Annotated in this window: 90 protein-coding genes, 6 tRNA genes and 1 other RNA gene (1 of these 97 only partly in view); 55 read left to right on the top strand and 42 right to left on the bottom strand. The window is 55.7% G+C overall.

Translation table 11 applies throughout. The annotated features are described in order from the left end of the window. Nucleotides 1-260: the end of a phospho-sugar mutase gene (locus Q0V70_RS05630; protein WP_297589417.1), read on the top strand. Its footprint begins 1,459 nt before the window's first position; 260 of the gene's 1,719 nt are visible here — the last part of the coding sequence; the start codon falls outside the window, past its left edge; the stop codon is at nt 258-260. A gap of 53 nt (nt 261-313) precedes the next feature. Here Q0V70_RS05630 and deoC read toward each other — a convergent pair whose 3' ends face one another. Next, nucleotides 314-961, bottom strand: a complete 648-nt coding sequence (gene deoC / locus Q0V70_RS05635; RefSeq protein WP_004008565.1) for a deoxyribose-phosphate aldolase — start codon at nt 959-961, stop codon at nt 314-316. Nucleotides 962-1,084: 123 nt separating this feature from the next. On the opposite strand from deoC, the gene Q0V70_RS05640 reads away from it, so the two are divergent. After that, nucleotides 1,085-1,825 carry a hypothetical protein gene (locus tag Q0V70_RS05640; RefSeq protein WP_297589419.1) on the top strand — a complete coding sequence of 247 codons (741 nt, stop codon included), beginning with the start codon at nt 1,085-1,087 and terminating at the stop codon, nt 1,823-1,825. A gap of 237 nt (nt 1,826-2,062) precedes the next feature. Beyond that, nucleotides 2,063-2,500 carry a hypothetical protein gene (locus Q0V70_RS05645; RefSeq protein WP_297589421.1) on the top strand — a complete coding sequence of 146 codons (438 nt, stop codon included), beginning with the start codon at nt 2,063-2,065 and terminating at the stop codon, nt 2,498-2,500. A gap of 45 nt (nt 2,501-2,545) precedes the next feature. Here the strand turns inward: Q0V70_RS05645 and Q0V70_RS05650 are convergent, their stop codons facing one another. Beyond that, nucleotides 2,546-4,198 (bottom strand): hypothetical protein, encoded by a 1,653-nt coding sequence (locus Q0V70_RS05650; RefSeq protein WP_297589423.1) that lies wholly within the window; start codon nt 4,196-4,198, stop codon nt 2,546-2,548. Nucleotides 4,199-4,636: 438 nt separating this feature from the next. Between Q0V70_RS05650 and Q0V70_RS05655 the strand changes: the two genes are divergently transcribed. Then, entirely contained in the window at nt 4,637-6,256 is a 1,620-nt protein-coding gene (locus tag Q0V70_RS05655; protein ID WP_297589427.1) for an ABC-F family ATP-binding cassette domain-containing protein, read from the top strand. On the opposite strand, the gene Q0V70_RS05660 is transcribed toward Q0V70_RS05655, so the two are convergent. Beyond that, entirely contained in the window at nt 6,242-6,757 is a 516-nt protein-coding gene (locus Q0V70_RS05660) for a ClbS/DfsB family four-helix bundle protein (protein WP_297589429.1), read from the bottom strand. The genes Q0V70_RS05655 and Q0V70_RS05660 overlap by 15 nt on opposite strands. 160 nt (nt 6,758-6,917) lie before the next feature. On the opposite strand from Q0V70_RS05660, the gene Q0V70_RS05665 reads away from it, so the two are divergent. Together Q0V70_RS05665 and Q0V70_RS05670 are read left to right on the top strand one after the other, a co-directional pair. After that, nucleotides 6,918-8,147, top strand: a complete 1,230-nt coding sequence (locus Q0V70_RS05665) for a YncE family protein (RefSeq protein WP_297589431.1) — start codon at nt 6,918-6,920, stop codon at nt 8,145-8,147. 298 nt (nt 8,148-8,445) lie between these two features. Then, nucleotides 8,446-9,366 carry an Abi family protein gene (locus Q0V70_RS05670; protein ID WP_366126716.1) on the top strand — a complete coding sequence of 307 codons (921 nt, stop codon included), beginning with the start codon at nt 8,446-8,448 and terminating at the stop codon, nt 9,364-9,366. Nucleotides 9,367-9,692: 326 nt separating this feature from the next. Here the strand turns inward: Q0V70_RS05670 and Q0V70_RS05675 are convergent. From Q0V70_RS05675 to Q0V70_RS05690, 4 genes are all read right to left on the bottom strand, one after another. Further along, a tRNA-Gly gene (locus tag Q0V70_RS05675) sits at nt 9,693-9,766 on the bottom strand. Between the two features lie 161 nt (nt 9,767-9,927). After that, nucleotides 9,928-10,578 carry an HAD family phosphatase gene (locus Q0V70_RS05680; RefSeq protein WP_297589435.1) on the bottom strand — a complete coding sequence of 217 codons (651 nt, stop codon included), beginning with the start codon at nt 10,576-10,578 and terminating at the stop codon, nt 9,928-9,930. After that, complete coding sequence (locus tag Q0V70_RS05685; RefSeq protein WP_297589437.1) at nt 10,575-11,216, bottom strand: endonuclease III domain-containing protein; 642 nt, start codon at nt 11,214-11,216, stop codon at nt 10,575-10,577. The genes Q0V70_RS05680 and Q0V70_RS05685 overlap by 4 nt, the downstream gene beginning before the upstream one ends. 19 nt (nt 11,217-11,235) lie before the next feature. Then, on the bottom strand, nt 11,236-12,030 hold the full coding sequence (locus Q0V70_RS05690) for a thiamine diphosphokinase (protein ID WP_297589439.1): 795 nt from the start codon (nt 12,028-12,030) through the stop codon (nt 11,236-11,238). A 112-nt stretch (nt 12,031-12,142) separates the two neighbouring features. On the opposite strand from Q0V70_RS05690, the gene Q0V70_RS05695 reads away from it, so the two are divergent. The 7 genes from Q0V70_RS05695 (at nt 12,143) to Q0V70_RS05725 (ending at nt 17,767) form a co-directional block, all read left to right on the top strand. Then, on the top strand, nt 12,143-13,054 hold the full coding sequence (locus tag Q0V70_RS05695; RefSeq protein ID WP_297589442.1) for an ABC transporter ATP-binding protein: 912 nt from the start codon (nt 12,143-12,145) through the stop codon (nt 13,052-13,054). A gap of 12 nt (nt 13,055-13,066) precedes the next feature. Then, on the top strand, nt 13,067-13,831 hold the full coding sequence (locus tag Q0V70_RS05700; RefSeq protein ID WP_297589445.1) for an ABC transporter permease: 765 nt from the start codon (nt 13,067-13,069) through the stop codon (nt 13,829-13,831). After that, the gene (locus Q0V70_RS05705; protein WP_297589447.1) at nt 13,828-15,042 is read left to right on the top strand and encodes a sensor histidine kinase; all 1,215 of its coding nucleotides are present in this window, start codon (nt 13,828-13,830) and stop codon (nt 15,040-15,042) included. Before Q0V70_RS05700 ends, Q0V70_RS05705 begins: the two co-directional genes overlap by 4 nt. Next, nucleotides 15,039-15,644: a response regulator transcription factor gene (locus Q0V70_RS05710; RefSeq protein ID WP_297589449.1), complete on the top strand. Its 606-nt coding sequence runs from the start codon at nt 15,039-15,041 to the stop codon at nt 15,642-15,644. Before Q0V70_RS05705 ends, Q0V70_RS05710 begins: the two co-directional genes overlap by 4 nt. 195 nt (nt 15,645-15,839) lie before the next feature. Continuing rightward, entirely contained in the window at nt 15,840-16,412 is a 573-nt protein-coding gene (locus Q0V70_RS05715; RefSeq protein WP_297589451.1) for a methylated-DNA--[protein]-cysteine S-methyltransferase, read from the top strand. Nucleotides 16,413-16,587: 175 nt separating this feature from the next. Further along, a complete protein-coding gene (locus tag Q0V70_RS05720; protein WP_297589453.1) occupies nt 16,588-17,409 on the top strand; it encodes a class I SAM-dependent methyltransferase in 822 nt (273 codons plus the stop codon). A 7-nt stretch (nt 17,410-17,416) separates the two neighbouring features. Beyond that, nucleotides 17,417-17,767: a cupin domain-containing protein gene (locus Q0V70_RS05725; protein WP_297589455.1), complete on the top strand. Its 351-nt coding sequence runs from the start codon at nt 17,417-17,419 to the stop codon at nt 17,765-17,767. A 56-nt stretch (nt 17,768-17,823) separates the two neighbouring features. Here Q0V70_RS05725 and Q0V70_RS05730 read toward each other — a convergent pair whose 3' ends face one another. From Q0V70_RS05730 to Q0V70_RS05755, 6 genes are all read right to left on the bottom strand, one after another. Next, on the bottom strand, nt 17,824-18,756 hold the full coding sequence (locus Q0V70_RS05730; protein ID WP_297589457.1) for an SPFH domain-containing protein: 933 nt from the start codon (nt 18,754-18,756) through the stop codon (nt 17,824-17,826). A gap of 53 nt (nt 18,757-18,809) precedes the next feature. Further along, nucleotides 18,810-20,249 (bottom strand): MFS transporter, encoded by a 1,440-nt coding sequence (locus tag Q0V70_RS05735; RefSeq protein ID WP_297589460.1) that lies wholly within the window; start codon nt 20,247-20,249, stop codon nt 18,810-18,812. Between the two features lie 73 nt (nt 20,250-20,322). Next, nucleotides 20,323-21,459 (bottom strand): triacylglycerol lipase, encoded by a 1,137-nt coding sequence (locus tag Q0V70_RS05740; protein WP_297589463.1) that lies wholly within the window; start codon nt 21,457-21,459, stop codon nt 20,323-20,325. Nucleotides 21,460-21,611: 152 nt separating this feature from the next. Beyond that, on the bottom strand, nt 21,612-22,424 hold the full coding sequence (locus tag Q0V70_RS05745; protein ID WP_297589466.1) for a hypothetical protein: 813 nt from the start codon (nt 22,422-22,424) through the stop codon (nt 21,612-21,614). 160 nt (nt 22,425-22,584) lie between these two features. Next, complete coding sequence (locus Q0V70_RS05750; RefSeq protein ID WP_297589470.1) at nt 22,585-23,190, bottom strand: LytR C-terminal domain-containing protein; 606 nt, start codon at nt 23,188-23,190, stop codon at nt 22,585-22,587. Then, nucleotides 23,177-24,601, bottom strand: a complete 1,425-nt coding sequence (locus tag Q0V70_RS05755; RefSeq protein ID WP_297589473.1) for a uracil-xanthine permease family protein — start codon at nt 24,599-24,601, stop codon at nt 23,177-23,179. The genes Q0V70_RS05750 and Q0V70_RS05755 overlap by 14 nt, the downstream gene beginning before the upstream one ends. A 95-nt stretch (nt 24,602-24,696) precedes the next feature. On the opposite strand from Q0V70_RS05755, the gene Q0V70_RS05760 reads away from it, so the two are divergent. After that, entirely contained in the window at nt 24,697-25,053 is a 357-nt protein-coding gene (locus tag Q0V70_RS05760) for a hypothetical protein (protein ID WP_297589475.1), read from the top strand. A 61-nt stretch (nt 25,054-25,114) separates the two neighbouring features. Here Q0V70_RS05760 and Q0V70_RS05765 read toward each other — a convergent pair whose 3' ends face one another. Next, nucleotides 25,115-26,584: a hypothetical protein gene (locus Q0V70_RS05765; protein ID WP_297589477.1), complete on the bottom strand. Its 1,470-nt coding sequence runs from the start codon at nt 26,582-26,584 to the stop codon at nt 25,115-25,117. 332 nt (nt 26,585-26,916) lie between these two features. On the opposite strand from Q0V70_RS05765, the gene Q0V70_RS05770 reads away from it, so the two are divergent. Continuing rightward, nucleotides 26,917-27,000, top strand: a tRNA-Leu gene (locus tag Q0V70_RS05770). 124 nt (nt 27,001-27,124) lie between these two features. Next, the gene (locus Q0V70_RS05775) at nt 27,125-27,955 is read left to right on the top strand and encodes a MetQ/NlpA family ABC transporter substrate-binding protein (RefSeq protein WP_297589479.1); all 831 of its coding nucleotides are present in this window, start codon (nt 27,125-27,127) and stop codon (nt 27,953-27,955) included. A 69-nt stretch (nt 27,956-28,024) separates the two neighbouring features. On the opposite strand, the gene upp is transcribed toward Q0V70_RS05775, so the two are convergent. Beyond that, complete coding sequence (gene upp / locus Q0V70_RS05780; protein ID WP_282922350.1) at nt 28,025-28,660, bottom strand: uracil phosphoribosyltransferase; 636 nt, start codon at nt 28,658-28,660, stop codon at nt 28,025-28,027. Between the two features lie 67 nt (nt 28,661-28,727). On the opposite strand from upp, the gene Q0V70_RS05785 reads away from it, so the two are divergent. Beyond that, nucleotides 28,728-29,270: a nucleoside deaminase gene (locus tag Q0V70_RS05785; RefSeq protein WP_297589481.1), complete on the top strand. Its 543-nt coding sequence runs from the start codon at nt 28,728-28,730 to the stop codon at nt 29,268-29,270. Between the two features lie 18 nt (nt 29,271-29,288). On the opposite strand, the gene Q0V70_RS05790 is transcribed toward Q0V70_RS05785, so the two are convergent. Together Q0V70_RS05790 and Q0V70_RS05795 are read right to left on the bottom strand one after the other, a co-directional pair. Further along, nucleotides 29,289-30,767 carry a four-carbon acid sugar kinase family protein gene (locus Q0V70_RS05790; RefSeq protein WP_297589483.1) on the bottom strand — a complete coding sequence of 493 codons (1,479 nt, stop codon included), beginning with the start codon at nt 30,765-30,767 and terminating at the stop codon, nt 29,289-29,291. 17 nt (nt 30,768-30,784) lie between these two features. Then, nucleotides 30,785-30,869, bottom strand: a tRNA-Ser gene (locus Q0V70_RS05795). Nucleotides 30,870-31,173: 304 nt separating this feature from the next. Between Q0V70_RS05795 and mtnN the strand changes: the two genes are divergently transcribed. Next, nucleotides 31,174-31,938 (top strand): 5'-methylthioadenosine/S-adenosylhomocysteine nucleosidase, encoded by a 765-nt coding sequence (gene mtnN, locus Q0V70_RS05800; protein ID WP_297589486.1) that lies wholly within the window; start codon nt 31,174-31,176, stop codon nt 31,936-31,938. A 30-nt stretch (nt 31,939-31,968) separates the two neighbouring features. Here the strand turns inward: mtnN and Q0V70_RS05805 are convergent, their stop codons facing one another. Beyond that, a complete protein-coding gene (locus tag Q0V70_RS05805; RefSeq protein WP_297589489.1) occupies nt 31,969-32,436 on the bottom strand; it encodes an S-ribosylhomocysteine lyase in 468 nt (155 codons plus the stop codon). A gap of 367 nt (nt 32,437-32,803) precedes the next feature. Between Q0V70_RS05805 and nrdH the strand changes: the two genes are divergently transcribed. The 3 genes from nrdH to nrdE all read left to right on the top strand — a co-directional run bounded on the left by nrdH (nt 32,804) and on the right by nrdE (nt 35,774). Next, the gene (nrdH, locus tag Q0V70_RS05810; protein WP_297589492.1) at nt 32,804-33,052 is read left to right on the top strand and encodes a glutaredoxin-like protein NrdH; all 249 of its coding nucleotides are present in this window, start codon (nt 32,804-32,806) and stop codon (nt 33,050-33,052) included. A gap of 134 nt (nt 33,053-33,186) precedes the next feature. Continuing rightward, on the top strand, nt 33,187-33,633 hold the full coding sequence (gene nrdI / locus Q0V70_RS05815) for a class Ib ribonucleoside-diphosphate reductase assembly flavoprotein NrdI (protein WP_297589495.1): 447 nt from the start codon (nt 33,187-33,189) through the stop codon (nt 33,631-33,633). Beyond that, nucleotides 33,630-35,774 (top strand): class 1b ribonucleoside-diphosphate reductase subunit alpha, encoded by a 2,145-nt coding sequence (nrdE, locus tag Q0V70_RS05820; RefSeq protein WP_297589498.1) that lies wholly within the window; start codon nt 33,630-33,632, stop codon nt 35,772-35,774. Before nrdI ends, nrdE begins: the two co-directional genes overlap by 4 nt. Before the next feature lie 93 nt (nt 35,775-35,867). Here nrdE and Q0V70_RS05825 read toward each other — a convergent pair whose 3' ends face one another. Beyond that, complete coding sequence (locus Q0V70_RS05825; protein ID WP_297589500.1) at nt 35,868-36,773, bottom strand: hypothetical protein; 906 nt, start codon at nt 36,771-36,773, stop codon at nt 35,868-35,870. Nucleotides 36,774-36,982: 209 nt separating this feature from the next. Between Q0V70_RS05825 and nrdF the strand changes: the two genes are divergently transcribed. The 3 genes from nrdF (at nt 36,983) to Q0V70_RS05840 (ending at nt 40,870) form a co-directional block, all read left to right on the top strand. Further along, nucleotides 36,983-37,951: a class 1b ribonucleoside-diphosphate reductase subunit beta gene (gene nrdF / locus Q0V70_RS05830; protein ID WP_282922359.1), complete on the top strand. Its 969-nt coding sequence runs from the start codon at nt 36,983-36,985 to the stop codon at nt 37,949-37,951. 189 nt (nt 37,952-38,140) lie between these two features. Beyond that, on the top strand, nt 38,141-38,890 hold the full coding sequence (locus Q0V70_RS05835) for a multidrug transporter (protein WP_297589503.1): 750 nt from the start codon (nt 38,141-38,143) through the stop codon (nt 38,888-38,890). A 66-nt stretch (nt 38,891-38,956) separates the two neighbouring features. Then, on the top strand, nt 38,957-40,870 hold the full coding sequence (locus tag Q0V70_RS05840) for a cell wall-binding repeat-containing protein (RefSeq protein WP_297589505.1): 1,914 nt from the start codon (nt 38,957-38,959) through the stop codon (nt 40,868-40,870). A 33-nt stretch (nt 40,871-40,903) separates the two neighbouring features. On the opposite strand, the gene Q0V70_RS05845 is transcribed toward Q0V70_RS05840, so the two are convergent. Then, complete coding sequence (locus tag Q0V70_RS05845; RefSeq protein ID WP_297589507.1) at nt 40,904-41,572, bottom strand: fructose transporter; 669 nt, start codon at nt 41,570-41,572, stop codon at nt 40,904-40,906. Between the two features lie 94 nt (nt 41,573-41,666). On the opposite strand from Q0V70_RS05845, the gene Q0V70_RS05850 reads away from it, so the two are divergent. Further along, nucleotides 41,667-42,593, top strand: a complete 927-nt coding sequence (locus Q0V70_RS05850) for a hemagglutinin (protein WP_297589509.1) — start codon at nt 41,667-41,669, stop codon at nt 42,591-42,593. Nucleotides 42,594-42,677: 84 nt separating this feature from the next. Here Q0V70_RS05850 and hrpA read toward each other — a convergent pair whose 3' ends face one another. Next, nucleotides 42,678-46,511: an ATP-dependent RNA helicase HrpA gene (gene hrpA, locus Q0V70_RS05855; RefSeq protein WP_297589512.1), complete on the bottom strand. Its 3,834-nt coding sequence runs from the start codon at nt 46,509-46,511 to the stop codon at nt 42,678-42,680. A 101-nt stretch (nt 46,512-46,612) separates the two neighbouring features. On the opposite strand from hrpA, the gene Q0V70_RS05860 reads away from it, so the two are divergent. The 5 genes from Q0V70_RS05860 (at nt 46,613) to Q0V70_RS05880 (ending at nt 51,026) form a co-directional block, all read left to right on the top strand. Further along, entirely contained in the window at nt 46,613-47,578 is a 966-nt protein-coding gene (locus Q0V70_RS05860; protein ID WP_297589514.1) for a hypothetical protein, read from the top strand. A 63-nt stretch (nt 47,579-47,641) separates the two neighbouring features. Then, nucleotides 47,642-48,025: a hypothetical protein gene (locus Q0V70_RS05865; RefSeq protein WP_297589517.1), complete on the top strand. Its 384-nt coding sequence runs from the start codon at nt 47,642-47,644 to the stop codon at nt 48,023-48,025. Nucleotides 48,026-48,055: 30 nt separating this feature from the next. After that, nucleotides 48,056-49,306, top strand: coding sequence for a VIT1/CCC1 family protein (locus Q0V70_RS05870; protein ID WP_297589519.1), 1,251 nt, complete (start codon nt 48,056-48,058; stop codon nt 49,304-49,306). A gap of 131 nt (nt 49,307-49,437) precedes the next feature. Next, a complete protein-coding gene (locus tag Q0V70_RS05875; RefSeq protein WP_297589521.1) occupies nt 49,438-50,301 on the top strand; it encodes a trimeric intracellular cation channel family protein in 864 nt (287 codons plus the stop codon). Continuing rightward, entirely contained in the window at nt 50,298-51,026 is a 729-nt protein-coding gene (locus tag Q0V70_RS05880; RefSeq protein ID WP_297589523.1) for an HNH endonuclease family protein, read from the top strand. Before Q0V70_RS05875 ends, Q0V70_RS05880 begins: the two co-directional genes overlap by 4 nt. Nucleotides 51,027-51,047: 21 nt before the next feature. Here Q0V70_RS05880 and pgm read toward each other — a convergent pair whose 3' ends face one another. Beyond that, complete coding sequence (gene pgm, locus Q0V70_RS05885; RefSeq protein WP_297589525.1) at nt 51,048-52,712, bottom strand: phosphoglucomutase (alpha-D-glucose-1,6-bisphosphate-dependent); 1,665 nt, start codon at nt 52,710-52,712, stop codon at nt 51,048-51,050. A 115-nt stretch (nt 52,713-52,827) separates the two neighbouring features. Between pgm and Q0V70_RS05890 the strand changes: the two genes are divergently transcribed. Further along, nucleotides 52,828-53,652, top strand: coding sequence for a glycosyltransferase family 2 protein (locus Q0V70_RS05890; RefSeq protein ID WP_297589527.1), 825 nt, complete (start codon nt 52,828-52,830; stop codon nt 53,650-53,652). Here the strand turns inward: Q0V70_RS05890 and Q0V70_RS05895 are convergent. Continuing rightward, a complete protein-coding gene (locus tag Q0V70_RS05895) occupies nt 53,637-55,733 on the bottom strand; it encodes a hypothetical protein (protein WP_297589530.1) in 2,097 nt (698 codons plus the stop codon). The two genes, Q0V70_RS05890 and Q0V70_RS05895, sit on opposite strands and share 16 nt — an antisense overlap. Nucleotides 55,734-55,801: 68 nt before the next feature. Then, nucleotides 55,802-56,386, bottom strand: coding sequence for a hypothetical protein (locus Q0V70_RS05900; protein ID WP_297589532.1), 585 nt, complete (start codon nt 56,384-56,386; stop codon nt 55,802-55,804). Between the two features lie 57 nt (nt 56,387-56,443). Here Q0V70_RS05900 and pheA point away from each other — a divergent pair, with 57 nt between their 5' ends. The 4 genes from pheA to Q0V70_RS05920 all read left to right on the top strand — a co-directional run bounded on the left by pheA (nt 56,444) and on the right by Q0V70_RS05920 (nt 61,200). After that, on the top strand, nt 56,444-57,454 hold the full coding sequence (gene pheA, locus Q0V70_RS05905; RefSeq protein WP_297589534.1) for a prephenate dehydratase: 1,011 nt from the start codon (nt 56,444-56,446) through the stop codon (nt 57,452-57,454). Nucleotides 57,455-57,511: 57 nt separating this feature from the next. Next, nucleotides 57,512-58,801, top strand: a complete 1,290-nt coding sequence (gene serS / locus Q0V70_RS05910; protein WP_297589537.1) for a serine--tRNA ligase — start codon at nt 57,512-57,514, stop codon at nt 58,799-58,801. Between the two features lie 47 nt (nt 58,802-58,848). Then, complete coding sequence (locus tag Q0V70_RS05915; protein ID WP_297589539.1) at nt 58,849-59,718, top strand: HAD family hydrolase; 870 nt, start codon at nt 58,849-58,851, stop codon at nt 59,716-59,718. A gap of 174 nt (nt 59,719-59,892) precedes the next feature. Continuing rightward, nucleotides 59,893-61,200 carry an AGE family epimerase/isomerase gene (locus Q0V70_RS05920; RefSeq protein ID WP_297589542.1) on the top strand — a complete coding sequence of 436 codons (1,308 nt, stop codon included), beginning with the start codon at nt 59,893-59,895 and terminating at the stop codon, nt 61,198-61,200. A 144-nt stretch (nt 61,201-61,344) separates the two neighbouring features. On the opposite strand, the gene pyk is transcribed toward Q0V70_RS05920, so the two are convergent. Beyond that, entirely contained in the window at nt 61,345-62,766 is a 1,422-nt protein-coding gene (gene pyk, locus Q0V70_RS05925) for a pyruvate kinase (RefSeq protein ID WP_297589545.1), read from the bottom strand. 140 nt (nt 62,767-62,906) lie between these two features. Beyond that, nucleotides 62,907-62,992, bottom strand: a tRNA-Ser gene (locus Q0V70_RS05930). A 94-nt stretch (nt 62,993-63,086) separates the two neighbouring features. Here Q0V70_RS05930 and Q0V70_RS05935 point away from each other — a divergent pair. Continuing rightward, a tRNA-Ser gene (locus Q0V70_RS05935) sits at nt 63,087-63,171 on the top strand. Nucleotides 63,172-64,323: 1,152 nt separating this feature from the next. Beyond that, a complete protein-coding gene (eda, locus tag Q0V70_RS05940) occupies nt 64,324-64,953 on the top strand; it encodes a bifunctional 4-hydroxy-2-oxoglutarate aldolase/2-dehydro-3-deoxy-phosphogluconate aldolase (RefSeq protein ID WP_297589548.1) in 630 nt (209 codons plus the stop codon). A 64-nt stretch (nt 64,954-65,017) separates the two neighbouring features. Here eda and gndA read toward each other — a convergent pair whose 3' ends face one another. From gndA to Q0V70_RS05960, 4 genes are read right to left on the bottom strand one after another with little or no spacing between them, the layout of a single operon-like run. After that, on the bottom strand, nt 65,018-66,457 hold the full coding sequence (gndA, locus tag Q0V70_RS05945) for an NADP-dependent phosphogluconate dehydrogenase (RefSeq protein ID WP_297589550.1): 1,440 nt from the start codon (nt 66,455-66,457) through the stop codon (nt 65,018-65,020). A 6-nt stretch (nt 66,458-66,463) separates the two neighbouring features. Next, on the bottom strand, nt 66,464-67,504 hold the full coding sequence (locus Q0V70_RS05950) for a zinc-binding dehydrogenase (protein ID WP_297589552.1): 1,041 nt from the start codon (nt 67,502-67,504) through the stop codon (nt 66,464-66,466). Between the two features lie 32 nt (nt 67,505-67,536). After that, nucleotides 67,537-68,304: an SDR family oxidoreductase gene (locus tag Q0V70_RS05955; protein ID WP_295028396.1), complete on the bottom strand. Its 768-nt coding sequence runs from the start codon at nt 68,302-68,304 to the stop codon at nt 67,537-67,539. 20 nt (nt 68,305-68,324) lie between these two features. After that, nucleotides 68,325-69,731, bottom strand: coding sequence for a GntP family permease (locus tag Q0V70_RS05960; protein WP_297589555.1), 1,407 nt, complete (start codon nt 69,729-69,731; stop codon nt 68,325-68,327). Between the two features lie 293 nt (nt 69,732-70,024). Here Q0V70_RS05960 and Q0V70_RS05965 point away from each other — a divergent pair, with 293 nt between their 5' ends. The 14 genes from Q0V70_RS05965 to pknB all read left to right on the top strand — a co-directional run bounded on the left by Q0V70_RS05965 (nt 70,025) and on the right by pknB (nt 85,254). Beyond that, on the top strand, nt 70,025-70,999 hold the full coding sequence (locus Q0V70_RS05965) for a phosphoglycerate dehydrogenase (RefSeq protein WP_297589557.1): 975 nt from the start codon (nt 70,025-70,027) through the stop codon (nt 70,997-70,999). A gap of 64 nt (nt 71,000-71,063) precedes the next feature. Next, nucleotides 71,064-72,485 (top strand): gluconokinase, encoded by a 1,422-nt coding sequence (locus tag Q0V70_RS05970; protein WP_297589560.1) that lies wholly within the window; start codon nt 71,064-71,066, stop codon nt 72,483-72,485. Nucleotides 72,486-72,626: 141 nt separating this feature from the next. Beyond that, on the top strand, nt 72,627-73,373 hold the full coding sequence (locus Q0V70_RS05975; protein WP_297589562.1) for a sulfite exporter TauE/SafE family protein: 747 nt from the start codon (nt 72,627-72,629) through the stop codon (nt 73,371-73,373). Between the two features lie 114 nt (nt 73,374-73,487). Continuing rightward, complete coding sequence (locus Q0V70_RS05980) at nt 73,488-74,087, top strand: sugar O-acetyltransferase (RefSeq protein ID WP_297589565.1); 600 nt, start codon at nt 73,488-73,490, stop codon at nt 74,085-74,087. A gap of 82 nt (nt 74,088-74,169) precedes the next feature. Continuing rightward, a tRNA-Arg gene (locus Q0V70_RS05985) sits at nt 74,170-74,242 on the top strand. A 162-nt stretch (nt 74,243-74,404) separates the two neighbouring features. Next, nucleotides 74,405-75,454 carry a methionine ABC transporter ATP-binding protein gene (locus Q0V70_RS05990; RefSeq protein ID WP_297589568.1) on the top strand — a complete coding sequence of 350 codons (1,050 nt, stop codon included), beginning with the start codon at nt 74,405-74,407 and terminating at the stop codon, nt 75,452-75,454. Nucleotide 75,455: 1 nt separating this feature from the next. Then, a complete protein-coding gene (locus Q0V70_RS05995) occupies nt 75,456-76,229 on the top strand; it encodes a methionine ABC transporter permease (RefSeq protein ID WP_297589571.1) in 774 nt (257 codons plus the stop codon). A 99-nt stretch (nt 76,230-76,328) separates the two neighbouring features. Further along, a complete protein-coding gene (locus tag Q0V70_RS06000) occupies nt 76,329-77,174 on the top strand; it encodes an FhaA domain-containing protein (protein WP_297589574.1) in 846 nt (281 codons plus the stop codon). Nucleotides 77,175-77,190: 16 nt separating this feature from the next. Continuing rightward, on the top strand, nt 77,191-77,655 hold the full coding sequence (locus Q0V70_RS06005) for an FHA domain-containing protein (protein ID WP_169756780.1): 465 nt from the start codon (nt 77,191-77,193) through the stop codon (nt 77,653-77,655). After that, on the top strand, nt 77,655-78,977 hold the full coding sequence (locus tag Q0V70_RS06010) for a PP2C family serine/threonine-protein phosphatase (RefSeq protein ID WP_297589576.1): 1,323 nt from the start codon (nt 77,655-77,657) through the stop codon (nt 78,975-78,977). Before Q0V70_RS06005 ends, Q0V70_RS06010 begins: the two co-directional genes overlap by 1 nt. Beyond that, nucleotides 78,977-80,473 (top strand): FtsW/RodA/SpoVE family cell cycle protein, encoded by a 1,497-nt coding sequence (locus Q0V70_RS06015; protein ID WP_297589579.1) that lies wholly within the window; start codon nt 78,977-78,979, stop codon nt 80,471-80,473. The genes Q0V70_RS06010 and Q0V70_RS06015 overlap by 1 nt, the downstream gene beginning before the upstream one ends. Beyond that, entirely contained in the window at nt 80,470-81,930 is a 1,461-nt protein-coding gene (locus Q0V70_RS06020; protein WP_297589582.1) for a penicillin-binding protein 2, read from the top strand. Before Q0V70_RS06015 ends, Q0V70_RS06020 begins: the two co-directional genes overlap by 4 nt. Continuing rightward, entirely contained in the window at nt 81,927-83,408 is a 1,482-nt protein-coding gene (locus Q0V70_RS06025; protein ID WP_297589585.1) for a serine/threonine protein kinase, read from the top strand. The genes Q0V70_RS06020 and Q0V70_RS06025 overlap by 4 nt, the downstream gene beginning before the upstream one ends. Next, on the top strand, nt 83,395-85,254 hold the full coding sequence (pknB, locus tag Q0V70_RS06030; protein WP_297589587.1) for a Stk1 family PASTA domain-containing Ser/Thr kinase: 1,860 nt from the start codon (nt 83,395-83,397) through the stop codon (nt 85,252-85,254). Before Q0V70_RS06025 ends, pknB begins: the two co-directional genes overlap by 14 nt. A 58-nt stretch (nt 85,255-85,312) precedes the next feature. On the opposite strand, the gene Q0V70_RS06035 is transcribed toward pknB, so the two are convergent. Further along, entirely contained in the window at nt 85,313-86,308 is a 996-nt protein-coding gene (locus tag Q0V70_RS06035) for a hypothetical protein (protein ID WP_297589590.1), read from the bottom strand. Nucleotides 86,309-86,608: 300 nt separating this feature from the next. Between Q0V70_RS06035 and Q0V70_RS06040 the strand changes: the two genes are divergently transcribed. Then, complete coding sequence (locus Q0V70_RS06040; RefSeq protein WP_297589593.1) at nt 86,609-87,931, top strand: hypothetical protein; 1,323 nt, start codon at nt 86,609-86,611, stop codon at nt 87,929-87,931. Nucleotides 87,932-88,026: 95 nt separating this feature from the next. Here the strand turns inward: Q0V70_RS06040 and Q0V70_RS06045 are convergent, their stop codons facing one another. From Q0V70_RS06045 to Q0V70_RS06055, 3 genes are all read right to left on the bottom strand, one after another. Next, nucleotides 88,027-88,386 carry a thioredoxin domain-containing protein gene (locus Q0V70_RS06045; protein WP_297589596.1) on the bottom strand — a complete coding sequence of 120 codons (360 nt, stop codon included), beginning with the start codon at nt 88,384-88,386 and terminating at the stop codon, nt 88,027-88,029. An 80-nt stretch (nt 88,387-88,466) separates the two neighbouring features. Beyond that, nucleotides 88,467-89,516 (bottom strand): aspartate-semialdehyde dehydrogenase, encoded by a 1,050-nt coding sequence (locus Q0V70_RS06050; RefSeq protein ID WP_297589599.1) that lies wholly within the window; start codon nt 89,514-89,516, stop codon nt 88,467-88,469. After that, nucleotides 89,513-90,847 (bottom strand): aspartate kinase, encoded by a 1,335-nt coding sequence (locus tag Q0V70_RS06055; RefSeq protein WP_297589602.1) that lies wholly within the window; start codon nt 90,845-90,847, stop codon nt 89,513-89,515. The genes Q0V70_RS06050 and Q0V70_RS06055 overlap by 4 nt, the downstream gene beginning before the upstream one ends. Here Q0V70_RS06055 and Q0V70_RS06060 point away from each other — a divergent pair. Next, on the top strand, nt 90,846-91,028 hold the full coding sequence (locus Q0V70_RS06060; protein WP_297589604.1) for a hypothetical protein: 183 nt from the start codon (nt 90,846-90,848) through the stop codon (nt 91,026-91,028). The two genes, Q0V70_RS06055 and Q0V70_RS06060, sit on opposite strands and share 2 nt — an antisense overlap. A 42-nt stretch (nt 91,029-91,070) precedes the next feature. Here the strand turns inward: Q0V70_RS06060 and recR are convergent, their stop codons facing one another. The 5 genes from recR to Q0V70_RS06085 all read right to left on the bottom strand — a co-directional run bounded on the left by recR (nt 91,071) and on the right by Q0V70_RS06085 (nt 96,981). After that, on the bottom strand, nt 91,071-91,673 hold the full coding sequence (gene recR, locus Q0V70_RS06065) for a recombination mediator RecR (protein WP_297589606.1): 603 nt from the start codon (nt 91,671-91,673) through the stop codon (nt 91,071-91,073). Continuing rightward, the gene (locus tag Q0V70_RS06070) at nt 91,673-94,060 is read right to left on the bottom strand and encodes a DNA polymerase III subunit gamma and tau (protein ID WP_297589608.1); all 2,388 of its coding nucleotides are present in this window, start codon (nt 94,058-94,060) and stop codon (nt 91,673-91,675) included. Before Q0V70_RS06070 ends, recR begins: the two co-directional genes overlap by 1 nt. A 185-nt stretch (nt 94,061-94,245) precedes the next feature. Further along, a complete protein-coding gene (locus Q0V70_RS06075) occupies nt 94,246-95,982 on the bottom strand; it encodes an OmpA family protein (protein WP_297589610.1) in 1,737 nt (578 codons plus the stop codon). 85 nt (nt 95,983-96,067) lie between these two features. Then, an RNA gene (ffs, locus tag Q0V70_RS06080) (signal recognition particle sRNA small type) lies at nt 96,068-96,163 on the bottom strand. A gap of 5 nt (nt 96,164-96,168) precedes the next feature. Continuing rightward, a complete protein-coding gene (locus Q0V70_RS06085; protein ID WP_297589613.1) occupies nt 96,169-96,981 on the bottom strand; it encodes a hypothetical protein in 813 nt (270 codons plus the stop codon). A gap of 235 nt (nt 96,982-97,216) precedes the next feature. Here Q0V70_RS06085 and Q0V70_RS06090 point away from each other — a divergent pair, with 235 nt between their 5' ends. Continuing rightward, nucleotides 97,217-98,683, top strand: a complete 1,467-nt coding sequence (locus Q0V70_RS06090; RefSeq protein ID WP_297589615.1) for an NAD(P)/FAD-dependent oxidoreductase — start codon at nt 97,217-97,219, stop codon at nt 98,681-98,683. A 29-nt stretch (nt 98,684-98,712) separates the two neighbouring features. Then, nucleotides 98,713-98,910, top strand: coding sequence for a hypothetical protein (locus tag Q0V70_RS06095; protein ID WP_297589618.1), 198 nt, complete (start codon nt 98,713-98,715; stop codon nt 98,908-98,910). 134 nt (nt 98,911-99,044) lie between these two features. Here the strand turns inward: Q0V70_RS06095 and galE are convergent, their stop codons facing one another. Genes galE through Q0V70_RS06110 form a run of 3 tightly spaced genes read right to left on the bottom strand, consistent with a single transcriptional unit; the run spans nt 99,045 to nt 101,635 of the window. Next, complete coding sequence (galE, locus tag Q0V70_RS06100) at nt 99,045-100,070, bottom strand: UDP-glucose 4-epimerase GalE (RefSeq protein WP_297589620.1); 1,026 nt, start codon at nt 100,068-100,070, stop codon at nt 99,045-99,047. 54 nt (nt 100,071-100,124) lie between these two features. Beyond that, nucleotides 100,125-100,280: a hypothetical protein gene (locus tag Q0V70_RS06105; protein WP_297589622.1), complete on the bottom strand. Its 156-nt coding sequence runs from the start codon at nt 100,278-100,280 to the stop codon at nt 100,125-100,127. A gap of 17 nt (nt 100,281-100,297) precedes the next feature. After that, nucleotides 100,298-101,635: a class E sortase gene (locus tag Q0V70_RS06110; RefSeq protein WP_297589624.1), complete on the bottom strand. Its 1,338-nt coding sequence runs from the start codon at nt 101,633-101,635 to the stop codon at nt 100,298-100,300.

Genomic DNA, 101,635 nt, shown 5'->3' on the forward strand with positions numbered 1-101,635 from the left:
AGCTGCACACCTCCGTGCCGTCAGGGTGGGATTATCTGCAGGAGTTGCCGCCTACGGACGCGCTGTTCTTTGGCACTGCTTCCGGATCGCGCGTGGTGGTGCGCCCCTCCGGGACCGAACCAAAGTTAAAGTGCTACCTGCAAGTGGTGATACCAGCAGTCACCGCCCAGACCCTTGTGACAGCAAAAGCCCAGGCCCACCAACGTTTGGCGGCCATCAAAACGGATTTGCGCGAAGTCCTAGGGTTTGACGCGCCCTGAGCCGCGGGTTCGCGGGTCCGACTAGGGCGGTTTCAAAAGGTTTTATGGTCGCTTTAGAGCGTTTCCAGGACTTTGCGGGTCCCCGACAGCCCCAGGCGCGAGGCTCCGGCCTCAACCATCGCGAGGGCTTCGGCTCCCGTGTGGATTCCTCCCGACGCTTTCACTCCCATCGTGTCTGACACGGTTTGGCGCATCAGCGCTACCGCATGGGTGGATGCCCCGCCAGCGGGGTGGAAGCCGGTGGAGGTTTTCACAAAGTCAGCTCCGGCTGCCTGAGCAGCCTGGCAGCATTTCACAATTTCCTCCTCAGTCAGTGCCGCGGACTCGATAATGACTTTCAACAGTTTCGGGGCGGGCACTTCTTTCTTTACCGCCGCGATGTCGGAGCGCACCAGGTCCCAGCGCCCGTCCTTCACCCAGGACAGATTGACGACCATGTCGACTTCATCTACACCTGCTGCCACAGCTTCACGAGCCTCTACCGCCTTGGTAGTTGTCGCATGAGCTCCGGAGGGGAAACCACAAACCACGCACAGTTTGAGGGACTCGGGGACCTGGAGAGGCACCTGGCTGGGGGAAACGCACACGGAATATGTCCCTAACTCAACGGCTTCCGCCACCAGCGCTTCGACTTGGGCACGGGTTGCCTCCGGCTTTAACAAAGTGTGATCAACCATGGCCGCTAACTGCGCTTTTTCCATTGAATCCTCCAAATTCCCGAAATCGCGTTCCAGCGATTATACGCCAAGGCCGTCCCAAACACTCGCCCTGGAGCATTGTACGGGTTGAGCTTTTGGTAAAATTTGGGGCGGGAAGGAGCACCCATGAAACACTTTATTTTCGCGGTAATCTTGCTGTTAAGCGTGGGTCTGCTGGGAGCATGCACCGGTAGTGGAGATGTCACGACGTCCACGGAGGTTACGAAAGCCACAGATATGCCTACCAACACTGCGGACACCCCCGGCGCTTTGCCACCGCTGGTTCAGGTTCGGGGCGACGTTTATAAAGACACCGGCTACGTCAATAGCGGGGTGACGTGCGGAACTGCTGACGGCACGATTCGTACCAGTGTAGACGTGACGAAAACCCCCAGCACAGATGATGAATCAAACTTCGGGACGGGATTTGAATATCAAACTTGGGAACCCGGCTACCTGAACGTAAAGAGGGGCGAACGCTGGATTCTTTTCCAAGACATCGCCATGAACTCGACGCTTATGCCCAAAGGTGTCGCCAACTTCCGCGCTGAAGTCAAGGAAAGCGACACGGATAGGCTCATGGTGCAGATAACTCAAGTGCCACCGGAATATGCCTGGATCTTTACAAAGGGACAAAAGCAGCCCGAGTTAGACGTGAACAGTCTCAAGCCGATTGCTTTGCCGGTCGATAACTTGGATTACACGAAAGACGGGACAACCGTAGACGGCACGGGCCTCACGGGGAAAACCGTCACGGTCTGGTTTGACGGCACCATCAGCGGCACCGAACCCGAAATGTCCTACCCGGCTAAGCTTGGTCAGGTTTACAAAATCGAAGTCAGAGAGGATACCCAAAAGGGTGCGTAGTCGCTCTTTTCGATTCCAATCTTGGTGAGGCCTTTTGCGTTGAGCCTGCGCATCAGGCCGTCGTAAGCAATCATCAGCACGCACCCTCTCTACCTTTACTTATTATCGTTATTTTCCCCAATAAGTAAAGGTAAATTTAGCGCAAGTAAAGGTAACCCCGCCGCGACCACACTTGTGCGATAGTCCTCGCAGAATCCCGAACCGCCCCCCTTGAGCTATAGAAATCGAAATGGGAAAATGCCACTTGTGAAAGAATTAGCCAATCAGCATAGTAAGGTGTCGCGGTTCGCGACGCTAGCAATCATTGTCATTCTCGGTATTGCCACGTCGGCTGTTCTATTTAAGGTTCTGGGAGAGCCGGTCATCCCTCGGTGGTGGGCGATCTTTTCTCTCGTAATACTGATAATGGCAAGCGCCCTGGCAGGGAAACAAACCGCGAACATAAAACGACCATGGGTTTACTTAGTTGACGTGCTGGTTGCTATGCTTCTCGGAATCGCATTTTTGACATCTCAAGAGAACGAGCCTCTTTCCGGCTTAGCCGCGTTTGCGTGGAATGTTTTCAGCCTGCTCGTCATCGCTTCCTGTGCCGCACACTACCTAGACAAACGCCACCCGAAAGCTCCAAACGATTCCGTGGCTTCCCCCGACCCCGAGGCACCTAGCGAAAACTAGCACCCCCAGGGGACTGGCTTTCAGGGCGCACCGGCTGGCTCGCGCTTAGTGTTCCTGTTTGTATCCCAGGTAGCCCACAATTCCGTAATCGTCTCCCGAAGAAGTGGCATAAATCCGATGCTGATATTCGATGAAATAAGGGATGTCTTTATATTCCTGGCTCCACAGTTTCACGAATTCTCCATCCCTCCAGGCAAAGGATGTGAGCTTTATTTCCGCATTTTCCTCTTCGTAATTGCAAGTCTCGAGAATGAAACCATTATCGGTACGGTGGACGTCTTGGACATTTCTAAGATCTCCCATCGGCACGGATTTGCCGGTATTGGTATCAAGCAACAGCCCCTTGTTACCCTCCGGGGCTCCGCCACCGCCGCAGAGGAAGTTCCACCCCCAAATGAACTGTTTATCCGCTCCTAAGGCACAGCCAATTCCGGCATCCTCATTGGTCCACAGTTCCTGACCGTTAGCAGGATCCAGACGCGTGGACTTCTTCAATTTGTAGTCGTCTGTAAACTCGTAGGAAACCGCCAATACCACCCGTTCATCGTCTGTAATCGTGAAAAATGCGTTGTCATAAGTCTGGGAAAGCGGCGTGCCTTGTGCGTCCACTATAACCGCATGTTCCACAGAGGTGTCCCCGCCTGTTTCTGTGTAGTACTCAACGGCAAAGTTGCCTTTTGCTAACGGCGTGAATGAATAGGAATCTTCCTCCAAGTCCTCAATCGAATCGATGAAAGCTTGTGCAAATGGAGGCTGCGAACCGTCCTGCAGGTTAAACAGCTGACCCCAGTCTTCACCCTCCCATGTCATCCTGAGCCACCCGGAATCATATTCCCGAACACCGTACCCACAGTCCTCCACCGACTGACTCCACCGTTTCTTTTCGGTGCGAGCCACCCCGTCGTAACGGGTAAGCTCGCTGTTCTCGCAGGTCACAAGGCTGCCATCCTTCAGTATCTCCATGAAAGAACTGACTTCATCGGAATTCAGTTCTTTCTTGGTAACAACTTTGCCGTCCTTGGCAGAAATCACGGCATAGTGGGTTGTTGTATCGGAAGAGCAGCTCATTAGTGCCAAGTTGGAATTTGATTCAGCCTGGTAGGCGAACAAAGCATCATACTCTGAGTCACAATTCAGTGCCTTGATAGCGTCATCACTGCGCCAGACCTCTTTCTGGGACTTGAGACTAAACGCCCAGACCTCATCTCCGTCCGTAGCCAGCAGTGTGTCCCCAATAAAGGCGTAAAATTTGCCGGGATCATTGCCCATGTCTATGAGTTCCGGTTCTTTCTCGGATTGGGTCAGACCGGAAATAACATCGTCTGGGGGCGCGCTCGCAGACCCGCCCGCCGCCTTAGAGCCACCGGGCAAGGAAAGAACCCCAGTGAACAACAGGATAAAAAGCACCACCGCCAACACCAGAACCAGCGAGACAGCCAAAATACCAATTACCAGCCCTCGGCGCGACTTAGTCACCGGGGCAGCCGCCAGCTGCCCATTCGCAACCGCGTATCCCGGAGGTGCCTGATAGACCGGCCCATTTGGCGCTGCCGGCTGATTCTGGGGTGCCGCCGGCTGGTTTGAGAAAGCGTAGGGCACCGGTACAGGAGCCTGTGGCGGAACGCCGTTTGGCGTTTGTGGCGGTACCCCGTTGGGGACGCCGTTGGGAGGAAAACCGGGGTACTGCTCAGAAGTCATTGCCGTGTCTTTCTTATTTTCTATCTTTTCGCGTCTTTGACGATTCACCCTCACGGGGATTTGAGAGCCCAAAAAGCCAGCGAGCCCTGCGTGTTCCTCATAGAACCACACAGCTACAATAAAACAGTTTAATGCATCAGCACAGATGATTTCGGGACTACCACTGCCCAAGTTCAAAGCAAAAGCACCCCGAACATATCCAGCCAACAACCACCTTTCTTCGCCGCGCCCGTAACGACAAACGCGACCAAACCACCCTTGTGACAGGGACGCCAGCACCTAGAAAAAACAGTAGCTGACGTGAAAGCAGTGAGCTAAAATTGGGGTTGGCCCTTCGCCCACCCTTTCTATCGAGGAGATATCTTCCGATGACCAAGTAATCTCTGCTCAGCCCGGCTGAGACGCTTCCCGTTAAATTCTTGCGTCCTGGAGATTACTATGCCTGTCATCAACCTCGTTAATATTTCTTTTTCCTATGCAACTGTCCCGGTGCTCAATGATGTCACTTTGCACGTCAGCGATGGTGAGCGCGCCTGCCTGGTCGGACCCAACGGGTGCGGCAAGACTACGCTGCTGCGTATCGCTTCGGGCGACCTACCGGCACAGCGGGGCAAAGTCGAGGGAACCGAAAGGGAGCGCTTCGGGGTACCCAACGTCGAACAGTTTGATGGTAGCGTCAGCGACTACCTTGACGTCGCGCTGCGTCCACTTCGAGCCGTAGCCGACCAGTTTGCGGAGGTAACTTCGCGAATCGGCGAGGGCGGCGCACTTGGCAAGTGGGAACAAGAATATGATCAGCTGCTGGCTCAGATGACGGGTTTTGATATTTGGTCGCTCGACGCTCGGGTGGCCGAAGTGCTGGCAGGGCTCGACTTGATGTCTTTCACAAGGTCGGGGCGGAACCGGGAGCTGTCCCGATTGTCTCCCGGTCAACGCGGCAGGCTGCAATTAGCGGCGACCCTCATCTTGAAACCGGTAGTGTTGATCTTGGATGAACCTACCAACCATCTCGATGCTCAGGCGCTCAGTTTTCTGACGCAAACGGTCAATAACTGGGGCGGTCCGGTCCTGATGGCCAGCCATGATCGGGCCTTCATCGAGGACACCGCCACAGTGATTTACGATATGGACGTGGAGGTGTTCAATGCTTTGGCAAAGGCCGAAGGGGTGGGCGAAACCGCAGGTCTTTACCGTTGCGCGGGGGCTTACTCCGACTATCTGGTTGAAAAAGCCCGTGCCCGCACCAAGTACGTGGAACTGCACGCTGCCCAACAAGCCGAAACGCGTAAAGTGCGTCGACATCGGCAGGCGGCGGGAAAAATCTCTCGCGGAGGTGTGAGGCTCGCCAACGCTGAAGGCAAAGCAAAGAAGTTTTTTGCCGACCGTGCCGCCGCGACAGCCACACGTCGGATACGAAACGACGACCAGCGCTTAGACACCTTAGCGACGCGAGAAGTGCGCAAACCCCGTAACTATGAATTGTCCTTCGCGTTTGCCCAGCCTGCCAAGCGCGCCGGGGTGGCAGTATCTGCAAGGCAGGCAAGCGTGGAACAGCGCCTCGCGCCACTCAGTTTTGATGTCGTTTATGGCGAGCACCTGCTGGTCACTGGCGCTAACGGGTCGGGGAAATCCACACTCTTGAACTGGATAAGTTCTGGACATCCCCCCCACGGCGCCTCGGCAAGCGGAACCATCACGCGCGACAAAGCAGTTAGTCTGGTGCCCCAACATTTACCGAGAATCCGCGATTTTGGATTCACCACCGACGTCTGGAGAGGGGGAATCGGCAAAGCTGGGAAAGGAATCTTGCACCCCGCAATGTGGGCAACCCCAATCCCCGAACTGTCTGCGGGCAACCAGCGACGCGCACAGATTGCGATAGCTCTGGCCTCAGCCCCTACCATTCTCATCATCGATGAGCCGACCAACTTCCTCGACCTCGACAGTATGCAGGCCTTGGAAGATGCGCTGAGCGAGTGGAAAGGTACGCTGATTATTGCCAGTCACGACCGCTGGCTCATCGACCATTGGCAAGGCTCATTACTAACAACCAGATAGTTTCTTCCACTTCCTGATTTTGGTGCGAAACGTAGTAAACGGCGCGACTGTGTTGATATGTATCCACTTCCACACCGGCCACGCCGACGGGGTAGAGGACGCCCACGCCCGCTTCCCTGACTCGAACAACTCCGCTTCGCTCAGACCGTTAACCAGTTGAACTACTTCACCCAGCAGGACTCCAAATCGATCAATCAGATCATCAACGGCGATAGTTCCCCAAGTCTGATAAAACGACTCATACAGACCTCCCAGCTGATTCCATTTAAATCCCGGCGCTGGAGTTACCACCGTAGCGCCAGCCTGTTCCTCACGCTCCCAGCTCAGCAACAGTTCCATCCAACCGAGCTGATAAGCAATCATCTGACGGGGCGTGCAATCCACCCCATCAACCAGCTGATCCCAACCTTCCTCTGGTACTTCAGCAAACTCACGGATAAATAAACCACCGCGCTTAGCAATCTCAGCCGCCAACGCAGCACCCGACTCGTAGGTCCTCACCACACCCCCCTCTCACAGAGCAGCCTAGCTCACAATCTATCAAGGTATTCTAACTCGAACACCAGTGTGACCAGGAGTAACACGAGTTCTAACCCGGTTTCAAGGAAACAGTATACACGTTAGTTGATAATGATTATCGTTTTCATTTATAGTAGCCCTTATGAAACTAATGAAGATTGTTGCAATTGCGTCAGTAATGACTGTGGCCCTGGCTGGCTGCGGAACCCAATCCGGCGATTACGACCCTAAAGGTCAAAAACACGACGACCACGGCGTGAGTTCCACAGGAACAGAAACCTCGGAAGCAATGCCACGCGTTATAGTGGCAACTGAGAGCGGAGTAAGCATCTTTGATGAGAACCTTAAGAAAGTTACGGATTTTGAGCTCACCTCACGCCCATCGTTGACAACGGCACATGACGGCCGTCACGTAGTGGCTAACCGTCAACACGACAACGAATCATCCATCATCGATGCGGGTGCATGGAAGCAGGAGCACGGCGATCACTTCCACTTCTATACTGGAAAGCCAGCACTGCTGAAAGAGGTTGTTAAGGGTAATAAGCCTGTTCACGTGGTGCCGAATCCGAAAGCCGGGGCGACCGGGATTTTCGCTGATGATGATGGCGCCGCTTCCCTGGTCACCACCAAGAATTTAGAGACAGGGCAGCTTGATGGTCTCACTCGTGTCAAAGCCAACTTGCCGCATCACGGCGTAGTGGTTCCCATGCCTGAAGGTCACTACCTCGTGAGCGCCACAGCACAGGAAGGCACCGCATTGCCCGACACTATTGAACTGCGCCACGGAGAGACTGAAGTGGAGAAAACCTTCACCTGTATGCGCATGCACGGCGAAGTTGCTCGCGGCACCAACGCCGCCTTCGGTTGCGCTGACTCTGTACTAGTTATCAAGAACGGCGAGGGTGTCAACATTCCTACTCCTGACCTTGGCGAGGATCGCGTGGGTACTTTTGTAGCTAATGCGGACTTTTCTACATTGGTCGGTAAAGCTGGCGATAAGCTCGTCTTCGTTGGTGACAATACCACCAAGACTGTCGGGGTGGACGAGGGCGTGAATATCTCGAATCTCGCTATCACACCTGACGGTCATGTGATTACACTCGGAACCAACGGCAAGCTCTATGTCTTTGATGAGACCGGCAGCCTTGAACACACCATGCAGGTGACCGGTGAATGGGAAAAGCCCAGCGGTCACGGCGGCATTGCCCCCGGAGTTGCTGCTGGCAACTACGCCAACGCTAACACTGTGTGGGTCTCTGACCCTCTCGCTGGAAAAGTGCACATGATTGACCTCTCTACGATGACCGAGACTGCCACTGCGGAGGTTGCGGGTCAGCCGACATCGCTGGCGGTCACGAATGTGAGCTAGCCACTCGTTGCTCGCTATGCATGTTTCCCTAACGAACAGTGTGCCCCCTCTAGACAGTTGAGGGGGCACACTTTCACGTATAGTCCAAGGGGTAGGAGTTTTCTGGGTACTGAAGCGTGCTCAAAATATATGAGGCACCACATCACCTTCGCGCTCAAAATACATAAGGTACGCCGCGAGCTGGCATTTTTTGCAGATCTGAGTTAGAATCGTTGTAACAAGACCGGTTCCGCTGCCCGCTTCGGTGGGAGTCCAGGGCCGGTCCTTTTTTCAGATGGGAGGTGCAAAGGCGGATCAAGTGAAACCTTTCCTATCATACAAGCAGCAGATAGAACTGCTCGCCCGGCGTGGCATGAGTGTTAAAAACTTTGATCAGGCCGCTCATCAACTTGAATTATTAAATTACTATCGCCTGTCTGGCTACTGGCATTCCATGCGAGCCCTTGATCGCGAAACTGGTCGAAGCCTTGATGTTTTCCGTCCAGGTGCCTCTTTTGAACTGGTTCTCGATCTTTACCACTTTGATGAGCAGTTACGGGACAGTGTTTTTACTGTTCTTGGACGTATCGAGCTAGCGATGCGAGCGTTAATCGGGCATCAGCTAGGAGCTATCAATCCGCTTATCCATCTTGATGCTGCACGCATGGGTGCCCCAGCCTGTCAGCGTTATCACAATAGTAGCGGGAACGCTCACGAGGTGTGGTTGACGAAATATGACACTGCTCTTCAGGCATCGAGAGAAGAGTTTGTTGAGCATCACCGCCGCCAATATGCAGGCAAACTTCCTATCTGGGCGGCCGTGGAAGTAATGGATTGGGGAATGCTTTCGCACCTGTACCGGATGGCACCTAACCGGGCACGCAATGAAATAGCTGCAAAATGTCGTCTTCGTGCTCCTCAGCTTGAATCATGGCTAAAGTGCCTCAATATTGTGCGTAACTATTCAGCCCATCATGCTCGCATGTTCAACAGGGTATTCGATATCAAACCCAAACTGCCGAAAGACCCGCGTCTTACAGCGGTGAGCCGGTGCTCTAACCGTGCTTTTGGGCAACTCACTCTTGCCCAATACCTGTTGCATGAACTGCAGCTGTCAGGAACCGAGACGCTACCTAGCGTCTTGAAGAAATTCCCTCATAACAATCTTGTGCCCTTCAGCAGGCTCGGCGCACCAGAAAACTGGCAAGAAAATCCTCTCTGGGCAACCAAAACCGTCTAGTCTCTGCGGTAGTAGGCGCACTCATACCCATCAGCGGTCAAGGGCAACCGGTCGCCCAAGCTGGTAGGCGCGACATCAGCCGGCAAGCCTATTCGACGGTAAAATCGGAGGTAAAGGACAAACAACACCATGAAGATAGAGCGGGCGACGGAGGTTTTTTAGGGCGTTCCGGCTAAAACGGCACACCAGTGCCGTTTTTTAACGCCTCCACCATTTTACTCAGCGGCTTATGCGACTGCGTCGCTGCCGCTGAGCGAACTTGTTCGATTCCCGTCGTAGCCCCCCAGATTGACTAAAAGCCGGGCTAAAGCCCGGCTTTTAGTCAATGGAGCGGGCGACGGGAATCGAACCCGCCTTTACAGCTTGGGAAGCTGTCGTTCTACCGATGAACTACGCCCGCGGTTCAAACTACAACAGTATGCCACATTCTAGCAGCAACAGCCAGGAGCTCTGTTTCTCCATTGCAGAGGGGTAAAAATTGCTGATACCCCCCGCCCACGCTCCTCATCTTCACTTAGCGATAGCCTTCACGAAATACGAAGTGCCCACAAAACCAGCATATTACCACATGAAATCAGGAATCTCCCCGGGATATTCCTCCCAATACGCCTCCGCCTCGCTTGCCAAAACAGCCGACTCGCCCCGGCTGGCATCATCGGCGATTCCCACCGTGTGGAACCCGGCCGCGTTCGCCACCCGGACCGCATAAACCGCGTCCTCAAACACCCAGGCATCCTCCGGCACGCTGCCCATCGCCCCCGCCGCCTGCAGAAACATAGTCGGCTCGCGCTTGTGCATTCCCGTCTCCGAAGAAGCGAAATACTGCGTGAACATGTCCTCAATCCCCAGACGCCGAAAAGCCGGGCGAATCAGACCCTCGGATCCGGAACTCACCACTGTCATCGGCACCCCCGCCTCAGCCAGTGCCTCCAGGAAACCCCTGGCACCGGGCTTGAGCTGCACCTCCTCGAGATAGCCGGTATAGACCGCATCTTTGATGCCGTTCACGACCTCGCTGACCGTTACGTCCAACCCGAAGCGCTGGTGTACCAAGTGCGCCGACTCAGGCAAAGTCATCTCGAAAAATTGCGCACCCAAATCTTTATCAACCTCTATCCCCAAGGTCGTCAAGTATTTTCCGGCTGCCTCCCGCCACAGCGGCATAGTGTCGAGCAGCGTCCCGTCACAATCGAAAATCGCGCCTTTAATCATGTCCTCAGGATACCTTCCCAACTTCCCTCCCGACGCGCATCCTTTCCGGCCTGCACCACTAAACCGTGAAATAACGCCAGTTCCGCCACCGTAAATCCCTCCGAGCGCCACGCCGCATCGCAGGCCTGTCGCGCTTGTCGATAGGTCCGAAACTCGCCCAAACCAGCTGCTGCCAGCAATCGGCGCGCATAGGCGTCGAAAATAAAAACCGGGCGGTCATAGGCATAAAGCAGGATGTCGTCGGCAGTTTCTTCCCCCACTCCCGGAACTCGCAAAAGAGAGTTGCGCAGCGTTGGGGTGTCAATCTCACCAGCCCGGGCAACAGTTTTTATGTACCAATCGGTCAAGTTTTTCAGGTATCGTGCTTTCGCACGCATGAAGCCGCTGGGGCGAATGAGTGTCTCGAGTTCGCACGATTCCACCCCCGTCAGCCGCATGGGGTCGAGAAGTCCTTCCTTCCGCAGGTTCTCTAGGGACTTTTCCACGCTGGTCCAGGTCGTGTTTTGGGTAAGCACGCTGCCCACCAGAATCTCAAACTTCGTTTCCGCCGGCCACCACTTTCCCGCATCTCTCACATTGCGTTGCAAAATCTCGAACAGCTCACGAAAACCCGAAACCCGCCCTACCATGCTTGTCATGAAGAACCGCCCGGAGAGACTATTGACCCGAAATCTGCAAGTCTCGTGACGAGACCATCAGCAGTCTGCCGCTAGTGAAAGAAACGATGGCGCACTGTGCGGTGATTTCGTTGGAAACCCCGCGTGTTGAGCCGCGAACCAGAGTAAAGTCCTCGACCAGGTAGCGCGTCCCCGTCAGGGTGAGGCCCTCAACATCGCCGTCAAAAGGAATCAAGCCGAAATAGTGGTAGTTGTTGCGGGGCACCATATGGGTTCCCGGTCCTACCAGGGACACCATGTTGTAGCCGTCTATCCAGCGCAGCCGGGCGGGAGTGTGGGCGAATTTCGCCAAAATGCCGAGGTTTCCCAAAGTATGGTCCAAGCGTCCCCCCAAACCGCCAATGACATCTATGTGCCGGTAACCGCGAGAATACGCCAAATCGACCGCCGCTTCAGAATCCGTAACTTCCTTGGCCGCGGGGAGAACTATCACTTCCGCGCCATCGCGGGGAACAGCGACGCTGGGAGGGTCGACGGGTACTGCCGCCAAAGCCTCGGGGGAGCGAGTGCGCCCGTCCGCGAACTCAGCCTGACCTGCCGGACGCGGTGAAGAATCAAAGTCGCCGATATAGACGTCGGGGACAATCCCCAAAGTTCGCGCCACGTCTTGACCCGAATCGCCACAAATTACCAACTCGTAGACCGAAAAATCCCAGTCGTCAGCGCACAGCGCACGCAGACCTTGCACCCCTCCGACCACCACCAGGCAGCGCGAATCAGCCGACACAGCGCCATCTTTAGCCGAATCGTCGCGGTTTTCGCACATCTTGGTCATGGAGTCATTCTAATCTGGCCCCCGCGAAGCCCGGAAAACATGACAGATGTCATCTAATTTTTGTGATTGCGCACACTACCGGCCCAAACGCTGGGGAGCAAGACTTAGATACATGAACACAACCACTACAGCTGCTCTGCAGCTCACTCATTTGCATAAGCACTTCGGGAAAGTCCACGCAGTGGAAGGCATCGAACTTAATGTACCGACTGGTACAGTTATGGCTCTGCTGGGGCCGAACGGGGCGGGGAAAACCACCACTCTGGATATGGTTCTGGGGCTGAGCGCACCAACCTCCGGGGAAGTGCAGGTTTTGGGCGAAAGCCCGAAAACCGCGATTTCCCGCGGTCAGATTGCTGCCGTCCTGCAAACGGGTGGCCTACTCAAAGACATGTATGTCTCCGAAGTCGTCCGCTGGATTGCCGCAGCTTACGGCCGGGATGTTGATACCCCGGAAAACCGGGAGCGGGTGATACGCGCGGCAAACCTGGAGCCGATTCGCAAACGTAAGATTGGGAAATGCTCCGGCGGGGAACAACAGCGGATTAAATTCGCGCTAGCTCTGTTACCAAACCCGGATTTATTGATACTCGACGAACCGACCGCGGGAATGGACGCCAACGCGCGCCGCGACTTTTGGGAAGTGATGCACGGTCAGGCGCAAAACGGCAAGACCATCGTCTTTGCCACCCACTACCTGCAGGAGGCCTCGGATTATGCTGATCGCATCGTGGTGATGAATCACGGAAAAATTATCGCGGATGCCAGCCCAGCAGAAATTACTGCCCAGAGAACGCGCAACGTGTCTTTCCAGGTTGACGCCTCTCACCTCAATACGCTCACCGCTCAAATACAGCAACATTGGCCCCAAGAATCTGTCGATATCAAAGACCATAGAATGTACCTATCGGTACAAGAATCGGATGATTTCGCGCGTTTCATCCTCTCTCAACCAGGCGTGAGCCATTTGGAAATCGTGCCTCCCTCCATGGAGGACACTTTCTTTACCCTGACCAGCAACTAAGGAAATCTCATCATGAACACGAAAATATTTGCTCTGGATTTAAAGCGAATTCTGCGCTCACCCGAAGTACCCATGTTTGTCATTGGACTTCCGGTGGTGATTTACCTGATTTTTGGGGTCGCCGCAACCTACGCCAAGGAAATGGTCGCCGACACGACTGTCAATTGGGCCTGGGTCATTATGGTCAATATCGCCGCCTACGGAGCCATTATCTCCACCGCCAGCTTTGCTGCTGGCACCTCCGTGGAAAAGATTCAAGGTTGGGGACGCCAAATCGCACTGACTCCCCTGAGTAACGGGAGGTACCTGGGTACCAAAATCGCCTTGGGAGCGCTGCTGGCGGCTTTGCCCGTGGCGGTCATCTTCCTGTTGGGTGGTCTGACTCAAGCCAAAGCGGAGCCCTCTGCCTGGATTATCTCTGTCTTGGTGATTCTGGGCGGATCACTCACTTTCACCCTCTATGGTCTGGCTTTCGGACTGTTGCTGCATTCCGATACAGCCGTCTCTATCGCCTCGGGACTGACCACCCTGTTTGCTTTCATAGCGAATTTTTTCATGCCCCTGGGCGGATGGCTGCTGGATTTCGCGAAATTCATGCCGGGCTACGGTTACGGAATTCTCGCCAGATATGCCGGCACTAACGGAAATCAGATTACTATGGACGGAAAGCCGTACACCGAAAACCTAGGAATTGGCATCGTGAACTTTGTAGTGTGGATCTTGATTTTTGCTCTTCTGGCACTGTGGGGCTATCAACGTTCACGGAGGCACGCATGAACCTGAAATCTTCCCCTGCCCTTACCGCGGACGGTCGCAGTCTCACCAGTTCTCCTTCGAACTCCTACATTTTCACGAGCACCTTCATGAGTCTCGTATGGCTGGGGTTCCTGTACTTTCCGATTAGTCGAGCCCTGACCTTACCCCTGGGACCGAAGATAATTTCCCTGATATTGACCACCGCATTCGCTCTGGCTTACGTAGCTGCTTTTTCACTCTCGTGGCGCAAACCAATCATGGGAGAGCGTAACTTCCGCTACTTCGACGGCCGGCACCGCCTACGCAAGAGCGACGCCATAGCCTTTGCAGTACTTGTGATGACTACATTGCTACAGGTGGCAGTGTTAGGACCGCTGAAATCCTTGACTTTCCTGCCGTTTATCGCTGCTGCCGCGCCTTTCACCCTGCCCCAGGCGGCTGGCTACATTACCGGAGCCTTGACGGTTTTAGCCTCCTTCCTCATCCCCCGTTTTGTACCGAATGGTCAAGAATACTTTGGCCTTGCCATCACCACCTCAGCCGTGTTTATGTTCGTGGCGGGAATAACTTTCTTTATCGGTTCCAGTATTGAAAGCCAGCGCCAAGCCAGAACACGAGCGATTTTGGAAGAACGCGAACGGGTAGCCAGGGATGTACACGATGTCCTGGGTCACACCCTTACGGTCATTGCCCTCAAGTCCGAACTGGCCGGAAAACTGCTGGAACGCGATCCCGGGCGTGCCCAGGCGGAACTGCACGAGATTACAAACCTGGCGCGGGAATCAATCGAAGAGGTTAGGCAGACTGTGGCGGGGCTCAAAGTGCAGAGTTTGTTCGAAGAAATCGCCGCCGCGTCTCAGGCATTGGAGAGTGCCAGTATAGACTTGCAGCGGGAGGGTAGCGCCTGGCCAGACCTCGACTCCATACCCGCAGTGAACCAAGCGATTTTTGCCTGGGTGATTAGGGAGGCGACTACTAATATCATTCGTCATGCGGCGGCTCACCGAGTCACTATCGAGATGAACCGGAGCAGTCTAACTATCACCGATAATGGGGTGGGAATCTCCCCCGATGCTACCGGACACGGTCTGGAGGGGCTCAAGGCTCGCGTGGAACAGGTCGGCGGGACTCTCAGTATAGTTGGGATACGTGAGGTCACGAGTGCCGCAAGTGCCGAGAGCGAACGGCAAAACGTTCCGGAGACCGGCACCGTAGTGGAGGTAAAGCTGTGATTAGCGTGGTACTGGCCGATGATCAAGCCCTAGTGCGCGGAGCAATTGCGGCACTGCTGGAACTCGAAGGCGACATTGAGGTTGTCGCCCAGGCCAGCAATGGTCGCGAACTCCTCGATGCTGTCCAAACCCACCACCCCCAGGTTGCGGTGGTGGACATCGAGATGCCCGACCTTGACGGAATCGCTGCCACCAAAGCCATCACCGAAACCACCGCCGACACCAAAACGCTGATTTTGACGACTTTTGGGCGTCCCGGCTACTTGAAACGCGCTCTGAGCGCCGGCGCCAAAGGCTTCATGGTCAAGGAAACTCCCGCCGAAGAACTCGCCGCCGCGGTACGAACTATCGCCGACGGAGGCACGGCTGTGGACCAAAAACTGGCCACCGAATCCCTTTTCGAGGGCGATAATCCCTTGACTGAACGCGAGATTGAAGTCCTGAAAATCGCCGAAAAAGGCTTGAGAGTCCAAGAAATCGCGTCTCGGGTGTACCTCTCACCCGGTACGGTACGCAACTACCTCTCCAATGCAATCAGCAAAACTCACACGGATACCTCGGCGGGCGCAGCTCGAAGAGCCCGTGAACTCGGATGGCTCTAGACACGCCGCCTGTGCCTCGGAGCACCCAGACTACCTAGGATAGGTAAGGCTTACCTAATCTTATTCTGATAGACTGGGAACATGAATGATGACTGCAATCTCCCGCAAAGCGCCCGCGCAACTAAAATCGCAGCCGGATATTGGGTACTAGCGCGTGCCGGAAAACGGGTGCTGCGGACACTGTAGACTGAGGGCATGCCGCAGCGCCGTGAATACTGGGACTCCCGTCCTCTGTCCACTCCGTTGGGTTGGATGTATCTGGCGGCCAGCGAGCAGGGGTTGACGCGGTGTGTGTTAGATGAAAATCCGACTAAAACGCACGCTCCAGGCGATAGTCTCCATACAAATTCCGCACATCAGGCGCCTGAACTTAACGGACGCATCGCGACTGAATGCCCTATTCCCGGGATGCCAACTGCTGCTCGCAATCTTTGCAATCTGACAAGAAGCCAGCTTGAGGAATACTTTGCCGGCACCCGCCGCAGCTTCAGGATTCCGCTCGACCTGTCCGGCAGTGAGTTTCGCCGTCGTATCTGGCAGACCTGCGCCGCTATTTCCTACGGTCATACCCGCACCTATTCTCAGTTGGCGGTGGAGGCTGGCAGTCCTGGCGCGGCGCGTGCTGTAGGCCAGGCTATGCATAGCAACCCAGTGGTAATCATCGTACCGTGCCACCGAGTCGTGGCGGCTCGTGGTCTGGGAGGATACGGGCCCGGGATTGAGATTAAACAATGGCTTTTGGACTGGGAGAGACAGCACGGACGCTAAAAACCTTGGCGGTTTCCCAGATGACCACTTCCGCAGAGGTCTCGGCACGCCGGCGGGCGCAGCCCGAAAAGCCCGTGAACTCGGATGGCTCTAAACCCACCGCCTGTACGTCCGAGCACCCAGACTACCTAGAATAGGTAAGGCTTACCTAATCTTATTCTGATAGACTGGGAACATGAATGATGACTGCAATCTTCCACAAAGTACTCGTGCCACTAAAATCGCAGCCGGACATTGGGTACTAGCGCGTGCCGGAAAACGGGTGCTACGTCCCGGAGGACTCAAACTTACCAACCGGATGCTCCAAGCAGCTGATATAACAGGAAAGAGAGTTGTAGAGTTTGCGCCCGGATTAGGCAAAACAGCCAAAATTATTATTGATGCGCCGGTCGAGTCCTATACAGGGGTAGATCAAGACCCGGATGCAGCCCAGCGGGTGCGAAACATCGTTGCAGACAGCGGCGGCAGAGTGGTGCAAGCAGATGCCCAGGATACCGGTTTGGAGTCGCAATCGGCTCAGGTAGTGGTGGGTGAGGCGATGCTCACTATGCAAAGCGAGAAAAATAAAGAAAAAATTGTTTCAGAAGCATACCGGATACTGGAGCCAGGCGGATGCTACGCGATTCACGAACTCGGATTAACTCCTAACGATATAGACATGCAGCTAGCGGATCAATTACGTAAGCGTCTTGCACAAGCGATTCGCGTGAATGCTCGTCCCCTCACCGAAAATGAATGGCGCAAGGTACTGGAAAATGCTGGTTTTATTATTGAATGGGTCGGTTTTGAACCCATGGCTCTGCTGTCGCCACGGCGTAACCTAGCTGATGAAGGTCTCAAGGGAGTGTTGCGGATACTCAGTAATGTTCTACGCGATCGAGAGTTACGGGCGAGAATTTTAGAAATGCGAGCCACGTTCAAACACCACCGTAAGAATCTGACAGGGATAGCTATAATAGCGCGTAAACCCGGTAATGGTAATGAAGGTCAGAGGTGATTCATATATGGATTCAAAAGAAGAATTGGTTACTGCCGGTCTAGGATATATAGATAAACTTGCGGAACGAATTGAGTATTCCCCGAACTCTACTGTTTCTAAAACCCTAATGCGTGCAGAAGGGGTAAATGTTGTGCTATTTTCCTTCGACAGCGGCGAAGAACTATCAGAGCACACCGCTGCTATGCCGGTAATTGTGCAAACCTTGGAAGGGGAAATTGAAATCACCGCCGACGGCAAAACTGTGAAACTGCTTCCCGGCGGGATGGTGCACTTTTCTACCCGTTTACCACACGCAGTTAAAGCTTTGACTCCTGCAAAAATGGTTCTCTATATGCTCAGCGAGCAGGGTAAATAGCACCCTTTAGGTATCCGACGATACGAAGGCACTAAAATCAAGAAACTACAGCGTCACTATTGCGCCGTTTGCTTTTGATCCGCGGCACGAGTGGCGGTGAACAGCGAGTTGCGCAGCTCCTCCATCGCGTTATTGACGCCACCGGGGTTGGACGGCAGCATCAGCGTCTGGGTGTTAGAGGCTTTCGCGACTTCCTGCAACGTATCGAAGTACTGGGTCAACAGCAGCATCTCTTGGGCTTCTGAACCAATCCCGGCGTCGCGCAGGGATTCATACTGGCTGACCAGACCGTCCACGATAGCCTTGCGCTGAGCGGCGATGCCTTCACCTTGCAGGCGCTTGTATTCCGCGTCGGCCTCAGCCTGTTTCACAATCTTGATTTTCTCGGCCTCAGCCAGGCTCACCGCTGCCTCACGTTCCCGCTGGGCGGCGTTGATTGAGTTCATGGACGCGCGCACCGTCGGATCCGGGTTGATGTCTGTCACCAGTGTGTTGATGATGGCGAAACCATAGGCGTTCATAGCCGTAGCCAAGGTCGTCTCGACGTCTTGGGCAATTTGGTCCTTGGAAGAAAACGCCTCATCAAGATCCAGTTTGGCCAGGGAGGTACGCACCCGGTCGTAGACGTAGGACTGAATCTGACGCTCCGGATTGGCCAAACGATAGTAGGAATCAACCACGTTTTGGACTTGGTACTGCACCGAAACCGGAATGGTTACGAACACATTGTCTTTCGTTTTGGTTTCCACTACGGAATCCAGCTGCATGATGCGAAGCGGAACCTTTTTCGCAATCTGATCCACGAACGGAATCTTGACCCGCAAGCCGGGCAGAGCGACCTTGTGAAACTTACCGAAACGCTCAATCACGTAGTTCGTCTGTTGCTTCACCACAAAGAACATCCCGCCCATGATGAGCAACACCAAGATAATGAGGGCGATAATCGACATCCCAAAGAGACCCCCGACAAAAGCCAAAAATGATTCCATTTTCAAACCCTTTCAAACAACAAAAACCTAACCTTACAACCAACTTTAGCGTCTCACTTGCGTGAGGGAAACTCGAAAATCCTGGTACCGACCCAGAATTGGACGAACATCATCACCACCATCAAACCGATTGTGGCAGCGAATGCCCAGGGTCCCAGAAAGAGGGTCATGGCGTAGGTGATTCCCCCGTAAGCCACCAGAGCGGCAGCGGCGAGGGTGTCGGCTACGTTCAGAGCTGCGGAAACCTCACCGTGGCGTTGGGGCGGGGTCAAGGAGAGGGCGTGGACAGTGGCCAGCGGGAAAATCAGGCCTTGACCCGAACCGGCGATGGCCCATCCCACCAGCACAAACCAGGGGCTGAAACTGGGAACGACCGCCAGGAGCACCACCAGGGTGCCCGAAATTTGGATGATGGGACCGATGATGATCAGCCAGCGGCGGTGCGCCGGATTCACGATCCGTCCCTGAATCCACGAGCTAAAAGCCCAGGTCATTGACGAAACCGTCATTGATAGGCCGGCCATGGTCGGTCCCCAACCGTGAATTTCTTTCAGCAGCAGGGGTAGGTAGAGGTCTACGGTGACGAAAGTGCCGTTCAACAGTCCGCGCATCGCCACGGTGGCGGGGACGCCACGCACCGCCAGGAAAGTGCCGGAAGGCAGAATGGGGCGCGCCGCAAAAAACAGCGCCAGAGTCAGGATGAGAGCGGAAATAATGAGCAGCGGAGAGACCGTTTCACGTTCCACCCCGGAGATGACTTGCAGGGCACCAATCAAGATGCCGCTAAAGATGGAACCCCAAAGCAGACTGGGAGAGGGACGAAACGGCACCGGGTCATGCAGCGGAGGAAATTGGCGAAATTTTGGCCACAACACTGGAAAGAACACCAGAAACATGATTGGGCAGATTCCGAAAACAAAACGCCAATGCACATAATCCACCAGGAACCCCGCCACCAGCGGGCCGACCAGGGAAGGCACCACCCAGGCGATGGCAAAGACCGCAAAAAAAGCCGGCTGCTTGTGCGGTAAGACGTAGGAGCCCACCATCACGTAGAGAGGCACAATCAACAAACCTCCGCCGAGGCCCTGAATCGCGCGTCCCACCACGACAAACCAGATGTTGGGGGCGAAACTCGCCACCAGCAGTCCCCCGGTGAAAGCCACGATGCCCGTGTAAATTACCGGTTTCGGGCCTCTGGTATCGACCCAAGCTCCGGCCAGGGCGGTGGTGATTAACTGGGTGGACATGGAGATTCCGGCCGCCAGCGCAAACAAATTTTTGCCGTCCAGGCGATCCACGATGAAGGGCATGGCCGTGTTTACCGCGATAGCTTCAAAAGCAACCAAGGTAATCATCCCGGTAGCGATGATTTTAAACCAGGCCGCTAGATAACCGCTGAGATAGTTATTCCCCTTGTCCTCGGATGCTTTCTGGTTGCGTCCCGATGCTTCCACGCCGTCCACGGATTTACTCACTCCCTCATCAATCAAAAAAATCTCCCTGCCGGAACCCTATGTTAAGGCCCCGACAGGGAGTTGGCAAAAATTATTCAGTCTCCCCAGATTACAGATCAGAGGCCTTCAAGTAAGGCTGGTAGCGGTGGCATTGCACCGGAATCTGCCAAGACAAACGATCCTCTTGCAGCTCATTCAGCACCAGCTGCAGCGCCACATCACTATAGGTCATGTTTTGGTGTCGATGCGTATCTGCCGGGCACACGTCTTGGAGCACCACGTTATTGACGTTGCTGCCTTCCAGGAATTCGCTGGTGTAGGGGGTAACAACCGTGTCCAACTTGGTGGTAATCACGGTGTAGTCGATGTTCGGGTAAACCTCAATACCGTCATTGAGCTGGTTAAAGAACTCCGAACCGACCAGCTGCTGCATTAAACCTGTCTGGTTAGAGCTGTGGAACACTTTGTCGTCAAGGGTCGGAATTTCCTGACGCAGCCAGTTAACTAGGTTCAGCATTCCTCCCAAGGTCGTACCGTGGTTGTTCGGGGTCAGGCCAATGAGCTGGTCAACTTTCTGGTCTCCGCCGTACCACTTGATGTACGCCCGCGGCAGCGCTCCACCGCCCTGGGAATGCCCCACCAAGTCAACCTTCGTGGCACCGGTAGCCGCCAAGACCCGATCCACAAAACCGGCCATAAACGCGGCGCTTTGCTTGATATCTCCGCTGAAGGCTTTTGAGTCGTTGATGATGGTTTCGCCCTTAGAGTTCTTTGAGGTCGCAGGGTTGTAGTTAAACGTAAATACGCAGTACCCGGCCTGCTTCAAGCGTGGAGACATGTAGGACCAGGCTCCAAAGGCATCATTGCTGGTACCCGGAATCAAGACGACCGGTTCCGTGCCTGGGGCCGGCCGGCAGTTGAAATCATTAGCACCCAAAGGCGTCATCCCCGGATGCAAAGCGGCTTGGCCCAAACCCACCATCGCCGTGTGGTAATCAGGGCCGTATCCATTGGCGGGAATTCCTCCCGGGGAACTTGGGGCTTCAATGCCACCAATATTGTCAATAGTGGGATCCGCAGGAGCCGGAAGAGCCAGAGCCGCATTGGCGCTCAGACCCAACCCTAGAAATGCTGCCCCAGCTGCCGCCGCGATACGAGTTAGCTTCTTCAACTCAGTCTCCTTCTTGGTTTGGATTGTCACAAGTTTCCAGGAGCTGTTTTTCGTGCTGAGGCTGTTCTTCGCCACGCCTACTCCGTCAGTTCCTTGAATAAATCCTAAAAGGATTCTGAAAGAAAAACAATTGTTTGTCCCTGACAAACAAGGGACGTTTTTCCTAGTCAGGACCGCTTCAAAAGCGCGGCCGGGAGATTGTACACCGTCTCGCGCCGCTCACGCACTCACTTTCCGCCGTCGTGAGTGGGTTTCCAATGAGAACCGACCGTCCGGGTGTCCCCCGTGACAATGGTGAGGTCGTTACGAATGTTAGAACCTGTTAGCATACCGCGGGCAATCGGGATGAGTTTATGCGCCACCGCAATCCGCACCAGGGGCACAATTAGCTCTGCCGCGTGAAGGGGTACTCGTCCGATATACGTTTTCTTGTCGAGATAGGCGCCCAAGCCGCCGTCGTCCTCCCGCATCCACAGAGCCACCGGCACCGTCTTGCCAGTAGAAATATACGGATGGAGCGGAGCAATGTGGTCATCGTAATCCTCCAAAGGGATTTCTTCCCCAGGAGGCAAAATTGTAAAGGCTTTTCTCGGGAACATATTGACCGGACCCACCCCACCGACAGGAGGTAAGCTCAAGGTCACGCGGTTTGCCAACCTAGATTTGGTACGTTGCGCCCACAGGTGGCAAGGCACTACCAGGTTGAGTTCTTGGGCATCCAGACCATTGAGTTCCACCACATATTTGCCGGCGGTAGCGTGATCCAAATAGCCCACGAAGTGGCCTTGCACCCACACGCAGACCGCCGCGTAATCATCAGGATTGTTGCGGTCACGCACCAGGTAAGCCCAGTCATCTATTTCCGCGCCATGAATATCGTCCACGTTGTGTCCGGCAAACAGCGCCGCAAAATCATCTTGTAGCTCAAGCGAATCCTCGACGGTGGCAAACGTAGAAGGTTCTTCCCACCCGGCAAAACTTTTCAGGTAGGGGCGAACCGGACCGCTGGTATCGGGTCTACCCTTAGAAAACAACCCCACGCCGTTCCCCTTTCACGAGTTTTACCTGCACTCTCTACATTCTCAGGCTACGAAACTATTTTCAAGCATAGCCAAAATCATTGCTCGATAAGTCCGGTTGGTCGCCTTCCAACGGTTTTTTTGAGAATTCAACAGGGCAATCGCCAGCCTCGTGGTGTACTCAGTCAATTTCCTGACAGTTTTTCGGTGCCGACGGATAGGGTCCCAAATCACCGTCACTGAGGTTATCCTTAGCGAGGGCACCCTGGAACTGTTCCCCCAACAGGACGTTAATCTCTGTACCGCGATTCAAATCAATCCTGACATCAGCTTCCGGCAGGGCTCGAGCCAACGAAAATGCTTTCGCCACATTTTTCTTGCTGGTGTTAATGCGAGCCGTACCGGCATAGGAATCGGGCGAATTCCCAACCACGTTCACCTTGACACCGAAACCTTTCAGTCGCTGTGCGGTTTGCGTGGCCAGACCGTTTTGGGAAGATCCATTGAATATGTTTACCGTCACTCCGTGTATGGAAACCGGCTTTCCCTTCGGAGCGCATGGCGGCACTTTTGCCTTTGCCTCCTCGGACAAAACGAAAGAATTACCGAAAGGCAGAGAAACCAAACCCATAGCAAAAGGCAGGGAAACCACCAAAACCGCAGCCATCGCCAGCACAATCCAGCCGAAAATCACGGTTTGGCGAGCCAGGGTGCGACGTCTCCGTTTGGCGCGTATCTCTTGGGAATCACCCTGGCCGAGCAGGTCCTTTGCTTCAATTCTGGGCATCGTTTTGGCCTTGCGTGGCTCGGAGTTCTTGATCCGCGTGACGCTTAGCATAGGCTTCGGAATGCAATTCCGTTCCGGCCGGAGCGGAAGCCGGGGAGGCCTGCTCCAGCTTAGTGCCGCGAACGTTAGAAATCGCCCGCATGAAGTGGTACATGATGATGGCACCGAAGGAACCCATCGCGATACCCTCGAACTTCACGTCGCCGATGACCAAGGTGTAGTTCGCGATAGCCATCACCATCGCCACCGCGGCCGTATTCAGGTTCACCGGGTCAGCAAAATCCACCTGGTTCTGGACCCAGATACGCACTCCGAGCATCCCAATCATGCCGTACAGAATCGTCGCTGCTCCACCCAGAACCCCGGGCGGAATGGTGGCGATAATCTCGCCGAACTTGGGTAGCAAGGACAGGGCCAGAGCCCCGATGGCGGCAATGATGTAAGCCACGGTGGAGTAGACCCGAGTCGCGGCCATCACGCCGATGTTTTCCGCATAGGTGGTTGTACCGGAACCGCCGCCACTACCGGCAATCATGGTGGACAAACCGTCCGCAATCAAAGCCCGGCCCGTTAGGTCGTCGAGATTCTGACCGGTCATAGCGGATACGGACTTTACGTGTCCCACGTTTTCGGCAATGAGAACCAACACTACCGGAAGGAACAAGCCTAACAGGGCGGGGCTAAACGCCGGAGCGTGGAAGGAAGGAAGGCCCACCCAGTCGGCTTTGCTGATAGCTTCAAAATTGACTTCGTGGCGAATGACCGCGGTCGCATAGCCGATAAGCACCCCGATGAGAATCGACAATCGCCCGATGATGCCCTTGAACAGGACGGTAATCAGCAGGACGGACACGATGGTCACGGTGGCCGTCACGGGAGCCTGCTGGACGTTATTCCATGCCGAAGGAGCCAGGTTGAAACCAATCAGGGAAACGATAGCCCCCGTCACAATCGGTGGCATAATCCGGTCAATCCAGGTCGCACCCGCGAAGTGAACTAACACACCGACCAACAGCAGCAGGGCGCCGGCGGAAATCACCCCGCCTTGTGCCAAAGCCATCTTGTCCGAGTCGATGGGAGCTCCACCCCCGGAAACGTAACCGGTGACCGCACCGATGGGCGCAATCAACGCAAAAGATGAACCCAAATACGAAGGCAAACGTCCGGAGGTGATGAGAATAAACAGGATGGTTCCCACACCCGTAAAGAACAGGGTGGTTGCGGGAGAAAACCCGGTCAGCAACGGAACCAGGAAGGTCGCGCCGAACATAGCGACAATATGTTGAGCCCCGATACCGATGGTTCGCGGCCACGTTAGACGCTCGTTGGGCTGTACTACCTCACCGGTAGTAATGTGCTTGCCGTCCCCATGCAATTTCCACTTGAAATTACCGGTTTTCGTTTCTGACATATTTCGTCCTTCCTTGCAGACTCCCGAATTTGTCCCTCCCATCCTAATACGGCCTCCGTCGCGCAAAAAAACGCCTGTTGCGCTAGGCTAAACACGTGAGCGATGCCTATGTTTCGGATTTTCCCGGCCTGGAAAAGGTCAATCCACAAGAGGTTTTTTCTCGCCCCGGGTACACTGACTCCACACAAAAAATCCCCGGCATCGTCATTACGTTGTTCGTGATTACTCTGGTCAGTTTCGTGGTGCCGATGATTTTCTCAATAGCTGCCATCGTTGTGGCGGTGCTGGCTGGCGGGATGCTGCGGGCGCGCGCCCTCTCTTCCGAATGCCAACCCGGAGACGGGCTGCTGCGAGCTACTTTCGGCCTGTCTTTCCTGTCTATAGGCTGGGGCACAGTGTGGTTCCTGGCTTGGGTAATCACCAAAGTGACTGTGACAGTCATCCCGTTTTAGCCTCTGTTAGCTACAGCGTCCCGGTTTCGATGTGGCGGAATCTCTAATCCAAGTCGACCAGTTATTCATCCAAAGGCTCATCGGGAATCTCAGAGGAGAGCAGACGGCGCACCTGGAACTTTTGAATCCAAGTCGTCCAGACGATACCGCAAATCGTGGTGATGACAAAAGCAATAAAAGCCAGCCAAGGCTGCCCCACCATTGAACGCGCCACGATAATGGCAGACAGCAAGCCGATGGGCATAAAAGACCCCAACCAAATGACCTTGTACCCGGTCGGATCATAGAAACGTCCCGAACCGATACGGCTGGCGAAAGCGTAGGTGAAGAGCAACACAATCGCCATCAACACGGTAAGGGCAATCAAGGAAAGGAAGGCGTTCAAAGCTGATACGGCTGCCCCGCACACGCCGCCGAACAAGGAAATTACCCAGCGAATCCATCGCGGAATAGCGACGATACGGGCCAGCACCTGGCGGGCATGCTCGGGATCGCGAATGGACTCCATAATCAGGCTGATTTCGTAGCCGGTGTAATACGACGGGTGTTCGCGAGCAATGTAAGGAATTTCGTAGCGGGCATCCACCTCGGGTACTTCACCCACAGCCAAACCTACGGCTCGCATCTGCAGTCCGTCAGAATCTTCGATTTCTTTGGGGCTTAGAATTGTCGCCGCAGCCATATTTGACACGGGCTGACCCAACAGTTCCTTTAGGGATGGGCCCGCATTCGGGTCTCCGGGAAGGGTGAGATTCCCCAGCATGCCTTCGGATTTGTTTTCCCTCTGGCTGGCGTCACGCTTTTTGCGCCGAGAGGCTCGACCGACCACGGCAGACTGATCGGAACCCAAAGTCGGCATGTTAAAGGGCACCCGTGTGCGGATGTCTTGCAAATCAGGGTGTTGTTCCTCGGTGAGTTGTGCCACCTGTCGAGGATCCATGGGCTGGGGTTCGTATCTGGCAGCGGGCACTCCCATCGGGGGATATCCGGCAGGTTGCTGGGGCGAGGTTCCCAGCTGACCGGGGACACTCGGCGGGTTTTGCGCAGGGTATCCTGAATAATCTGGATATCCAGCAGGATTGGAAACAGGCATCTGACCGCCGGAGAAAGGCGGCTGAGCTATGTTGGGATTCCCATAGCCGTAATCAGCATATGCATTCGGACTCGGGGACTGGCTGTTCGGGTTGTACGCCGGCATCCCCATTGGCGCAGCTGGTGGCATTCCCATCACGCCGTCCATGCCGCTATAATCCCCACGGAGAGGCACCGACCCATCGTTGTATGGCGTAGCGGCGTTGAGAGGCATCGCACCTCCCATTGTCCCATCTAAGGAAACCAAATTACCGTTGTTGGGCGCGCTATCGTAGTTTTGGGGAGGAACAGCTTCCGGGTTCAAAGGAACGGCAACCTGATTAAGCGGAACCGCTCCAGAGGGGGTACCACCCAAGGAAACCAGGTTTGGGTTGGCATTTGCAGGTTTAGGCGCAGGTCTGCCTCCCTGACCGTTGCCGGGCACATTTACGCCAGTCATAAACCTGTAATCCTCCTCGAACATACATATACCTGGACACCATTGTACAAGGTTGAAACAGGTGGGGGCACATGATTATGTAAAGAAGAATTAAACTTTCCCCGCTTTTTCAAACAAGCACCCGCTCAAGGTTGCGAGCTAGCCCCTCGCGAGACAACTTACCCAGATAAAATCTCAATTGAGTTGAACTTTTCCTCACCAACTCCCCAAGAAATAATTGACCTCTGCGTCCTCCTTACCCTGCCAACCACTCCCGACAAACCCTAAAATTTGCCGAACTGACATAGTTTAGGTATCTTTTTATGGCGTTGTTTTTGTGAACAACCGCACACGCGCGAGTGGCGGAATTGGTAGACGCGCACGGTTCAGGTCCGTGTCCCAGTGATGGGGTAGGGGTTCAACTCCCCTTTCGCGCACGTTTCGGGGTTTCCGGTTTGGCACAGCATCCGGTTTCACGGTCTGTTTTGCCGGTTTTTTCTTATTTTCTTGAATCTTTACTATCCTTTCATTGTTAACATGAACTCGAGGGAAAGGGACATCATGAACAAATTTTTGACTCGTGCCGCCGCAGTTTTGGGCGCTGGCGTTCTGGCTATTTCTTTGACTGCTTGCGGCGGAGGCGGCACCGGTGACGCAAATGTTGTGACCGTTGGCGCTTCCCCCACCCCGCACGCCAAGATTCTGCAGTACCTACAGGATTCCGGTGCCGCTGAAAAGGCTGGCATCACCATTAAAGTTCAGGAATTCTCTGATTACATCCAACCCAACGAGGCTTTGAAGTCTGGGGACATCGATGCCAACTATTACCAAACCGTACCCTATCTCGAGGAACAATCAGCCTCTCGCGGCTACAAATTCACTGCCGGCAAGGGTATTCACCTGGAGCCGATGGGCATTTATTCCAGTAAAATCAAGAGTCTCGATGAGCTCAAAGATGGTGCCAAGATTGTCATCATTAACGACCCATCGAACCAGGCACGCCAACTCAAACTGCTAGAGAGCCATGATTTGCTGCAGTTGAAGGGCATGAAAGACATCTCGGTCGTAAACGTTAAGGCTAATCCGGACGCTAATCCGCACGGTTTCCAGTTCACCGAAGTTGATGGAGCCACAGAGCCATCCCTGCTACCTGACGTGGACATCGCCGTTATCAACGGCAACTACGCTCAGGGCGGGGGCTTGAATCCCGCTGATGCTTTGTCTTTGGAAGACCCGAAAGGTAACCCTGCCGTGAACGTCCTGGTGTGGCGCGCCGACGAAATGAACAAGCTTGAAGCCATTAAGAAGCTCGATGAGCTGCTGCATTCTGACGTGACCAAAAAATACATTGAGGACACCTGGCCGGATCAGTCGGTCATCCCGGCGTTCTGATTCGCGAGCTAAAACTATTGGCGGTCAAGGAAAAACCTTGACCGCCAATAGTTTTAATGAAATCGCTGTTCAGACCAGCCCGTAGAGACGGTCTCCGGCATCGCCCAAACCGGGCACAATGTAGGCATCCTCGTTCAGATGGTCATCCACCCCAGCCACGACAACCGTCACTTCTGCCCGGTCGCCCACCGCGTCGGTCACGGCCTTGATCCCCTCAGGAGCAGCCAGAATACACGTACAGGTGACATCTCGAGCACCGCGTTCCAACACGTAGTTGATAGCCGCCACCAAGGTCCCGCCGGTTGCCAGCATCGGGTCAACGATAAAACACTGACGCCCGGACAGATCGCTGGGCAACCGGTTAGCGTAGGTTTCAATCGCGAGGGTTTGTTCATCGCGTTTCATCCCCAAAAATCCGACTTCCGCGGTCGGCAACAAGCGAGTCATGCCTTCCAGCATCCCCAAACCGGCCCGCAAAATCGGAATCACGATAGGACGCGGGTCTGCCATAACCTGGCCTTGTGTCTTGGTGATAGGGGTTTCTACGTCAATCGTCTCTACCCGAACGTTGCGGGTTGATTCATAGGCCAGCAAGGTCATCAACTCGTCCACGAGCTGGCGAAACATCGGCGACGGCGTGTTTTTGTCGCGCAACAGGGTCAATTTATGGTTAATCAGCGGATGATCCGCAACATATAAGTGCATGGTTTTAACTTACCGCGAAAGCACCCCGCCTCGCGTGAAGTTCACTCGGGTCGGTTAGAGTTACTCTATGGTTTCCTCCGGTATCCCCTCTGTTCCCAAGCTTTCCGTCGATTCCTCCGGAGATTCACCAGGCAGGGGCGCGGCTTACGGTTTGTCTCCGGCAGAAGTGCGGGCGTTGGATACCGCGTTTCACTTAGCCCAGAAGGCGGGACAGAACGGAGACGTCCCGGTCGGTGCCGTCGTGTTAACCCCGGAGGGGATTGTGGCAGGATTGGGGCTGAACCAACGCGAGTGTCCGCCCTACGATCCCAGCGCTCACGCGGAAATTGTGGCGCTACGGGAAGCTGCGGGCCGGCTGGAACGTTGGAATCTCAAGGGTTGCACCTTGGTCGTGACGCTGGAGCCTTGCACGATGTGTGCCGGAGCCATCGTGAACGCACGGATTTCGCGGCTTATTTTCGGCGCTTGGGATGCGAAAGCCGGTGCCTGCGGGTCGGTACGCGATGTGGTACGCGATAGCCGGCTTAACCATCAGGTGGAGGTCAAAGGCGGAGTGGACGAACTTCGGGCAAAAGCTCTGTTGAGAGAGTTCTTTGGGGAGCGCAGGTAGGCTTTGGCGCGATTCGGGTCAAATCGTGAGTTTCTCGACTACCTGTCGCAAGGAATTTTCGTCCCCCACGTTGCCCGGAAAAATCACGTAAGGAATACCCACCCCAGGACCGTCTGAGGCACTCCAAAGCGACACCAACCCCTCCAGCATGGAGCCGCGCACCCAGGCACGACGCATCTCCAGGCCTTTCGCCGCCACATCGGAGGATGTAATGCCCCCTTTCGCGACCACAAACCGCGGTTTGACCGTGGCGATAACTCCCTGTACGACACACACCACCGCCTGCGAAACCAGGCGGGCAATACGCAGCGAGTCCGCCCGATCCCGGCCTTTTACCAGGTTACGGGAGGTGTAAACCACCACTGAACCGCTCTCTAAAGCCTGACAGACTTCACTCACGACCTGCTGAATAAATGCGCCTGGCTTATCCTGGCTAATAACCGCTGCCACCTCGATTTCGACTTGCTTCAGGGGTATACATGACTCTAATCGAGCCAGTTGCCGGGTCGTCAGACCCACGTGGGAACCCACCACGATGAGACCGCCGGGAACGGAGGTCCTGTCGGAATCGGAATCGGGAATCCGCGTCGGAGCAATATCCGGGGTCTGTAGCGGACGGGGAATGTCTTGCCCCAGGCGAGCCCGCACGAAAGCAGGACCGGTGCGATAGATAAATCGTTTCCCCTGTGCTTCGGCCTGAATGACCGCTAGAGCTAAGAGCCGCAGGTCATCCTCGGTGACGGCATCACAGATGAGCGGTTGGCGGTTTGCGGCGGACAATAGCTTACGCAGTGCCTCCTCCCCCGCGTCCCGGTGACGCAAATCCTGCAAATCAATCCGGATAACCGCTTCGGCCCGGTATTGGCCCGCCGATTTTTCCTCGACCCACTGCGCCAAATCCGATTGTTTATACCCAAAGGTCGCGTCCTTAGCGAACTCTGATTGACCTACTGGAATGAAACCTTGACGCGGCGAACCGGCATAGTGAACCCCACCGACAGTGATACGTCCAGCCTCAGGGAACGCCGGCACGATAATGACCCCGTCAACAGTTTGGCCACGCTTTTCTAACTCGGTGCCAATCGTATTGGGTTCCAGGGGGAAATGTCCGCGCAAGGTGGAATCAGACCGTGAAATAAACGCGACTTCCCGCCCCAGTGCTGCGCCCGCACGGGTTGCCGCGTCCACGATTTCCTGGTTGACCCGGCGGGCAGAATCCGGATTCAGAGAGCGAGTATTGGTCACCACGTAAACGGCTGGCGCGGCGGTGCCGAGAGCCCAGAGAAAATCCGTCTCTTCCCAGTTCATCAGCACCGGTAAGTCGCAGACTGATTGGGTGCCGGTAGGGTCATCGTCGAGTACCACAAAGAAGGAACCGGGATGGTTCGCCCGGGCTTGGCGCACCTGAGCCGCAGTTATGGCGAGAAGTGCCGGCCAGTCTTTCGTCAGCTCCTCCACGTTCACCGGGACTGCCGGCGTCTCGCTAGGTTTAGCCATAAAGCCTCCCAAATTTGCGGTAGAGGTGGGATTTGAACCCACGGTGGGTTGCCCCACACAGCATTTCGAGTGCTGCACCTTCGGCCGCTCGGACACTCTACCTAGTCGCGCTTTTCAGCACGAGCCATGATTTTACCATGAAGCTAAGGGGGAAATCTTCCGGCGGTTCCACGTGTACGCAGCGAGGGTGTCTCCGTGGCCTTCTGCTGGGGTGTTTAATCTTATTTTTTGTTGCGAGCAATGCAGTTATCGGCACTGTTGGTCTTATTTCTATGCTTTAGCTATGTCACCAGGTTAAGCCTGGAAAAACCGAAACCAGCAGGACAGTCCAAATATGCTCTACAATTTTGTTTCGAGATTTCCTGGAAATGACCCATTCGCTACTCAGTCACACGAAAGGCTCGATATGTCAGTTGACCGCGACCTGAATCTTCCCCTGCCCCCGGCTCGCATTCCGGTTCTGGCCATCATTACCGCCGCGATGGAGGACGAAGCGGCGCCCCTGTGGGACCTGGCTAAGGGCGGAGGGAATCTGGTGCGTTTGGGTGCGAAAGGCAGCTTGCAACTGCTCCAGATTGAGGACGCCACGATTGCCCTGTTGACTACCGGAATCGGGCTGGTCAACGCTGCCAGTTCGCTGGCTGCAGCCCTGACCTATGTTTCCCCACGCTACATTTTTAGCTGCGGTTCAGCTGGCGGTTTGGATGCGAATTCACAAGTCCGGGACGTAGTCGCGGCTTCGTCTTGCCGGTTTTCCACCGCCGATGCCCGCGAATTTGGTTACGCCCTGGGTCAGATTCCGGGAATGCCCGAACGTTATTTAGCTGACGGAGACCTGTTGGGTCGTTTTCAGGCTCTGCCCGAACAGCTAGCTGGGTCACGCACCCGCAGCGGGGAGTTTCTCTCTGCTGACCAATTCGTAGGCACCGAGACTGCTTTGCAGCTGAGGGAACGCTATCCCGAGGCGACCACGGTCGATATGGAGTCAGCGGCTTTGGCCCAGGTTGCTTACGGGGTCGAGGTCCCCTTCCTAGCAATCCGGGGTATCAGTGATTTGTGCGGGCCCGAAGCGGCGGCGGAAAACTACTCCCGAGCCGGGGACGTGGCTCGCCTGAGTTTCCTGGTGACACTGTGCCTGTTGGGGCTGCGCGAACCTGAGGAAATCAAGTAGTCTCTCCCCGACATAGACGAAGATTTGGTTTTAGTGGGAATAGATACGGCCCCACTCTTCTCGGTGATCCAGCATCTTTTGCGCCGCGGCTTGCGCTCCTGCCAAGCTGTGGCTCTGGCCCCAACCACATTGGACTTCATTCGCCGCCGGCACCTCAGTCATGTTAACCACGTCAACAAGGGTTGCTTCCAATATAGACATAAATTCTTCCGGCTGGAGGCCTAAGGTCATCGCATAAAAGCCTGTCTGGCATCCCATCGGCGAGAAATCTAGCAGTTTGTCCGTGTGGTCACGCATGTGTTCCGCCATGCTGTGCTCCAAAGAGTGCACCACCGGCATATCTAGATGCTCCACGTTGGGCTGGCAAAACCGCACATCGTACTTGATGAACTCATCCCCACCAGGCAAGGTTTCTTGGTGTGCCACCCGCACGAATGGAGCCTTGACTTTGGTGTGATCAAGCTGAAAAGATTCCACGTTAGTTTTCTCGATTTCCATAGTCAAAATTCTATAGCTTCCCCAAAATTCTGGCGACACGCCGAAGCTGTCATTTTTCTAAAAATTACTTTTTGCACAAACTGTGGATAACTACACCCATGTAACTTAGCCCTATTACGTGGGCTGACACAGCTATACACAACCTCGTCCACAGCTGAAATCGGACTTGTCCACAGGTGGCAGGGAGAAAAAACCGACCACTATATGTAGTGGTGGTAGACACACCTGCCCACAAGGTGTAGTGTTTTGAACTCGACAGGACTTTTCAGTGCTGGTAGAATAACAACGTTGTAGTTTTCGCTTCGCGGTCCACGAAATTGCCGCAGGAAAACCACACACTGGGAGATATTGCGGAGGAAGCCTAGAGATGAGTATCACTCTTTACACGAAACCTAACTGTGTTCAGTGCAACGCAACGAAGCGCGCTCTGGACAAACAGGGTCTGGACTACGAAACCGTCGACCTGACCGAGGACGTGAACGCTCTCGATCACATCAAGAGCCTGGGATTCCAACAGGCTCCCGTCGTTTTTGCCGGCGATGATTCCTGGTCCGGGTTCCGTCCCGATAAAATCAAGGCTCTCGCCATCGCGGCACTCACCGCTGCCGCTATTTAACCGCGACATCCCGGTTCGTCCACTGCGCGCCACCGGCTCGGAGTTGAGTGCGTGCCACGCCGCCGCACCCCGTCAGTGCGACCGGAAAACCTTGTGAATCAGCTAGAAAAACCGCATTGAAGTAAGGCAAAACCGTGGGGTTATTGGTTTATTTTTCCTCCGCAACTGAGAACACCAAACGATTCGTGGAACGTGTCGGTGTTCCGGCGTTGCGTATCCCGTTGCACCCCGGTTCTGAACCTTTGTTGGTCGATGAGGAATATGTGCTCATGGTGCCCTCATACGGCGGCGGGGACACCAGTAAAGCAGTTCCCAAACAAGTCATCAAGTTTTTGAACATCGAACACAACCGCAACTTATGTCGCGGCGTAATTTCCAGCGGAAATATCAATTTCGGCGAGGCCTATTGCATCGCCGGCAAAGTACTTTCTCGCAAACTCAAGGTTCCCTTCCTGTACAAATTTGAACTATTGGGAACCCCGGAAGATGTAACTGCAGTCAGAAAAGGATTGGAAGAATTTTGGGCGAACCTACACTCTCAACAAGCGGAATCGGACTCCCCGGCGTCTCCGGAGTCATGACTGACACACTCGAAGACGAATTCCTCGACCCCGAACACGATTACCACTCGCTAAACGCGAAACTGAACCTCTACGGTGAGGATGGGAAAATCCAGTTCGATGCGGACCAGGAAGCTGCTCGCCAGTACTTCTTACAGCATGTGAACAAGAACACGGTGTTCTTCCACGATTTGAAAGAGAAGCTCGACTACCTAGTCGAGGAAGGCTACTACGAGGCGGAAACTCTCAAACAATACAGTTTTGAGTTCATCAAGTCCCTGTACGAAAAGGCCTACAGTCACAAGTTCCGGTTCCCGACTTTCCTGGGTGCGTTCAAATACTACACTTCCTACACGCTCAAGACGTTCGACGGCAAGCGTTACCTGGAACGTTTCGAGGATCGCGTATGCATGGTGGCGTTGTACCTGGCGCGCGGCGATGAACAGCTGGCCGTGGACATCATGGAAGAAATTATTTCGGGACGCTACCAGCCCGCCACCCCCACTTTCCTCAACGCCGGAAAGAAAGCTCGTGGAGAGATGGTTTCGTGCTTCCTGGTGCGCCTGGAGGACAATATGGAGTCCATCGCCCGGGGCATCAACTCCGCCCTGCAGCTGTCCAAGCGCGGGGGCGGCGTCGCTTTGCTGCTGACGAATCTGCGCGAGGCGGGCGCTCCGATTAAAAAGATTCAAAACCAGTCCTCCGGCGTGGTTCCGGTGATGAAACTGCTGGAAGATTCATTTTCGTACGCAAACCAGCTGGGAGCTCGCCAGGGCGCGGGAGCGGTCTACATCAGCGCGTTCCACCCTGACATCATGTCTTTCCTGGACACCAAGCGTGAGAACGCAGACGAAAAGATTCGTATCAAGACCCTGTCCCTGGGGGTGATGGTTCCCGACATCATTTTCGAGCTGGCACGCAACAAAGAACCCATGTACCTGTTTAGTCCCTACGATGTCGAGCAGGTTTACGGGGTGCCTTTCAGCGATATTTCCGTCACGGAAAAGTACCGCGAGATGGTTGACAACCCTAACATCCGCAAGAAAAAGATTGACGCCCGCAAGTTTTTCCAAACCCTGGCGGAAATCCAATTCGAGTCCGGCTATCCCTATATCGTTTTCGAGGACACCGTGAACCGGGCAAACCCGATTGACGGACGCATCATCATGTCAAACCTGTGCTCCGAGATTCTCCAGGTCTCCGAGCCCTCCGTATTGAATGAGGACCTGTCGTACGCGAAAGTCGGCAAAGACATTTCTTGCAACCTTGGTTCCATGAACATCGCCAAAACCTTGGAATCCCCCGATTTTGCGAAATCTATCAACGTAGCGATTCGCGCTTTGACGGCGGTGTCAGATTTGACGAACGTGGAGTGCGTGCCGACTATCCAACGCGGCAACTCGATGTCTCACGCCATCGGTTTGGGAGCGATGAACCTGCACGGCTGTCTGGCGAAAAACCGGATCTTCTACGGTTCGGACGAAGGTCTGGACTTTACGAATATGTACTTTTACGCCACGGCGTTCTATGCCCTCAAAGCGTCTCACGCTTTGGCAGTAGAGCGTGGGGTCACTTTTGAGGGCTTCGAACGTTCCCAGTACGCCAGTGGAGAATACTTTGAAAAGTATCTTCAGGGGGACTGGACTCCCAAGACCGCCAAGGTTCGCGAGCTGTTCGAAAAATCCTCGATTCACCTGCCGACCCCGGAAGATTGGCGAGCCCTAGCCGTGGACATCAAGCGTGACGGCATGTACAACCAAAATTTGCAGGCCATTCCGCCCACCGGTTCGATTTCTTACATCAATAACTCGACCTCGTCGATTCATCCCATCGCCTCCAAGATTGAAATCCGCAAGGAAGGCAAAATTGGCCGCGTGTACTATCCGGCACCCTATATGACTAACGACAACCTTGATTACTACCAGGATGCCTATGAAATCGGGTATGAAAAGATTATCGACACCTACGCTGAGGCCACGAAGCACGTGGATCAGGGGCTGAGCCTGACTCTGTTCTTCCCGGACACGATTACGACTCGTGACGTGAATAAAGCCCAGATTTATGCCTGGCGCAAAGGCATCAAGTCGCTGTACTACATCCGTCTGCGCCAAGCCGCCTTGGAAGGCACCGAGGTGCAAGGCTGCGTCAGCTGTATGCTCTAAGTCTTTCTGACTGCTTATATACGAGACATCCCCGGTTGAAGTGTGAATCACGTCAACTGGGGATGTCTTTCTAAGAGGGATGAACTGGGTATCTTACTTGGGTTGGAGGGCTTCTGAAACCAGGTATTGCAGCAGCACCATCGGAGTGCGAGCTCGCGGGTTGACCTCCCCGCGAGAGTTCAAACAACCTGCTGAAAACAGGAAATTATTGAATACCTCCACAGCTTCACCTACCGCCTCTGGGGTGGCATCTTGTCCCATCTCATGCAGCAGGTCGACCGCCACCGTCCGCGGGTCGTCTGACTCTGCCCAGTCACAATAGTCGAAAGCCTGTGCGAGTGCCCCAATAATGAGACGCAGGAAAAACTCATCTTCATCGCTATCGCTCAAGGCGAAGGCCACCATCGGCAAGATAGGCTGCGGCGAACGCAACTGACGAATCCCCATCAGCGAAAGCATGACTTGGGGACCGGCTAAGTTAATGAGCTTCGACTTCACCGCCATGAGGAAATAGGCTTGCAAGGAATTCGACAAGGAAATCACAAAGTCATCGGGAAGGTGATTCACGTCCATTGGGGAATCCGGATGGACGGCTTTTATCTGTACTAGGTTGTCATCGCCGTACCGGACAGAGCACGAGGAAACCGCGGAGGGAATATATTGCCCAGCAGCCAAATCGCTACCATCGGAGCAGTCTGCGAGAGGGGTGTGGCTAGGCAGTACAAAATCCAATAAATCCGGACCGGGATGCTGCATCAAATCCATGAAGTCCTGCATGTCCAAACCCGCGCAGCCATCCCGCAGCTGGGACAAAATCCAAGCTAGCGGTCGATTCAATGCCCGTTCCGCGACCTCCACCATCGCGGGAGTAATCGGCTGGTTAGACAGCTCGAGCAGATATAAACCCAGCTTGGATCCGGGTTGCAGATGTAGCAACCGGTCTCCCAGCTGCGAAACCGGCTGCTGGGTTGCCAAGCGAATCAAGTCCAAGTCTTCCACTGTTTCTTGCCTTCAAACACCTTTTACTCTGTTTGCACATCCTCATCGTTGAGTTAGTTCATTTCTGTTCCTACCCTATCCGCACCGCGGTTTTTTTGTATCCCAAATTGAAACCTGGGTCTCACGGGATAGACTGGGAAAGTCAGTTTCGCGCGATATTTCCTGCTTTGCGCAAACCCAAAAATACTATTGAATTCAAGGAGAAACTCGTGGTCATTGGGATTCCAAAAACCGTGCAAGCCATTAACTGGAATGACATCGAAGATGACAAAGATTTGGAGGTGTGGGATCGTCTGACCGGGAATTTCTGGCTTCCGGAAAAGATTCCACTCTCTAACGATATTCCCTCATGGAAAACCTTGAACGAAGACGAAAAGAACATGACGAACCGCGTGTTCACCGGTCTGACCCTGCTGGACACCATCCAGGGCACGGTGGGCGCGGTTTCGTTGATTCCGGATTCCCGGACTCCCCACGAAGAAGCGGTTTACACCAACATCGCATTCATGGAATCGGTGCACGCCAAGTCCTATTCCTCGGTATTCTCGACCCTGCTGTCCACCGAGGAAATCAACGAGTCTTTCCGCTGGTCCGAGGAAAACGAATACCTCCAAAAGAAAGCCCATATCGTGCTGGACTATTACCACGGCAATGACCCGGAAAAGCGCAAGGTCGCCTCAACCATGCTGGAATCTTTCCTGTTCTACAGTGGTTTTTACGCACCGATGTACTGGTCGGCTCACGCGAAACTGACTAACACCGCTGACCTTATCCGCCTCATCATCCGCGATGAGGCAGTTCACGGCTACTACATCGGCTACAAGTATCAATTGGCTATCCGCGAATCTTCCGAGTCCCGGCGCCAAGAGATGAAGGATTACACGTTCTCCTTGCTGATGGACCTCTACGACAACGAAGAACTGTACACCGAGACCCTCTACGACCCGCTGGGCTTGACGGAAGATGTCAAGAAGTTCCTCAAGTACAACGCGAATAAGGCTTTGATGAACCTGGGTTACGAAGCCCTCTTCACAGCTGACCAGGTTGACGTCAATCCCGCGATTTTGGCAGCTTTGTCGCCCGCAGCCGATGAAAACCATGACTTCTTCTCCGGTTCGGGTTCCTCCTACGCCATTGGCACTGCCGAGGAAACCGAGGACGCCGACTGGGAGTTCTAGACTTCTTCAAGATTGAATCCAACCGTTAGTCCACGCTACTTCCCGGTTGGGAGTATTCTTGTTAGCAGTAGGCCGTTTCCGTACTGTCGCGGATACGGTGTGCATTTACTTTGTGAATGTTCTTCTACGTCTAGCGTTCAAATTTGATAGAATGCAGTGTTTAATATCAACGTAATCGAGGTGTAATACTTGTCTCGCCAAATTATCTTGTCCCAAGAGGCCGTGGAAGCCGGTCTGTGGTATGTGCTTTCTCTGCGTTATCAGGACGAAATCGATCGCGAGCTGAAACAGTTTCCAGCCGACATGATTGATTACTGGGCGGCCAAGCTAAAGATTAACTCTCAAATGAAGACTGAACTGGCTGAGGTTCTGGCCGAGGAATGCGAGGTCGTTAAGACCCAGCAGGCGGCCGACAAGGAACTCGGCGCGGAAAAGGAAAACTACATTTTTCCGTCCATTGATGAGGTCTGGCCGCGTATCGTGCTGGCCAAGAAGCGTGCGCATGACCATCAGGAAACCACCATCCCCGCTGCAGTCTATGAGCGGCTGCGTACCCAAGACATCACCAGTCGAGGGGTGCATTCTTCACAGGGCATGGTGCGCTGGCCGCCGACTTGCCAAACCATCACCAAGCGGTGCGGAGGCTCGTGGAACGAAGCACTGCACAACATGGGACTGATGACCTCCAAACGAGGTCGCTCTCGGGGCTCTTTAAAGTTCACCGATGAGATTTACCTGCGCGCCGGTGCCGAATTTTTGATGCACTGCAACGAAATCGGTAAGGGCTCCACCGTGGCCTACTACTGTCAGTGGGTAGCGCGGGAACGTCGAGCTGGACGGGTCTGGCCATCTGCCGCGGCGCAGCGTCAGTTGCGCGGCACCTGGAATCATGTCATGGAACTGGCAAACCAAATGGTGAAATCTAAGAGCTTTTCCTGAGTTTTTTCACATCAGGCGATATCCTGAATGTCGCGAGTCTGATTTTCGATTCCACTGGGAGGAAAAGTGAACACACTTCACGGCGAACGACATCTTTTTCGTCATTTGGGGGGTACTTGCCTGGCGGTTTTCTCGCTGGCAGGTTTGGCTCTCACTGGTTTCAGTCTGAGCCCGGCTTACGGGCAAGACTCGGATTCCACCCCCGCGGTCCAATCCGAGTTCACCTCTGCGGTCGTAGGGTTTAAACCCGGAATGATTATTTCCGATGAGGTTTTTTACAACCCCAACACCATGGACGCCAACGCTATTCAGCAGTTCTTGAACGCGAAAGGACGAGCTTGCCAGCCAGGTGTAGACACGATTACCATCCCGGCTCCCCAAGATCAGCCAGATGCTCAGCCCACCACGCAAGAAATCACCATTCCTTGCCTCAAAGACTACGTCTTGGACACCCCGGATCGTCCGGCTGATGCCTATTGCCGTGGTGCCTATCAAGGAGCCGAAGGCGAGAGCGCCGCGCAAATCATCTGGAAAGTCAGCCAGGCTTGCCAGATCAACCCCCAGGTATTACTGGTAACTCTACAAAAAGAACAGAGCCTGATTACCGCTTCGGATAAGGCTTTGAAACTGTCGCGATACCAGAAGGCTATGGGGTACGGCTGCCCGGATACGGCCCCGTGCGACACCCAGTACTACGGATTCTTTAACCAGGTTTATCAAGCTGCACACCGTTTCCAGTACTACCAAAAGCATCCGACAAAATTCCGTCATCGTGCCGGGCGAGTCAATGACCTGCTGTATCACCCGTCTCGGAATCAGGATGGCTCCTACAAGTGCGGAACTGCTCCAATTTTCATTGAAAACCAAGCGACCGCGGGGCTGTACAACTACACTCCTTACACACCGAATGAGGCGGCCCTAGCCGCCGGAGGTGGCCTGGGAGACAAGTGCTCCAGCTACGGAAACCGCAACTTTTATCGGTTCTTTACGTCCTGGTTTGGTTCTGCCGGTACGTCTAATGCGATTCCCTCGCTGCGGATTTCGGGCGCTAGTCGAATTGAGACCGCTGCGGGAATCTCAGCTCGGGCTTTTCCCGGTGGTTCGCAACGGGTTTATTTAGCTCGTGCAGATATGCCCATTGATGCTTTAGCGGGCGGGATTCTGCCTGATGGTCCGGTGTTGCTGGTTCCCATCAACGGTCCCATTCCCTCTGCAGTTACTCGGGAAATCAACCGGCTGCAAGCCACTACCGTGGTGGCTCTAGGCGGGCCGGGAGCAATTCCTGATGCGGTTCTGGCAAACGCGGCGCAAGGGCGTCAAACTTCGCGAATCTTCGGTCCAGATCGATACGCCACAGCTATCGCGATTTCACATCACGCGTTCCCACAGGGCGCCAAGCGGATTTATATTGCCGATGGCGTGGGGGCTAACGGTGCGGGTTCTCCCGATGCGGTCGTTGGGGGAACTCTGAGCGATGGTCCGGTTTTGATAGTCAACCCACGCAGTCCTGAGACGTGGAAGTACGTCGCTTCTGAAGTTTCTGACCTACATGTTTCCGAAGTCGTTGGTTTGGGTGGGTCCGGTATCCTCCCGCAGGAGGCCCTCACTACGATTGCGGCTCAATCGGGAGCGAACGTCTCCCGTCTGGCTGGGGCGGATCGTTACGGTACCGCGGCTGCTATCTCAGCTCATGCCTATCCCGCGATAGCGCGGCTAGATGAGACCGGTGCGCCAACCGTGAGCGATTATGTCGCTTACATTGCTCGCGGCGATAACTTTGCGGATGCATTGGTGGCTGGAGCTTTGCGAGACGGTCCGGTGCTGCTGGTACCTTCCCGTACCAACCAAGCCCCCGCTCCGGTGGCGAACTATCTGGGCAGCTTACATCCCAACACGATTATTGCTCTGGGCGGTTTAGGAGCGGTGCATCCCGACACCGTTGAAGCTGTGGTAGCTGCGACCAAGTCGGGTTTACAATAACAATTTCAACCGTAACCGGTTAACCTGGTTCACTTACGCAGGCAGGTTCCAAATGCGGTCTGCCCGCGCTCGAGAACTCTGGACCAGCAGCCGGTTCGGTTCGTCAACCCGCTGCACCCAAGCGAGCGCCTGTTCCGGGGTTCTGCCGTGATGCGTGTGGCGAGCGACTAGGCGAGCCTGCGTTACCTCCGGCGAAGCCTCCAGGTAAATCAACAGGTCGATTGCCTCGCGAACCAGGGACCAGGCCCCGTCTTGCAGTGCCAGGTAGTTGCCTTCCGTAAGTACCACGCCTTCTCGTTCGACTTTGTAACGTGCCGCGATAGCTTGACCAAGCTGACGGTCGTATCCGGGAGCGTACACCACCGTTTTGGCATCGTGGGCCCGATCCAAAGCCATCAGGTAGCCCACCACATCAAAAGTGTCCGGACGTCCTTTATAGTCGCTGAGACACTCGGCTTGTAGGACTTCGTTTGACTTGTGGAAGCCATCCATCGGAATGATGCCGGCTAACAGCGGCTGTGTCCCTAAAACAGCTCCGTCCAGCAACTTCCCCAGCCTGGCTACTGCCTCAGATTTACCCACTCCGGGGGCACCGGTAAAGCCAACCACGCGCAAGACGCGTCCGTTGTCAGCCAGTTCCTTTAGCTCCGTGGCCAAATCGCTCAGCAGTTCATCAAGGGTACCTGAGAATGTCTGGACCATATTTATCCTCGGTTCGCTTTGGTTGAAATGAGTTCGCTATCTCTCAGTCTAACAGCCCGAGCGTCCCTCCTGGGAGGTAGGTTACGATGGTGAGGTGTCCTCAAGAATGCCCCAGCGTCCCTCCCGGGGAGCCTACCCGTCAGCGGGCGCTTCCGTACGAGTGAAGCGACGCAAGGGTGGGTTTTTTCGTGCCCTCCTGGTGATTTTGGGTCTAGCCATGGTCGCACTAGGTTTGGGCGCGGCTTTGGCTGCGGCGGGGATTCATTTTTTGGCCAATACTGAGGAACCGGCTTCTCCAACGGCGACCCGTCCCGCGGCTCCCGCCCTTGACTTGTCTGGATTCGACCCCGGAAACATTATTTCTGACGCGGTTTTCTACGATTACCAATCCATGAGCCAAGCGGATATAGAGAACTTTATTCGCGACAAGAACGCGGGGTGCGTGAGTCTTTCCACCCCCTGTTTGGCTGACTACACCGAGGACACTATTGACGTTCCCGCTTCGCCGCGCTGTGAGGGCTACCCAGGGGCACCGGGAGAATCCGCGGGAACCATCATCTATAAAACCGCCCAATCGTGCAAGATTAATCCTCAGGTCCTGCTGGTGTTGCTGCAGAAGGAACAGGGTCTGCTCACGGCCTCTGATTACAACCTGTCCCCTAGCCGCTATGAGGTCGCAGCGGGGTTTGCTTGCCCTGATGGGGGGAATTGTGACCCACAATACTTTGGTTTTGGAACCCAGGTTTACTATGCTGCGGCTCAGTTTCAGCGCTATCGGCAAAACCCTGCGCAGTTCCCTTTCCGCACCGGGATAGCCAACAATATCCCCTATTCCCCCCTGGCCAGCTGCGGTTCGGCTCCGGTGGTTTTGGCTAACCAGGCTACCACGGCGCTTTACAACTACACGCCTTATCAGCCGGATTCTGCTTTGCTGAGCGGGACGCCCGGCGAATGCTCCAGTTACGGAAACGCGAATTTTTACGGGATTTTTAAGGCCTGGTTCGGAGATTCACGTCGATAAATATGCTCATTGATGCAGCTAGTAAGCATTTATGAGGATTTTTAAAGCACCTTATTTGGGCACGGGTTAACCAGGTAGATTTCCTTATTTGAGCGCCGAGATTTGCTTATTTATCCGTTTGGCAGACACCTTTTCAATCGTGCCGAGTTGCTGGGCAAAGGTCTGTACCCGGTACTCCTCCAGCAGCCAACGTAACTCCTGTAAACGGTGATGGGTCTCGGCGTTAAAGGGGCGCGCCTCCGCCGCCCTCACCGCTGCCTCAAAGGCCGTCGCAACTTCCGCGAAACGTGCAGCTAACTGGGCATCACCAGCAGAGTTACGCCGGGCCTTGTCCAATCGTAGGGCGTCTGCCCGCAGGTAACGGGCCAGCTGAGCCAGCCATTTGGCCGACGTCCTCGCCAGGAAGTCGCCGCCTACCAATTGGTTTACATGGTTTACAATATCTGCTTTTGTGGCGGCTAGGGCAGAGCCGGTGGCCCCTCGCAATTGCTGCTCGAGCTTCCCTTGCGCCTGCATCGCGGCAGCAACGTCTTGCAGGATTCTATAGACCCGGTCCTCGTAGCGGTCAATAGCCCATTCTTGCAGTTCAGCCAGGTCCATATCGTCTGTGAGGGAATGTCCCTCCGCCAGGTATTCCGCCACCAAAGCCCGGCCCGCCGCGCTTTGTGCCGCATCTATCAGCGCTGAAGTGGAGGGATAGGGGGACGCGGCCAAAGCCGCCGCTTCCGCTCCTCGCCACCGGGTCGACACTCGTGTCTCCGTGAGGCTTAGGGCTTGACTGAGTTGCTGGGCAAAATCTCTGGGCCGCTCAACTTTAGCTTTTTCGGCTTCCTGTTGCGCCCAGACTTTGCCTTGTTCCTGGGTGGTTTTCACAATCAGGCGGTCACGCAGAGCCTGGAAGTCGTCTCCCAAACCCAGAACTTTCCCGCCGCGTCCCACAATCGCGAAGTGATTTCGCTGGCTTTCTTCCAAAGCCGCATGCATGGCGGTTAAGTCCGTCTCGGTCAGGTCGACTTGGCGAACCGCGGCTACGCTCTGGGTAAAGATTTCGTCAAAGTCGGGACGCTGTTGGGGAGATTCGTTTACAAAACGCTCAAACCGGGGCAGGATCTCGTCAACGAAGTTTGCCGCGGGCACCACGTACTTCCGCACGGATTTCGGCAGGGCTTTGACGCAAGCCAGCAGGTAATCGCGCAGCGCTCCGGGAATCGGCCAATCGAAGCCCCGAGAATCTAGAGACTCTAAGATTGCCTCATCGATGATGATGGTGACCCCTTCTGAAAGGTCAACCGTGTCAATCTCACGTTCCTTGGTTTTCTTAGATTTTTTCCCTTTATTGTGTGGTAAGTCACGCTGATTCGCCGCTTCGGGGGTCGGTCCGCGCTTACCTGAAAATGTGTAGGCCAGCGGTAGCAGGTACTCGCCCGCCGGCCAAAAATCGGGGAATTGGTCGGCATTTTCTCCGCTATCTGGCACCAATAAATCCCAGGGGTATTCCAACCAATCCGGGTGCTCGAGACGCTGATTTTTCCACCACGCCTCGAAGGCGGCTCCTGAGGTAACGACGGGGTCAATACGCGTTTCCAGCCATTTTTCCAAGGCATAGGGATCGACTTCACCGGGAATTTGGCGCCGCCGCCGCGCTTCGGCAGCCATCTCTAACCGGCGCTGATTGTCTTCCATAAAGGGATAGACCGAACGCCATTCGCCGCGCACAATTCCGTGACGAATGAACAATTCTCGCGCCAGGCTCCGGGCCGGCGCCCCTTCCACCACCGTATCCCGCAGGGAAGCCAACGGGACGGAGCGATCCGCGCTGAGAACCATCCCGAACAGACTGACCCGCTCGTGAATCATGGCGCACCCGAAACGTGTGGACCAGTACGGATCGAAATAAGTCCGCGTCAACAGGTAACGTCCCGCCTGTTCAATCCATTCGGGTTCAACCCGTGCCACCGTCCGGGCAAACAGTCGCGATGTTTCCACCAACTCAGCAGCCATAACCCAGTCGTAGTGCTTGCGGCTCAGCCCCGAGCCCGGCCACACCACAAATCGAGTCCCGTGTGCCCCGTGATATTCCCTTTTCGTCTCTGACCAGAACCCAATCTGGGTGAGCATCCCGCTTAAGATGGCTTGGTGTAGACTTTCAACGTCAACCTGGTCAAGGTCTACTACCTTGATTTCCCTAGTTTTTATCCCAACTTCACGGCACATTCCGCGAAGTTCTGCCACCAGGTCAATCCACTCCCTCACCCGGAGGAAATGCAAAAACTCCCGGCCGCACAACCGCCGAAATGCGCTGGAGGACAGAGTTTCAATCCTGTCTTGCAGGTAACTCCACAATTTCAGATAGCTTAAGAAATCCGAACGCTCGTTTTCAAAACGAGCATGGGCAAGGTCGGCTTCTGCCCGGCGTTCGCTGGGTCGTTCCCGCACGTCTTGCATCGCCAACGCGGCCACGACCACGACCGCGGGGTCGATGACTCCGAGGCGGTCCGCTTCGACAAGGATACGGGCCAAGCGCGGGTCGAGAGGAAACCGGGAAAGTTTGCGTCCCAGGCGGGTCAGTCGCGCGGGTTTCTTTCGGGTATCTAACGCTCCCAGCTGGCTCAGTTCCGTCACCCCATCCGTAACGGAGCGGGGCGAGGGTGGATCCAGGAACGGAAATTCTGCCACTTCACCCAAACCCAGGGCTGCCATCTGCAAAATCACGGCAGACAGCGAAGTGCGTTGAATTTCAGGCTCGGTGTAAGCAGGGCGAGACAAAAAATCCGCTTCAGAATACAGGCGAATGCACACCCCCGGAGACACCCGCCCGCAGCGACCTTTTCGTTGGTTGGCAGAGGCTTGCGAGATGGGTTCGATAGGGAGGCGCTGCACGCGAGTCTTATTTGAATATCGGGAAATTCGCGCCACTCCAGGGTCAATCACATAAACGATGCCCGGAACGGTCAAGGACGTTTCGGCGACATTCGTAGCGAGGACTACCCGCCGGTAAGGATGCGGGGCAAACACGCGCTTTTGTTCCGCCTCGCTGAGCCGGGAATACAGCGGTAAGACTTCCACCGCCCCCGGAACTGAGGTCCGCTGACCGGGAGCCACGTAACGGCGCCCCAGATGTCCCTGCAGAGCCTGAGCCGTATCGCGAATATCGCGCTCGCCAGCCAGAAAAACCAAAATGTCTCCGGGCCCTTCCCGGCATAGTTCATCCACCGCCCGCAAAATACCGGTGACCTGGTCAATCTCACCGGTTTCCGCCCTTGAGAGGTCCTCCCCGGTGTCTTCGGACGTGAGCACGCCAGAACTACCGTCATCCACGTCAACCAATGGGCGATATCTGACTTCTACCGGATACGTTCGGCCCGCGACTTCGATAATGGGGGTATCTGGTCCAAAAGCCGTGGCAAAACGTTCGGAATCAATGGTGGCAGAAGTAATAATCACCAGCAGGTCAGGGCGTTTCACTACCAAACGTTGCAAATAGCCCAGGATAAAGTCAATGTTCAAAGACCTTTCGTGAGCCTCGTCAATAATCAATGCATCGTATTGTTTCAGCAGTGGATCGTGGCTGATTTCGGCCAGCAAAATCCCATCGGTCATCAGTTTGATTTGCGTGTCGGGGCCCAAGGTTTGGCGAAACCGCACCTGGTAACCAACCGTGGAACCGAGTGATTGGCCCAATTCGGAGGCAATTCGCGAAGCAACGGTTCGGGCTGCCAGGCGGCGCGGCTGGGTATGGCCAATCATGCCCCGCGTACCCCGGCCTACTTCCAGGCACATTTTCGGCAGCTGGGTGGTCTTTCCGCTTCCGGTGGCTCCACTGATAACAACGACTTGATGCTCACGCAAGGCAGCGAGAATCTGCGGTCTTGCCGCGCTGAGGGGCAAATCGGAAGGGTAGGACAACTCTAGGGACATAACCCACCTATTTTAGGCAAGGATGGCGCAAACTTCACCTGACCGCGGGCAAAACCCGCCGGGATGCTCCCGTCAGCCCGTGGATGCGAGAGAATAGGAACGTGAGTAACCCCACGCCGAACCTTCCCCCGGAGCCGCCCGGTGCCGCCGGTTTGCCCTCAACTCCCTTCGTACCATCGGACTTTTCCCAGTTCCTCCCGGTGCAAGTGCCTATTTTGCCGTGGAAAAACGCGAAACTCTTGAGTCAAGCTCTGGGCGATACGGTCTATGTCAGCTCCGCTTTTGCCACGGCCCTGCGCTTGGAGCTACAGCTCGGCGTGCCCGCCCAGCGCGGAGAAATCGGAGTGAGGATTCCGCTTGATAATCCAGCTTCCTGGTCTGAATTGTTTTGTCTGGATGACACGGCGCCCCAGCTGGTCCGGGCTCTGCGCGCCGAAGTCAGCGCTCGGGAGGTGCTGGCAAATCCCCAAGCTAGCGCCAAACTGCTGTCACGCTTAGCGGAGAATAATTGGTATGGCTTAGAAATTGAGGTTCCGGGAGAAAACCTTGATCCGCAATTGATACAGGTTGCCCGGCGTGCCGCCGACGCTGGCCTGCATCCGGCATTAAGTGTCTTGCCCGGAGCCCTACATTCTCAAAATCAAGGGATTATGAGCGCGTTTGAAACCATATCTCTGAACCTTCTCAATGGCTACCAACCTCGGCGTGAACAGCTGAAGTATCTGGCAACTCAGCGCGTGGTCGGCAAAATTATTGATGCCAAGGACAGCGAGAGAACTAACTTGGAAGCCGCTTTAGAAACCCTGGTGTTGATGCGAGCCAAATTAGGCAGTCAATCAGAAGTTGCAGTGGGAATCGCAGGGCATTTCGGTTTAGAATCCCTCACACTACCGCTGCGCGAGGACTTGGATTTCGTTGCCAGAACTCGCTTGGCGGGGGCTCGAGAAAAGATTTTTGAAGCCCTGGATTTAGCTAACGCGCTGACCCAGGGCAAGACTACGGCGGCTTCCGCTTTCGTGGCTGACGTGTTGTCCCGAGCGGGAACGGCCACTTCCCTTCCCGTCTAGCTTTGGCGCAAAAGGGCGATAAACAGTAGAATTGCCGCGCAGAGTTTTTCGGAGGTGTGGGCAATGTCTGAAGGCAAGTGGCTGTTTCTGGCTGGTTTGGGGGCTGGAGCCGCATTGGCCTTGCGAATGAGTGAAAAGCAAATTAGCAGCGTAAAAGGTTTTGCAGCAAAAATTGCTAACTCGGAAAGTATCACGGATGCACGCAGGGTAGCCACAGAAAAAATGGACGATGTCTTGCGCACACAGGGAGCTAAGCTCATTGACAAGTTGGCAGAGAACCTAAAGACCCAGCTAAACGCAGGGGGTAGTGCCGCTTGGGCGGGCTTCGCCAACGCCGGGAAAACCGGGGACACTCCTCCGGACGCGTCAACCACATCAACCGATAAAGACGGTGTTACCCGTGACAAAGACGGCCACATCATTATTGATGGAAAAATCGTTGCCTAACCTAAACCGGTGGAGAGGCTGCCACAGTAAATGAACTCACAGAACCTCCCCGAACCCACTCCGGAACAAATTAAGCGCTGGCGGCGCTATCTCGCCGAGGAACGTGACGAAGCGAAAATCTACCGCGCTATCGCTAAAAAACGCCAGGGCATGAATCGCGAGATTCTGTTGGAACTGGCGGATGCCGAAAAGCGTCACGAGGATTACTGGCTGGCGCACCTCGGCACTCACGCCGAACCGACCCCACACAGCCCCTGGTATATCCGGCTACTGCAGGGTCTGGCCATCAAGATAGGCTCTATTTTTGTTTTGGCGATGATGCAACGCTCCGAAGAACGTGGCACTTACGATGTTGATGCAGATGCCACCCCCCAGATGGCGGCCGATGAGCACTTGCATTCTGAAGTGGTTCGCGCTTTGGCGGCCCGCTCCCGAGCCCGTTTTTCCGGACGTGCCCGCGCCATGGTTTTCGGAATCAATGATGGCTTGGTTTCCAATCTCGCTCTGGTGGCGGGCATTGCCGGTACAGGCGTGCCGGTGTCGATAATCCTGGTCACGGGGCTGACCGGGTTAGTAGCAGGAGCCCTGTCGATGGCGGCGGGAGAATACATTTCCATCACGTCTCAACGCGAACTCTTGGAATCTTCACGACCGAACCCCGATGTGAAACAACGCCTGCCCATGCTGGACCGCGCCGCTAATGAGCTGAAACTCCTGTTCATGGCTCGAGGTGACAAACCTGAGGAGGCAGCTGCACACGCAGTTTTGGCCTTGGAAACCATTGATGCACAGTTGCAGTCACGCACGCTGTCAAAAACGGCTACTCCAGATGCCTTGGAAGGCACCAGCCAGAGCGAATCCATGGACGAAGCGGCCGCTGTAGACGACGACACCCCCACCCCTTCTACGTCAAGAATGTCAACTGAAGAATTCAAAGAAACAGAGGACTATCCCCTCGCCTTAGCCTTTGAGGAAGCCCCCTCTGGGGAACTGGAGGCGATTGGCTCCGGACCTCAGGCGGCCCTGTCCTCTTTTTTGGCTTTCACCTTGGGAGCATTCATTCCCCTGATTCCCTTCCTCCTAGGATTCAGCGGAATTCCTTCTATTAGCGCCGCGGTTGTACTGGTCGGACTCATTTTGCTGATGATTGGCGGAACAATCGGCATTCTATCTGGTAAACCACCATTTTTTCGAGCCTTGCGACAGGCTGCTATCGGTATCGGTGCTGCAGTTGTCACTTACCTTTTGGGTCTCGCCGCCGGAGGCGCTTTTTCACTGTAGCCACCGTTCGGCGCCCGACTTACCAGCACCCCGGAGCTCCGCTGAACAAAACGAGCAATGAAAGACCTCACTAGAGAATCTGCTGCCGATTTTGGAGGAAAGTTTCCTCTCGTCTCAGGTACAATGCTCACGTGCTGAGTGCTATATTCTCTTTCGATGCCGGCCTGTTTCCCACAACTATCTCGGCAACAGCACCAGTTTCTTTCAATGACCTTTTACCCGAAGTGTTTCGAGTTCTCGACATTACCGGCGTTTTTCTCAACGGCATCCTCGGCGGCCAGCTGGCTCGTCAAAAGCGTTTTGACCTGGTTGGTTTCGGAATTTTGGCAGTGGTTTCCGCTTTGGGCGGCGGCATCATCCGCGACATTATGCTGAACAATGCCCCTCCTGTGGCCCTGACTGACAGATTTTATTTGACCATGGCTTTGGCTGGGGCGGTGGTCGCCGGGTTATGGAAGTTTGATGGCAAATGGTCTCGGCGAACCCTCATTTTATTCGATGCTCTGGTTCTGGGAATCTGGGCTGGCACGGGGACCCAAAAGGCTCTGAGCTTGGGCTTCGACGTGATTCCGGCCATATTGATGGGTGTAATCACCGCTATCGGTGGAGGGATGGTGCGTGATATCGCCGCGGGCAACGTACCGATGGTGTTCGGAGGAAACAGGCTCTACGCCATTCCGGCTATCCTCGCTTCGTGTGCAGATGCCTCTTTCTATAAACTTGGATATCCCCTGACCGGGATGGTAGCCGCGGCTCTGATTGGTTCGACCCTCACCCTCTTGGCTTCCTGGCGCCGCTGGATTCTACCCGAAACTCACGATTGGACGATTTCGATGACTCGCCAACAGTGGAAATCGGCACAGCGAGCCCGTCGAATCGCCCGTGGAGACTATCCAGATGCTAAGACAAAGAAGCTGTGGAAAAACCAGTTTTCCACAGGTAAAACTGATGAAGATGGCGAAAGCAGCGACTCCGGTACCACACTTGAGAAGTGAGCGGTTTCTCTAACTTCGATTCATCTACGCCGGTGCGCCGAGCCAGTATCGGCGACGTCGTGTTGGTTAGCTGCGCAGCACTGGTTTGGTGGACACTATGGCCTGGAGCTGGTCCGAATCTGGCGAATTTTCCCACCCCTGGTTTACGTTGCCCCGCCAGTTCCGCCAGTGCTACTATCGGTGGTTCTCTGCGTGAACTATGCGCTCTAACGGTCCGTAAAGACGCTGGACCCGGTGGGTATCAGCGCGACATGTTCGGAGCGGGGTGGATGGATCGCGACGGGAATGGGTGCGATACTAGGGCGGACATTTTGGCTCGGGACTTTCAATCTCCGCGTTTCGCGGACAGCACCAAGCCGTGCCGACTGACCGGGGGAACCTTTCACGATCCTTACACCGGTAAAACCCTGCAATTTGAAACGGCACCGGGCCGCAAAGTCCAGATTGACCACGTGGTGGCACTGGGCAACGCGTGGAAGTCCGGGGCTTGGGCCTGGACGAAAGCACAGCGGGAGGCTTACGCAAACGACCCGAGCGTGCTGCTGGCAGCAGACGGACCGGCTAACCAACAGAAATCCGATGCCTCCGCCGATGCCTGGATGCCTCCGAACCGCAATTTCCGTTGCGCCTACGCCCGCCAGCAAATCGACATCAAGTATCGGTGGAATCTGACAGTCACCGTTGCGGAAAAAGCCGCGTTGCTCTCTGCCCTGGCGAAATGCTAGGCCAGCATGGTGAAACGAGCCTTATTTTGCCAGAGCCTGGGCCACCACCTGTTTTGCTTCTTCCTGAATAGTCTGAAGATGCTCGGGACCCTTAAAGGATTCGGCATAAATCTTATAAATATCTTCGGTGCCGGAGGGACGAGCGGCAAACCAGGCGTTCTTGGTAGTGACTTTCAGTCCTCCGATAGCCGCGTGGTTGCCCGGTGCCTGCACCAAGCGGTCGACAATCGGCTCCCCGCCCAAAGTCGAGGCCGCAACGTCTTCGGGTGCCAAAGCCGCGAGTTTGGCTTTTTCTGCCTTGGTCGCGGGGGCGTCCACCCGTTCGTAAGCGGAAGCACCAAACCGAGCCACCTGTTCCTCGTGCAGAGTACTGGGGGTTTTCCCGGTCACTGCGAGGATTTCGGATGCCAGCAAAGCCGCAATCAACCCGTCCTTGTCAGTGGTCCACACGGTACCGTCTTTGCGTAGGAAAGACGCACCGGCGGATTCCTCGCCGCCAAAGCCTACAGACCCATCCAGCAATCCCGGCACAAAATGCTTGAAACCAACGGGAACCTCGACGAGTTTGCGTCCCATATCGGCTACTACCCGGTCGATTAAGGCTGAGGACACCAGGGTTTTACCGACGGAGCAGCCTTGCGACCAGTGCGGACGGTGGGTGAATAGGTATTCGATTGCCACCGCCAGATAGTGATTCGGATTCATCAGGCCATCGGCAGTGACGATGCCGTGACGGTCTGAATCAGCATCGTTTCCGGTCGCAATGTCGTAGGGGGCCGAACCGCCCTCCATCACCTGACGCAGAGAAGCCATCGCGTAGGGCGAGGAGCAGTCCATCCGAATCTTGCCGTCCCAGTCCAAAGTCATGAAAGACCAGCGCGGATCGACCTTTTCGTTCACCACCGTCAAGTTCAACCCATAACGCTCGGCGATGGCCGCCCAGTAGTCTACCGAAGCACCGCCCAAGGGGTCAGCCCCGATGCGGACACCGGCGGACCGAATTGCCTCAACGTCAACTACGTCAATTAGCGAGTCTACGTATGACGGTAGAAAATCTGTTTTCCCGATGAAATCCGATTGCTCGGGATGCGGGTTTCTCGGCACGGAACGCCAACCCTGGCGCAAGATCTCATTAGCACGATTAGCAATCCAGGAAGTCGCGTCCGAATCGGCGGGACCCCCACTGGGCGGGTTGTATTTAAAGCCGCCGTCACGAGGCGGGTTATGCGAAGGGGTAACAACGATACCGTCAGCCAAACCCGCTCCGCTCAGCCGCACGCCTCCCGGCGTGCCCGCCCCGTTAGCCTTGAGAATGGCGTGAGATACGGAGGGTGTCGGGGTGAAGGAGTCGCGCGCGTCTGTCAGAGTGCGCACTTCCATGCCCGCGAGGACCTCCAAGGCGGTACGCCACGCCGGCTCGGACAGGGCGTGCGTATCGCGCCCGATGAACAGGGGGCCGTCGTAACCTTGTGATTGACGATACTCCACAATCGCGGCCGTGGTGGCGACGATATGAGCCTCGTTAAAGGCGCGGTCCAGAGATGAACCGCGATGACCCGAAGTCCCAAACGAAACTGCCTGTGCAGGCTCATTCACATCGGGTTCCAGGTCATAGTAGGCGCTAATGACTTCATCAACGTTGATGAGGTCTTCCGGTTTGGCAAGTTGTCCAGCTCGTTCATGCATAGCCTCATTGTTTCACCAATTTCTGTACCGGCGCGGGCGTTTAGATGACAAAAACCCGGAAACTTCTGGTGTTGAAAGCTCGCATTTGGCTAGATAGGGCTTTAAAATTGCACACATGCCTGAAACTGACAAGGAAAACAGCCAAAATTCTGCCCCAGTCGTTCCTGATCCGAACCAGAAAGTTGCGGTCATCATTCCCGCCAAGGACGAAGGCGATTCGATTGGGGCGACAATTCGTGCCTCCAAGGCTTTGCCCCGGGCGGATTTATTCGTGGTGATTGATGATGGGTCTAGTGACAATACGGGTGAAGCCGCGCGCAGTGCCGGTGCCGTGGTGGTACGCCATTCCGTCAACCGCGGTAAGGCTAGTGCTATGGAAACAGGGGCAAAAGTCGCGGCGATGCGCGACCCCGAGGACGGACCTCGCCGTCTCATTTTGTTCCTAGACGCGGACTTGGGAGATTCCGCCGCCCAGACTTTCCCGCTGGTGGAGGCGGTAATGCAGGGACGCACGGACTGTGCCATAGCTGCCCTGCCGCGCCAAGCCGGTGCCGGCGGTCACGGTTTTGTGACGCGTTTATCGCGCCGGGCTATTCGCTGGGCGACCGGGTGGGAACCGCTCCAACCGCTGTCCGGCCAGCGCTGCCTGAGTGCAGAAGCCTTTTTCGATTGCTTGCCCCTGGCGCATAAGTGGGGGGTGGAAACCGGTATGACTATCGACCTGCTGGTTAAGGGGTACTCAGTGCAGGAAGTTCCTTGCGACCTGACACACCGGGCTACTGGCAACGATATGGCTGGATACCGTCACCGTCTGAGCCAATTCCGGGATGTATTTCTGGCCTCCGCCACACGCTTTGTGCGTCACGTTCGAGCTCCCCTTCGGTTGCGCCTGTCCGCTGCGATTAAACAGGAGCCCGGTGAGGTTTACTGCCTGAAATAAGGCTGCGCAGAACGGTCATCGCCGGGGGATTCGATTAGGAACTTGTGACAACCTTGAGCCAAGATGGCCGGAAACATGACGGCGGCTCCCGCCAGACCCAGTAGGATTCCCGAATCATTGAGCAACATGCCCACCACCATAGTAGTAATCCAGGCGGCAAATAAGGCTCTTTCCGCGTGATTCCAGGTAATTCCTTCGGGACGAAGTTTTGCGCCGGCGCTACCCCACAGCCAACCGTAGTCACGGCGGTAGGGGTTTCGCATATTGGCGAATAACGGAGCCAAAATAATCGCTATCGCCAGCAAAATAGCCAAAATAACACTAATAATGAGCCACGCCGGCCAGCCGGAGTTCCAAACCATCGTGGATTTATTAATCAGTACCGGCAACACCCGGCCTTGAGTGAGCGTATCGATAAAGTTACCCAAATGGGTCCGTTCCGCAGCGGGACGCAACCAATCAATATAAGCAAATAGCGCTGCTACAGCTAGCGTTAATAAAACTATCAGTGCAGATGATAGGACTGTTAGAGGTTTTCGGTTGAATTTTAAGAACAGAATGGCAAAGCCGGGAATCAAAGCCATCGTGCCGCCAAAATCCGCCCCCAAGCTGGGGGCAGAATCGAGGAAAATTACCGCACTAGCCATAACAATCAGCACCATTATCAAGGATTTTTCTGTGGTTGTAGACTGTTTGCGTTCCGCTACCAACCCATAGACAACCGTAGCGAGAATCAGTGCTCCGGTAGCGAGTACCGCAAACATGACATTGTCGATGCCAAAGAAACGCCCCCCGACTGTTGATTGCAGTCCCATAATGGCATCCAACACCATCGGGGAGCCAATTAAGGGGTCTAGTACCCCTACTATCAGTGACGATATGCTTATTATGAACAACGGGCCGAGGAGGGAATTAAGTCCCAAAGCACTCCAGACAATAGCCACGAGGGCGCTCAGGATTACCGGGAGCAGACATCCTAGCCACAAATAGCTAGCGGCGGCAACGTCTGTGTCGGCCGGTCCGAGTTCCCACCACGGTACTAAGTTCATGAAATACGCCATGGCCGGGATGAGAGCGGCAAAGGTAGCTACCATTCGCCAAAATCCCAACAGCGCCCGGGGCTGGTCCCAATCCTCACCCAACCGGGGGTGTGTACGGCGGTTCAGCGTCCATACTGCCGCAATCAACAGCAAAGCCACTCCCACACCCAAGCCGGGAAGGAATCGAACCTGGACATTGCGAATCATCGCGGCGCGGCGCGCTGCCGACGCGAGAGACTCCACAGTAACCATATTTCCCGTAGTGATTGCGGAGCCTTGCAACCACGGTGGTTTTTCAGCTCCGACGTAATCCAAGATGGTAGCGGTCAAGTCGGCGGTTTGCACCCATCCCGGTCGATGGGTAGAAGCCGAGGTCGCGCCCCCATTGCCGAACTGGGGGCCGCGCGCCGCAAAGACTTGCAGTCTGGGATCTCCCGGTGGAACAATCGCCTTTTCGGGGGCAGAGTTGTCAATTAGGTAAACATCTGATTCTCGATTTGTCACCGGTTTATCGTCAGCTATTGAGGCAATAATAGTATTCCACCCCAAATCGTCACCGCGCTGCCAGGCTGTGCGCAAAATTTGGGGCTGCAAATGGCGGGGAAACACCCGCATATCCACCACAACTACCGCTCCGGGGGTCATGACCTGGCTGAGCAGGTCGGCAAACACTTCCGGACTGGCACCACGGTAGCTGTAGGCCGGTGAAAAACTCAGGGACTTGGGAAGGTTGGCGCCGGGTGCGTCGGGATGCACGAAACCCATTCCCGCCGCGGCTCCATCGCCAAACAAACGCAAGTTCACACCCGAGTCCAGCACCGCCTGGCCCAGGATCCATCCGTTCTCGCTCGACCCCGTACGGTTTCCCGTCGCCAAAGCGCGAAATCCGGCAGCGGGAAGAGTGGTGTTCGCTTTGGTGCGCACCACCGAATTGGCGCGGGTAGAACTTTCCAGGAGCTGACGTAAATCCGGGTCTGTCAGGGAATCATCATCCCAACACCATTGGATACCTAACAAAACTAACAGAGGCGTGCGGCTCACCTGGGCAGACATGCCTACCGAACCGAAGCCACCACCCAGACTGGGAACCGATGAATACGCACCGGTGGTTATGCTTTTGGGACCGCGGCCTCGTGAACCCGGTCAACTCGTGAATCCTTAGAAATAGGACCCATAGCCACTGGCGGCGCCCCGTCAGGAGCTTCCGAAGCGGTCGGCTCTTGAGGCGCTCCTGGAACTTCAAAAGTCTGGACGACAGTGGAGGACGGGTTCTCCTCTTGAGCCGGCGACTCAGTCGCAGTTGCCTCGGGAGTTTTCTCAGGTTTTGTCTGCTTCTTAGTTTCTGTGGGAGTTGACGCCGTCTTAGGTTTTATTGCCTCCGAGGTACGACGCCCCGCCTCGCTGAGGGAGCCCACATCCACACCGGCAATCTCGTGATGTTCGAATGGATCCCAGTGCATTTCTTGGGAAGGATCCCAAGGCTTCACGTCAAAAGTATTGGTTGAGCTCATCGCCCCGGCGATTAAGCCCATGCTGACAATAATTGCGGTCAAACCGGCAACCAGGTAACGCGTAGTAGGTAGCGGTTTATAAGAACGCTTAATCGGTTTGCGTGGACCGCTTCCCGGTCGCCCAGACATCGCACGCGAGGGCGCAATAGGAGGCTTGACTTTTGTCTGCATGGTTAAAATCATACCGAGTTTTGTCGAAATTGCGCTGCTTCGCGATAATTATTTTGAGGAGTACTGCCCATGAATACCGCATTAACAAACTCGGCATCATCAATTTCGACTGGAGCCTCACTTCCCGGACCGGAGGTGAGAGGTCCTTTACGAGTTTCCTTTCTGGGACCTTTCGGGACTTTTAGCGAGCAGGCTACCCGAGAAATCACACCCCGGGACGCAACCTTGCTACCCGCCCCCGGTGTCGAATCTGCCCTGCACCTGGTCCGTACCGGCGAGGCCGATCGTGCAGTGGTTCCGATTGAAAACTCGGTGGAAGGCGGAGTTAACGCCACTTTGGACGCTTTAGCTCACGGTCAGCCCTTGACGATTGTGGGCGAAGTTTTAGTACCGATTGCCTTTGCGTTGATGGTGCGGGCAGATTCCGGGCTGGAGTTGGGTCAGATTAAGCGGATTGGCACTCATCCACATGCCTGGGCGCAAACTCGCTGTTGGGTGGAACAGCACATCGGCGAAGTAACTCATATTCCCACCACCTCCACTGCCGCGGCCGCCAAACTGCTGATGGAGGATGCCTCGTGCGGCTATGACGCGGCTCTTTGCTCCACAGTATCCGCTTCGGCCTATGGCGGAAAAACTCTCGCGGAGGGGATTGCGGATGACGACAACGCCCAAACCCGATTCGTCCTGGTTTCCCCTCCCGGAGCTATCCCTCCCCCCACGGGGGCAGACAAAACCACAGTTCAAGTTACGTTACCGGACAATGAATCCGGTGCGCTGCTGACCATGCTGGAACAGTTTTCGGCACGGGGGGTAAATCTTTCGCGCATTGAATCACGCCCGGTCGGAGGGCACTTTGACCGCTACGCCTTTTCCATTGACATCGAGGGTCATATTTCTGAAGAGCGTGTCAAAGATGCTTTGATGGGGCTGCACCGGACCTGCCCGGATGTGCGGTTTTTAGGTTCGTATCCGCGGGCGGATCGGATGCGTGCCCAGATCGTGCGGGGGACGGCGAATCTGGATTTCGCCACGGCACAAGCCTGGATGGAACAGGTCATCTCCGGTCGTGCGGTGTGAGTTCGCTAGCGAGCCGCACTATCTAAAGATGAGGCGCAAAACGGTTATGCTTTAAGCATGATTGATTTGCGTGCGATGAAAGACAATCCAGAACCGATGCGGGCCTCTCAGGTGGCTCGCGGTAACGACCCCGCAACTGTAGACCAGGCCTTAGCCGCTGACGAACGCCGCCGGGCGGCGCTGACCGCTTTTGAAACCGCGCGTGCCGAGCAAAAGGCCTTTTCCAAGAAAATCGGCAGTGCCTCGAAAGAGGAACGCCCTGTCCTGCTGGAGCAGGCCAAGAAGCTGAGTGAAAACGTCAAGGCTTTGGAAGATGCCTCCAACCAGGCTGCTGAGGAAGCCAAGCGGGCCGCGATGGTGCTGGAAAACCTGATTTTGGACGGGGTGCCTTCCGGCGGTGAGGACGACTACGAAGTCTTGGGTCAGGAGGGTGTGGCGATTCGTGACTTTGAGGCGGAAGGCTTCACCCCCAAGGATCATCTCGACCTGGGTATCGGTTTGGATGCCATCGACACCGACCGTGGTGCGAAGGTGTCGGGAGCGCGTTTTTATTATCTGAAAGGCGTTGGCGCTCGTCTGGAGCTAGCAATCCTCAATGCTGCTTTCGATACCGCCATGGCTCACGGGTTCACCCCTATGATTACACCGTGCATGGTTTCCCCTGAGACTATGAGCGGAACGGGATTCTTAGGTGAGCACTCGGACGAGATTTACTATCTGCCTGCCGATGAACTCTATTTGACCGGCACCTCCGAGGTCGCTCTGGCGGGCTATCACACGAATGAAATCATCGATTTATCTGCCGGCCCCAAGCGCTATACCGGCTGGTCAGCTTGTTTTAGGCGCGAGGCGGGTTCCTATGGCAAGGACACGCGCGGCATTATTCGCGTCCACCAGTTCCACAAGGTCGAGATGTTTTCCTATTGCAAACCGGAAGAGGCTCTGGCGGAGCACCAGAAGTTGCTCAATATGGAACGCGAGATGCTCGCCAAGGTGGAGCTGCCCTACCGGGTCATCAATACCGCAGCCGGGGATCTCGGTTCTAGCGCGGCGCAAAAGTTTGACTGTGAAGCCTGGCTTCCCACCCAGAAGCGCTTTATGGAGGTGACATCCACTTCAAACTGCACGACTTTCCAAGCGCGCCGCCTGGGGATTCGCTACCGTGATGCGAAAGGAAAACCACAGGTCTGCGCCACTTTGAACGGAACGTTGGGAACTACACGCTGGATTGTAGCTATTTTAGAAAACCACCAGCAGGCCGACGGCTCGGTACGGGTTCCCGCCGGTTTGCGCCCCTATCTGGGCGGGTTGGAAGTTCTGGAACCAGTTAGTCAATCAGGTAAATAACTTGAATAGCTTTTCATCAGGATATTAACCCGTTTCCGGAGGTTTTTTTGGGCGAGTATTCCGCACAAGTCACGCGCCACGCTATCGCGTTGGGACTAATGGACTTGCCCAAAAATCCTCGTGACGTGTTGGTCTCCCTGGACATTGACGGCACCATAGTCACCCCTGAACAGCAGATTTATCCCAAAGTAAAGGAATATGCCGATCGACTCCGTATTGGTGGAGTGCATATCTGCATCACCACGGGGCGTTCCGTTCCGGCCACACTGCCGGTGGTGGAGGGGCTAGAACTGGAAAGTGCCTGGATTGCCAGCGCCAACGGCTCCTTGGTTGGTCGTTATACGCAGGCTGACGGTTACGCCCTCACCAATCAATACACTTTCGATCCTCGCCCCATCGTGGCTCGCGTGCTGCAGGTTCTTCCCGAAGCCTGCATTGGAGTGGAAGACAATCCCCTCGGTTTCCGGGTTTCCAAACCCTTCCCTCCCGGAGAATTGCGCGAAACCCTGGAGGTTCAAGACCTCGATACACTTTTGGCGACCCCGGTTTCCCGAGTGGTCATTCGTGAACCCCAGTTGCATAACGAGGATTTCCATCGTGCGGTTAATCGCATTGATTTTACCGGGGTGGAACACGCCATCGGGTGGCGTTCCTGGCTGGATATTAATCCCCCGGGCACTTCAAAAGGACACGGTCTTGCTACTGTTTGCAAGAATTTAGGGGTTGACTTGGGTCACACCATTGCCATTGGAGACGGAGGTAACGATATCCCCTTGCTGCAGACCGCTGGTTACGGTGTCGCCATGGGAAATGCTCGCCCCGAAGTCAAGGCAGCCGCTACCGCCACCACCCTGCCGGACACGAAACAAGGCGCGGGTGCGGTCTTGGAAGCTCTCACCCAAGTAATGGGACTTTGAAGTACCCGAAACCTCCCGGATGAATCGGTTACCATGTAGCAATCTGCCGACCGCACCGCGAAACTTACTCTCTCAAGCAATTTATAAGTGTTGAGAACTCAACCGAAATCCAAAAAAACTTAGGAATCAACGGGTAAAATTTTCGTATCGATGGCTGGTGAGGAGGGAACAACAATGCCGAGATTCGATTCCACAGAACATGTTCGTTGGCTAGGAAATCACCTGCAAACGGTGCTGGAGTACGGCCAGCATGCATACATTCACGGCGGTTTTGGATACATTCGTAGTGATGGGAGCGTCGATGCAGCAAAACCTGTGGAGCTCGATTTGACGGCTCGCTCGACCTACATTTATGCCGTAGCTTCGTTATTGGGAATCCCCGGTTCTCTGCGACGGTGCGAACACGGAGTCCAAGCCATCACATATGCATTCAAAGATCCAGACTACGACGGCTGGTTTTCTTTGATTGAGCCAATTCAAGAACGCCAAAAGTTAGCAAATACGCCTGGCATACCTGCGGGGACAGAGGGGAATCGGAAAAGCTCACGGGCTATGTCCTATCTTTTAGAGGCAGCTGCCGCAGCTTCATTAACCCCTGTCAGTAGTGCTAAAGATTTACTGAAACAAGCCATCAAGGTCGAAGAAAAATACTTTTGGGACGAAGAACTTGGCCGTGTAAACGAAACCTTCGAACGGGATTTTTCCGAGATGGAAAGCTATCACGGCATGAGCTCAAATCTGCACGCCGTGTCGGCTTTCCTAGCTGTAGCCGACGCCACTGAAGACAAAAAGTGGATTGAACGAGCCTCGCGGATTGTCTCGTTTGCCATGGAGCAGGCTCGAAACAACGATTGGCGAGTTCCGGAACACTTCGATGGAAATTGGAATCTAGATCGAAACTACAATGTCGGCACCCCAGCTGACCCGCGCCGGCCTTATGGAATCAACGTTGGACATAATTTTGGCTGGTCACGGAAAATTGTCCAAGTTGCCGCCGCTTCCGAAAAACACGGTCTCGAGCCACCGAAAGATTACCTGCACGTGGCACGGGAAATCTTTACTCGAACGGCCTCAGATTCGTGGTGTAAAGACGGCCACAGCGGTATTTTCTTTACCGTGGACTATCAAGGTAAACCTTTGATGCGTCAACGGTTTACCTGGGTCCTCACGGAAGCCATTCAGGCTGTAGTGGCCCTGGTTTTTGCGTTGCGCGAACAAGGTGCCTCAGTGGAAGAATTGGAGCCTTACCTCGAGCTTTACTATCAATGGTGGGACTATTTGGAGGGATACGTAATCCAAACTGATGGCTACTGGGTCGGCGAGCTGAGCGCAAACAACCTACCTGATGACACCGTATGGCCCGGAGCTCCCGATATTTTTCATTCGGTGAGAGCACTGCTGTCTCCGCGTTTGCCGAACGCCCTCTCCACCCCGGCCGCGATTGCCCAAGGCTACCTGGATCACCCTCATAGCGCCGAATGACACGACGGTCTGTAGGTACAGTCGCTCCCGATTGGGCCACCGTGGCTGATACCCGGGTTCTGGAACAACGCCCTAGTCGTCACGACTGAGCCCGGTAGCCCTTTCTCGCGCCCTGCTAGTCGTCAACCGCGTCAACGAATGAAATCAGACATCGCTGTAGGAACCTACCCGGTGCAACCGAATCGAGTTGGTGTTTCCTTCTTGCCCTGGGGGAAGACCTCCCACAAACACGGCAACCTGGTCTCGTTGGGCAATACCGCGTTCCAGCAAGATATCTTCCGCCTCATGAATCATCAGATAGAGTCGCTGCGCCATTTTGATGGGATAGGTTTGAATACCCCATTCCAGAGCCAATTGGCGACGGACATTTTCGTGGTAGCAGAACACATACAGAGGTATCGTGGAACGCAACCGTGCCAACCGGTGAGCTGTAGCTCCGGAATTTGTGAAAGCCGCCACGAACTTAGAATTGGTTGACTTCGCAATCAAAACCGAATGACGCGCGATGATGGATTCCCAATCAAGGTCGCCGTCCTTGAGTTTCGCGAAGTGGCGCGTTCCTAGCTCTTCAGCAGCTTCGATGATTTTGGCCATCGTTTCTACGGCTTGAATCGGATAGCTGCCCACAGCCGTCTCACCTGAAAGCATGACCGCGCTAGCGCCGTCCCACACCGCATTGGCGCAGTCTGAGGCTTCTGCTCTGGTGGGACGCGCGTTGCAAATCATGGATTCCAGTACTTGGGTAGCCACTATGACTGGTTTTGCCTCAGCGCGGCACAATTCGATGGCTCTCTTTTGCACGGTAGGAATTTCCTCCAGCGGCATTTCTACCCCGAGATCACCGCGAGCCACCATGATGGCGTCAAAAGCGCGAATAATTTCTTGCAAATGATTCACAGCCTGGGGTTTTTCAATTTTGGCAATGACCGGGAGGCGATGTCCGACTTCGTCCATTATCCGATGCACGTCATCCAGGTCATCTGCCCGACGCACAAATGACAAGGCAATGTAGTCAACATCTTGGGTCAGCGCCCAGCGTAAGTCGTCTTTATCTTTTTCGGAAAGCGCCGGTACGGAAACAGCCACGCCTGGTAGGTTCAACCCTTTATGATTCGATACTGTTCCGGGGACCTCGACTTTTGTCACCACGTCCTCGCCTTCGATGCGAGTGACCCTAACTTGCACGTTACCGTCATCAATCAAAAGCACGTCACCAGGATGACAGTCGCCTGGCAGTCCCTTGAAAGTCGTGGAGACGATGCTGGCATCTCCCGGTACATCACGGGTCGTAATGGTGAAATCCTGCCCCAGAAGGAGATCTTCAACACCTTTTACAAACGTTCCTAGGCGAATCTTGGGACCTTGTAAGTCAACCAGGACAGCCACGGGATGTTCAAATTCTTTCTCAACTCGACGTACCAAGTCGATTTGCTCAGCCGCCTCAGCTTGAGTGCCGTGGGAACGATTGATACGCACCACATTCATTCCGGCTTGCATTAAGGAACGAATCTTGTCCTCTGAATTCGTGGCGGGGCCGAGGGTACAGACTATTTTGGAACGACGCATAGTACAAGACTATCTCGAATAACGGGCAAAACTGAAAGGAATTATCTCTATATGTCGTGGGTCATATGCCGCGCGATTGATAACTTGGGTCTGCCTGTAAGCATAAAAATTCCCGCGTCACTACAGGTGACGCGGGATTGCGGAGACGACAGGATTTGAACCTGCGAGGGGCGAGGCCCCTAACACCTTAGCAGGGTGCCGCTTTCGGCCGCTCAGCCACGTCTCCAAGGGTTTTAACTCTAGCGAAATTCCTGCAGATTTTCCAAAAGTCGGCAGCTCGGCTTTCACCTGATAGAATCTGTATCACGCTTTTCGCGCATGGAGGGCTGACAGAGCGGCCGAATGTGACGGTCTTGAAAACCGTTGTGGGGAAACTCACCGGGGGTTCGAATCCCTCGCCCTCCGCGAGGGATTCGAACCCCCGGTTCACCGGCGCGGTCGGCAGCAAGCAACGCTTGCATGAGCCGCCGCGAAAAAGGTGAAGCCGTTAAGAAACGACCACAATTGGTCGTTTCAGGCGAAACACCACAAAACAACCCCCTCGCCCTCATAGTAAATACATCTATGCAGGTTCAAGCGCTTTTAGTATGCTAAATGTGGGCATTACTATCTATATGTATCAAACAGATGTAATTATACGCAGCACATACGTTCTCGGTCTACTATAACTAAAACACATTTGTTCTCACTAAATATGCGTATCGTAGCTTATCCAGGGCTGCTTTTAGCATCAATATTTCTTTCACATAGGAACACACTTGATTGGGGTAAACATCATGTACTATGTCTTACCAATGCGTGAAACCTTGAATTTATCTTAACACACCTAAAAGATAGTGACAGTGCTATATATCCCTGAATATTTGGGTTAGGAATAAAGATATTCTTCTTTCTTTATTTACGGTATTTCAACTAGAACGTAACAAATATTGGCTAACTTTATGAAATCTCTTTGATAAGGTAAACGCATCTAAATAGTCCTAATGTATGCAAAAATAGGAGACACCCTATGTCCTACTTATCAATGCTTTATTTTACAGTATAATACGTGTCGAAATCTAGGACTTATATAACATATGTATCTATACTATATTAATGCAAATAGGCTATAGCGTATGAAGCTACTAGGATGCAAATTGATACTTCTGAAAGTCTACATATATCAAGAAATAAATCTTTACCGTAGGATAATAGTTCTAAAATGCTAGACATTCTAATAATCTAGCTAAACATGCTAAACACATCAAAGCACCCCTAATAGTCTAGAACTCAATAACTCTCTTAAAGAATATGGAAGTATGCCAAACCCATGAATATGCGGGGAGCCAGGAGCTACAACGTACAGAGTAGCATACCGCGGTGAACAGTCACCCCGTGGGCGCACATGTCCTCGCCAGGTAAAATCGAGTTTGCTCACGGTCTATTCCGCCTCAGAAGTCATAAAATGGACACTGAGGCTCTGGTCCCCACACTGCAGCGTTGACTCAGAGACGTGCCTGACAAGATTGTCATGCAAACTACCCAGTTGGCGACTGCTCACGACACTCAGGAGGAATCATGATGGATATGGATGCGGTTATCAAGAAAAATCCCCTCATCCCGGTGGTAGTTCTGGACGACGCGAAAGATGCCGTGGCATTGGCTGAAGCTCTGCTTGCGGGAGGCATCACCACAGCTGAGGTTACTTTCCGCACCGATGCGGCAGCGGCGGCGATTGCACAAATGTCCCAGCACAGCGATATTTTGGTGGGGGCGGGCACTGTCACAAATCTGGAACAGGCTCGGACCGCCATAGATTCGGGGGCAAAGTACCTGGTCATGCCCGGTTACGATCAAGGCCTAGTGGATTACTGCCTAACCAACCAAGTGCCCGTTTTGCCCGGTGTTACCGATGCTTCTTGGCTGATGAAAGCCGTCAATTCGGGCCTGAAATACGTCAAGTTCTTTCCCGCACAAGCCTCTGGCGGGCTACCCGTGATTTCCGCGCTTTCCGGTCCTTTCCCGCAGATACAGTTTGTCCCGACCGGCGGTATCTCAAAGGAAAATCTGGCTCAGTATCTGGCTCACCCACAGGTTCCTGCCTGTGGTGGTTCTTGGATTGCCACCCGACAGTTAATCGCCCAGGGTGATTTCAGCGAAATTACCTCCCGGGCTGCCGATGCTCTAAAGATTGCGGCAACTCGCTGAAAACGACACCAGGCTGAGCGTGGCGCTCCCCTATCGGGTGAACCACGTTAACTTTAAATTACCGCTAAGAAAGCGATATTTCCTGACGTTGTGCGTTCTCCCATCGGGTATGGAAACTTCCCTCGCAGTCCCTCCGGCGATAGGTATGAGCCCCGAAGAAGTCTCTTTGGGCCTGTACCAGAGCCGTTGGCAGAGCTGGGCAACGCAAGGAATCCAGATATGCCAAGCCTGCGCTGAGAGCGGGCAGAGCTATCCCAGCTTTGATGGTGTCGCTAACCACCGCGCGCCACGCGGGCAGGGCGTCTTTAATGACCGCGCTGATGGCAGGCTTGAGCAACAGCGGGGTGTCAAAGTCGCCATCCTGGTAGGTCTTCATGATGTCTTGCAGAAGCTGCGCCTGGATGATGCAGCCGGCACGCCAAATGGCCGCCAGCTTGGCTAGGTCAACTGTCCAACCGTATTCCTTACAGGCGGCTCGAATCTGCGACAACCCTTGAGAATACGCCACAATTTTTGCCCCATAGACGGCTTTTTCTAGGTTATCCAGCAAATCTGATCCGCCGGAAACAGTGTCAGGAACCCCTTCCCCTAAGACCTCACGAGCCAAGGTTCGGTGAACACTTTGCGAGGACACTGCCCTTGCGAAAGTAGCCGCCGCAATGATGGTGGAGCCGGCCCCAAGGGTCAACGCGTTTTGCACAGTCCACGAACCCGTACCCTTTTGACCGGCCTGGTCACAAATAATGTCGATGAAAGGCTGGTGAGTTTTTTCATCGGTATGCTGCAAAATATCGGCGGATATTTCCAACAGATAGGAATGCAGCGGTCCCTCATTCCAGCGCGAAAACACCTCGCTGATTTCCTTGGGGCTCATTCCGTTTCGGTAACGTAACAGCTGGTAAGCCTCACTGAGTAGCTCCATATCGGCATACTCAATCCCGTTATGCACCATTTTCACGTAGTGTCCCGCCCCGCCCGGGCCTACCCAGGTACAGCATGGTTCACCTTGATAATGGGCCGAAATGGATTCCAGTAGGGGCCCCAGCCTGTCGTAGGCTTTTTGCGCACCACCAGGCATGATGGCGGGCCCGTTGAGAGCCCCGGATTCCCCTCCTGAGATGCCACAGCCGACAAAGTGCAGGCCGCGCTGCGTAACCAGCTTCTCCCGGCGTTCCGTATCAAGGTAGAAAGAGTTGCCCATATCTACGATGATGTCCCCAGCGGAGAAAACTTCACAGAGCATATCGATGGCCTTGTCAGTCGGTTCACCCGCTGGCACCAGCAAAATTGCTACCCGAGGAGTTGACATCGACTCGGCCAGCTTCACCGGGTCCTGGGCGGGGATAAAGGCTCCCTCGGCACTGTGCTCTTGCGCTACCTGAGCAGCCCGTCCGGGAGCAACATCAAACAGGGCAACGGTATGTCCGTGACGTGCAAAGTTGCGCGCCAAAGAACGTCCCATTACCCCGGTACCGATTACTGCTACATCTGCTTTCTCTGTCATTAGTTTTCACTCCTCAAACCACAGGTTAACTATTACCTTGCCGGACGCAGCACTGTCTTTAGCTGTGTGGAAGGCCTTTTCGGCTTCGTCGGCGTTGAACTCGTGCGTAATGACGGATTCTAACTGTGGGGCGTTAGCCAAAATCTCTAATGCCTGGTCGATTTCGTCCAGGAACCGGAACGTTCCTAAGTAGGTGATTTCTTTGGAAATCAAGGGTGCTAAATTGACCGGCCCATCAACCGCAGGAACCATTCCCACTTGAACCACCGTGCCGCGAGGACGGCAAATCTGGAAGGCTTGGGAAATAGCTGGAAACACGCCCGCACATTCCAAAACCGCGTCAAATGCAGAAGCCTCCAGCTCGGTCTTTGTCGAGTTATACACATGGTCAACTCCCAGGGCTTGAGCTCGCTGCAGAGGTGCATCCTGCACATCAATACAGCTGACTTCGGCTCCCAGGCTCTGAGCCGCGCCGGCCGCCAGCAGCCCAATCGGGCCCGCCCCGATTACCGCCACGTTCCGACCCGCCAAATTCTGCCATCCTGTGGCTGCCTGGAGACGATGCAGAGCGTGTAATCCCACACACAGAGGTTCGGTCAGCACCCCCCGCTTTAGCGGCAAATCCGGTGGCAAAGCGTGGATTTGGTCAAGCCGCAAGAGGATGTATTCGCTCATCCCCCCCTGGGTGTGGGGCCAGGTGGAGGCCGATCCGAGATAGGCTCCACCCGGCCACAAATGCGGTGAATCACTGTAGGCGGCCTGAGGCTGACCGAAGGTAGCCGGATGAGGGGTAACCGGCGTTCCTGGTGCGTAGGTCCCAGATGGGTCTTTGGCGACGATACCGACTATCTCATGACCCGGTACCAGCGGTTCGCGCAGTTTGAAGGCGCCAACCTGTCCGTCAAAGAAGTAGTGCAAATCCGAGCCGCAGATACCGGCCCAGGCCACTCTCACCAGTACCTGTCCTTTACCGGGTTCGGGGCAAGGCACGCGGTTAGAACCCATTTCTTCCTTGGCGTTGATACACACCTGTTTCATGTCAGTCATTCATTCCTCCCTACAGTTTTCGACCGACTGGCTTAGACCACGCTGGTCATACCTCCGTCAACTAAAATATTTTGTCCGGTGACAAAATTTGACGCTTCCGAGGACAGATAGATGAGTGTCCCCATCAGCTCGTCAAACTTTCCCCATCGTCCCGCCGGAGTACGGGCTTTCAGCCAAGCATCGAATTCCGGGTCTTGCCACAAATCCGTGTTCATCTCGGTAGCAAAGTATCCGGGAGACAACGTGTTGACTTGGATGTTGTAGCGTGATAGATCCGCCGCGAGGCCTTGGGCAAACATGGCTACGCCGCCTTTAGAGGCGCAGTACGGGGCAATGGTTTGCCGCGCTAGCCGAGACTGCACGGAACCGACCATTACGACTTTGCCGCTGCCGCGTTCCACCATGCGCTGCGCGACCGGTTTCGTCACGTAGAACACGGAAGAGAGATTCGTGCTGATGACCGCGTCCCACTCTTCGGTAGGGAACTCGGTGATGGGGTGACGACGCTGGATACCTGCGTTGTTGACCAGGATGTCCGGCGTGCCTTGGCTATCCATAAAGTCATTGAGGGCACGCCCGGCCTCCTGGGCATCGGTGACATCAAAAACCAGGTGTTCGACTGGGACCCCCAGTGACTCAGATAACTGCTGGGCTGCTTGGGATACTTTCTCGGCATCCCGGCCTTGCAGAGTGACGCGCGCCCCAGCTTTTGCTAAACCAGTGGCCAGAGCCAGCCCCAGTCCCCGGTTGGATCCGGTTACTAGGGCAGCTCGACCAGAAATATCGAACCAATTACACATAATCTCGTGGACTTCGCTCTCTAGGCAAAGATGAATAGCAGCGCCGCGATTGCGAAACCGATGACTGATTCGAGAAGCTGCTGCATGGTCCACACCTTCAGAGTGGTCTTTACGTCCATGCCCGTCAATCGACCGACCAGCCAGAAACCAGAATCGTTGACGTGTGAAGCAAACACCGAACCTGCGGAGGCAGCCATAGTGATACAGACTACACCCCACGGCGAAAGCTGACCGGCAGAAACTGCCTGTTCGACCGCCGGAGCCAGCAGTGAAGCGGCCGTGACCAGCGCTACTGTGGCCGACCCTTGTGCCAGACGCAGCGCCACCGCAATCAGATAGGCAGCCAGCAGGAGCGGAATACCCAAATCTTCCATAGATTTAGCCAACGCGTCACCGATTCCCGAAGCGCGCAAAATCCCGCCGAACATACCGCCAGCGCCGGTGATGAGCACCACGGAACAGATTGGTCCCAGAGCGGAATCAACCACCTTTTCCAAGACGGTTTTGTCCTTAGTGATCTTGCCGCCAAGCACCGCAATCGAAACCAGAGTCGAAATCAGCAGCGCTATAGGAGTATCACCCAGAGTGATGAGGAACTTCACCCAGCTGACGTCACCGCTGATAACTCCGACCTTGGACAGGGTCGAGAACCCGGTATTCATGAAAATCAACAGTACGGGGAGCAGCAGCAACGCGATGATTGTACCGACTGAAGGGGGATTATCGGGAAGTTCATCATCCGACACGTTACCGAACACATGGGAAGCCTCCACCTTGACGCGGGGAGCAATGAATTTAGCCCACAGATAACCAGAGAGAATAAAAGCCGGAATAACGATAATGAAACCTTGCAGCATCAACAAACCCATGTTGGCGTGGAAGTAGTCGGCTGCGGCAACAGGGCCGGGGTGGGGCGGGAGGAAAACGTGCATGACCGAGAAAGCGGCCGCAGTAGGAATCGCGTAGAGAACGATGGAACCCTTTAGACGCTTCGCCACTGCGAAAACAATCGGTAGCATCACAATCAAACCCGCATCAAAGAAGATGGGGAAGCCCAGAATCAGGGATGCCACACCCAAAGCTAGAGGGGCACGCTTCTCACCGAAGAGATTAATCATGGCATCTGCCAGCACCTTCGCGCCCCCGGATTGCTCGACCATCTTGCCGAGCATGGCACCTAAGCCAACTAGCAGCGCGACCGAGGCGAGAGTGCCTCCAAAGCCATCTTTCATCGCCCCCACGATTGATCCAATGGGCAAACCAGTGGCTAAGGCCGTGAGGAAACTGACCAATACCAAGGTCAGAAAAGCATGGAGCCTGAATACAATGACCAGGACCAGAATCAGGGCTATTGCAGCTACCGCAATGCCGAGCAGCGGTAATGTCCCCATAGTCTGGGTCCATCCCTCTATCTCAAATGGTTGCATCTAAACTCTCCTTTGAACATAGAGCAAACTCTCACTTGTATGTTGGCCGCTGAAACACTCCAAAAGTCCTCATCAAGAACCCAGTTGGCCAGAGCTCAGCGGTCGATATGTACCCAAAGTCTACTGGAACGCGACGCGGTTTTGGTTGGAATAGCTGTGCAGATACAGATAATGGGATTATTAGACGATTCGCCCAGAGAGGTTGCGCGGACCAGCCACAAAGAACGATATGGAACTAGGATGGTTTTGGACACCGCCCGGGACTGGGCTATTGACTCGCCACGGAGAACACCATGAATACAGATTCGCAAAAAATATTAGTGACGCCGACCTCTTTTGCCTCTGCGGAGCTGGAGTTTGCCCGCGATCTCTTGCAAGACAGCGGCTACGAGGTTGCTTATAACCAGTCAGGCAAGCCCTTAGACGCCGATTCGTTAGTCGCAGCCGCTCGCGGTTGCGTGGGGATTTTGGCGGGTTTGGACGATTTTTCAGCTACGGTTTTGCATCAGCTCCCTGACCTGCGGGTCATTTCGCGTTACGGCGTGGGGGTGGATCGGGTCGATTTGCAGACTGCTGGCCACAATGGAGTCGTGGTAACCAACACTCCGGGAGCGAATTCCATCGCCGTCGCCGAAATGGCCTTGACCAGTATGTTTGCCCTGGCGCGCCACGTCGCCTGGTTGAATGAAACGACTCGGCAGGGACAATGGTTGCGCGTGGTGGGCACCGAGTTGTCGCTAGCCACTTTGGGGATTGTGGGATACGGCTCAATCGGGCGAGCTCTGCGGCGGCTGGTCACGGGTCTGGAAATGAAAGTGCTGGTTTACGACCCATTTTTCGACCCCGATACCGACCCGACGGTTCAGGGCGTAGACCTGCCTGACCTGGTGCGAGAGAGCAATTTCATCTCTTTGCATCTGCCGCTCACGCCGGAGACCGCACACTTATTTGATGCCTCGATGTTCCGTCTCATGTCTCCCGGCACGTTTTTGATTAATACTTCACGAGGGGGGATTATCGATGAGTCCGCTGCCGCCGCGGCCCTGGACACGGGTCAGCTCGCCGGTCTCGCTTTGGACGCCTACGAGCAAGAACCGCCCTCGCCCGACCACGAACTTTTCCGTTTCCCCAATGTCATCGCCACCCCGCACAGCGGCGCCCAAACTGTCCAAAGCCGCATCCGCATGGCAAAGGGTGCGGTAGACAATCTGTTGCGCGCCCTGGCGGGCGAACCGGTAACGAATATGGCTTCTGACCCAGCAGCTTGAATCTGAACACCGCGCAAGTCACTGCAGATATACTGAAATCAGCCGTGACCTTTAGGAGTGCGCGATGAATGTTTTAGTTATCGAATCATCAACCAGTTCAGCCAAAGCGATGATTTATGACACAGTCAAGAACAATTTTACGGTTGAAAATGCTTTCTATCCGCCCATGGGTAATGATTTGACCCAGCATGATCCCATGGTCGTTTACGAAGCGAGTTTGGCGGCGGCCAAGACACTGTTGCGAGGTCGAAAAAACATCGACATCATCGTCCTTTCCGGGGTATGGCATTCCATCGGATTGTTCAACCCTAACTTCGATCCGGTGACCCCCATCATGCAGTGGTCCAATACCAAGGCTTCCGACCAAGCTGAGGCTTTCCGCAGCAAACCCCAGTTGACCAGGGAATACTATAACCTCACAGGTGGTTATCCCAACGCTATCTATCCTTTCTTTAAACTTGCCTTCCTCAAAGAGGAGGGATACAACATTTCTTCCTACAGCGCCATGGGGCAGGCAACTTACAACTTTTATCGCTTGACCGGGAACATCAAAGTTTCTCGCTGTATGGCATCCGGTTCCGGATTGGTGAATATCACCACCGGCGAATACGACCCCAAACTGTTAGAGGTGATTAATCTCGAACCTTCCCAGCTTCCGGAAATTGTCGATAATGACTATCAGGCGCCGCTTTCCGCCCAGGCTGCAGCCAGTTTGGGATTACCGGCCGGAATCCCCGTGGTTCCCGCCATGTCCGATGGGTCACTCAATCAGCTCGGCTCGGGTGCCTTGCGTGAAGGGCAAATGACACTTTCGGTAGGTACGTCCGGGGCTTTGCGGGTCACGTCCCCGCAGCCGCAGTTCCACCCGGATATGTCTACTTGGTGCTACATCGGACCCAAGAGTTGGATTTCCGGGGCTGCAACGGCGGGTGCCTGCAATACGGTGGATTGGTTTAAAGGTTTGTCGCTGCGCCCCACCACTTACGATGAACTCGAAGCGGGGATGGATTACGCTGCTGATACACCGGTCTTTCTGCCTTTCATTTTTGGGGAACGTAACCCCGGCTGGGGCGACAAGCGTAAGGGCGGTTTCTTAGGTCTGACCTCGAAACACGATTTCAAGCTGACTTACCAGGCCGTATTGGAAGGGGTTTTGTTCAACCTTAAACAGTGTTATGACGCCGTAACCAAACTGAACGGAGAGCCCGATCGCATCCTCATTTCAGGGGGAATCCTCCACACCAGCATCTGGTCCCAGTTGGCGGCTAACGTGTTTGGACACACCTTGACTCCCTGTCTGGTGAAACAAAATTCCATGATGGGAGCCGCCCTGTGGGGAGCGTATCTGCTGGATAGCACTCTATCCTTAGAGGATTACGAACCGCCGGTAGGTGAGGAAATCGTTCCGCAGGAAGAATACGCCGAAATCACGGCCCAGAAATATCAACGCTACCTGGAGGCCTATCACGATAACGCCAACCGGTGACGCTAGGCCGGTCCCGACTGGGTTCCACACCCTGATAACTGTGTGATTTTGCGCAATCCATCGCGCTAACGACTCGCTTTCACACAGTTAGGTAACGCATTCCATGCTGGGAGCCGCGCGGCGAGGCGATATAGTGAAGTAATGGAATTGGTCCTCTTGACTGCAATCGTCTTGCTGGGCACCTGCGTGCAAGGCTTGGCTGGAATGGGTTTCGGCATGATTGCCGTCCCGGTCTTGGTAGTGGCAGCCGGGGCTCACTACGGGATTCTGTGGGGAAACATTTGCGGCGGTTTAGTCACGTTACTGCTGTTCGTGACCGGTTTTCGCGATATTAACTGGTATCGTTTCCGCTTGCTGATGCTCAGCGCCTTGCCGGCATTGTTCGCCACCGTTGTGGCACTGCGATTTGTGCCGGACCGTGTATTTTCCATTTTTGTGGGAATCATTATGTTGGCCATGGTGTTCTTTTCCATTTTTGCTCCCCGTTTTCGGGCGGTACCGGTTTTTTCGGGGTCTCTGATCTTTGGTTTCCTCGGGGGCATGATGAGCGCCCTGGTGGCTCAGTCCGGCCCGGTCATGGCGGCCTACTCCCAAACTACCCGGTGGTCCCAGCGCGAGTTTGCGGCCACTTTGCAGCCACTGTTCCTGTGTTTCAACATTATTGTGGTGACCAGCAAAGTCTGGTTCGGCGGTCAAAACGCCGTGCTCACCTCCCTGCCCACCCCCACGATTGCCGCCATCTTGGGGGCTATCCTGGTCGGCACCGTCATTTCGCGATTGCTAAAGAAATATGTCAAGCCTCAGTGGGCCCGCAACTTGGCTCTGGCCCTAGCCACGTTTGGGGCTTTGCGAGTCATCATCAGCGTGTTCCTCCCCGGCCTGCCCTAAAGTCACAAGCCCGGTTCGTCTCGTTTTCGGTTCTGTGGGTGCTCTACACTGTGGATAGGGGATTGTTTACCACGACAGCCTCACAAGCTATCTGCCAATCACAAAGGAGTTCTGGTGAGTTTAACTGAAAAAGAAAAAATGCTGAACCAGATGCTCTATAACGCAGACCGAGATCCCACCCTTTGCGGCGAAAGAGACCACGCCAAAGACTTGTGTCTTGAATACAACCAAATCCGACCTTCTGACCACGCCGCCCAGCACCGCCTCATGCAGGAACTGTTGGGCAAAACCGGGCAAAATTTCACCATCATCGCCCCGTTTTGGTGCGACTACGGCTACAACATTGAAATCGGGGAAAATTTTTACGCCAACCACAACACGGTGATGTTGGATTGCGCCCGGATTACTTTCGGCAATAATGTTTTCATTGCTCCGAACTGCGGATTTCACACGGCGGGCCACCCGATTGACTTTGAGCGGCGAAACCAAGGTTTGGAGTACGGCCACAGCATCACCGTGGGCAACAACGTGTGGATCGGTGCCGCTGTGCAAGTCATGCCGGGGGTGAGCATCGGCAGCAACGTGGTCATTGGTTCGGGCAGTATCGTCGTCAAAGACATCCCCGATAACTGCGTGGCCATCGGCAACCCCTGCCGGGTACTGCGGGAAATCACCGAGGCCGACAAACTGACCTCTTGGAATCGCTTTGAATAAAGCCATATTTCTCTAGATTTTCTTGCCTGGAGAGTGCCGATTTGGGGAATCGTGCAGGTTAGGGCTAGACTTAATGACCTCAGCGCTCGTAGCTCAATGGATAGAGCATCTGACTACGGATCAGAAGGTTGGGGGTTCGAGTCCCTTCGGGCGCGCTGTTCCCCGGAATCCGCTGCGATCCAGCGGACCGGGGAAAACTCATTTAACGCCCACAATTTGTTCCGCAAGCCTCGGGCTGGCTGGCCGGGCTGCCGCTAACCAGCCCCGGACGGATGCTATTGCGGGGATTACAACAAAATCCGGTAAGGTATAAGGCGATGAAAACAAGCGAGCCGATGATTACCCTGAGCGGGGTTAGCAAAATCTATCACGTGAAGTCCGCGGCGGGCGGAACCGTACACGCCTTGGACAACATTGACCTGACGATAGCCAAAGGTTCGATTCACGGTATCGTGGGACAATCCGGGGCCGGGAAATCCACCTTAATTCGTTGCTTGACGGCGTTGGAAAAACCCACCACCGGCTCCATCACCCTTGACGATCAAGAAATGACCACCTTGAGCGAGGCGGAATTGCGCCAGGCGAGACGCAAAATCGGGATGGTGTTCCAGGCCGCGAACCTGCTGGATTCACGCACCGCGGCCGGAAACGTCGCCTATCCCCTCTATCTGGCTGGCGTACCGCACGGTAACCGCAAGGAAAAAGTCATGGAGTTGCTGCGGCTGGTAGGTTTACAGGATCGTGCCTCGTCCTATCCTTCGCAGCTTTCCGGGGGTCAGAAGCAGCGGGTTGGCATTGCTCGGGGTCTGGCCACCAGTCCTCAGGTCCTGTTGTGTGACGAACCAACTTCAGCGCTGGATCAGGAAACCACCAATCAGGTCCTGCACCTGATTCGGGACCTTTCCGAAAGTTTGGGGGTCACCGTGGTGATTATTACGCACGAGATGGCGGTAGTGCGTGAAATTTGTGATTCCGTCACCCTGCTGGAACACGGCAAGATTATCCAAACCGGCACGGTTGAGGACATATTAACCGAGCCAGAAAGCCGTTTAGCGCTTGACCTGGTTCCCCGTCCACAAGTGAAGAGCAAGCCGGTGCTGAACGGCAAACCGGCCGCGCTGGTGGACATTGCTTTCAACTCGAATCCGGGCAAGCCTACCGGTTCTGCCGTGATGTCAATGGTCGCCGCCGCGGGGGCGGATATTGCGGCCGGAACATTTGAGACTGTAGGAAACACCCAGGTCGGACGGCTTGCTTTGGCGGTTTCGGCTGAAAACATGAACGGTCTGATTGCGGCGATGCGCTCCAAAGGTGTGTATGCAACTGTCAGACCTCTGGAGGCTTTGAACTTGGAGGAGGAAAACTAACATGCTGGAACTCCTGCCCACCCTACTGTCACAAAACGCAGATTTAGTAAACCAGGTGAACTCGATTGCTACGTCAGTACAATCCATTCTGCCCGCTGGACCTGGCGATCCGACTTGGTTTGACAACCCCGCCATCACGCGAGAGATGCTTCCTGCCACCCTGGAGACCTTAGCGATGACAGCCGTCTCGACTCTGTTCACCGTACTGTTTGGTCTACCGGTGGGGTTGTTCCTGGTTTCCACGGCGAAAACTGGCTTGATGCCCAACGCGGCGGTGAATCGGATTTTGGGATTCATCGTGAACCTTGGACGTTCCCTGCCGTTCTTGATTTTGGCAGTATTTATCCTCCCGTTCACGCGCCTGGTCGTGGGAACCACCATCGGCTGGCAACCGGCCTGCGTCCCACTTATTGTTGGGGCCACGCCATTCTTTGCTCGTCTGGTCGAATCCAACATTATGGGTGTAGATTCCGGCAAGATTGAAGCGGCGCAAATGATGGGTGCCAGTCGCAGCCAAATCATGTGGGGCGTGCAAGTCCGCGAGGCGCTTCCCGCCCTGATTCAATCCACGACCGTGCTGGTCATCACCATCATTGGCTATTCCGCGATTACCGGGGCTTTTGGCGGGGGCGGCTTAGGTTCTTTGGCCATTAACTACGGCTACTCGCGCTACCAAGCCGATACCCTGCTGGTTTCGCTAATTGTTATTGGCATCATCGTCATTGTCTTGCAGGCCATCGGGGACTTCTTTACCCGAGTTGCGGATCACCGCTAAAACCCCTGGTCCCATAGTTCAATAACGAATTACACGAGTTATGCCGTTAGAATTGCCCCAGACTGTCTCAACTGTTGGCGATTCTCGGAAGGAGGGGTTTTGGAGTTCTTTGACCGCATGAAATCCAAGGTGTATCGTTCCGGTCCTGACAAGCCTATAGATGTGACTCAGGCTATCCGCCAAGCCATGGATCGGGGCGCCACTCCGATGTCCCGTGAACGCACCGTGGCACCCAATCATTTTGAGATTTCCGTTTCTCCTGAAACCGATGCTGCGTTCGAACAGTGGGGTAAAGAAGCCTTGCTGCAAGAGTTCGTGCGTGACGCCAACGCTTACGCAAACGAGCAAAATTATTCTTTGACCGGTTCGGTTTACGTTGAGTTTACCCCGCTCAATCCCGAACAGCGCCGCCTGGAAGTTAAGGCTCGTTCCGTTTCCGGAGCTCGTCCGGTGTCTGGGAGTGAACCCGGTATCCCAGCCGAGCCCGTGCTTTCACCCTCCCAATCAAAACCGCACCCAGCGCCTGCACCGACTCCCGCCGGTGAGAATTTGGAATGGAAGCCTGTGGAATCCGCGGCTCCGGACGTCCTGGCAAACCCCGACACAACGAACCCGCAGGAATCCGAACTTTTAGCGAAGCACGAACAAAAACCTCTGTTGGAAGTGGTCGGGGGACAGACTTACCTGCTGGTGGGAGAACGTACTGTGGTAGGACGGGGACGCAACGTGGACATCGCTTTGAGCGATTCCGGGGTGTCCCATCAGCATTTTGAAATTGTCCAGGTCGGCACCAACTACGTGCTGCGCGATTTAGGTTCTACGAACGGAACGTTTGTGGAAGGCAACCGCGTCAACGAAGCTACTCTCTTAGATCGCAACGTGGTGACGGCAGGCCGTATCAAGATGATTTTCTGGCGTCAAGCCGCTCCACCCCAAGAATCGTGAGGCGAGGGGCTAACTGTTGAACGAACTGAGTTTTTCCTTACTGCGCCTGGGATATCTGGTGTTGCTGTGGCTCCTGGTGGGAGGGTCCATCCTGGTTTTGAGCCGCGACATCTACGGTACGGTCGTTACCCGGCGCGACCAGGCCAAATCTTCGAAGCCCTCAAAAGGCCGTAAACAGAGGAAACGTGACGCCGCGGTGTCCACGCTATTGGTTACCGAAGGGCCTTTGACGGGGTCTTCCCTGCAGCTCACCGATAGGCCGGTCATCGTGGGCCGCGCTCCGACCTCAACTTTGGTGCTGGATGACGACTACGCTTCGGCTCAACACGCCCGGATTTTTCCGCGAGACGGCCAGTGGTTCGTGGAGGATCTGGGTTCAACGAACGGGACTGTTGTGGGAGGAGTCCGGATTACTTCTCCGACTCCACTCAGCGCACACACCCCGGTTCGCTTCGGACAAACCATAGTGGAGCTGCGCTGATGTCTATCCAACTGCGTTATGCGGCTCGTTCCCATGTCGGCTTGGTTCGCAAAAACAACCAGGATTCCGGCTATGCCGGGCCGCATCTGTTGGTGCTGGCTGACGGAATGGGCGGTCCCGCCGGGGGCGACATTGCTTCCTCGGTGGCAGTGGCGCATTTGGCGCCGCTGGACGCAGATTCCCACGCTGCTGACGACTTGTTGAACTTGTTGCGTGACGCCATTGGGGAGGCCCATCGAGATCTGGTGGAGCTGTCGGGCAGTCACGAGGAGCTGCAGGGCCTGGGTACCACTTGTGTGGCGATTTTACGTTCGGGAAACAAGATGGCGATGGTTCACGTGGGTGACTCACGAGCCTACCTGTTGCGGGACGGTGAGTTGACCCAGGTGACGAAAGACCATTCTTTTGTGCAGTACCTGGTGGAATCTGGGGAATTGACCCCGGAGGAGGCGGCGCACCACCCGAAACGTTCCGTGTTGCTACGGGTGTTGGGGGATTCCGAAGGCGATGTAACTTTGGACGAGTCCGTGCGTGCGGCTGTGGTGGGGGATCGCTGGCTGCTGTGTTCGGATGGGTTGAGCGGAGTGGTTTCCGCTGAGACCATCGCCACCGTTCTGGCCGAAGGTGAGACGCCGGAAAGTTGCTGTGAAGATTTGGTCGGTTTAGCGCTGAAGAGCGGTGCCCCTGACAACGTGACCTGCGTGATTGCTGACGTGGTGGATTCCGATGAGGAACTGACCGCTACCGCTCCCCAGATTGTGGGAGCCGCTTCCATTCGCCCCGCTGGAGCCAGTATCAGCGAAGCGACTCCCGCTGAGAAAGCCGCGATGCTGCGCCGCGGGAAGCCTTTGGAGCAGGACGAATTTGCCATGCGCACCCCGAAAGATCCCCGCAAGTTATCCCGGCGGGGTTGGTTCATCGGCATCTTTTTGACGCTGCTGGTTCTGGCGGCCTTGGGTCTCGGAGCGTGGTTTTCCTATGGCTGGACCCAAAAGCAGTACTTCTTGGGCGTGAATCAGGGCGAAGTGACCCTGTTTAGGGGGATTGATCAGTCCATTGGCTCGTGGGATTTGTATCACCCTGTCGAAGGTATGGGGGTGCGCAATTCCGATTTGGCGCCCGTCATCCAGCAGCGCCTGGAAAAGAGCATTTCCCTGCGTAATCGTGAGGAAGCCCAGGAGTTGATTGCATCGTGGCGGGACACCGGAATGGTGAAGGAAGCGAACAAACCCGCACCATCCCTTGTGACCCCGAGCCCAACCACATCTGAGACAACTGCGTCAACCGAAGAATCCTCAAATACCGCGGGAGGTAACCAGTAATGGCTACCATCGTGCAGTATCCTGCCAGATCTGGGCGTCGCTCCGAACTGGTCTTGCTCATTCTGGCAATCCTGGTCGGGGTCGGAGCCTACCTTTCCATCATGGTTTCCCACCCGGAGGCTCCCCAGGTTTGGTACTGGTATTGCGCCGCAATCGCCGTGGGGGGAATCGCGCTACACGTGGCGATGCGGTTTTTGGCTCCCTACGCCGATCCGGTCATTATGCCGGTGGCTTTGGCGTTAAACGGGATTGGTTTGGCGATGATTTCCCGCCTGGACCTGTACTATCAGCAACGCGCCGATACCACCGGTTCCACTGCGGTGCGTAACGCTATGTTGACCCAGGTCAACAACGAACGCCAAGTCATTTTCATGGTCGGTTCCATCGCGGTGGTAATCCTGACCTTACTGGTGTTTCGGGATCATCGTAGCCTGCGAAAGTTTGCCTGGCCCTCCCTGGTCGTGGCCATTTTGCTGATGCTTTCCACCAAGATTCCAGGACTGGGTCAAACCGTCAACGGTGCCGATATTTCCTTGCGGATTTTGGGATTCACGATTCAGCCCAATGAATTTGCCAAGATTTTGCTGGCAATTTTCTTTGCCGGCTATCTGGAATACCGCCGGGATTCCCTGGCCATTGCCGGGAAAAAGCTCGGTTTCATTCAACTGCCCCGGTGGCGCGACCTGCTGCCGATTCTGGTCGTGTGGGCAGCGGTGATGGGCCTGTTGGTACTGCAAAAGGACCTGGGGGTGGCGCTACTGCTGTTCGCTATCTTTGTTGCCGTGCTCTATGTCGCAACGGACCGCCCCTCCTGGATTATTTTCGGCGGGGTGTTGATGATACCGATGGCTGTCGTGGCCTATCTGTCCTTTTCCCACGTGCAAGACCGGGTGACGAACTGGCTGCACGCTTTGGATCTGGAGGTCGCGAACCCGGACCGGGTCGGCGGTTCTTGGCAGCTAGTCAATGCCCTGTTCGGGATGGCCTACGGCGGTTTGACCGGAACCGGATGGGGGTTGGGCAGGCCGGGTCAAACCCCTCTGGCAAACTCGGATTTCATTGTGTCCTCCGTCGCTGAGGAAATCGGTTTGACCGGCATGTTGGCCGTAATGCTGCTGTACTTAATCCTGGTACTGCGCGGATTGCGAGCCGCGATGGGGGTGCGTGACGGTTTCGGGAAACTGCTGGCCACCGCTTTGGCTTTCGGCATCGGGGCGCAGCTGTTTATCGTGGCGGGAGGCGTGACCCGCCTCATTCCCTCCACCGGTTTGACCGCCCCGTTCCTGGCCGCGGGGGGTGTTTCTTCTGTCGCCAACTGGTTAGCGGTAGCGATTCTGCTGCGGATTTCCGATTCGGCACGTCGACCAGTTCCTTCCAATGGAACCGGTGGTTTTAGGTTGACGTCTGGAGGTTCCGGAAACTCGGGAGATTCTGCGGGTGCCGCAGGAGGAGCTCTCGATTACGCCGCCACCGAAAGGGTGGTGATGCCTCAATGAACGCTCAGATTCGCCGTTTAGCGGTTGCCCTGATTGTCATGATTGTGGCATTAATGGGGGCGTTGACGTATCAGCAGTTCTTTTTCGCCCCGACACTGAACGCACACCCCCTGAACCGGCGCGTCACCGATGCCTACTGGAACCAGGAGCGCGGCAAAATCGTGACCGGGGACGGTGCCCTGGTACTGGCTCAGTCCCTGCCCGTAGGAAACGGGCCGGAAGTCACCTACGCCCGGAATTATCCTCAGGGCGCGAAATACGCCCATATTACGGGATATTTCCCGGCGGCGATTCGCGGCCAGATGACAGATTTGGAAAAGGCCGCTGAACCGATTTTGTCTGGCAAGGCGGATTCCCAATGGATGCAGCGCCTCCAAGACCTGTTTACCGGCGCCCAGCCGCAGGCCGGGAATGTGTCACTAACCATCAATCCGGCAGTCCAGGACGCGATGACCGCGGTGTTGTCCGGGAAAACCGGCGCCGCCGTGGCGCTGAACCCGAAAACGGGAGAAATCCTGGGAATGGCGTCCTCCCCGGCTTTTGACCCCAACGCCTTGAGCGGCCCGGACGGCAACGCCCTGCAAAATACCTACAACGCTTTGGTCGCCGACCCGCAAAAACCCCTTCTGAACAGGACAATCAGCGAACTGTATCCCCCCGGTTCGACGTTTAAGATAGTGACCACCGCGGCTCTGCTGTCTCACGGGACAGTTGCCGCGGATTCGATTGTGGATGCGCCCGATACGCTAGATTTGCCGGGCACCGATGTGAAACTCCGAAACTTTGCCGGAGAATCTTGCGGAAACGGCAAGGTGCCGTTGCATCAAGCCTTTGCCCTGTCCTGTAACACCCCGTTTGCGGCATTGGGAATGCAGTTGGGCGGCGAGCCTTTACAGGCCCAAGCCAAAGCCTTTGGTTTCGGCACCGTCCCGAACGTGCCGCTGACCGGGGTAGCTTCCCAATTCCCTCTCCCGGAAGCGCCGTCTTTCCTGGCCAACGCCGCGATCGGGCAGCAGTCCGTGCGGGTGACGCCCTTGCAGATGGCCATGGTGGCCAGCGCTATCGCTAATGACGGAAAAACCATGACTCCCTACCTGATTAATCAGGAGCTCTCCTCCGATTTCCAGGTCCTCAAACAGTATGCTCCTCAGGTCTTAGGCCAGGCGGTGTCGCCGGAAATTGCCGCCAGTATCCGCCAGATGATGGTGGAAGTTGTCCAGTCCGGAACCGGCAAGGCTGCCGGCATTCCCGGCTTGAACGTGGCAGGGAAAACCGGAACTGCCGAAACGGGGGTGGGGCACGGCCTTGACCATTGGTTTGTAGGGTTTGCCCCGGCGGAAAACCCACGTATTGCCGTGGCAATCGTGGTGGAGGATCCGCAGGGTATACGCGGCACCGGCGGAACCGTGGCTGCCCCATTGGCACGCAGCATTTTGCAGGCAGGAGTGAGCCAATGATTGGGGCAAATACGGTACTGAACGACCGCTATCGCCTGGTGTCCATCCTGGCGACCGGAGGAATGGGCGTGATTTGGCGCGGTTGGGACAAACGCAGCCAAAATGTCGTCGCGGTGAAAGTGCTGAAAGAGGAGCTCATCGGTCAGGCGACTTTCCTGGCCCGTTTGCGTGCAGAAGCCACCAACGCTGCCCGCCTGCATCATCCCAACCTCGCCGCCGTTTTTGACTGGGGCGAAACAGATGGTCAAGGCTGGATCGTGATGGAGCTGGTGGAGGGACGTCCCCTGTCGGACATTCTGGCAGGAGGCCAGATTTTGACTTGGGAACAGCTCGCTCCCATCCTCATCCAAATCGCTCACGGCCTGCAGGCTTCCCACGAAGGACACGTCATTCACCGTGATGTGAAGCCTTCAAATATTCTGGTTTCCGACAAGGGCGTGGCGAAACTGACGGACTTCGGGATTTCGTTGGCTCCGCGCGCCGAAGCCCTGACCGCGGCCGGAATGGTGATGGGTACCGCCCAGTACCTGCCTCCCGAACAGGCGATGGGTGAAACCGCGACCGCCTTGGGCGATATTTATGCGCTGGGGGTCATCGCCTATGAAGCCTTGGCTGGAAAACGTCCGTTTACGGGACCGACCCAGGTCGACATCGCGATGTCGCACGTGAAAGACCCGGTTCCGCCCCTTCCTGAAACCGTAAATTCCCAGGTGGCGGCGTTGATTTACCAGATGTTGGAAAAAGACCCGCGGCTGCGCCCACAATCGGCGAAACAGCTCGCTGAAGCGGTTCAGGCGCTGTGGCACGGCACGGTGCCGCTGTCGTTTACTCCGCGCATGAGTTTTTCACGCAATCTGGCCGACGCTCCCCCGACCGCCCAGATGCCCGTGGCGCAGGTCGAAGAAAAGCCGGAAGATACTTCACCGCAGTCCCCCGCCGCAAACACGCGCGCCGTATCTGCCTCTCCGGCCAAACCTGCGGCATCCCCGTCCCCTGACACCCCCGCACAATCATCTGCTGCGCCGGTAAGCCCGGCATCACTATCCCCTCACGCGGCCCCGGCCAAACTTGACGCGACTGCCTCCGCAGCCGGGCTGCACCAGGCCGGCTCAACACCGCCCGCCTCAGCGAACCCGGAGACATCCGCCCCACCCTTGCGACCCGATTTTCAGCGGGTAAAACCGGCCCAACCTGCTGCTATACCGGTGGGTTCCCAGGCAATACCACCGCAGCGTCACGAGGAAATGATGCGCTACCTGGAAGCCAAACCGCTGCCCCAACCGGAGACGGGTTCGAAACGGAAACTTGTTATTGCATTAGTCATCACCGCTGTGGTGTTGATAGCGTTGATTTTTGGGTTGGCAACCACCCTGCGCACCGGGGCCTCAACCGGTAACCTTGAATCGGGATTGACCGTCACTTCGGTTGCAGCCCCAGCCAGCTCGCCAGTAGAGGAGGAAAACCTTGAGTCAGTCTGACCGGATTATCGGCGGGCGCTACGAAATTAGCCAGCTCATCGGACGCGGCGGTATGGCTGAAGTCCATATCGGTACTGACACGCGCTTGAACCGGATTGTAGCGATTAAAATTTTGCGCCAGGACTTGGCCCGCGACCCAGTTTTTCAGGCACGTTTTCGCCGTGAAGCCCAATCAGCCGCCAACTTGAACCATCCCTCTATCGTGGCTGTTTACGACACGGGTGAAGAAACCATCACCGCTTCGGATGGTGCGGAAATTAAGGTGCCTTACATCGTCATGGAGTACGTGGAAGGCCACACGGTGCGGGAGCTGTTGACGGACGGCAATCCGGTTCCGCTGGAAGAAGCGGTCGAAATCGTTTCCGGTGTCCTGGACGCGTTGGAGTATGCCCATCATCAGAACTTGGTACACCGCGACATTAAGCCCGGCAATGTGATGATTACCACGACCGGGAAAATCAAGGTGATGGACTTTGGGATTGCCCGCGCTCTGTCCGACTCGCAAGCCACCATGACGCAAACCGATGCGGTGGTGGGTACCGCCCAGTATCTTTCTCCCGAACAGGCTCGCGGCGAACAGGTTGATGCCCGTTCTGACCTGTATTCCGCAGGGTGTTTGCTGTTTGAGTTGCTGACCGGCCAGCCCCCGTTTAAGGGCGATTCAGCTGTGGCGGTCGCGTTCCAGCATGTTTCCCAGCTGCCGCCTCTGCCTTCCTCGATTGCCCCGGACATTCCGGAATCATTGGACCGCGTGGTGATGAAAGCGTTGGCGAAAGACCGTGAAGAACGCTATCCCGATGCCGCTCATATGCGTGCTGACCTGCAGGCTTCCCTGCGTGGAGGAAGCGTGGTGGCTCCCGCCACCTCAACTTGGACGGCCCCTCTAGCCGGTGATGCCACCGGTGCCGCAACCACGGTACTCCCGCCGGTGAACCAGGGGTACGCCGGTAACAACGGAGCCCCCCGGTTTAATGCAGTGGATCCCGCGAGTCACAACCAGCTCACCCAGACTTTGGACACCACGGATTCGACCCAGGAGCATCGCGGTAAACCCAACAAGAAGCCGCTGATTATTGTCGTTGTACTGTTGGCGGTATTGGCAGCTTTGGGCCTCGGATTTTGGCTGGTTTTCAACCAAGACAAGCCCACCGACGAGATGGTCGAGATTCCTTCTCTGGACGGTATGAATCAGGAAGAAGCCTCCACCACGATTACCGATGCGGGACTCGTGTTCCGCCTGGGTCGCGGGGTCAGTTCCGAGGAAATTCCGGAGGGTATTTTTGTTAAATCCGACCCGGCGGTGGGGACGAAGGTGGCCAAAGGTTCCAAGGTGTTCGTCTCGCTTTCCACCGGTCCGGGCGATGCTAGTGTGCCCTCGCTGGCCGGGCTGACCCAGGAACAGGCTCGGAAGGCTTTGGAGGCGGAAGGCTTAGAGGTTGGCAGCATCACGACCGCTGATTCGGGCACGATAGATAAAGACAAAGTCATTAAATCCAACCCCGCCGAGGGTGAAGCGGTTAAGAAAGGCGACTCGGTCGATCTGGAGGTCGCCTCCGGTAACTTCCGTATCCCCCAAGACCTGGTGGGAGGCACCAAAGAGGCTCTGCAGCAGTTTGCGGATGCGAACCGGGTGCGCTTGACGATTACCGAAAAGGAAGATTCCTCGGTCGAACCGGGTACCGTATTGTCTTTGGACAAGGCGGGCCAGTTGGTCGGACTGGATACGTCCATGACCGCAGTGGTGGCGATTGCTCCGCAGGAACCTACGCCATCGGATACTTCGACTGACTCTCCGAGCTCACCTCCGGAGACCTCCTCGCACTCCCCTGAAGCACCCTCTGTCTAGTCGTCGCCGGGATTGGGATTGATGATTCTCTGGGGAGTACCAGGGATAAGTGCCGAGGTTATTCCGTGGGTTCTCCAACCCAGGTTGTTTGGCCTTTTCCGGTAGCGGGGTCCAAAACGTTGCGGCAATAGAACTTGTTACCGTTGGCATCAACGGTCATCTGACCGACCTCGCAGGTCGCGCCGTCTTGCTGCTCCCGCCGTTCCTGCTCCATCTGCTGTTGCTGACGGAGAAGTTGCTCCTCAGATTCTTTCCGAGCCTTTTCTAAGCGTTGGTCATCGATAGCTTTCGTGACCGCGGTGATGTCCTCATCCAGACGTTCCACAGAGGCACGCATCGATTCGTTGAGACCATCGACTTTATCGTCTGACACGGTTGACAGGGAGTTGACCTGGTTCAAAAGGCGTTTCGCGTCCTCAATTTGGGCAGCTAGAGCCGCTCTGGGCTCGGTATTGGCTTCTGCGGCCGCAGCGGTTTGTGCCAGCTTTTCCGCCTGGGCAATCTTATCTTCCAAGGCTTTCTTGGCTACCGTCAAACCATTGAGATTTTCCGCTTCCTGAATGTGTCGTAGCACCGCCTCCAGCTCGGTTTGCTGCTTTTTTAAAGATTCAGCCTGAGCCATCATGATGGAAGTTTTTTTGGCGACATCCTTTCCGGTACATTCCAGAGGTTTGATTTCTTTGCTGGCCTGCTGCGCTTTGGCCTGAAGGTCATCGAGCATGGCGGGGTCTGCAACTTGAGTGGAATCAGTCGTGGCCAAAGTATTTTCTGCATCGGACACTACCTGCTGCAGCGAAGTGTACTGTTTGGTTAAATCCTGACTGGCTTTCGCGCAAGCCGAACGCGCCCCCTGGGAATCGCTACCCATCACCCACATCACGACCAGGCCGATAACGAGCGCCGCCAAAATGACAGCAGCCACGATGGTAGCGATGGTCCAGCGGCGGCGCGCTTTGACGATTTGTTCCGCGGTCTGCTTCTGAGGATTAGGGCGCGCCTGACTAGTGGGACGACCCCGCTGCGGAACGGGTCTTTGTGTAGTATTGCCCACCATCACTCACCTCTCGCCACCAAAACTCGCTTCCCCTAGTCTAACCCTGGAAGTGTCTGGAATAATATCGCACCCCCATAACCGGAATCGATCGTCAATAATTATCCCGGTTATCAGGCTGGAAAACCCGGCACACACCCGCACACCAGGCATCGCCAGAATTCCTGGGGTGGTTTGATTACCGGAGTGTTCAGGATTCAGAACCTTTGCATGAACAAACCTGAAGGTTACCTTGGAAAATGCTAGGAATATGGATATAATAGGAGGTACTGTCCAATTTTATACGTTGAAACTGATGCACTGATGGAAGATTTAACCCAGGAACAACTTGAAGCTATCAACCCAGATACCCCGCTGGATCGTTTGCAAACTATTGCACAAGACGCTCCGAAGTTGCGCCCCTTACTAGCTTTGAACCCCTCAACCTATCCTGACCTCTTGGATTGGCTAGCAGAACTGCAGGATACGCAGGTCAATGACGCTCTCGCGAAACGTGCTGAACTGGCGCAACGAGGTGAACTGGAAAACTACGCGATGGCTTATCTGTCCCCGGACTCAACCGTCTCAGAACCTCAGGCGACTCTGCCGAGCGAACCACCACTTGATTCCCAGCCCGAAACTTTCCAACCGGACGCCCTGTCTGTACCCGAGGCTTCTCAGCCCTCCCTTCTGCCCGAATCACCTGTTCTGGAGGAACCGGATTCTGAGCCTATTGAATTGGAGCTCCATGAGGACGATTTCTCGTCCGCTGCCGTAGCCGCGGCCGAAATGGCGGCGGTGAACCAGGCTAACCAGGCCGCAAGACCGGACTTTACTTCAGATTTCGCCAGTCCCGCAGCTCCAGAATATGCGACGACCGGAAGGCTCGGCTCCCGGTTTTCTCGCTCCAAATCGACATTAAAAAGTCGATACAATCGGTTTTGGCTGTGGATGATTTTTGGGTTATTGATTTGGCTGGTCGTGATTGTGCTGGTTGTCTGGGGGCTGGCCAACCAAGCTGATAAACCGGTTCCGGTCAGTGCTAACGCGGCAGAACCCACCCCGAGTGTGAGTGCCACTCCCCAAGAGTTGGTACAAAATGGCTTGCCAGAAGGGTACACCGGCCCCACCAAGACGATTGAAGTTCCCGGAGCCAAGCCTGGCGAGACTATCAAGCGGGTTGTTCCTGATGAGAGCGCCAGTGCCTCACCCACATCCACCCCCACGCCCACACCCACGGATCCGTTGGCCGCCCCGGCTAATGCCAAGAAGCTCAACAGTTTTACCACTGCTGACGGTAATGTTCGTTGCATCTTCAGCGGGTCACAAGTACAGTGTTTCGCTAACTCTACGGATCCTTACTACTGTTCTGCGCAAGCCCCTAATACTGGATACAGTGATGTGCTTTACGCCTCGCATAACCGCCGCCACGAGTATGCGTGTATCGAACCCATCGACACTGCCACGGAAGGGACTTTGGGTGCCAACGAAACGGTATCTAACGGCATTTTCGCATGTCAGGCCAGTAAGTCCGGCAACCGCGTGGTGTGCTGGAACACCACCGCGGGCGATGGCATCGTGGTAGGTAGCGATATGGCGGCACGCTTCGGAAAAGGCCAATATGTCCCTCCGCAGTGGGATAAGTAAGCTACGTCTGGCGAATTGTGTCCCGACGTTTCGTCTGGCGGTAGATATACGTCACCCCCGGCGGAACCGGGGGTAAAGTGCGAGTTTTATAGGGACTATTGCACTCCCCCGTGCCCGGCTGCGACTTGGGCCATATCTAAGTTCCGAACCTGGTGGAGCAGTTCGTCCAGCTGAGTGCCTTGGAGCAGGCCGGCCTCACGGAACACCAGGATTGACTGCCGGAAAATCATTAGTGTCGGGATGGAAACAATACCCGCCGCGTTCACCAGCGGTTTTTGTTCTTCGGTGTTGACGGTGCCAAAGTAAACGTCCTGGTTACGCAGGGAAGCCTGTTCAAAAACCGGGGTAAAAAGGCGGCACGGACTGCACCATGGAGCCCAGAATTCGAGCACCACAATATCGTTCTCACTCATAGCCTGAGCCATGTTATCTTGAGTGACAATATTCACTGCCATGAGTCGGTGCTCCTTTCTGCAATGAGTTTAGCACAGAGAAACATGACAACACGCTGAATTAGTTACATTTATTTAACATTTTAAAGTTCCGCTGCCACCAGTTCCGCTAGTTGCACCGCATTGAGTGCCGCCCCCTTGCGCAGGTTGTCTCCGCAGACCACCATAATTAGGCCACGATTATCGTCAACTGCCTGGTCTTGACGGATGCGGCCGACCAGGGAGGGGTCGATACCGGCAGCATCCAGCGGTGTCGGTACGTCTTGCAGCGCCACCCCAGGAGCGCCGTCTAATGCCTGTTTGGCCTGTTCAACAGTAATGGGGCGGGAAAATTCGGTATGAATAGTGAGGGTGTGAGAGGTCAGCACCGGGACGCGCACGCAAGTTCCCGACACGCGCAGGTCAGGTATCCCCAGGATACGGCGCGACTCATTGCGCAACTTCTGTTCCTCATCGGTTTCCAGACTACCGTCATCTACGTATTTTCCGGCGAACGGCACCACGTTGAAACCGATGGGAGCCACGTAGGTTTCCGGAGTAGGCCAGGCGATGGCTTTGCCATCGAGGACGAGTTTGTCTAGGTTGGAGACATCCCCCACGGCTTCGACCATACGTTCCAGTTCACGCACCCCTTTCAGTCCCGAGCCGGACACTGCCTGGTAGCTCGAAATCGTCAGCCGGGTCAACCCAGCAAGGTTGTGTAGCACTTTCAAAGGGGGCATGGCCGCCATAGTGGTACAATTCGGGTTGGCGATAATGCCTTTCGGGCGGTTTTTCAAGTCTTGGGGGTTGACCTCGCTGACAACTAGGGGGCAGTCCGGGTCTTTGCGCCAGGCGCTCGAATTGTCAACCACGACAGCTCCAGCCTCCACAAATTTCGGGGCGAATTCGCGAGAGGCGGCGGCACCGGCACTAAAGATAGCGATATCGACCCCGGAAAAGTCTGCTGTCGCGGTATCCTCCACCACGACCTGCTGACCCCGAAAGTCAACCACGGTACCCGCAGAGCGGGATGAAGAAAAGAAACGAAAACGGGAGGCGGGAAAATTCCGTTCCGTGAGCAAAGTCCGCATGACCCGGCCGACCTGACCGGTCGCACCCACCACGGCTACACAAAGATTGTCCTGACTCATCGTCCCGTACCTCCATAAACCACGGCTTCGACCTGTTCAGCATCGAGACCGAACGCGCTGTGAACCGCACGCACGGCTTCGTCCAGCTGATCCTCGCTGACCAGGACACTCAAACGGATTTCCGAAGTGGAAATCATGTCAATGTTGATTCCCGCTTTGGAAAGAGTCCCAAAAAGTTTTGCAGAAACACCCGGATTGGTTCGCATTCCGGCGCCCACGAGCGACAACTTTCCCACGTTGCCGGTGTGGACGACCTTTAGAAAACCTCCTTCCGCTTTCGCGCCTTCTAACGCCTTTACTGTGTCCGCAGCATCGGCATGGGGCAGAGTGATTGTCAAGTCGGTAGCGCCTGGTTGTACCGTCGACACGTTTTGCACAATCATGTCGATATTGGCACCGGCCCTCGCAATAATCTCAAAAATGTGGGCAGCTCGACCCGGTTCGTCGGGCACTCCCACCAAGGTAATTTTGTCCTCGCTACGATCGTGGGCGAGTCCGGAAACAATCGGTTCTTCCACTGGGGTCTCCTTCATGAGCTGGGCTTCAGGGTCAAATGTTAAAGCACTGTCGGGCACCAAGCCCTTTAGCTCGGGATGAGCCGGACCGTCGGAAATCCAGGTGCCTGATTTGTCCGAAAAGGAAGAACGCACGTGGAGAGGTACGTGGTAGCGCCGCGCAAACTCAACCGCACGAAGGTGCAGGATTTTTGCGCCGTGGGCAGCCATTTCCAAGGTTTCTTCGAAAGTCGTGGCTGAAATTTGTTTTGCCTTAGGGACCAGACGCGGATCTGCCGTGAACATGCCATCCACATCGGTATAGATTTCACACACATCGGCGTGAAGGGAAGCCGCTAACGCCACCGCGGTGGTGTCTGAACCGCCACGTCCCAGTGTGGTCACGTCTTTACGTTCGTTCACGCCCTGGAAGCCTGCCACAATCGCAATGTTGCCATCATGAATAGAGCGGGCAACCCGTTCAGGCACCATCGAAACGATATGTGCCTTGCCATAGTGGTTATCGGTCTGTACCCCGGCTTGCTGGCCTGTATAGGAAATGGCGGTTTCGCCGAGTTCATTCACGGCCATCGCCAACAAGGACATCGAAATCCGTTCCCCGGCAGACAGCAGCATATCCATTTCCCGCTGGGGAGCTTTTTGCGTGACAGAAGCGGCCAAATCCAGCAGGTCATCAGTGGTGTCTCCCATCGCGGAAACCACCACCACAACGTTGTGACCAGCTCGTTTGGTGGCAACAATACGCTTGGCGACGCGCTTCATGGCCGCTGCGTCCGATACGGAAGAGCCGCCGTACTTTTGCACAACTAGCGCCATGAAAACCTCCCTTAAGCCGACACGCGGCAGTGAGGGCCGCGGCACCTTTACTGCTGACGTCTTGATTATAGCGATTATGCCAGAAACTCGTGAAATTGCCGCCGGTAGAGAACCGGGTTTGCTCGGCGGTGATTTGGAGCGGGTGGTGTTACGCCGGGTGATTGGGGGTGGGCAGTTTTAACGCGGTCGTTTTGGGTAGCCAGTTTGAGGCAAACCGAGTTTTCTACAGCCGGCGCCGGCCTTCCAGAGCGCGCCCCAGCGTCACTTCGTCGGCATATTCCAAGTCGCCTCCCACCGGCAGACCGGAGGCCAAGCGCGAGGCCGGAATTCCGATGGTAGCGAGCATTCGCGCCAGGTAAGCCGCGGTCGCTTCGCCTTCCGTATTGGGGTCGGTGGCGATGATGACTTCCTTGATGGCGGAATCCTGCAGGCGCGTCATCAGCCCGGCAATCCGCAGCTGATCGGGGCCAATCCCGTTGATGGGATCCAGGGCGCCGCCCAGAACGTGATAAAGCCCGCGATACATCCGGGTGCGTTCCAGGGAAACAATATCGGTGGCCTGTTCCACCACGCAGATAAGCGACTGATCCCGGCGGGAATCCTGGCAAATCGCACATACCGGGTGTTCGGTGATATTGCCGCAAACTTCGCAAAAGTGGACCTTTTCCTTAACGCTGGTCAGCGCCTCGGTGAGTCTCTTAATGTCGGCTTCATCCGCGCTGAGCACCCAAAATGCGATGCGTTGGGCGGATTTTGGCCCTACGCCGGGCATTTTTCCCAGCGCGTCGATGAGGTCTTGCAGGGCATCGGTGAAAATTTGGCTCATCACCGGCCTGCCTTTGCAAACGGGGAACCCGGCATGGTTTTCGGATCGATGATGGTTCCGCCCAACATGGCTTGAGCAGTCTGGATTCCCGCTTTCATTTCCCCTGAAACTTGCGGGTCAGGCTGTTTACGTGGCTCACCTGATTGGTTCGATTCACGGGGTGTGGTCGAGGTTACAGGCGTGGGTTCCTCCGGGGGAACAGCGGCAGAGGGGGATTTCGGTGTGACTGCAGACGGCTCCGGTACGGGGGCGGGCGGCTCCTGCTCAGCAACTGGCACAGTTGCGGGTTCTGCGGGTCGATACTGGTTTTGAACAGGAGGTTCGGGCAGGTCCTGCGGTACCTCTGGTTCAAAATAGGACGGTTCAGACGGCGGAGGGAAATCCTCCGGTGGAATGGGTGGCTCCGATTCCTGTGCCGCAAATCCATACTGTTGCTCGGCAGATACGGGCGGCTCCGATGCGGGGGCGGGCTTCGCAGCGGGCGCCCCGAAACCGGCCACCACTCCGCGCACTTCCACGTTTAGGCCGGTAAATCCCTGAATGACCGCGGCTAGGGCGGAAGTGTGGCGTTCCCCGAAAGCTCGCACCAATCCAGGGTTCGGGAAGGCGATTTCCACCGCCGAGCCGCGCATTCCCTGTAGCTGGCCGTGGGTTTCCAACAGATTCCCAGTCGCGGCGTGATTTTGTTTCAAACGAGCCATGATTTTGCCCCAGTTGGAGCGGATTTTTTCATAGTCTCCGTCTGCGCCAGTGCCGGACTGGGCCGGCTGTGTACCCCGGGCGGGAGCCGGGGCAGGAACCCGAGGGGGGTCAGGAGCCGGGTTGGGAACGGGAACCGAGGTGGGGGCAGAAGTCTGCGCGGGAGCGGGAGCGGGGGCAGGTTGGTCCGCCGGATGAATCCGCCGGGCAGACTTTTGGCCAGACGGGGTGTTCGGGACGCGACTATCCGTACTAGCCGTGTCTTCACCGGGAATGTCCCACGGAGTCGGCTTAAACTCCCATTTTTCCTCACGTGGCGCCATAGTTGGCTCGGGTTGGGAAACGGTGTCCTTTCCGCGCTGTGGTGCGGAAACCGACGCTGGTTGAGGCGCGGAAGGGTCCGGGTCCGCAGAAGTACCTGGACGCGCTGCAGGACCAGCCGAGTCCACAACGGTGCTGGTGGAGTCCTCTTGTGAAGGAGTCTCAGCGCGCGCGGGCGCCACCGAAGGAACGGGACCATCACTGTCCTGAGAGCCCGACCCGGTAGCTTTCGTCGCCTCCTGTGGGGTTGACCCCGAACCCTCCGTGGAGGTCGCCAACAGCAGTTTCGCCACCAACAGTTCCAATGCCAGACGCGGGGAAGTCGCCCCCACCATCTCGGTTAGCCCCTCGTCAACGAGTTCGGCGCAGCGCGTCAGGGTCCGCGGGCTAAGGGCCGCCACTTGGGGACGCATCGCCGCCAGTTCGGCCTCGGGCAAATCCCCCAAAACAGCCCCGGCCCCCGCCCCAGCCAGCTTCATCACCACCAGGTCACGCAGATATTGCAGCAGGTCCTCGACAAAACGCCGCGGTTCATGCCCGGTTTGAATCATCCGGTCCACCACCGTGTAGGCCTCGGCACCGGAGCCGGACACCAAAGCGTCCACCATCCCGCTCAACAGCGCGGAATCGGTGTAGCCCAGCAGGGATACGGCCCGGTCATAGTGCAACTTCGGCTCAGCCTCGCCAGCAATGAGCTGATCGAGGATGGACAAAGAATCTCGCACGGACCCGCCTCCGGCCCGCACCACCAGACCCAGCACCCCATCCTCGGCAGTGACTCCTTCGGAACGGCATAAATCCGCCATGTAGTCGCGCAATACCTCCGGGGCAACCAGCCGGAACGGGTAGTGATGGGTGCGGGAGCGAATGGTGGAAATGACCTTTTCGGGATTCGTGGTCGCAAAAATGAATTTAATGTGGTCCGGAGGCTCCTCTACCAGCTTTAACAGGGCGTTGAAGCCTTCCTTGGACACGTTGTGTGCCTCATCAATGATGAAAATCTTAAACCGATCCCGCGCCGGGGCATAGGCCGCCCGGTCGCGCAGTTCCCGGGTGTCGTCCACACCGCCGTGAGAGGCCGCATCAATCTCGATGACGTCCAGAGAACCCGGCCCGCCCGTCGCCAAATCCCGGCAGGAATCACAAGTCCCGCACGGGGTAGCGGTCGGTCCCTGGGCACAGTTCAGGCAGCGCGCCAAAATCCGGGCGCTGGTCGTCTTGCCGCAGCCCCGCGGCCCCGAAAACAGGTAAGCATGGTTGACCCGCCCGTTCGCCAAAGCCGCCTGCAGCGCCTTAGTTACGTGTTCTTGACCGATTACGTCCTCGAAAGTGTCGGGACGGTAGCGGCGATACAGGGCAGTCATCATGTCTATACTCTACCCGAGCCCCGGTGGCGAAAATTTTCATGTTCCGCACAGTTATTTCGGCCGAATCAACCCCAGCGCCAAACCTGCCCCCGTGATGCTGGCCAAAAGCGCCCGTTCTGGCGGTCTTCGCTCGCCCCTGCGGGCTTGGTGGCACCATTTTCTGAGCCTGCAATAGTATTTCTAGGTTACGCTGTCTGAGATTCAGCAGAAGTGCCGCTGGGTTGTTTGGTGTGACCAGACTGGTTCTTGTGGGGTGTGAGCTTGTTAGAACCCTGAGGAGAGCCTGTCGCCTCACCAGCCTGTTTCACCGGAACGTCGTTAATCCGGTAGCCGTACTTGACATGGTTGTATTCCTTGGAAGCGTCGATGGTGATGGTCTTGGTGTTAACCGGCGGGTACAGAACCGGAACAGTCCACTTTTCACCTGATTTCAACAGCGGAATGGCGCCTAGGCTTCCGCCCGTCACCACCCCGTGTATATTTTTCCCGTCAACACCGATACGCGGATATTCCAACGGCACAGTGCGCGCCGAACCTAGCAAAATATCAGGCCCGTAAAAGACAGAGCTGATTTCAGTAGTCATCTCTTCCGGGCGATGAAAGCCGCCCAGGTTCAAAGACATAGAGCCAACCTGGTCAACGGCTTCCACCGTGAATGTCACCAGGGTGTAGTTAGGGTAGGCCACGGCCTCGGAGGTGGAGACTTGCACATACTGGGGCTGACTGGCTTCACTGCGGCTGACATTGTAAAGCACTGCCTTGGGCCAATCAGATTCCTGGGCATACGGGGCAGGCATTTGTGCGCTGGTCGCCTGCAGTTCGAGGATTTCCTTTTTAACCGGAGTGTTAATGGAAACTTGCACCCGTCGGTTCTTTGCCCGCGAAGCATCGTCAGTGTTCGGCACGGCCGGTTGCGTCTCGCCTTTGCCCGAAGCACTGAAAGTGAACCCGGACAACTCCGATTTCCCTTCCAGAACGGCTTTCACCGCGTTCGCTCGCTTCTCACTCAAGGCCTGGTTCCCAATAGTCGGCTCAGGCACGTTATCGGTGTGACCCACGATAGTTACCTCACCCGGCTCGTGCGTCGCCAACGTTTTCGCCAAGTCACCCAAGGTCGCCTGGGCTTCGGGCTTAATGTCCCATTTGCCGGAATCAAAGAACACATCGGCCGCCAAAGTCACATCCAGGCTCTTTGAGCTGGAAGCCACGTCCATGCCCGGAACTATGGTGAAAGCCGAGTACTCCCCGTGGTTATCTTTCGCGGCCTGGTCGGGCAGGCTATCCAAAGCTTTTTGCAACGACTTCGGGGCTTTTGCCGCGTCCTGGACCGGAACATCGTAGGCGAAACCGATGAGGCCCAAATCCACCCCAACCGTGCCCGGATTATCACCGATGTCCCCGAAGGGTACCAGGACGCTTTCGGAAATCGGGTCTCCGTCTTTGCCGCTGAAACTGCTGTTCTTGGTGTCGGTCCCATCCTGTTTGACGTAGGGAACGTGTTCTTGGTCGTCACGCCAGGGTTCAAAAACCTCAGTGTCCGTCAACAGATACATCCCCGAATATTCCCTTTGCGCAGGATAATCCGGGGTGGTGAGAGCCGTTCCGACACTGGTTTTCACCATGGCGGAGTTCACATCATCGATGCCCACTGTGAGCACCAGCGCCGAATTGCCGTTATCCAGCCGATACAGCGGACCTACCTGAGCCCACATAGAACCGGCTTCGAAGTCGGCTTTCAGGTCGACTGCGTCCGCCTGTTGCTTCGCCGCCATCGACTTCGTTGCACTTGGTTTGGCCTTAACTGGCTCGTCTTTCGCGCTGTTCGTACACCCCGTCAAGGCTAAGGCCGCCACAAACCCCAACGCCACTAGCGTACTCAAACCACGTTTCACCATGAATCGCCAGCTTTCCGTAGTAGTCACACTTCGTTGACAGGTTAACAAGCTAAAGTATAACCCCAGTTTTCGCCCGGTTAATTTCTTGTAAAAGTATCCGCGGATGCCGGAAAATAAACGTTCCCCGCGCACCCGACAGGGAGCCCTTATCCTTGCTGTCTTCCGACCCTGGGGAGGTTCAGACTATGCCGTCACGCGGGGAACGAGACTATTCTACTTGGCGGCAGCCAGAATTAGGAATTCTCCAGCCACAATCATTCCGGGGCGGGGACGCCCCGCAATGTCGCCTTCAGCCACGCACACGCTGAGGGGGAATCCCGCCGCCACTTCCAAAACCCAGAAGTTTTGTCCCGTCAGGGTGTTGGAATGCATCTCGGCAGCGGAAATTTTTCCAGACAGCACGGCTCCGGCGTGCGCACCCTGCTTTTGCAGGACAGAAACAGCTCCGGTCGAGATGAAGGTCGGCAGGGTGTCTTCCGGGGCACGCTGGGGGCCGTCCAGAGCCGCGCCAAAAATTTTGGCGGTCTGGCTCGCCGCGTAATTCCCCACGTTTTCATACAGTTCGACCCGTTGCGCCAGGGCGGAAATCCCCAGTTTCCCGGCATCGGCACGTCCGGGCTCGTGCCCCAGTCCGGCCCGCATCGCCACGCAAGCCTTACCCACAGAACGCTCCGTCCCCCCTTGTGCGTCAACTATGTCAACCAGGGCAAAACGGTCCGCCATCTCGACCCACCGCGCGTCAACCACGGCGGTAGCGTTGAAATCCTGGTGAATATCCGCGATTTTCTCTGCAACCACGTCAAACACGGCGACCGCTCCGGAACGGTCCACGTACTGGAAAGTCCCGTTTTCCATGTCCCCTACCACCGGGGTGCATTGGTCAGCAGCCTGAGCCAGGATTTCGTCGGCTCGTTGCTCGGTGGTCATTTCAAAGCCTACAGCCCGCCAGGTCGGTCCGATGGTAAAGACTTTCGTGCCGTCCTCGTCATTGGACAAGCCCAAAGCGTTTTCACCCGCCACACTCATGGTTCGCTCCTCATCAGCTGTTCAAGGTTTTCCCCGGTTTACCTTCGGGATTCTCTGAATTTCAAGTCTAAACCACAAGCGGGGGCGAAGCCGGTAATTCCACCCCGGATTTTCAAGCTATAATAAGCCTTGGTCGTGCAGTGTTGGACGTCCCGTTCCGGCGCGAATTTCCCGCCGCTCAACGATTTCCTGAGGCACTGCTTAAGAACCGCAACAGATTAAGGAAGTTGTAGCTATGGCAAGAGTTGTCGTCTTAGGTGCGGGTATTTCCGGTCATACCGCCGCCATGCACTTGCGTCGCAAGTTGTCGCGACGCAATCACGAAGTCGTGGTCATTTCCCCGCGTGCCAACTGGAACTGGGTTCCCTCCAACATTTGGGTGGGCACCGGCAAGATGAAGAAGAAGGAAGTAGTGTTTCCCCTCGCCCCGCTCTATAAGCGCAAGGGGGTCATTTTTCATCAGGCGGCCGCGAAGGTCATTTATCCCGAGGGACGCGGCGATGATGCGCAACCCCAGGTCGAGATCGAGTTTACGGGAGGCAAGAACAAAGGTCGGCGGGCTTTGGTGCATTATGACTACCTCATCAACGCGACTGGCCCGAAGCTGAACTTTGCCGCTACGCCGGGTTTGGGCCCGGCTTGCGGCAACACGTATTCGGTTTGCACTCCTGACCACGCCGAACAGGCCGGAGTCGAGTTTCAAAAAATCGTCCAAGAGATTAAAGAAACTGGGACGCCTAAGCGGTTCGTGATTGGGACCGGCAATGGTGGATGCACCTGCCAAGGCGCCGCTTTTGAGTACTGTTTCAACACTGAATATGACCTGCGTCAGGCGGGGATTCGGGACCAGACCGAGGTCGTTTACCTCACCAATGAGGAAAAGCTCGGCGACTTTGGCATGGCCGGCATGAGGTTTAAGGACAACGGCTACTCTACCGACTCCCAATTGTGGACAGAATCGCTGTTTCGGGAACGCGGGGTGAAAGCCATCACCGGCGCGGGGGTTCGCGAAGTGCGCCCTAACTCTCTGACTTACGAGGATTATGACGGCAATATGCACGAGCTGTCCTTTGATTTCGCCATGCTGCTCCCCCCGTTTACCGGGGTGGCGCTGGAGGCCAAAAAACCTGACGGAACGTTGATTCCCGAAATGTTCAACCCGGCTGGGTTCATGAAGGTGGACGCGGACTATTCGAAAAAGAGTTCCGCGCAGTGGTCCCACGAGGATTGGCCCAAGACCTACCAATCCCCGCTGTATAAAAACATTTTTGCCGCCGGGATTGCTTTTGCGCCCCCGCACGGGATTTCGAAACCTCACCAGACTCCCAACGGCACCAACATCACCCCGGCGCCGCCACGTACCGGGATGCCTTCGGGCTCAATTGGCAAGGAAGTAGCCATGAGCATAGTTGACCTGATTAACCAAGGACCCGAGGCGAAACTGCACGAAGCCTCCATGGCGGTTTTAGGAGCAGCTTGCGTAGCCTCCACCGGCACCGGCATTAAGAATGGCTCCGCGGCTGCCATGGTGATGTTCCCCATCGTGCCCAACTACGACAAGTACCCGGATAATGCCGGACGCCACCCCAAACTGAGTTTCGGACGCATTGGCCTGTTCGGGCATTGGACCAAGTTCCTGCTCCACGTGGGCTTTATCTATAAGGCGAAGTGGAAGCCGTTTTGGTGGATTATCCCCGAGTAGCCCAACCCAACGTAGAGAGGATTTTCATAATGACTGACTTTAGCGCGTCTCCCACGATTGAGGAGCTGAGCCCGGCCACCGCCGAACGGATTGCGGCGGCCCCGAACCCTTCCCCGGCGACTTTGCGTCACCGCCAAAACCCGTTCCTCCAGTTGTTTTCCTTCGTGAACTTTAACTGGCGGATTTTGCGCCTGGTGACTATCGCCAAGTTCGGTCCCAAGGACTGAGAGATACCTCCAAGTTCTTCCCTGAAACAACACGATTTAACCGGGCGGCCGGACCATACGTCACCCATGTCAACCATACCACCTGAGTCAGCCACGTAACCCGAGCATCCCGGGTATCTGAGCGCAAAAACACGTTAGCCGGCGTAGCCGTTCGGGTTCTGCGACTGCCAATTCCACGAATCTCGGCACATATCGTCCAAATCCAGGCGTGCCTCCCAGCCCAGCAGTTCCCGTGCCAAACTGGCGTCTGCGTAAACCGTGTCAATGTCTCCTGACCGGCGCCCGTCAATGACGTAAGGAATGGGTTTGCCGCAGGCTCGCTCCATCGCGTGCAGGAGCTCTAGCACCGAGTATCCCTGAGAAGTACCCAGGTTAATGGCTTTCGCGCCCCGATGTTTCAGCCCGTAGTCAATGGCGGCCACGTGCCCGCGGCCCAGGTCCATGACGTGAATGTAGTCGCGCACCCCGGTTCCGTCCGGAGTGTCGTAGTCGTCACCGAACACATGCAGTTTTTCGAGCTTGCCGACTGCGACCTGGGTTATGTAGGGCATGACATTGTTCGGGATGCCCTTGGGATCCTCGCCAATCCGGCCGGAGGGATGCGCCCCAATGGGGTTAAAATAGCGCAGCAACACGGCGGAAAACTCGGGATCGGCGGAGCACACGTCGCGCAACATGATTTCGTTCATCAGCTTGGACCAGCCGTAAGGGTTGGTAGCGGTGCCGGTCGGCATGGTTTCTTTCAGGGGGGACACCCCGTCAGCTCCGTACACGGTAGCGGAGGAGGAAAAAATCATCAGGTGACAATCGTGGTCTCGCATGGCTCGCACCAGGGAGAGGGTCGCGTTGAGGTTGTTGTCGTAGTATTCCACCGGCTTGGCTACCGATTCGCCCACGGCCTTAAAACCAGCAAAATTAATCACCGCGTCAATCTGGTGAACCGCAAATACCCGCTGTAGAGCGTCAAGGTCGCGCACATCCTGCTGATAAAACGGGATTGTCTCCCCCACGATTTCTGAGACGCGTGTCATCGCTTCCGCGCTGGAGTTGTACAGGTTATCCACGCAGACCGCACGGTAGCCCGCCTCATAGAGGCAAATCAGCGTGTGCGTGCCAATATATCCGGCACCCCCCGCCACCAGAATGGTTTTATTGGTCATTTTGTTCCTTTCTTCATTTCACAAGGGTTCCCGTTGGGTTGGCGGGTTGAGATGCTAGTTCACGGTGTTCGGGTTGAGGTTGAAAGTCTCCACCGCCCAGGGGAATCCCCACTGGAACAGCGCCGCCACTACGGCCAGCATCAAAATCGCCATCTCTATGCAGCGCAGCCATTTCGGGCCGGGCATCACAGCAAACAGCCATTTGTACATTCTGGTTTCCTTTCTGTTTACCCGGCCAAGCCCTCAGCCGGCGCGGAGCTGGCAGCGCCGGATGGGGCAATCGCGTTCGGGTCGCTCGCGGGTGCATCGGTTCCATCCTGCGGACCCTCCGGCGGGGTACCCTGACCAGCCTGTTTCATCGCGTCCAGCCCTTTGAGCGCGAAAGGCCGGCCTTGTGTGCGCGGCACCCAGTAAGAAAACTTGGAGTACACGATGAATCGCTGCGTGTTGCCGTATTCGGGGTGGCAGGTCGTTAGGGTCATGAGCCGTTCATGCGGGACGGTGTCTTTCGCTTCGTGCGGTACCGGGTAAATCACGTCTCCTTGTGACGGTAGGACTATCTCGGTTGACGTGACCTGGTAAACCAGCCAGGCTTGGGAGGTTTCGACCACCAGAGGGTCACCGGTCTGTAGCTCGTGAACACGGCGGAAAGAGTTTCCGTACGAGCGCCGGTGGGCAGCCAGCACAAAGTTGCCCAGCTCTCCCGGCCCTTGGGTGTCAACGTAGTGTCCGGCATATCCCGTGTCCAGCACGGCTTCGTTCGTGCCCTGCATGATGGGGATGACCATCGAGTCCCAGCGCGGCACATGCAAGGTGGCGAAGGTCTGTCCCACCGCGGGAATGGTGACGCTGGGAGGCGGGTCGGTGCGCTGCACTTCGGTCGTGGCGGTCGCATCGTTTGCGGTGGAGCTTTGGAAAGACTGCACCGCGGCCGCCGTCGCGCCCTGTACCTGCCAAGTCGTCACATACAGCTGCCACACGACGAACAGGCCCAGGACGACACCGACCGTCAGCATGGTTTGCCCAATTCCGCTCATGACCAGGACCGATACGGGGGTGCGCCGGCGCTTTGGTGAGGCGGTCGTTTCGTCTGGGTCAGTCGAGGCAGTGGGTCGTTCAGAAGGGCGGGTCGCGGCTCTAGGCGAGGATTGTGAGTTTGCCTGGGGTTCACCAGGGACGGGCGCGGGGCTTGCGGGTCGTGTCGAGGCTGCCGGGGGGCGGGAAGGAACCGGGGCAAAAGCGGGGACTGCCGGGTTTGCCGTGCCGGGGACTTGATGACTCGCTGGGCCCGACATGGGGAAGTGTGGCGTGCCAGGGACCGGGGGGTTCGCCGCATTGGGGACCGGGGGGTTCGCCGCGGTGCGTGCCGGTACGGCGGGGGGAACCGGATGATTTGGCTGGGTGGTTGCAGGGCGCGCCGCGCCGGAAGGCTCGGCAAGTGATTGGAAACCTGCCGGTGGAACCGCACTTGTGACCCCTTGTGCGACCAACTGAGGCGGGAGAGCGGACTGCTGCGGCACGCGAGGCTGCGGCACGCGAGGCTGCGGCACGCGAGGCTGCGGCAC

Origin of the sequence: uncultured Mobiluncus sp. (assembly GCF_947087965.1) — a bacterium.
Lineage (GTDB): Bacteria > Actinomycetota > Actinomycetes > Actinomycetales > Actinomycetaceae > Mobiluncus.

Bases quoted from the DNA above. Each gene is read 5' to 3' on its own strand.
- deoC (WP_004008565.1), bottom strand. From the start codon at position 961: ATGGAAAAAGCGCAGTTAGCGGCCATGGTTGATCACACTTTGTTAAAG.
- Q0V70_RS05640 (WP_297589419.1), top strand. From the start codon at position 1,085: ATGAAACACTTTATTTTCGCGGTAATCTTGCTGTTAAGCGTGGGTCTG.
- Q0V70_RS05645 (WP_297589421.1), top strand. From the start codon at position 2,063: ATGCCACTTGTGAAAGAATTAGCCAATCAGCATAGTAAGGTGTCGCGG.
- Q0V70_RS05650 (WP_297589423.1), bottom strand. From the start codon at position 4,198: ATGACTTCTGAGCAGTACCCCGGTTTTCCTCCCAACGGCGTCCCCAAC.
- Q0V70_RS05655 (WP_297589427.1), top strand. From the start codon at position 4,637: ATGCCTGTCATCAACCTCGTTAATATTTCTTTTTCCTATGCAACTGTC.
- Q0V70_RS05665 (WP_297589431.1), top strand. From the start codon at position 6,918: ATGAAACTAATGAAGATTGTTGCAATTGCGTCAGTAATGACTGTGGCC.
- Q0V70_RS05680 (WP_297589435.1), bottom strand. From the start codon at position 10,578: ATGATTAAAGGCGCGATTTTCGATTGTGACGGGACGCTGCTCGACACT.
- Q0V70_RS05685 (WP_297589437.1), bottom strand. From the start codon at position 11,216: ATGACAAGCATGGTAGGGCGGGTTTCGGGTTTTCGTGAGCTGTTCGAG.
- Q0V70_RS05690 (WP_297589439.1), bottom strand. From the start codon at position 12,030: ATGACCAAGATGTGCGAAAACCGCGACGATTCGGCTAAAGATGGCGCT.
- Q0V70_RS05695 (WP_297589442.1), top strand. From the start codon at position 12,143: ATGAACACAACCACTACAGCTGCTCTGCAGCTCACTCATTTGCATAAG.
- Q0V70_RS05700 (WP_297589445.1), top strand. From the start codon at position 13,067: ATGAACACGAAAATATTTGCTCTGGATTTAAAGCGAATTCTGCGCTCA.
- Q0V70_RS05705 (WP_297589447.1), top strand. From the start codon at position 13,828: ATGAACCTGAAATCTTCCCCTGCCCTTACCGCGGACGGTCGCAGTCTC.
- Q0V70_RS05715 (WP_297589451.1), top strand. From the start codon at position 15,840: ATGCCGCAGCGCCGTGAATACTGGGACTCCCGTCCTCTGTCCACTCCG.
- Q0V70_RS05720 (WP_297589453.1), top strand. From the start codon at position 16,588: ATGAATGATGACTGCAATCTTCCACAAAGTACTCGTGCCACTAAAATC.
- Q0V70_RS05725 (WP_297589455.1), top strand. From the start codon at position 17,417: ATGGATTCAAAAGAAGAATTGGTTACTGCCGGTCTAGGATATATAGAT.
- Q0V70_RS05730 (WP_297589457.1), bottom strand. From the start codon at position 18,756: ATGGAATCATTTTTGGCTTTTGTCGGGGGTCTCTTTGGGATGTCGATT.
- Q0V70_RS05750 (WP_297589470.1), bottom strand. From the start codon at position 23,190: ATGCCCAGAATTGAAGCAAAGGACCTGCTCGGCCAGGGTGATTCCCAA.
- Q0V70_RS05755 (WP_297589473.1), bottom strand. From the start codon at position 24,601: ATGTCAGAAACGAAAACCGGTAATTTCAAGTGGAAATTGCATGGGGAC.
- Q0V70_RS05765 (WP_297589477.1), bottom strand. From the start codon at position 26,584: ATGACTGGCGTAAATGTGCCCGGCAACGGTCAGGGAGGCAGACCTGCG.
- Q0V70_RS05775 (WP_297589479.1), top strand. From the start codon at position 27,125: ATGAACAAATTTTTGACTCGTGCCGCCGCAGTTTTGGGCGCTGGCGTT.
- upp (WP_282922350.1), bottom strand. From the start codon at position 28,660: ATGCACTTATATGTTGCGGATCATCCGCTGATTAACCATAAATTGACC.
- Q0V70_RS05785 (WP_297589481.1), top strand. From the start codon at position 28,728: ATGGTTTCCTCCGGTATCCCCTCTGTTCCCAAGCTTTCCGTCGATTCC.
- Q0V70_RS05790 (WP_297589483.1), bottom strand. From the start codon at position 30,767: ATGGCTAAACCTAGCGAGACGCCGGCAGTCCCGGTGAACGTGGAGGAG.
- mtnN (WP_297589486.1), top strand. From the start codon at position 31,174: ATGTCAGTTGACCGCGACCTGAATCTTCCCCTGCCCCCGGCTCGCATT.
- Q0V70_RS05805 (WP_297589489.1), bottom strand. From the start codon at position 32,436: ATGGAAATCGAGAAAACTAACGTGGAATCTTTTCAGCTTGATCACACC.
- nrdH (WP_297589492.1), top strand. From the start codon at position 32,804: ATGAGTATCACTCTTTACACGAAACCTAACTGTGTTCAGTGCAACGCA.
- nrdE (WP_297589498.1), top strand. From the start codon at position 33,630: ATGACTGACACACTCGAAGACGAATTCCTCGACCCCGAACACGATTAC.
- Q0V70_RS05845 (WP_297589507.1), bottom strand. From the start codon at position 41,572: ATGGTCCAGACATTCTCAGGTACCCTTGATGAACTGCTGAGCGATTTG.
- hrpA (WP_297589512.1), bottom strand. From the start codon at position 46,511: ATGTCCCTAGAGTTGTCCTACCCTTCCGATTTGCCCCTCAGCGCGGCA.
- Q0V70_RS05865 (WP_297589517.1), top strand. From the start codon at position 47,642: ATGTCTGAAGGCAAGTGGCTGTTTCTGGCTGGTTTGGGGGCTGGAGCC.
- Q0V70_RS05870 (WP_297589519.1), top strand. From the start codon at position 48,056: ATGAACTCACAGAACCTCCCCGAACCCACTCCGGAACAAATTAAGCGC.
- pgm (WP_297589525.1), bottom strand. From the start codon at position 52,712: ATGCATGAACGAGCTGGACAACTTGCCAAACCGGAAGACCTCATCAAC.
- Q0V70_RS05890 (WP_297589527.1), top strand. From the start codon at position 52,828: ATGCCTGAAACTGACAAGGAAAACAGCCAAAATTCTGCCCCAGTCGTT.
- Q0V70_RS05900 (WP_297589532.1), bottom strand. From the start codon at position 56,386: ATGATTTTAACCATGCAGACAAAAGTCAAGCCTCCTATTGCGCCCTCG.
- pheA (WP_297589534.1), top strand. From the start codon at position 56,444: ATGAATACCGCATTAACAAACTCGGCATCATCAATTTCGACTGGAGCC.
- serS (WP_297589537.1), top strand. From the start codon at position 57,512: ATGATTGATTTGCGTGCGATGAAAGACAATCCAGAACCGATGCGGGCC.
- Q0V70_RS05920 (WP_297589542.1), top strand. From the start codon at position 59,893: ATGCCGAGATTCGATTCCACAGAACATGTTCGTTGGCTAGGAAATCAC.
- pyk (WP_297589545.1), bottom strand. From the start codon at position 62,766: ATGCGTCGTTCCAAAATAGTCTGTACCCTCGGCCCCGCCACGAATTCA.
- eda (WP_297589548.1), top strand. From the start codon at position 64,324: ATGATGGATATGGATGCGGTTATCAAGAAAAATCCCCTCATCCCGGTG.
- gndA (WP_297589550.1), bottom strand. From the start codon at position 66,457: ATGACAGAGAAAGCAGATGTAGCAGTAATCGGTACCGGGGTAATGGGA.
- Q0V70_RS05950 (WP_297589552.1), bottom strand. From the start codon at position 67,504: ATGACTGACATGAAACAGGTGTGTATCAACGCCAAGGAAGAAATGGGT.
- Q0V70_RS05955 (WP_295028396.1), bottom strand. From the start codon at position 68,304: ATGTGTAATTGGTTCGATATTTCTGGTCGAGCTGCCCTAGTAACCGGA.
- Q0V70_RS05960 (WP_297589555.1), bottom strand. From the start codon at position 69,731: ATGCAACCATTTGAGATAGAGGGATGGACCCAGACTATGGGGACATTA.
- Q0V70_RS05965 (WP_297589557.1), top strand. From the start codon at position 70,025: ATGAATACAGATTCGCAAAAAATATTAGTGACGCCGACCTCTTTTGCC.
- Q0V70_RS05970 (WP_297589560.1), top strand. From the start codon at position 71,064: ATGAATGTTTTAGTTATCGAATCATCAACCAGTTCAGCCAAAGCGATG.
- Q0V70_RS05975 (WP_297589562.1), top strand. From the start codon at position 72,627: ATGGAATTGGTCCTCTTGACTGCAATCGTCTTGCTGGGCACCTGCGTG.
- Q0V70_RS05990 (WP_297589568.1), top strand. From the start codon at position 74,405: ATGAAAACAAGCGAGCCGATGATTACCCTGAGCGGGGTTAGCAAAATC.
- Q0V70_RS05995 (WP_297589571.1), top strand. From the start codon at position 75,456: ATGCTGGAACTCCTGCCCACCCTACTGTCACAAAACGCAGATTTAGTA.
- Q0V70_RS06010 (WP_297589576.1), top strand. From the start codon at position 77,655: ATGTCTATCCAACTGCGTTATGCGGCTCGTTCCCATGTCGGCTTGGTT.
- Q0V70_RS06015 (WP_297589579.1), top strand. From the start codon at position 78,977: ATGGCTACCATCGTGCAGTATCCTGCCAGATCTGGGCGTCGCTCCGAA.
- Q0V70_RS06020 (WP_297589582.1), top strand. From the start codon at position 80,470: ATGAACGCTCAGATTCGCCGTTTAGCGGTTGCCCTGATTGTCATGATT.
- Q0V70_RS06025 (WP_297589585.1), top strand. From the start codon at position 81,927: ATGATTGGGGCAAATACGGTACTGAACGACCGCTATCGCCTGGTGTCC.
- Q0V70_RS06035 (WP_297589590.1), bottom strand. From the start codon at position 86,308: ATGGTGGGCAATACTACACAAAGACCCGTTCCGCAGCGGGGTCGTCCC.
- Q0V70_RS06040 (WP_297589593.1), top strand. From the start codon at position 86,609: ATGGAAGATTTAACCCAGGAACAACTTGAAGCTATCAACCCAGATACC.
- Q0V70_RS06045 (WP_297589596.1), bottom strand. From the start codon at position 88,386: ATGGCAGTGAATATTGTCACTCAAGATAACATGGCTCAGGCTATGAGT.
- Q0V70_RS06050 (WP_297589599.1), bottom strand. From the start codon at position 89,516: ATGAGTCAGGACAATCTTTGTGTAGCCGTGGTGGGTGCGACCGGTCAG.
- Q0V70_RS06060 (WP_297589604.1), top strand. From the start codon at position 90,846: ATGAAAACCTCCCTTAAGCCGACACGCGGCAGTGAGGGCCGCGGCACC.
- Q0V70_RS06055 (WP_297589602.1), bottom strand. From the start codon at position 90,847: ATGGCGCTAGTTGTGCAAAAGTACGGCGGCTCTTCCGTATCGGACGCA.
- recR (WP_297589606.1), bottom strand. From the start codon at position 91,673: ATGAGCCAAATTTTCACCGATGCCCTGCAAGACCTCATCGACGCGCTG.
- Q0V70_RS06070 (WP_297589608.1), bottom strand. From the start codon at position 94,060: ATGATGACTGCCCTGTATCGCCGCTACCGTCCCGACACTTTCGAGGAC.
- Q0V70_RS06085 (WP_297589613.1), bottom strand. From the start codon at position 96,981: ATGAGTGTGGCGGGTGAAAACGCTTTGGGCTTGTCCAATGACGAGGAC.
- Q0V70_RS06090 (WP_297589615.1), top strand. From the start codon at position 97,217: ATGGCAAGAGTTGTCGTCTTAGGTGCGGGTATTTCCGGTCATACCGCC.
- Q0V70_RS06095 (WP_297589618.1), top strand. From the start codon at position 98,713: ATGACTGACTTTAGCGCGTCTCCCACGATTGAGGAGCTGAGCCCGGCC.
- galE (WP_297589620.1), bottom strand. From the start codon at position 100,070: ATGACCAATAAAACCATTCTGGTGGCGGGGGGTGCCGGATATATTGGC.
- Q0V70_RS06105 (WP_297589622.1), bottom strand. From the start codon at position 100,280: ATGTACAAATGGCTGTTTGCTGTGATGCCCGGCCCGAAATGGCTGCGC.